This is a genomic window from Rhodococcus sp. IEGM 1307 (genome assembly GCF_030056915.1).
GTDB classification, from domain to species: domain Bacteria; phylum Actinomycetota; class Actinomycetes; order Mycobacteriales; family Mycobacteriaceae; genus Rhodococcus_F; species Rhodococcus_F opacus_D.
This window is the reverse complement of the sequence record NZ_JASHKW010000006.1, coordinates 57,417-172,759: the sequence shown is the minus strand read 5'-3', so window position 1 is coordinate 172,759 and position 115,343 is coordinate 57,417. Positions and strand designations below refer to the sequence as shown.

Sequence of the window (115,343 nt, the reverse complement as noted above, 5' to 3'; positions counted from 1 at the left end):
CAGCACGTGAAGATCAGGCGTAGCCGGTCATCGTGCACGACGCCCTCATCCACCGGTTCGTCGCGGGCGAGCAACAGGGCGGCCTGCGCGTGGCGGTCGTGCCGGGTGGCCTCGCGCCGGAGCCGATCGATCGTGCGGCGCCGGGCGGTGGTGATGATCCATCCGGCCGGGCTCGGCGGCAGCCCGGACGAGGGCCAGCGCCGCACCGCCTCGGTGAACGCGTCCTGGACGGCGTCCTCGGCGATGTCGAGGTCGCCGAACACCCCGACCAGGACGGACACCGCGCGGCCGTGTTCCTCACGGAACACCCGTTCGATGTCGGTGGACCCGACCACGTCAGTCGCCGGCTCCACCGTGGTGTACGAACGGCCGGACCTCGATCGGGAGGGTCGTCGCCCGGGTGAGTTTGCGACCCCATTCGAGGGCGGCGTCCAGGTCGGGCGCCTCGACGATGGTGAATCCGCCGAGATGTTCCTTGCCTTCGGTGTAGGGGCCGTCGGTGAGGAGCACGTCCTCGCCCTGGGCCCGCAGCACGGTCGCCGTGGTGGGGGCGCACAGTCCCCCGCTGAACACCCACGCGCCCGCGGACACCATCTCCTGGTTGAGGGCGTCGAGGTCGTCGCCGATCTTCGCGAGGACGTCGGGTTCGGGAGCGGGTCCGTCGGGCTGGTACACGCTCAACAGGTACTGGGTCATCTCGGGTTCCTCCTCGGATCGGACAGCCGGCGACTGCGGATGTGGCCGGCTCTCACCTCCTATACGAACGTCACCCTTCCGAATCGACACCCTGGGCGGAGAAATTTCGCCGAATGTCCTCAGTTGTGTTCGGACACCAGGACGGCGCGGGTGCCCGGCTCCAGCGCTTCGAACACATGTGCGACATCGCCGGGGTAGGCGATGTAGTCGCCGGGTCCGAGTTCGACCGGATCGCCCGCGACGCCGACGAGGGCGCGCCCGGCACTGAGGATGACGTGCTCGACCACCCCGGGCATGTGCGGTTCGGACTCCCGGGCGGGGCCGGGTTCGACGGCGAGGCGGTATAGATCCCGGCGCGCGGACGGCGGGCAGGACGCGACGAGGGTGGCGCGGTAGTCGGACCGGTCGGATGTCAGTTCCGGTCCTTCGTCGGCCCGGATGACCTGCACGCGCGGCCGCGGCGGGTCCAACAGTTGCGACATCTGCACGTCGAGTGCGACGCAGAGGGCCCACAGGGTTTCGACGCTCGGGTTGCCGCCCCCCGATTCCAGTTGGGACAGTGTGGATTTCGCGACCCCGGCGCGGCGGGCGACCTCGGTCAGGGACATACCCGACCGTTCGCGTTCGCGACGCAGCGAGGGTCCGATGTAGCCCAGCGGGGATTGCCCTGCCATGGTTTCCCTTCCCGACAACCCGTTCATTATTTTGGTCGCGATGTTCGTCTTGACGAACGATGCACCATGTGTTCAGTATAGAAGTCATGCGTTCGATGAAGCGAACACTCGATTCGCGGGTCCTCCGAAACATCGCGCTGGTGTGCCTCGCCGACGGACTGGTCGGCATGTCGTACGGCGCCATCGCGGTGGGTTCGGGCCTGAACGCCTGGTTGCCCGTCGCGCTGTCGGTGCTGGTCCTCGCCGGATCTGCGGAGTTCTTGTTCGTCGGCATCGTCGCGGCAGGCGGCAGCCCGGTCGCGGCGACGATCGCCGGGCTGCTGGTGAACGCGCGGCACCTGCCGTTCGGTCTGGCGGTCGGTGCCGTGCTGGGGCGCGGGCTGCGCCGCGTCGTCGGCAGTCACCTGATGAACGACGAGTCGGTGGTGTTCGCCCTCGGTGAGACGGACGCCGACCGCAGGCGCGCCGCGTACTGGGCGTGCGGTGTGGGGATCGCGGTGTGCTGGCCGCTCGGGGCCGTGCTCGGCGCGGTGGCGGGCACGGCGATCGGCGACCCCTCGGTGCTGGGACTGGACGCCATGTTCCCGGCGGTGCTGCTGGCGCTGGTGCTGCCGGCGTTGCGCGATCGGGACGTGCGGGTGCCGGCACTGGCCGGCGGCGTGATCGCCCTGGCCACCACGCCCTTCCTGCCCGCCGGGCTTCCGGTGCTGGCGGCGCTGGTGGGGCTGCTTGCCGGTGTGCGGCGGAAGGTGCTGCCGTGACCGGGAACCTCGTGCTGATCGGGTCGGTCGGGGTCCTTGCGGCGGGCACGTTCGCCTTCCGGTTCGCGGGACCGGTGCTGCGGCCACGGATCGCCACCCGGCCGTGGGTGGAGCGGACCATGGCGACGGCCGCCGTGGTTCTGCTCACCGCACTGGTGGGCACGACCGCGCTCACCGAAGGTCACGACCTCGCCGGGGTGGCGCGTCCCACCGGCGTCGTCGTCGCGGGCCTACTCGCCTGGCGGAAGGCACCTTTCGTCGTCGTCGTCCTGTCCGCGGCCGCCACGACTGCCGGATTGCGGCTCCTCGGGGTGCCGTGAGGATGCATGATCGAGGGGTGTTATTTCATCTCTGCGCCACGTGCGGCGTCGAACAGGACCCGAACACCCCGCTCCCCGACGAGTGCGCGATCTGCGCGGACGAACGCCAGTACATTCCGCTGGGCGGTCAGGAGTGGACCACCGTGGAGAAGCTGGCCGGTGCGGGGTACCGCGCGGTCGAGCACGAGGTCGAGCCGGGGCTGCACGGCCTGTACGTCGATCCGAAGACCGCCATCGGTCAGCAGTCCCTCGTGATCCGTACCCCCGCCGGGTCGCTGCTGTGGGATCCGATCGGGTTCGTCGACGACGCCGCCGTCGACGCCGTCGCCGCGCACGGCCCGGTCATCGCCGTCGCCGGCAGCCACCCGCACATGTTCGGGGTCCAGACGCAGTGGTCGAAGGCGCTCGGCGGCGTGCCGATCCTGGTGGCCGACGCGGACCGCGCGTGGCTGGCGCGGTCCGACGGCCCGATCGTGTTCTGGTCCGGCACCCACGAGGTGACGCCGGGTCTGACCCTGCACCAGATCGGCGGGCACTTTCCGGGCAGCGCCGTCGCGCACTGGCGGGACGGCGCCGACGGCCGGGGGGTCCTCCTCACCGGGGACGGCGTGTTCCCCAACCCGGACCGCCGTACGGTGTCGTTCCTCCGGTCCTACCCGAACCGGCTGCCGCTGTCCGCGGCGGTGGTGCGGCGCATCGCGGACCAGCTCTCGCATCTCGAGTTCGACCGCATCATCGGCAACTTCGACAACGTGATCGACAGCGACGGCCGGGAGGCGCTCGAATACTCGGCCACGCGGCACTGCGCGTGGGTGACCGGGGAGTTCGATCACCTCACGTGACCGCTGACCATGACGTCCGAGGTAATGGTCGCGGCGATCCGCCCGACCTAGGCTGGCCGAATGACCTCCCTCGACGATCGGCGCACGTCGCATGTCGGCACCCACCTGCGGGCGTGGCGGGAACGCCGCCGGCTCAGTCAGCTGGAACTGGCGAACCGCGCGGAGATCTCGGCACGGCACATCAGTTTCCTGGAGACCGGGCGGTCGAATCCCACGCGGGCGATGCTGCTGCGCCTCAGCGACCATCTCGACATTCCGCTGCGTGAACGCAACGCACTGCTCCTCGCCGGCGGTTTCGCGCCCGCCTTCCCGGAGCACCGACTGTCGGAGGTGCCGATGGCGTCGATCGCCGACGCCATCGGCAAGATCCTCACCGCGCATTCCCCGTATCCGGCGGTGGTCGTCGACCGGCACTGGAACATGGTGGACGCCAACGAGGCCGTCGCGGTGCTGACCGAGGGATGTGCCGCGGAGCTGCTCGAGCCGCCCGTGAACGTCCTGCGGTTGAGCCTGCACCCGGACGGCATGGCACCGCGGATCCTCGACCTGGCGCAGTGGCGGGGGCATCTTCTGCACCGGCTGCGTCATCAGATCGCGGTGACCGGCGACGACGGACTGCGTGACCTGCTGGGCGAGTTGGAGGGCTACCCCGGCGGCACCGTCGACGGCGCCGGACTGCCGGGGTCGCTCGTCGTGCCGCTGCGTATCCGACACCACGACACGGTGCTGGCGTTCCTCAGCACGACCACGATGTTCGGCACTCCCCTCGACGTGACGGTCGCGGAGCTGGCCATCGAATCGTTCTTCCCCGCCGACGCGGTGACAGCGGCTACCCTCCGCAGTAGCGTGAGCAGCGACTGAGGAGGTAGGTCTGATGGACTTGACAGCAATTGGTGTCGGTTTCGGCTACGTGGTCGTAGTCCTCACCATTCTTGTCGTCGTGGTCGGGGTGTCGGCACTGTTCGTGTTCTCGATCAAATCGGATTTCATTCCGCCGGAATCGCCGGGGACTCCCACGGGGCGGAAGCGGATCGGCCGGGCGGAATAGCCGCGTACGCACCGGAAGGCGGGCAGTTCCTCACGGAGGGGCTGCCCGCCTTCACGTATGGACGGGCCGCCGGGTTCTGGATCGATTCCGCTGTGCAGGCGGGGGGAAGCGCGGCTTACTGAGACGCTCGGGGACAAGGCGACTACCGTGACAGGAGTCGTCTATTTTTCGAGGAGCACGGAATGAGTATCAAGTCGGTTGAGTCACGCCGCCATCGCGTCGTGGTCATTGGATCCGGCTTCGGTGGGTTGTTCGGCACACAGGCGCTGAAGAATGCCGATGTCGACATCACCATGATCGCGCGCACCACTCACCATCTGTTTCAGCCGTTGCTGTATCAGGTGGCGACCGGCATTCTCTCCGTCGGCGACATCGCTCCCGCCACCCGGTTGGTGCTGCGCAAGCAGAAGAACACCAAGGTTCTGCTCGGCGATGTCGACGAGATCGATCTCGAGGCGAAGACGATCACCTCCCGGTTCCTGGACCGGACCACCGTCACCCCGTACGACAGCCTGATCGTCGCGGCGGGCGCGGGCCAGTCCTACTTCGGCAACGATCATTTCTCCGAGTTCGCGCCGGGCATGAAGACCATCGACGACGCCCTCGAACTGCGCGGCCGCATCCTGGGCGCGTTCGAGCAGGCCGAATTGTCGAACGATCCCGCCGAACGCGCCCGGCTCCTGACGTTCGTCGTCGTCGGCGCCGGTCCGACCGGTGTCGAACTCGCCGGCCAGATCGCGGAACTGTCGCGGCGCACCCTGTCGGGGGCGTTCCGCAACATCGATCCCCGTGAGGCCCGCGTGATCCTGCTGGACGGCGCGGACGACGTGCTGCCCGTCTACGGCGGCAAGCTGAGCCGTAAGGCCCGCCAGCAGCTGGAGAAGCTCGGCATCGAGATCCAGCTGGGGGCGATGGTCGTCGACGTCGACGTCGACGGCCTCGTCGTCAAGGACAAGGACGGCACGCAACGCCGGATCGAGTCGCAGTGCAAGGTGTGGTCGGCCGGTGTGCAGGCGAGCCCGCTGGGCAAGCAGATCGCGGAGCAGTCGGACGCCGAGATCGACCGGGCCGGTCGCGTCCTGGTCAAACCCGACCTGTCGGTGCCCGGCCACCCCGAGGTGTTCGTGATCGGCGACATGATGGCGCTCGACAAGTTGCCAGGTCTGGCGCAGGTCGCGATGCAGGGCGGCAAGTACGCAGCCAAGCAGATCAAGGCCGGCCTGAGCGGTCACAAGCCGGAAGACAGGCCGCCGTTCAAGTACTTCGACAAGGGCAGCATGGCCACCATCTCGCGATTCAGTGCGGTGGCGAAGGTCGGGAAGCTCGAGATCAGCGGTTTCATCGGCTGGGTGGCCTGGCTGGCAATCCACCTGATGTACCTGGTCGGGTTCCGCAGCCGGCTGTCCACTCTGCTGTCGTGGACGGTGACGTTCCTCGGCCGCGGGCGCGCGCAGATGGCATCCACCGAGCAGTGGGTGTTCGCCCGCAACGCGATGGAGCAGCTGGAGCGGCACGAGCGGGAGAAAGAGGCCGCCGAGAAGTCGGGCGGCGCGCAGCGCAAAGCCGCGGGGTGACGCAGGCGCGCCCATGACGTGAACAGAGCGGAGGGGACGGACCTGTCGGGTCCGTCCCCTCCGCCGTGCGCGTGGGTGGTCGTCAGTTGCCGAGGCGTCCGGTGTCGGTGATGTTCGCGAGCCGGACCTGCCCCTTGGAGACGAGTCGGTCCTGTTCGTCGGTGATCCGGACCTCCCACAGCTGCTGGGTGCGTCCGCGGTGGACGGGGCTGGCTTCGGCGGTCAGCGTGCCCTCCCGGGTCGCGCGGAGGAAGTCGGTGTTGTTGTTGACACCGACGACGTGTCCGCGGCCGCCGAGCCACACCGTGCCCGCTGCGCTGGCCACCGATTCGATGACGGAGCAGTAGACGCCGCCGTGCTGGATTCCGGCCGGCTGCTGCAGGTCCGGGGTGACCGTCCATTGCGCTCGCACGCGGTCGGGTGAGAGTTCGGTGTATTCGAGCCCGATGAGGGCGTCGAAGCCCTTGCCCAGTTGATCGGCCAACGCGGCAGTGTCGATCCCCCCGTCACCGTTCGATGCCTGCTGTTCCCCGGAATCCACCATCACACTCTCCATCGGATCGCTGTGCGCTCTCGCGGCGCACCCGATCTCCTGCCTACACGACGGGAAGGGAGGCGGGAAAAGCAGGTGGGGCAAACGGATCGGCGGGCCTCACACTGTGTCAGCGTGAGGCCCGCCGTGGGATGGACCTGGGAGTCACTGCAGCCCTCAGGACTCCGGCGCGGTCCGGTAGTTCGGTTCTCGGCGCCGGCATTTCTGCTCGGCGCCTGGAACGAGTATAGGCAAGGCTGCCCTAATTAAGCAAGCGCTTCCTGGCTTGCCCGAGTCGGCCGCAGTGCGGGCGCGTGATCCGGCTCTTCGAGCGGACCGGCACCCCGGCGGCCACGAAGGCGTCCAGGATCCCCTGCCCGCGGCGCTGCGCGGCCGCCTCGCCGCCACCGGCGAGGATCGGCACGTACGTCGCGGCTCCGAGCACGGCCTCCCCCACGAGTCCCCAGAAGCGGGACGCGTCGATCGGCGTCAGCCGGGCGATGGCGTCGAACACCGCGTGCAGCGACGTGAGACTGCGGTGCACCGTCCAGAGCAGCAGCGCCCGCTCGCAGGGCACGGTGACCGTCCGGGGTGCGCCGGCGTAGGGGTCGTCCGGCAGCACGCGCATGGTGTCGTCGGCGACACCCGCCCAGTCGATGCCCTCGTCGCTGTCCATGTGGATCCACAGGTTCTCGAGCCCCGGGTCCCACGCGCGGCCCTCCAGGACGACGAGCGCGGTGACGCGCCCGACCACGGCGTGAATGAGCGCGGTGGCCACCTGCATCGCGGCGACGTCCGGGTCGGGAACATCCTCGAGCGAACGGGCCCACATCCGGGGCACCCGGTCGCCGTCGATGTCGTCCGCCAGCGACCACCACCGGCGTTTACCCTCGTCTGCCATCGTCGCGACCGCGTACATGCGCGGATATTCGGCGTTCAGCGCGCGAAGTCGCGTGCAGGACACGTCCAGTGCGGTCGCGGGGGCGGACAGGGTCGAAGTCACCGTGCACTCCAATCGGTCGGGATGGAACACACCAAACATAGGTGAGCCTAACCAAATATCAAGACTTGACATCATGTGATGTGAGGCACCCCCGTCGACCGCAACGCTCGGGACGTCCCGCCGGATGTGGCATCAGAGATAGGGTTCCGTAACCTAAGTAGTTGAATTCGGTGCAGATCCGGTGCACAGGCACACACGTCAGGAGCTTCCCCCGCCAGTGACGACGACGAGACAGTTCGGCAGCGACATCCCGCACCTGCCGACCGACGAGCCCTACGGGAAGCGCGACGTCCCGCGCGGTCCCGCCCCGCTGTACCTCCGGGCACTCGCGGGACTGCTCGACATCGGGATAGTGGCCATCCCCCTCGTCCTCGGCTGGTACATCGTGGAGTCCCTCCGCGACGACAACGGCGGCGGGCAGGCGGACCGGGTCGTGTTCGGCGGCGCCGCCGTCGCGATCGCCCTCGGACTGGCCCTGTGGAACCGCGGTTTCCGCGAAGGCAACACCGGCCAGAGTTCGGGCAAGGGCTGGGTCGGCCTGGTCACCCGCGACACCCACACCCAGGACGCGATCGGCCCGAAACGGTCGCTGCAGCGGGTGTTCCGGCGTTCCGGAACCGAGGTCGTGCGGGAGAGCACCGCGTCCGACGAGGGCTTCACCGTCCGCGAGAAGGACGTGTCGGTCGCGGCGATCCGGCGACGTCGGCTCGTCGGGCTGGGCGTCCTCGTGGTCCTGCTCGGGTTGGTGCTCCTCGCCAGCGTCGCCGTCGGGGCGCGGCCGCTGTCGTTCGCGGAGATCTTCCATGCACTGTTCGACGCGGACGGTTCGCAGACCGACATCATCGTGCGCACCCTCCGCGGCCCGCGCACCGCACTGGGACTCGTCGTCGGAATGGCGCTCGGTGTCGCGGGCGCCCTCATCCAGGGGCACACCCGCAACCCGCTCGCCGACGCGGGCCTCCTCGGTCTCAACGCGGGCGCCGCATTCCTCGTGGTGCTGTCGATGTACCTGTTCGGGTTCAGCGCGCCCAGCGAATACCTGTGGTTCGCGTTCGCCGGGTCGTTCGCGGCGAGCGTGATCGTGTTCGGGCTGTCATCGATCGGGAACGGGGCGGCGAGCCCGCTGAGCCTGGCCCTGGCCGGCGCCGCCGTCGCGTTCTTCCTGCAGGCGATGACCAACGCAATCATCATCGTCGACCAGTCCAGCCTCGACTCCTACCGCTTCTGGGTGGTCGGGTCGGTGGCCGGCCGCGGCTTCGACGTGCTGTGGCAGGTGCTGCCGTTCCTCGTCATCGGACTGATCCTCGCCCTCGTCAGCACACCGGGCCTGAACGTCCTCAGCCTCGGCGAGGACGTGGCACGGTCGCTGGGCACGAACATCGCGGCCAGCCGCGCACTCGGCATCGTCGCGATCACCCTCCTCACCGGTGCGGCCACCGCGGCGTGCGGTCCGATCGCATTCATCGGTCTCGTCGTCCCCCACGTCGCGCGGGCGATCACCGGCCCCGACTACCGGTGGCTGGTCCCCTACGCCGGGCTCCTCGGCGGCGTCATGCTCGTGACCGCCGACGTCATCGGACGCGTCGTGGTCCGGCCGGGTGAGCTGCAGGTGGGGATCGTGCTGGCCGTGTTCGGTGCACCGTTCTTCATCGCGTTGGTTCGGCGCAGAAAGTTGGCAAGCCTGTGAGCACTCGCGACGAAGTGCGCCCCGACCTCGGGGCCGCCCCGGCGTCCCGCGTCCCGGCCCGCCCCGCGTTCCGGCTCGGACCGATCTCCCTGGTCCTGCGCCCCCTCGGCATCGCCGTGAACGTGGCCCTGCTGGTGGCGCTGTTCCTGGTGCTGTGCCTCAACATCGGTCGCGGCGACTACCCGCTGTCGATCCCCGAGGTCACCCGGGTGCTGTTCGGCGGCGGCACGAAGGCCCAAAACTTCATCGTCATGGACCTCCGGCTGCCGCGGTCGCTGACCGGGGTGTTCATCGGCATGGCCCTCGGCCTGGCCGGCGCCATCACCCAGTCGATCGCCCGCAACGCCCTCGCCAGCCCGGACATTCTCGGCATCACGTCCGGTGCCAGCGCCGCCGCGGTCGCGCTGATCGTCCTCGGCGGCGGCGGCAGCTTCGTCGGCCTCCTCGCCACCCTGGGCATCCCGCTGGCCGCCCTGTTCGGCGGACTGCTCACCGCGCTGGTCATCTATATGCTCGCGTGGCGCGGCGGGGTGGAGGGTTACCGGCTGATCCTGATCGGCATCGGCATCAACGCCATGCTGATCGCCGTCACCGGCTGGCTGCTGATCTCCGCGGACATCAACGACGCGTCGCGGGCCCAGGTGTGGCTCAACGGGTCCCTCAACGGCGCCGCCTGGAGTCAGGTGTGGCCCGTCACCATCGCCGTCGTCCTCGTCGGCGGCTACGCGGTGATCTCGTCGTTCACGATGGGCGCCCTCCGCCTCGGCGACGACAACGCGGTGTCGCTGGGTGTGCGGCTGCAGTGGTCGCAGGCCCGGCTCCTGCTCATGGCCGTCGCCCTGGCCGGCATCGCGACCGCGGCAGCGGGCCCGGTCGGCTTCGTCGCGCTCGCCGCACCGCAGGTGGCGCTGCGGCTGGTGCGGTCCGCCGGCCCGCCGCTCATCGCGTCCGCCCTGACCGGCGCCGTGCTCGTGGTGGGCAGCGACGTCGTCGCCCGCACGATCCTGCCCGTCGAGCTGCCGGTGGGTATCGTCACCTCCGCACTCGGCGGTCCATTCCTGCTGTATCTGCTGGTGCGCAACAATCGGAAGGTCTCGGCATGACCGTGCAGACTGACTCTCGACTGATCGCCGAGAACCTGAGCCTCGGGTACGGCGACCGGGTCATCGTCGACAACCTCGACCTCGAGGTGAGGACCGGGGTGATCACCACCGTGATCGGGCCGAACGGCTGCGGCAAGTCCACGCTGCTGCGCGCGCTGGGGCGGCTGCTGAAGCCGCGCAACGGTTCGGTGCTGCTCGACGGCAAGGCCATCGGCTCGATGCGCACCAAGGACGTCGCCCGCACACTGGGCATGCTTCCCCAGGCGCCGCTGGCCCCCGAGGGGCTCACGGTGGCCGACCTGGTGGCCCGCGGCAGGCACCCGCACCAGTCGTGGCTGCGGCAGTGGTCGTCCGACGACGAGGGCGAGGTCGCCGAGGCGCTCGCGTTGACCGGGGTGTCCGATCTCGCGGACCGCCCCGTCGACCAACTGTCGGGTGGTCAGCGTCAGCGGGCCTGGATCTCGATGGCCCTCGCGCAGGGAACCGACATCCTCCTGCTCGACGAGCCCACCACCTACCTGGACCTGGCGCACTCGATCGAGGTGCTCGACCTGGTGGACCGGATGCACGAGGAGTTGGGCCGCACTGTGGTGATGGTGCTCCACGACCTGAACCTCGCGATCCGCTACAGCGATCAGCTGATCGTCATGCGGGACGGCACCATCGTCGCGGCCGGCGCGCCGAAGGACATCATCTCCGCCGAACTCCTGCTCGAGGTGTTCGGTCTCGAGGCCGCGGTCATCGCCGACCCGGTGTCCGATCGCCCGCTGGTGGTGCCGATCGGCACCCGCCACGTGTACGGCGCGGTCGGCGGACCGGAGCCGAAGTAGCGGCCGTCAGCGTCGGCCGCCGATCATCGTCCGCACCAGCCGGTAACTCTGTCCCAGCGACACCGTCGGCAGGTACGCCCTGCCGACGGCGTTGCCGATGCTCGGCAGGGCGGCCGGGTCGGCGAACGTCATGTGCATGGCCACGTACCGGGGCTGGAACTTCGACTTGAACGCCAGCAGCGAACGGAACCCGTACACCGGTTCCAGGGTCCGGCCGAGCAGATCGAGAACGCTGTCCATCACCGCCGACAGGCTCGACGACTCCGACCGTTCCTGCTCGTCGGCGTCGCCGTCCGGTTGTTCGACCTTGGCGAGCGGGGCGCCGGACAGGCTCAGGAACTGCGCCCCCTCCTCCTCCAGTTTCAGCGCCGCGGACGCGATGAGGAACTCCATCGCCGGCCGGAACCCTTCCGAGCGCCGCCGCATGAAGTCGAGGGTCCAGCCGACCACCCGCGCGTCCTGGTACACCGGCAACCAGGACGTGACGCCGTGGACGGTGCGGTCCTCGTCGACGGCGACCAGGCAGCGCACCTCCGGGTCGTCGACCTCGTCGAGTCCGCCGAGCGTGAACCCCATCTCGGGCATCCCCTTGTCGGCCACCCATTCCTCGGAGATCGCCGTGATCTGGTCGGTGATCGACCGGGGGGCGCTGGGGAAGCTGACCCATTCCGCGGTGATCCCCGACTTCTTCGCCTTGTTCAGGGCGGTCCGGACGTCCTGGAATCGCTTTCCGGTGAACGCGATCTGCCCCAGATCCAGCACCGTCTCCTCGGCGACCTGGATGCCGCTCCAGCCGAGGGCGTCCGTGACGGCGCGGACCTCCCCGGTCACCGAGTAGAAGCACGGGATCCACCCGTTGGCGGCGGCGAATTCGGCGAAGTGTTCGACGTTGTCCCGCAACCGGTCCGGCGGGCCGACCGGGTCGCCGGTGGTGAGCGCGACACCGGCGAGGACACGGTACGCGACGTAGCCGGTGCCGTCGGCGGAGAACCAGTAGTTGTTGCCGCGCCACGTCGTCATCCAGGACAGCGGGCTTCCGCTCCCCGACTTCAGCAGGGCGCGGGCCCGTTCGGCGGACTCCGAGTCCGATCCGATGGCGGGACTGAGGAACGTCGCGGCGACGAGCGCGCACGCCGCCACCCAGAACACCACCCCGGTCCACTCGTACAGCAGGGTCGCGGGAATGCTCACCGGCAGCAGCCGGGGGTCGAGCCACTGCAGGTACACGGGCGGGATGAGCCGCTCCGGGAAGTCGGCGAGCAGCGTCGCCATGCCGGGCCGGGGGTCGAAACCGTTCCGCGCCCACAGCCCGCCCAGGACGTAGAGGACGGCGAGCCCGCCCAGGACGGACACCAGGACGACGGCCAGCCGCCGGTAGGTGCCGGCCGGGGCGGAGACGTCGAAGAACCGCCGGGTGGCGAGCAGCACGATCAGGATCGCCAGCGGCGTCAGGAACGGCACCAGCGTCCGGTACAGGTTCGGGTCGGCGAGACCGTAGAACAGGGAGTCCTCGTCGAGGGAGTCGACGAACCGGACCGCGAAGTTCAGCAGCGACAGCACCAGCAGGATCACCTGGGCGATCACGGACGCGACCCACGCGAAGCGACGGCCCCGTCGGAGGCCGTCGCTGAGGGTGAGGAGGAACAGGGACGGCATCAGACTCAGCAGGGTCGGCCCGACCCCGGACAGGCGCAGTTCGAGCAGCCCGCGCCGGCATTCGGGGTCCGACGCCGACACCTCGCACAGGTCGCGCACCTCGCCGGCCGTGTAGGGGATGCCGCGGAACAGGTCGCGGAGCACGGCGAGCGGTCCGACCGCCTCCGCGGACAGCGCCGCGATCATCGGGCCGATCGCACTGGCCGCCACGATGATCGCGACCAGCACCCGGCCCTCACGCTGGGTGCCCGCGATCCGTTCGCCGCGGGCGGAGCGGCCGACGATCCAGCGGCCGATCACCAGCCCGACCACGGCCGCGGCGAGCCGGACCACGTCCTGCAGCGACCCACTGAACAGTGCCAGGGTGATGGTGAACACGAGGACGCCGACGCGGATCCGCCGACGCCACAGGGTGCCCATGTTCGAACTGGCGACCATCGCGGCACCGACGATCCACGTGCTCGGGCCGACGGCCATGCCCACGTGCAGCCGGAAACCCCAGTTCGCGTCGACGACCTTCGCGACGGCGGCCACCGACAGTGCGAGCAGCCCGCCGAGCACCTGGGTGGCGACCGCGGCCAGCGCGAACCGCGCCGACCCCATGCGACGTTCCAGCGGTGCGGCCGCCACGAGGACGAGGACGGTCGTCGACAGGTACGCCAGGACGTCGTCGCCCCACAGCCCGGCCGTGAACAGGGTCCACATCCACCCGTTCTGGAACGCCCGGATCCCGATCGCGACGTGCTGGGACAGGTCGTGGGAGGGGCCGCTGATCACACTGGACGTGGCGATCGCGAGGATCCAAATCACCACCAGCAGCGCAATGCTGACCGGTGCACCCCGCACCCCGCCCCAGACCCGTTCCGCTGCCCGCCCGGTCTGACCCTTGACCCTGGCCGCCGCATCGTGCCCGGTCGCCGCGCTGTCGTCGGTCTTCATCCGCCAGGTCCCCACTCTCCGCGATGTCGAGAACGAACGCTTGCCCGGCGGGTCGGCCGCTGCCAACCCGACCGTAATCCACCCCTTCGAAGTATGGCCAATACCACACGCCGTGACGCAGTTTTACTACTACCAGTAGTACGTATCTGCGTCGTCGTATCCGTAGAATCGGTTTATGGCTGGACTCGGCGAACTCGAACGCGCAGTGATGGATCACCTGTGGTCCACTTCGGAACCGCAGACGGTACGGCAGGTACACGAGGCACTGGCGGCACGCCGTGAACTCGCGTACACGACTGTCATGACAGTGCTCCAGCGACTGGCGAAGAAGCACCTCGTCATTCAGCAGCGCGACGACCGCGCCCACCGGTACCTGCCGGTGCACCAGCGTGAGGAGCTCGTCGCGAGCCTCATGGTGGACGCACTGCAGCAGGCCGACAAGTCCGGCAGCCGTGCCGCCGCACTCGTGCACTTCGTCGGCCAGGTCGGCGCCGACGAGGCCGACGCGCTCCGCGAGGCCCTCGCCGCGCTCGAGGCCAAGGAGCGGTCCACCGGAGACAATCAGTCGGGAACCGTTCGCGCCGGCTGACGTTCGTCATGCATGATGAGTAGGACATGGACGCCACCACCGCGCTGGTATTCGGAGTACTCGCACTTCTACTCGCAGGGCCTGTCCCTGCGCTGTTGAGTCGTGCCCGATGGCCGCATCGCGCCCCCCGAGCAGCACTCGTGCTGTGGCAGGCAATCGCCCTCGCCGCAGTTCTGTCCGCATTCAGTTCGGGCCTCGCGATCGCCAGCCAGCTCCTGGTCCCCGGACCGGACGGACGCCCGACCACGGCGCCGGTCGCCGAGATCGACGCCCTGGGCCTGCCCCTGTGGCTGCTGTACGTGGTGGTCTTTGCGCTCACCCTCCTCGTCGGCGCCAAACTGATCTTCGCGATCGTGCAGGTCGGGGTCCGCACCCGTCGCCGACGCGCCCGGCACCGCATGCTGGTCGACCTCCTCGACCGCTGCGATTCCTCGTCGCCGCTCGCCCGCACCCCGGACCTGCGGGTCCTCGACGTCACCGAGCCCATCGCCTACTGCCTGCCCGGTCTGCGCCAGCGGGTGGTGCTGAGCCAGGGCACGTTCACCAATCTCGACGACGCGGAGATCACCGCGATCCTCACCCACGAGCGGTCCCATCTGCGGGCCCGGCACGACCTCGTCCTCGAGGCGTTCACCGCCGTCAACGCCGCCTTCCCCACCGTCGTGCGCAGCAAGTCCGCGCTCGGGTCGGTGCAGTTGCTGGTCGAGATGCTGGCCGACGACTCCGCCGTCCGCGCCACCGGACCGACCGCGCTGGCCCGCGCGCTCGTCGCCTGTTCGGGGTCGATTGCCCCCAAGGGCGCCATGGCCGCGGGTGGTCCCAGCACCCTGCTGCGGGTGCAGCGCCTGGCCTCCTCGGAGGCGGGAACCCCGGTGGCTCTCGCCGCCTACGCCGCGTCGGTGGCCATCCTCGTGGTGCCGACCATCGCCGTCGCCGTCCCCTGGCTCACCGAACTGAGCCGGTTGTTCAGCGCCGTGTAGTCACCCAGCTCACATCCCGCCGGGTTCGATAACCGGGTGCCCCGTCGCGTACACTGGTCGACGGTCGCCACTGCGGCCCATCAACACTGAAACGGCACACAGCCCAATTCCCCGCACTTCCGCGAATGGATTGACCAGGTGACATGTGCCCTGGCTCGTCCCTTTGTGCGTGCTGCATGACAGCCCCCGCTCCGCGACGCGCCCTATGCCCGGAGAGGTATTTGCGTGACCAACGCTGTCCAGACGACGTCTGCCCCACTAGAGCAGACCGAGACCGAAACCCCTGACCAGAACGCCACCGTGACGTTCGCCGAGATCGGCCTGCCCGCACCCCTGGTGCAGGCCCTCGCCCGCAACTCCATCACCGTCCCGTCGCCGATCCAGGCGCTGGCCGTCCCCGATGCGCTGGCCGGCACCAACGTCCTCGGCCGCGCACAGACCGGATCGGGCAAGACCCTCGCATTCGGCCTGCCCATGCTCACCCGCCTGTCCCGGCACGAGGACCGGCCCGCACCCAAGCGTCCCCGCGCGCTGGTGCTCGTTCCCACCCGTGAACTCGCGTTCCAGGTGGTCGACTCCCTCAACTCGTACGCCGGGGCCATGGGACTGACCGTCCGCCCCGCCGTCGGCGGCACCCCGTTCAGCAAGCAGGTCGACCAGCTGCGCCGCGGCGTCGACATCCTCGTCGCCACCCCCGGCCGGTTGAACGACCACCTGCGTCAGGGCACCTGCATCCTCGACTCCATCGAGATCACCGCGCTCGACGAGGCCGATCAGATGGCTGACATGGGCTTCCTGCCCGAGGTCCGGGCCATCCTCGGGGAAACCCGGGCCGACGGCCAGCGTCTCCTGTTCTCGGCCACCCTGGACCGTGAGGTGCAGTCGCTGGTCCGCCAGTTCCTGCCCGACCACGTGCAGCATTCCACCGAGGACGGTCGCGCCAGCGTCGACACGATGGAGCACTACGTGCTGCTCGTCGACCGCGGCCAGAAGGACAACGTCCTCGCGGAAATCGGCGCCCGCGACGGCCGCACGATCATGTTCGCCCGCACCAAGCTCGGCTGCGAGGGCATCACCGACCGCCTCCGCGCGGTGGGAATCGCCGCCGAGGCGCTGCACGGCGGCAAGGCGCAGAACCAGCGCACCCGGGTCCTCGAACGGTTCAAGAACGGCCGCACCCCCGTGCTCGTCGCGACGGATGTCGCCGCCCGCGGCATCCACGTCGACGGCATCGACCTGGTCGTGCACGTCGATCCGCCCGCCGACCACAAGGACTACCTGCACCGTGCGGGCCGGACCGCCCGTGCAGGCGAGAAGGGCACTGTCGTCGCGATCGTGCTGCCCAACCAGAAGCGCACGTTCCGCCGCCTGACCGGGATGGCCGGTGTCGACGCCACCGCCGTGCCCGTCACCCCCGGCTCGGAGAAGCTGGCCAGCATCACCGGCGCCAAGGCGCCCAGCGGAGAACCGGTGCGCGACACCTACTCCCGCGGTGAGCGTGGCGGCGACCGCAAGTTCGGTGACCGCGGACCCCGCCGTGAGGGCGGATACGCCGGCCGCGACGGCGGCGGCTACCGCGGCAATCGCAACGACCGCGGCGACCGTGGTGAGCGCAGCTTCGGCGACCGTCCGTCGGGTGGTCGCAGCTTCGAGGGTCGCGGCCCGCGCCGCGACCAGACCGACAACCGGTCCGGCGGCTACCGGGGCGACCGTCCGCAGCGCGACGGTGACAACCGTGGCGGCGGCTACCGCGGCGACCGGGACAACCGGACGTTCACGGATCGGGCCCCGCGCCGCGACTTCGGCGACCGCGGCGACAGCCACCGCGGAACCGGCGAGCGCAGCTTCGACCGCAGCGCACCCCGCCGCGACTTCGGCGACAACCGCGGTGCGGCAGGCGGGTTCCGTCGCGACGATCGCCGGGATGACCGCCGTGACGATCGCCGCCCCGCGGCCACGTCGGAGCGTCGCCCCGCGGCGACGACCGGTGGCGGATTCCGCAGCCGCACGGAGCGTCGCTCGTACGACGGTTTCGACGGCCCGCGGCGTGAGCGCCGCAGCTGATCGATCGCTGATCCGACAACCGAATATCGAAGTGTGAGAGAAGGCCGGCCGTCGCATGTGCGACGGCCGGCCTTCGTATGTTTGGCTTAGGCGGTCGAGCTTTTCGTAGCCGCCGATTTCACTACCGCCGAGCGAGAGGGAATGCTGTATCCATGACTATCGACAACACTGAGGGTGCCCGCGCCCAGATCGGCGTCACGGGACTGGCCGTCATGGGCTCGAACATCGCCCGCAACTTCGCCCGGCACGGTCACACGGTCGCGCTGCACAACCGCAGCATCGCCAAGACCGACGCCCTCATCGAGGAGCACGGCAGCGAGGGCGACTTCGTCCGCACCGAGACGATCGAGGAGTTCGTGGGCGCGCTGCAGAAGCCGCGCCGCGTGCTGATCATGGTTAAGGCCGGCGACCCCACCGACGCCGTCATCGAGGAACTCGCCGCGGCGATGGAGCCCGGTGACATCATCATCGACGGCGGCAACGCCCTGTACACGGACACGATCCGCCGCGAGGCCTCACTGAGGGAGCGTGGCCTGCACTTCGTCGGCGCCGGCATCTCCGGCGGTGAGGAGGGCGCGCTCAACGGTCCGTCGATCATGCCGGGCGGCCCGAAGGAGTCCTACGCGGCCCTCGGACCGCTGCTCGAGTCGATCGCCGCGCAGGTCGACGGCACCCCCTGCTGCACGCACATCGGCCCCGACGGGTCCGGCCACTTCGTGAAGATGGTGCACAACGGCATCGAGTACGCCGACATGCAGCTCATCGGCGAGGCGTACAACCTGCTCGGATCCGCCCTCGGCTACGACGCCGGGAAGATCGCCGACGTGTTCACCGACTGGAACGGCGGCGACCTCGAAAGCTACCTCGTCGAGATCACCGCGGAGGTGCTGCGGCAGAAGGACGCGAAGACCGGCAAGCCGCTCGTCGACGTGATCGTCGACGCCGCCGAGCAGAAGGGCACCGGCCGCTGGACCGTCAAGTCCGCGCTCGACCTCGGTGTCCCCGTCACCGGGATCGCCGAGGCCGTGTTCGCCCGCGCGCTGTCCGGGTCCCGCGAGCAGCGCAAGGCCGCGGTCGGGCTGGCGTCCGGCGTCCTCGCCGACAAGCCCACCGATGCCGCCCAGTTCACCGAGGACATCCGGCAGGCCCTGTACGCGTCGAAGGTCGTGGCCTACGCGCAGGGATTCGACCAGATCGCGGCCGGCAGCGCCGAATACGACTGGGACCTGCACCCCGCCGACCTCGCGACCATCTGGCGTGGCGGCTGCATCATCCGGGCCCGGTTCCTCAACCGCATCAAGGAGGCGTACGACGAGAACCCGAAGCTGCCGAGCCTCATCCTGGCGCCGTACTTCCGGGACGCCATCGAGACGGCCATCGACAGCTGGCGCCGGGTGGTCTCCACCGCCACACTGCTGGGGATCCCGGTGCCGGCGTTCGCGTCGTCGCTGTCCTACTACGACGCCCTGCGCGCGGAGCGGCTGCCCGCGGCCCTGACGCAGGGGCAGCGCGACTTCTTCGGCGCCCACACCTACGAGCGGGTCGACGCGGAGGGCAAGTTCCACACCCTCTGGAGCGGTGACCGCAGCGAAGTGCAGGCCTGAGCCTCGCCGCCTGCCCGTCCCCGGCCGTGACGTACCGCGTGTACGTCACGGCCGAGGCGTCGGAGGCCCCTCTCGGAGGCGGTAGCCTTCTCGATATGCCCGACGACGAGTTCTCCTCCCCCGCACCGGTGGGTGAGACGTTCCTCGCGCTCGGTCTCCCCGCGGTGATGACCCACGCCCTCGACCGCAGCGGCATCGGGGCGCCGTTCCCGATCCAGGCGGCCACCATTCCCGACGTCCTCGCGGGCCGCGATGTACTCGGCCGCGCGCCGACCGGGTCCGGGAAGACCCTCGCCTTCGGACTGCCGATGCTCGTGCGACTCAAGGGCGCCGCGAGCAGGCGGGGCTTCCCGCGCGGCATCGTGCTGGTGCCCACCCGTGAACTGGCGTTGCAGATCGAGCGGGCGCTGGACGAGCCGGCCCTGTCCGTGGGATTGCGGGTGGCGAACGTCGTCGGCGGGATTCCCATCAAACGTCAGGTCGAGATCCTGTCGCGGGGGGTCGACCTGCTGATCGCGACGCCGGGACGCCTCGCCGATCACGTGGCGCAGGGGTCGGTGTCCCTGGACGACGTGACCGTACTGACGCTCGACGAGGCCGACCACATGGCCGACCTGGGGTTCATGCCGCAGGTCACGACGATCCTCGACAAGACCCCGGCGCATGGTCAGCGGCTGCTGTTCTCGGCGACCCTCGACGGGGAGGTCGACACCCTCGTCCGCCGGTACCTGCGGGACCCGGTCACCCACTCGACGGCGCCGGTCACCGCGTCGGTGAGCACCATGCGCCACCACCTGCTGTTCGTCGACCGGGCCGACAAGAGATCCGTTGTGGCACATATCGGTTCACGTGCGGGGCGGACCCTCATGTTCGTGCGCACCAAGTACGGAGTGGACCGGCTCGCGCAGCAACTCCACGAGGCGGGCATCTCCGCGGGCGCCCTGCACGGCGGCAAGGCGCAGAACAACCGCACCCGCACCCTCGAATCGTTCGCCGACGGCACCACCCCGGTCCTGGTCGCCACCGACGTGGCGGCCCGCGGCATCCACGTCGACGACATCTCGCTCGTCGTCCACGTCGACCCCCCGGCCGACCCCAAGGACTACCTGCACCGCGCGGGCCGCACCGCCCGCGCCGGCGAGTCCGGCGTGGTGGTCACCCTCGTCACCGAGGACGAGCGCGCCGAGGTGGAAAAGCTGACCCGCAAGGCCGGGATCGAGGTGGACGGCGTGCGGGTGCGGCCCGGCGACACGGTGCTGGCCGAGATCACCGGCGCCCGCCGCCCCACCGGGAAGGCGGTCCCCGCGCCCGACACCCGGGCACCGGCGCAGGACACCCCGAAGAAGGGCAGGCAGGCGCACGACACCGGGGGTCGCCCGGCCCGCCGCGGCCGCCCCGGGGACGGCGGAGCACCACGGGCGGGTGCCCGACGCGGCCGGAAACCCGGACCTGCGTCAACTCCGCACGGACACCGCAACCGCGGGGCACACTGAGAGGCATGTCCCTGCCGTTCGCGTCGATCGTGTGCGCGCTGATCGCGGCGTTGCTGTTCGCGTGCGCGTCGGTCGCCCAGCAGAGCGCGGCGTCCGCGGTCCCCGAGGACGCCGCATTGATGACCACCCTGCTGCGCAGTCCCCGCTGGTGGGCCGGCTTCGTCGGGGACGGCGGCGGGTACGCGATGCAGGCGGTGGCGTTGGCGCTCGGGTCGGTGCTCGTGGTGCAGCCGCTGCTGGTGACGGCGCTGCTGTTCGCGTTGCCGTTGTCGGCGAAGTTCTCCGGGTACCGGCTCAGCCGCACCACCTGGGCCCTCGCCGTCGCGCTGGCCGTCGCGCTCGCAGTCTTCCTGGTGATCGGCGACCCCACCGAGGGCAACATCGACGCCCCGTTCCGCGAATGGGTGGTGCCGCTCGGCATCCTCCTCGCCGTGGTGGCGGTCGCGGCCGCCGCGGGGATGTCGAAGATCGACCCCGGATGGCGGGCGCTGCTGCTCGGCGGGGCCGGCGGCATCCTGTACGGGGTGGCGGTCGCGTTCACCAAATACGTCGTCGAACTCGTGCCCCACGGGCTGTGGGCGGTGCTGAGCAGCTGGCAGGCGTGGGCGCTCGTCGCCGCCGGCCTGGTCGGGGTGTATCTGCAGCAGCGCGGCTTCCAGGTGGGACCGCTGTCTGCGTCGCTGCCCGCGCTGACCATCGCCGAACCACTCGCCGCCGTGTTCCTCGGCATGACCGTCCTCGACGAGCGGCTGCGGGTGGCGGGCCCCGGACTGGTGGTGGTCGGCTGCGCGGTCGCGGTGATGCTGGTGGCCACGATCGGACTGTCCAGGTCGCAGGCCCAGCGGACATCCGACACCGCCGCAACTTCCCCGGTATCGTCCTGACATGTGCAGTTCCTCGACGGGCATCGCCCTCCCTATGACCTGACGTACGACGACGTGTTCCTGGTGCCGAACCGCACCGAGGTCACCTCGCGATTCGACGTCAACCTGGCCACCTCGGACGGGTCGGGCACCACCATTCCGATCGTCGTCGCCAACATGACGGCGGTCTCGGGACGGCGCATGGCGGAAACGGTCGCCCGCCGCGGCGGTCTGGTGGTACTCCCCCAGGACCTTCCGGCACCCGCCGTCGCGGAGACCGTGTCGTTCGTCAAGAGCAGGCACCTGGTCGCCGACACCCCGGTCACGCTCGGCCCCGACGCCGCCGTCTCCGACGCCCTGGCGCTGCTGCCGAAGCGGGCGCACGGCGCCGTGGTCGTCGTCGAGAACGACCGCCCCGTCGGCGTCGTCACCGAGGGCTCCTGCACGGACGTCGACCGGTTCGCGCGACTACGCTCGGTGGCGCTCACCGACTTCGTCACCGCCCCCGACTCCGCGTCGCCGCGGGAGGTGTTCGAACTCCTCGAGGGCAAACACGACTCCCTCGCCGTGATCGTCCACCCCGACGGCACCCTCGCCGGGGTCCTCACCCGCACCGGCGCCATCCGGGACGGCATCTACCAGCCCGCCGTCGACGGCAACGGGAAGCTGCGGGTCGCCGCGGCCGTCGGCGTCAACGGCGACGTCGCCGCGAAGGCCCGCGCCCTCGTGGACGCGGGGGCCGACCTGCTGGTCGTCGACACCGCGCACGGCCACCAGCAGAAGATGATCGACGTCCTCGGCGCACTGAAGAAGGCCGACCTCGGTGTCCCGCTGGTCGCCGGCAACGTCGTGTCCGCCGCCGGCACCCGGGACCTGATCGACGCGGGCGCCGACATCGTGAAGGTCGGGGTCGGACCGGGCGCGATGTGCACCACCCGGATGATGACCGGGGTGGGCAGGCCGCAGTTCTCCGCCGTCGAGGAATGCGCCACGCAGGCCCGCGCGATGGGCGCGCACGTGTGGGCCGACGGAGGCGTCCGTCACCCCCGCGACGTCGCCCTCGCCCTCGCCGCCGGCGCGTCGAACGTGATGATCGGGTCGTGGTTCGCGGGCACCTACGAGTCCCCCGGCGACCTGCGGGTGGACCAGTCCGGCAACGCGTACAAGGAAAGCTTCGGCATGGCCTCCAAGCGTGCGGTCGCGGCGCGCACCGCCACGGACACCGCGTTCGACCGGGCCAGGAAAGGCCTGTTCGAGGAGGGTATTTCGAGTTCCCGGATGCGCCTGGACCCGGAACGCCCCGGCGTCGAGGACCTGATCGACCACATCTGTTCGGGTGTGCGCAGCACCTGCACGTACGCGGGCGCGCGGACGCTCGCCGAACTGCACGAGCGTGCCGTTCTCGGTGTGCAGTCCGCCGCCGGGTTCGCCGAGGGCCGCCCGCTGCCGGCCGGCTGGTGACGACCGCATCCTGATGCGCCGGTGGGTGTCCTGTTCCACGGAACCGGACATCCACCGGTATCATGGGTCGCTCAACCACACCAGTTCTCGGCGCCGGACCCGTCCGGGCCGTCGAGGCCGAACGAGAGGACTCCGGTGCCCGCGGCACCCACACACGAAGCAAGCGCCCCACCCGCCGTCTCCGGGAGTGCCGTCGCCTCCTGCTCCGTGGAATCGGACTCCGATTCCGCCGGTTCGGAGGGCTCCTCTAGCGAGCCGGGTGACAAACCCGGCGACCCCCGTTCCTCAGCTCGGCGGCGATGACACATGGACATCGCGCTCAGCATTCTCGCCCTGCTCGGCTTTCTCGCCCTGACCGCGGGTACCGCGTTGTTCGTGGCGGCCGAGTTCTCCCTCACCGCCCTCGAACGCAGCACCGTCGACTCGCACGCCCGCGACGGTGACCGCCGGGCCCGGCAGGTGCAGCACGCCCACCGCACGCTGTCCTTCCAGCTGTCCGGGGCGCAGCTCGGCATCACCATCACCACGCTGATCACCGGCTACCTGTCCGAGCCGGTCCTCGCCCGGTTCATCACCCCGGTGCTGTCCGCGATCGGGTTCAGTGAATCCGCTGCCGCGGCAACGTCGTTGGTGATCGCACTCGTCCTCGCGACCTCCTTCTCGATGGTGTTCGGCGAGCTCGTGCCGAAGAACCTCGCCATCGCCCACCCCCTGCCCACGGCACGCGCGACGGCCGGCATGCAGGCGGCGTTCTCGCTCATCTTCAAGTGGGCCATCAACGGGCTCAACGGATCCGCGAACTGGCTGGTGCGACGCCTCGGCATCGAACCGGCCGAGGAACTGCGGTCGGCGCGGTCCCCGCAGGAGCTGGGATCGCTCGTGCGGACGTCCGCGCAGCGCGGCGCCATCGACAAGGGCACGGCGCTGCTGGTGAACCGCTCGTTGCGGTTCGGGGAACGCACCGCGGAGGAACTGATGACCCCGCGCGTGAAGATCGAGACCCTGTCCACCACGGACACCGTCGCCGACCTGATCGACACCGCCTCCCGCACCGGGTTCTCCCGCTTCCCCGTCGTCGACGGGGACCTGGACGACGCCGTCGGCGTCGTCCACATCAAGCATGCGTTCGCGGTGCCCGCCCACCGTCGGCGCACCGCCCGCCTCAACTCGCTGGCCCAGAAGGTCCCGGTGGTGCCCTCCAGCCTGGACGGTGACGCCCTGATGGAGCGGATCCGGTCCGACGGCATGCAGGTCGCGTTCGTCGTCGACGAATACGGCGGCACCGCCGGGATGGTCACCATGGAGGACCTGATCGAGGAGATCGTCGGCGACGTCCGCGACGAGCACGACGAGTCCGAGATCGACGTCCAGCGGGTCGGTGACGGCTGGTCCTGCTCCGGGCTCCTCCGGGTGGACGAGGTCTCCGACACCACCGGCTACACCGCACCCGAGGGTGAGTACGAAACCCTCGGCGGACTCGTCCTCACCGAACTCGGGCGGATACCCGACGAGGGCGACGAGGTGGAACTGCCACTGCCCGAGGGCGCGCACGACCCCGGCGGCCGGTGGGTCGCCACCGTCACCCACATGGACGGCCGGCGCATCGACCGGGTGCTGCTCACCCCCAAGCCCGACGAGACCGGCGACACCGACAGCGAGGAGGACGACGATGAGTGACCTTTTCGGTGTGCTGCTCACCTTCGTGCTGCTGGGAGGCAACGCCTTCTTCGTCGGCGCCGAGTTCGCGCTGATCTCGGCCCGCCGCGACCGGCTCGAGGCCCTCGAGTCGCAGGGCAAGAAACGCGCCCGCACCGTGATCACGGCGGGCGAGAACCTGTCGCTGATGCTCGCGGCCGCGCAGCTCGGCATCACCATCTGCTCGATCCTGCTCGGCAAGGTCGCCGAACCGGCGATCGCGCATCTCCTCGAGGTCCCGCTCCACGCGGTCGGCCTGCCCGCCGGGCTGCTGCACCCGGTGGCGTTCACGATCTCGCTGGCGCTGGTCGTGGTGCTGCACATCCTGCTGGGTGAAATGGTGCCGAAGAACATCGCGCTCGCGGGCCCGGAGCGGACGGCGATGCTGCTGGTCCCGGTGCATCTGCTGTTCATCAAGCTGGCCCGCCCGCTGATCTCCTTCTACAACCTGTGCGCCAACCTGACGCTGCGGTTGCTGCGGGTGGAGCCGAAGGACGAACTCGACGTCACCGTGTCGGCGGTGGAACTGTCCGAGATGATCGGCGAGTCCCGTTCCGAGGGACTGATCGACGCGGAAGAACACCGTCGGCTCACCCAGGCGCTGGAGACCACCGACCGCACGGTCAGCGAGGTGATGATCCCGCTCGACGAGGCCCGGACCATCCCCCTGTCGGAGGGCGGCACCCGGCTCGGCGCCATCGAGGAGGCCGTCGTCGAGACCGGGTACTCCCGGTACCCGGTGCGCGCCGACGACGGCTCACTGGTCGGGTACCTGCACCTCAAGGACGTGCTCGACGACATCCTCGACGAGGAGGCCGGACCCGACACCGTCATCCCGCGGTCGGACATCCGTCCGCTGCCGTGCATGTCGACCACCACCCCGCTCGCGGAGGCCCTGGCGAGTCTGCGGCGCGCCAGCTCGCACCTGGGGGCGGCGGCGGACGCGTCCGGGCAGATCGTCGGCATCGTCGCCCTCGAGGACCTCGTCGAGGAATACGTGGGCACCGTCCGCGACGGCACCCACCGCGTCAACGGCGTCAATCCGGGACAGCGAACGAGCTGATCGGATGGACGTTCTGGACGCGTCGGAGTGGATCCCTCGCCGCGACCGGCACCGGGCGAGGGTGTCCGCGCTGATCGGACCGCACCTGGAGCGCCGGGAACGCGGCGAGACCCACCCGGTGATCGACTTCCTCTTCACCTATTACAGCTATCGGCCGAATCAGCTGCTGCGCTGGCACCCCGGGTGGGGAACGGTCCTCGCCGGCGGGCAGGAGTACGCCGAACTCCGCGGGTATCACCGCACCGATGCCGGCGTCACCGTCGACCCGGAATTCCTGCAGCGCCGCTCGGACACGGTCGCCTTCACCGCACGCCTGATGGAGGCGACCGCCGGGCGTCCCACCCACCTGTCCTGCTTCGGGCTGCACGAGTGGGCGATGGTCTACCGCTCCGACGAGGTTCGGCACGGCAGCGTCCCGCTGCGGCTCGGGCCGGGCGGCACCGACTCCGTCGTGGAGTCGCTGAACCTGCGGTGCACCCATTACGACGCGTTTCGGTTCTTCACCCCCGCCGCCGAACCGCGGAACAGTGAGCCGTTGACCCGCGACGACCAGCTCGGGCGGGAACAGCCCGGGTGCCTGCACGCGTCCATGGATTTGTACAAGTTCTGCTACAAACTGGCGCCGATGATCGACTCGGACCTGACCGTCGACTGCTTCGAGCTGGCGCTCGCCGCACGGGAACTCGACATGCGGGCCAGCCCGTACGACCTCACCGCCTACGGGTACACCCCGATCCCGATCGAGACCCCGCACGGCCGCGCCGAGTACGTCCGGGAGCAGTCGGCGCTGGCCGACCGCGCCGCACCGCTTCGTGCCGCGTTGCGCGACCGGTGCAACCGGTTGCTCGCTACCGTGAGCCCATGACTCTCACGGGTTACGACCGCGACTGTGCCGAGATCGTCACGCCGACCGCACTGCCGGCCGCCACCATCGATGGCGCGGACATGACGGTGCCGGTGCCGGGATGATCCCCACCGTGATCGACTACGGCGACCCCGGCGACTACCTGGCGGCCCGCCTCCCCGTGCTCTCGTTGGCGGCGGGTTCGGTGGCGGCGCTCACCGGCGCCGTCGACCGGTTCGACAGCGCGCACGGCCGTGACCCCCGGTCGCGGCGGCTCGATCCCGAGCGGATCGCCGCCTCGTTCGCGAGCGACCGGCTGCTGCGGGTCTCGGGGGCCCCGGTGTCCGGTTTCGCGGAGCTGTCGGGGTTTTTTGCGGCGTCGGACGGCTGGGTGCGGACCCACGCCAACTACCCGCATCACCGCACGAGACTGCTGGCGGCACTCGACCTCTCGGACGACGCCGGCCGCGACGCGGTGGCCGCCCGGATCGGGCGCCTGACCGCCGCCGACGTCGAGGACCGTGCCGCCGCGGCGCAGGCCGTCGCCGTGCGCGTGCGGACCGCGGCGGAGTGGGCGGCGAGCGCGCAGGGTGCGGCCGCGGCGTCCGGCGACCTCGTGTCCACCGTCGTGCACGCCGAGAGCTGCCGTCCGCGAACACAGCACCGCTCTCACCGGGAACCCGACCGGGGGCCGTTGGCGGGGGTGAAGGTCCTCGACCTGACCCGGGTGATCGCCGGCCCCGTCGCCACCCGCACGCTGGCGCTGCTCGGCGCCGACGTGCTGCGGATCGATCCGCCGTCGATTCCCGAGATCGTCGTGCAGCACCTCGACACCGGGCAGGGCAAGCGGACCGCGCTGCTCGATGTGCGGTCCGCGGACGGCAAGCTTGTGTGGGACAGCCTGCTCGCCGAGGCCGATGTCGTCGTCACCGGGTACCGTCCGGGCGCGCTGGACGGGCTGCTCGACGACGCCCCCGACCATCTGGTGCGGGGACGGGTGTGCGCGTGGGGCGGCTCCGGACCGTGGGCGGACCGCCGCGGCTTCGACAGCATCGTCCAGGCGGCGTCGGGGATCGCGACGATCGAGGGCGGCGATAACACCCCGGGCGCGCTGCCCGCGCAGGCACTCGATCACGCCACCGGTTATCTGCTCGCCGCCGGCGTCGTCGACGCCCTCGCCGCGACGCACGTCGATGGACGCGGCCGCTCGGTCGACGTGTCCCTCGCCCGTACCGGCGCGTGGCTGCTGACCGCGGACGGCCGATCCGAGGACCCGCTGCCGCCCGCGGTGCCCGGGCCCCGGTGCCTCACCGCGCACGGCGACCTGGTGACCGCCCGTCCCGCCCTGGCCGAATTCGACGACTACCCGTTCCCGGCCCGGCCCTGGGGCGGCGACGCCCCCTCCTGGTCCGGGGTCAGCCCATCGCCGTGAACCGTGCGCTCGGTTCCCCGCTCAGATGTCCCGGCGGCAACCGGCGACCGCACAGCACGAGGAGCAGGTCCTGGGCGGAACCGCGCAGCGGCGCACCCGCACCGAAGGTCCAGGGGTGATCGTCCGCGGTCAGCTGCACTCCCGTCAGGTCGGTGCCGAAGTACTTGACGTGCTTCGGGCCGACGCCGCCGAGGACCCGGTCGAGGCGGTCGTCCGGGACCCGCCTGCCCAGGCCGAGCGCCACCGACACGTCGAGACCGTGGATGACGTCGTGGGACAGTGCCCCCTCGAAGCCGCCGCCCGGCGGCTTCCACGGGTGCGCGACGTTCTCCTCCAGCGTGTGCAGCAGCGCGTCGGCGGTCAGGGTCCGTGCGTCCTCGCGGGCCTGCGTGTCCGACATCCGGTTGAAGTTGCCGCGCGCCTTCACCATCTTCAGCAGGATCCGCGGCGTCGACAGGCGGTACGGCATGGTGATGTGCGCGATCACCTCCCGGCTGCGCCACCCCGTGCACAGCGACGGCGCGTCCCATTGCTCCGGCGTCAGTCCCGCCAGCATCGACGCCAGGTCGCGCCGCTCCCCTGCGACCCAGTCCGGTGCCGTGTCCCGTGTCATGTCCGTCTCCTCCGGTCGCCGTGTCGTGCCCTACGTAGGCAGACCGTGCCCGCCGGCGAAACTCATCGCGCGGCCGTGAAGAATGGTCGGGTGAGCACACACGACTACACGCTGACGGTCACCTGGACCGGGAACCGCGGAGACGGCACCACCCGACCGGACGCCTACGACCGGGACCACGTGGTGTCGGCGCCCGGCAAACCCGATCTGCCGGGCAGCGCGGACCCGTCGTTCCGCGGCGACGCCACCCGCTGGAACCCCGAGGAGTTGCTGGTCGCCGCATTGTCGCAGTGCCACATGCTCTGGTATCTGGGCCTGGCCGCCGCGGCCGGTGTGGTCGTCGTCGACTACCGCGACGAGCCGACCGGGACCATGTCCGAACACCCCGGCGGTGCAGGCGAATTCACCGAGGTCGTGCTGGCGCCCGTCGTGACCGTCGCCGACGGGTCGATGGCCGCGCGCGCCGAACAGCTGCACACCCGCGCACACGAGAAGTGTTTCATCGCCCGGTCGGTCAACTTCACGGTCCGGCACCGTCCCGCGGTGCGCGTCGCATGAGCGCCCCGGCCCACCGGCTGATCGTGGACGTCGACACCGGCATCGACGACTCCCTCGCCCTGCTGTACCTGCTGGCCAGCCCGGAGGCCGAGATCGCCGGCATCGCCAGCACCGCCGGCAACGTGCCCGTCGAGCAGGTCGCGGCGAACAACCTGAACTGGCTCGCCCTGTGCGGCGCACCCGACATCGAGGTGGCGCTCGGCGCCCGGGTGCCGCTGGACTGCACGCTGCGCACCACCGAGGACACGCACGGACCCCAGGGCATCGGGTACGCCGTCCTCCCCCCGTCCGGGCGGTCGCTGTCGGAGCGGGACGCCACCACCCTGTGGGTCGACCTGGTCCGCGCCCACCCCGGCGAGCTGACCGGGCTGGTGACGGGACCGCTGACGAACCTGGCCCTCGCGATCCGCGAGGAACCCGCGCTGCCCCGGTTGCTGCGGCGCCTGGTCGTGATGGGCGGGGCGTTCAACCACCCCGGCAACACCACCCCCACCAGTGAATGGAACGTGTCGGTGGATCCGGAGGCCGCCAAGGAGGTGTTCGACGCGTTCTCCGGGCTGCCGGCGGGCAGGCGCCCGATCCTGTGCGGACTGGACGTCACCGAAACGATCGAGATGACACCGGACCACGTCCGGCGGCTGGCGGAGGCGGCGGGCAGCACACCCGCCGAGATCATCTCCCCCGACGACGGACCGCAGGTGCGCTCGACCGCGTCCAACCCGGTGATCCGGCACCTGTCCGACGCCATCCGCTTCTACATGGACTTTCACCGCACCCACGACCAGGGTTTCCTGGCGCACATGCACGACCCGTTCGCGGCGGCGGTGGCGTTGAACCCGGCGATCACAAGGACCCGTCCGGCCACCGTCGACGTCGAACTGCACGGCCGGCTCACCCGGGGCACCACGGTCGCCGACTGGGTGGGGCACTGGAACCGGGAACCCAACGTCGACATCGCGGTGCGCACCGACCCGGCCGCGTTCTTCGACGATCTCGTCGACCGGGTCGGGCGCTTCGCGAAATCAGTCGGCTGACGCGTCCGGGCCGTCGAACGCGTCGAGGATCTCGGCGGCGGCCAGCGCCGCCGTCAGGGAACCGTCCCGCACCCGCTGTTCGACCTCGCCGCGGATCGCCTTGACCCGGGTGTTGGACGCGAGCCGGCGCAGCAGCTGATCGTGGACCATCGTCCACGTCCAGTCCACCTGCTGGCGGCGCCGGTTCTCCTCGAACTGCCCGGCCGCGGTCAGCACCTCACGATGCCGGCAGACGGTGTCCCAGAAGTCCTCGAGACCGACGCCCTCGAGGCCGCTCATCGTGATCACCGGCGGCGTCCAGACGGCGTCGTGCGGGTAGATCAGCCGCAGCGCACCCGCGAGTTCCCGGGCGGCGCCCTTCGCCTCCCGCTCGTGCTTGCCGTCCGCCTTGTTCACGGCGACGAGGTCGGCGAGTTCGAGGACACCCTTCTTGATGCCCTGCAACTGGTCGCCGGTGCGGGCCAGGGTGAGGAAGCAGAAGCAGTCCACCATGTTCGCGACCGTCACCTCGGACTGCCCGACACCCACCGTCTCGACGAGGATCACGTCGAATCCGGCGGCCTCGAGCAGCACGATCGTCTCGCGGGTCGCCTTCGCGACCCCGCCGAGGGTGCCCGACGTCGGCGACGGCCGGATGTAGGCGTCCTTCTCGACGGTCAGTCGCGCCATCCGCGTCTTGTCGCCGAGGATCGACCCACCCGTGCGCGTCGACGACGGGTCGACGGCCAGGACCGCCACCCGGTGCCCCTTGCCGATCAGGTGCATCCCGAGCGCGTCGATGAACGTGGACTTCCCGACGCCGGGCACACCGGTAATACCCACCCGGTGCGCCTTCCCCGACTCCGGCAGCAGCTCGAGCAGCAGCCGCTGCGCCGCCTCACGGTGATCGGTCCGGGTGGACTCGACCAGGGTGATGGCCTTCGCCAGGCCGGCGCGCTGATTGGCGCGCACGGCCTGGGCGAGGGCATCGATGTCGACTGGAGGGCGCCCCATGCTATTCCGGGGTGCCCGTCAGGTCGTGGCCGAGCTGCGCGGCCAGCTTCTCGAGCAGACCGCTGGCGGCGTCCGCGATGACCGTCCCGGGCGGGAAGATCGCGGCGGCACCCGCCTCGTACAGTTCGGCGAAGTCGCCGGGCGGGATGACGCCGCCGACCACGATCATGATGTCGGGACGTCCCACCGCCGCGAGGGCTTCCCGGAGCGCAGGCACCAGCGTGAGGTGGCCTGCAGCCAACGACGACACACCGACCACGTGGACGTCGTTGTCGGCCGCCTGGTTGGCGACCTCTTCCGGGGTCTGGAACAGCGGTCCCACGTCCACGTCGAATCCGATGTCCGCGAAGGCCGTGGCGATCACCTTCTGCCCGCGGTCGTGGCCGTCCTGCCCCATCTTGGCGATGAGGACACGGGGACGCCGACCCTCCTCCTCCACGAACTTCTCGACGAGTTCCGTTGCCTTGCTGATGTTGTCGACCTTTCCGGCCTCGTCCCGGTACACCCCGCTGATGGTCCGGATCTCGGCCTGGTGACGCCCGTACACCTTCTCGAGCGCCTCGGAGATCTCCCCGACCGTCGCCTTCGCGCGGGCCGCATCGATCGCCAGGGCCAGCAGGTTGTTCTCCATCGAGACATGACCCGTCGCTTCGCTCGCCCCGGCCTCGGTGGTGGCCGCGGCGCGGCTCAGCTCGGCGAGCGCCGCCTCGACGGCGTCCGAGTCGCGGTCGGCGCGCAGCCGGTCCAGCTTCTCGAGCTGCTCCTTGCGGACCCGCGAGTTCTCGACCTTGAGGACCTCGATCTCGTCGGCCTCGTCCGGCACGTACTTGTTGACGCCGACCAGCGGCTGCCTGCCGGAGTCGATGCGGGCCTGCGTGCGGGCCGCGGCCTCCTCGATGCGCAGCTTCGGGATGCCCTCGCTGATCGCCTGCGCCATGCCGCCGGCCTCTTCGACCTCGGCGATGTGTGCGCGGGCCCGGTTGGCCAGCTGGTGGGTGAGCCACTCGACGTAGTGCGATCCGCCCCAGGGGTCGATGGGACGGACGGTCCCCGACTCCTGCTGCAGCAGCAGCTGGGTGTTGCGGGCGATGCGGGCGGAGAAGTCCGTCGGCAGGGCGAGGGCCTCGTCGAGCGCGTTGGTGTGCAGCGACTGGGTGTGCCCCTGCGTCGCCGCCATCGCCTCGACGCACGTGCGGGCCACGTTGTTGTAGACGTCCTGCGCGGTCAGCGACCAGCCCGACGTCTGCGAGTGGGTGCGCAGCGACAGCGATTTCGCGGACTTCGGCTCGAACTTCGCGACCAGTTCACTCCACAGCAGGCGACCCGCCCGCAGCTTCGCGACCTCCATGAAGAAGTTCATGCCGATCGCCCAGAAGAACGACAACCGGGGCGCGAACTTGTCGATCTCCATGCCGGCGTCGAGGCCGGCGCGGATGTACTCCACACCGTCCGCGAGGGTGTACGCCAGCTCCAGGTCGGCGGTGGCCCCGGCCTCCTGGATGTGGTACCCGGAGATGGAGATCGAGTTGAACTTCGGCATCTTCGCGCTGGTGTACGCGAAGATGTCGGAGATGATCCGCATCGACGGCTTCGGCGGATAGATGTAGGTGTTGCGGACCATGAACTCCTTCAGAATGTCGTTCTGAATGGTTCCGGCCAGCTGCTCCGGGGCGACACCCTGCTCCTCGGCGGCCACGACGTACAGCGCGAGGATCGGCAGCACCGCACCGTTCATGGTCATCGAGACGCTGACGCTGTCGAGCGGGATGTGGTCGAACAGCTGACGCATGTCCAGGATCGAGTCGATCGCCACCCCGGCCATGCCCACGTCACCCTGCACCCGCGGATGGTCGGAGTCGTAGCCGCGGTGCGTCGCCAGGTCGAACGCCACCGACAGACCCTTCTGCCCGGCCGCGAGGTTGCGGCGGTAGAAGGCGTTGGATTCGGCGGCGGTGGAGAAGCCCGCGTACTGCCGGATCGTCCACGGCTGGTTGACGTACATGGTGGGGTACGGGCCGCGCAGGAACGGTGCGGCGCCCGGGAAACTGCCCACCGGGTAGCCCTCGGCCTCGGCGGCGTCGCGGTCGGCCTTGGTGAAGACCGGTTTGACGTCGATGCCCTCGGGGGTGGACCACACCACCTGTTCGGGGCTGTAGTGGTTGGCGGCCGCGGCGGATGCGATCAGCTCGTCCGTCTGCTCCGGCGTGGGGGCGGACGGCTGCGGAAACTGCGGATCTTCCAGTGGCACTTCGGCGAAGCTGCCGATCGCGTGCTTGACCTCGCGAGTAGTCACTTCTTGCTCCCTGTGTCGCCCGAGGAGTCGCTCGAGCTCTCGATGGTGTCGAGCAGGCCGGACAGGACCGAGACTGCGTCGATACGGGCGGTGACGAATCCGTCGGGCCGGGCGGAGCCGTCCGCGTCGGCGACGACCTTCTCCGGGCCGGCGAGCAGCACGGTGCCGACACCGGCCGCGCGCAGTTCCTCCACCGCGGCGGTGGCTTCGGCGGCGTACCGCTTGTCGGTACCGCAGATCACCGCGATCCCGGCGCCGGAGTCCTTCGCGGCGGCGGCGATGCTGCCGTCACCGACCGCGAGCGGACCGGGGTTGCGGGCCTCGATGCCGCCCGACGCCAGCAGGTTCGCGGCGAAAGTGGTCCGCACGTTGTGCTCGGCGACGGGGCCGAGCGGGGCCAGGAACACGGCGGGTCGCGCACCGTGCGCCGCCAGGTAGGCGTCGGAGCGGTCCCGCAACGCCTCGAACGCGGCGGCGTACCGGGCGACGCTGCCGGTCTCGGCGGCGCCCGCGGGCAGCGGTGCTTCCGCGAGGTTCGGGAACTCGTTGACGCCGGTGACGGTGGTCTTGCGGTGCGCGATGTCCGAATCACGCTGGGCGCGGGTGGCCGCGATGCGTTCGGAGATCAGGCCGGCGTCGAGCGCGGCGAGGTAGCCGCCTGCCGCCTCGATCTGCTGGAAGAACTCCCACGCCTTGGCCGCCACCTGCTGGGTGAGGTCCTCGACGTACCACGACCCGGACGCCGGGTCGAGCACCCGGCCGAGGTGCGATTCCTCGAGCAGCAGCAGTTGGGTGTTGCGGGCGATGCGGGCGGCGAAGGTCTTCGACACACCCAGCGCCCCGGCGGGCAGTGCGGCGTCGAACGGCAGCACCGTGACGGCGTCCGCGCCGCCGACGCCGGCACCGAACGCGGCGAGCGTCGTGCGGAGCATGTTCACCCACGGATCGCGTTGCGCCATCATCGCGGCCGAGGTGACCGCGTGCTGGGGGGCGCCGCCGAAGTCGGACGCGCCGCAGACCTGGGCGATCCGCGCCCACACCAGCCGCGCCGCCCGGAACTTGGCGATGGTCTGGAACTGGTCGTCGGTGGCCGAGAACCGGAAGCCGAGCTGCCCGAGCGCCTGCCCGATGGTCAGGCCGCTCTCGGTGAGCGCCCGCAGGTATTCGAGGCCCGCCGCGATCGCCGCGCCGAGTTCCTCGGCGTCGGACGCGCCGGCGTTGTGAAATGCGGTGCCGTCCACGGCGATTGCCCGCACACTCTCCGAGCGCGCCGCGGACTCGGCCGCGAGGGCCACCGCGTCGCCGAGTGCCACGTCGGCGGCACCGGAGAACGCGCTCGTGAGCGGGGCGGTCCCGAGGTCGACGCGGACCGCGGTGCGGTCGGTGACCCCGTCCCCCGCCGCGGCGCGCGCGTCGAGCAGCGCGAACAGTGCCCGCGCCGCGAGCGGTGCGTCCGTTCCGGCGTCGAGGGTGAGCGGGGCCAGGTCGAGGAGCACCCCGTCGAGCGCCGTCTCCAGCGACCGGACCGGAAGGTCGGCGCCGCCGACGGCGAGCCACAGCGCGCTGACACCGTTCTCCAGGGAGTCGAGGACGGCACGGTTGACGTCCGCCGCGTCCGCGCCCTCGCCGAAGCGGGCGCTGACCAGCCAGCCCGCGTTCACGTCCCGGGTGGCGTCCGCGCCGCGCACGTAGGGGAAGGTGCCGGGCAGGGGCTGCTCCGGACGCTCGTCGCGCGGGCTGTACAGCGGCGCGACGGTGACCCCGTCGTAGGTGACGGTCTCGAGGAGCTTCTGGGGTTCCGGACCGAGTTCCGCGGCGTCGATCCGACGCGACTTCGCGAGGACTCCGGCCACGGAGTGCTGCCAGTCGGCGTACGCCCGCGCAGCTTCCTCGGCTTCTGAAGCTAATGACACGGTGTCGGCTTCCTCTCCCTGATGAGCGATCGATCAATACATTGTGTGACTGTGATGCTAGCCGCAGTTCGGCGACCCCTATCGTGAGGATCACCACACGATGCATAACCTCAGGTCATGAGCATTGCGCAGGAACCGGTGGTCACCGATCGCACCGCCACGCAGCGGTTGTTCGGTCTCGGCGCGCCGACCCGGGACGTCGACGACCGCGGCGAACCACTCAATCGTATGAGCATGGACATCGGTGCGCTCGCCTCGAACACCGCCCGCACCCCCTACGGCGGTGTCCTCGCCGTGCTGCTCGACGATCTCCTCGGATTCACCGTGTGGGACCGGCGCGGAGCACGCGACGGCCTGGTCACGGCCGAATTGTCGGTGGACGTTCTCACACCCCGGCGGTGGCAGGGTCCGACGCTGCGGGCGGAGAGCCGGCTCCTCGCGCTCACCGCCGACGGCGGCACCTCGACCGCCCGCGTCCACGACTCGGCGGGCACCCTCATCGCCACCGGCACCCTGTGGGGCAACTTCGTGGACCTGCCGGCACCGGCGGCGGCCGGGTCGGCCCTGCCCGACTTCCCGGAGCCGGGGGTCGCGCCGCTCGACTGGATCGGCGGGCGGATCGAGGACGGACCCGGCGCCCGGATCGTGGTGCCGGCCAATCCGCTGATCGCGAACAAACTCGGGTTCATGCACGGCGGCGTCCAGGCATGCGCGATGGACCTCGCGGCGAACGCGGCCCTGAGCCGGGCCGGCGCGGACATGGACACGGCGTCCGCGCGGATCAACTACTTCCGCCCGATTCCTCTCGACCGCGACACGACGTTCACCGCGGACGTGGTCAGGGCGGGCCGCTCGGTGGCGGTGGCCCGGGTGGCCGGGACGTCGGGCGGGCGGATCTGCGTCGAGGCGACCGTGACGGGTCGCCGCCGCCCGTCCTGACCCGCCGCTCGCGGCGCCCCGCACCGGTCACCCGGGTAGCCTGGTGCCCTGTGAAGAGACGCCTCGGGGACCGCAGGGTGATCGGCGTCGCAGTACTGGCAGTCGCGCTGGTCGTCGTGGCGCTGCTGGCCCCGCACCCGTCCGTGCTGCAGGTGCGGGAATGGGCGCGATCCGTCGGGCCGGCTTTTCCGCTCGTCTTCTTCGCCGTGCACGCGGTGGTGACGGTGTTCCCGTTCCCCCGCACGGTGTTCACGCTGAGTGCCGGCCTGCTGTTCGGTGCGTGGCTGGGCATCGCGATCGCGGTACTGGCGTCGACGGTCAGTGCCGTACTCGCCCTCTACCTGGTGCGCGCCGTCGGCCGGGACGTGGTGTGGCAGCGGATCTCCAATCCGACGATCCGCCGGGTGGACGAGCGGATCGCCCGGCGCGGTTGGCTCGCCGTCGGGTCGCTGCGCCTGATCGCGTTCGTCCCGTTCTCGGTGGTGAACTACTGCGCCGGGGTGTCCTCGATCCGGTTGGTCCCGTACGTGCTGGCCACCGTGGTCGGTGTGCTGCCGGGGACCGTCGGCATCGTCGTTCTCGGCGACGCCCTCACCGGGGAGACGAATCCGGGCCTTCTCGTGCTGTCCGCGGTGTGCATCGTCGTCGGAATCGCCGGGCTGGTGGTCGATTCCCGGCGGCCGCTGGACGGTTCCGGCGACGCGATGCCGGACGTGGCCGTCGACCGCCCCGCCGAGGACGAGTCAATCGCGCAGCCTTGAACCAGGAAAGTCAAGCTTTGAGTCTTGACATCGTGGTATCCAGTTTCTAACCTTGACCCATGTTCGTGTTGACGGTCGACCAGCGCGGAAGCCGCCGCGACGTCGACCGCGTCGCGCAACTCCTCACCGAATTCGCGCACCGCGACCTCGTCCGCCCGTTCCAGCGGACCGCCGGCGACGAGGTCCAGGCCGTGGTCGCGGACCCGGCCACCGTCGTCGACCTCGCACTCGACCTCGTCGGACGCGAACACTGGAGCATCGGCATCGGCGCCGGCCCCGTCGAAGAACCCCTCCCCGCCGAGACCCGGGCCGGGCGCGGCCCCGCGTTCGAATCCGCACGGGTCGCCGTCGACCGCGCCAAGAACGCCCCCGGCCGGGTGGCCGTCGAAGGCTCCGACCCCGACGGCGCCGCCGACGCCGACACCGCCCTCACCCTCGTCGCGATCCTCGTCGCGCGCCGCACCGAGGAGGGCCGCGAGGCCGTCGAACAGATGCGGCACGGCTCCACCCAGACCGAGGCGGCCCGCGCGCTGGGCATCAGCAAGCAGGCGGTCTCCCAACGACTCTCCACCGCCGGCTGGCACGTCGAGACCGCCGGACGACGACTGGCCGAACGACTCCTACGCAAGGCGGACACGTGACGACCCTCGCACTCATCGCCCTCGGCGTCGCCGCCGTCGCACCGCTGGCCCTCGCGGCGCCCCGCAGCCCCCGCTGGATGTCGCAGTGGGCGGCACCGATCGTGGTCGCGCTCGCCCTGGCCGTCGCCGCGCTCGCCGCCTCCGCCACCACCCCGGTCACGGGCTTCGCGCTCGCCGCGACCCTCGTCCTGTGCGTCGCGGCCGCCGCCACCGGCGGGGCGCCCCTCGTGCTCGCCGCGTTCCGGATCGCGCGCCGCCAGCCCGACGCCGGTTCCGACCCGCGGCCGGACGCCGGGCCGCTGCGCGGAGGACGGATCATCGGACTCCTCGAGCGTGCCGCCGTCGCGGTGGCGATCCTCGCGGCCTGGCCGGAGGGCATCGCCGTCGTCCTGGCGGTCAAGGGACTGGCCCGCTACCCCGAACTGCGCGAACCGCACGCGTCGGAACAATTCATCATCGGCACGTTCACCAGCGTGCTCTGGGCGATCGCGGTGTGCGGAACGGGACGCGCCCTCATCACGTAAGCCGTTCCCGGCGGCATCCACCGGTGCAGGACCGTCACCCCAGGGGTGCGCAGAACCAGCCCTCGGGGTGGTGGGATCCCTCCTCGACGCGGACGAGAGTCGTACTCGTCCGCATCGAGGGAGAAAAGTTTCGTGCCTACCGATTTCGTGTCCCACGTCCGCGCCCAGGTCGCCGTCTACGGCGACGACCGGTCCTACATCTACCACCGTGAGGTCGGCCGGGAACTCGTCGCCGAGGAAGTGACCTACCGCGACCTGGATCGCGACGCCCGCGCACTGGCGGTGTGGCTGTCGACCCGGCCCGAGGCCGAACATCCGGTGATGCTGCTGTACGTCGACGGAATCGACTTCCTCCGCGCGTTTCTCGGGTGCCTCTACGCCGGGGTGGTCGCCGTCCCCGCGCCCGTCCCGCACGACGCGCGCAGCATGCAGCGCGTCGCCACGATGTTCGACGACGCCGACGTGCGCCTCGTCCTCACCACCGCCGCGGTCGCCGAGCCACTCGACACCTGGATCCGCGACTCCGGGCTCGCCGCCACGGTCTCCGTCGCCGCCACCGACACCACCGAACCGGGTGATCCCGACGACTGGCGGCTCCCGGACCTGCACGGCGACACCCTGGCGTTCCTCCAGTACACCTCCGGTTCCACCAGCGAGCCGAAGGGCGTGATGGTGACCCACGGGAACCTGCTGCACAACGCCGCGGCCATGACCCTCGCCAACGGTGCGGACGACACTTTGACCGGCGCCGGCTGGCTCCCGCACTTCCACGACATGGGGCTGATCGGGATGCTGCTGCTGCCGCTCTACGTCGGCGGCAATCTCGTGTTCATGTCGCCGATGGCCTTCCTCAAGCGCCCGGTGCGGTGGCTGCAGCTGATCGACCGGTACCGCGCCGACATGACCCTCGGCCCGAACTTCGCGTACGACCTCGTCGCCCGCCGGATCTCCGACGACCAACTGGCCGGGCTGGATCTCTCCTCGGTGCGGGTCGCGCTGAACGGGGCCGAACCCATCCGGCCACGCACCCTCGACGCCGTCACCGACCGGCTCGCACCCAACGGCTTCCCGGCGGGGGCGTTCCTGACCGCGTACGGGATGGCCGAGGTGACCCTGCTCGCCACCGCGAGCGAGGTGGGCTGCGCCCCAAGGTATCTCGACGTCGACGCCGCCGCGCTGGAGCGCCACGAGCTCACCCCGCGGGTCGGCGGTGTCCGGCTGGTCGGCAGCGGCCGGCCGTTCGGGTGCGACATCCGCATCGTCGACCCGCACACCGGCCGGGAGCTGCCGCACGGCCGGGTCGGGGAGATCTGGATCTCCGGTGGCAGCGTCGCCGCCGGCTACTGGAACCGGCCGGACGAGACCGAGCAGAAGTTCCGCGCCACCCTCGCCGGCGACGGACCGTACCTGCGCACCGGTGACCTCGGGGTGACCGACGACGACGGTCACCTCTACGTCACCGGCCGCCTGAAGGACCTGCTGATCGTCAACGGCCGCAACCTGTACCCGCAGGACATCGAGGAGGCCGTCCGGGACCTGCACCCGGCGCTCACCGGTGCCACCGGGGTGGTGCTGTCGATGGATACCGGGCAGCACGAGCGGCTGCTGGTGATCCACGAGGTCAAGACCGCGCTGATCGACGACCTGACGCTGCCCGGCCTCGCACGCCGGATCCGGCTCGCCGTCGCCCGCGACTTCGACGTCCACGCCCCGAGTGTGGTGCTCGTCGACCGGCACGGGGTGCACCGCACCACGAGCGGGAAGGTCCAGCGCAGGTCGATGCGCGCGTCGTTCCTGCAGTCCCGCGTCGACGCGGTGCTGCACGAGGAGATCGACCCGGCGGTGCAACGCCTCCGGACCACCGCCGTCGCAGCACCCGCCTGACCCCCGATCACCGACCAGGAGAGAACACCCATGCGTATTCCCGAACAGAGCATCCCGCGCGACCACGCGCCCGTCGCCGACTGGCTCGCCGGCAGGGTGGCCTTCCACACCGAACAACCGGTGCGCGAGGTCGACCCCCACCTGCCCCTCGCCGAATTGGGAATCGAATCGGTGTCCGCGGTGAGCCTGTGCGGCGAGATCGAGGACCGCTGGGACCTCGAACTCGATCCCACCGTGGTGTTCGAGTATCCGACCATCGCCGAAATGGCCGTCTTCGTCGTCGGCGAGGCCGCAGCCCGATACCGGACGGCCTCATGACCGACGTCGCCGTCGTCGGCCTCGACTGCCGCTTCCCGCAGGCACCCGACGCCGACGCGCTGTGGGCGCTGCTGATGGGCGGCGGCGACGGAATCACCGATGTCCCCGCCTCGAGATGGAACGCGGACGACGTCTTCGACGCCGCCGGTGGTCCCGGCGCGGTCAACAACCGCAACGGCGGATTCCTCACCGACGCCGACGCGTTCGACCACGAATTCTTCGGCATCGCGCCCCGCGAGGCCGCGGCGATGGACCCACAACAGCGGCTGCTGCTGCAGGCGGCGTGGCGTGCGCTCGAGGACGCCGCCCTGGACCCGCGGGCGCAGGCAGGGTCGAGCACCGGCGTGTACGTGGGCGTCATGGCCAACGAGTGGAATCTCCAGATGCGTGACATCTCGCGTATCACCCCCCAACTCGGCAGCGGCAACGGCTATTTCATGACCGCCAACCGGGTGTCCTATCACCTGAACCTGCAGGGCCCGAGCATGGCGATCGACACGGCCTGCTCGTCGTCCCTCGTCGCCGTCCATCTCGCCTGCGCGGCGCTGCGGTCCGGGGAATGCGATCAGGCCCTCGCCGGGGGCGTCAACCTCACCCTGACCCCCACGGTGAACGTCTTCTACACCCAGGCCGGGCTGTCCGCACCGGACGGCCGGTGCAAACCGTTCAGCGGGACGGCGGACGGCATCGGTCGCGGCGAGGGTGTCGCGGTGCTCGTGCTGCGCCGGCTCGAGGACGCGCAGGCCGAGGGCCTGCCGATCTACGCGGTGATCAAGGGCAGCGCCGTCAACAACGACGGCCGCAGCAACGGGATCACCGCACCCAACCGCTGGGCCCAGCAGCAGGTCGTCGAGACGGCCTACCGGCGTGCCGGTGTCACGCCCGCCCAGGTCGCGTTCGTCGAGGCCCACGGCACCGGGACGGTGCTCGGCGACATGATCGAGGTCAAGGCCCTCGGCCACGTCCACGGGGTGACCCGGCCGCAGCCGTGCGCGATCGGATCGATCAAAGGCAATCTCGGCCACACGGAGGGGGCGGCCGGCGTGGCCGGCCTGATCAAGGTGGCACTCTCCCTGCACCACCGCGTGGTACCCCCCAGCCGCTACGCGGAGGGCGCGAACCCGCGACTCCGCCTGGCGGACAACGGCCTCCGGCTCCTGTCCGAGGCGATGACGCTGCCCGGCGGCGACGCGCACGGCGCCGTCAGCAGTTTCGGCCTCGGCGGCACCAACGCCCACATGCTGCTGGCCTCCGCGCCCGCCACCACCCCGGCCGCGCCGAGCACCGGCGGCGGCGTGCTCACCCTGTCGTCGAACAACCCGGACGGCCTCGCCCGCACCGCCGCCGTCCTGGCCGACGATCTCGCACGACCCGGCGCGGATCTGGGCCGGGTGTGCTGGACCACCAACACGGTCAAGGCATCCGGGCGCCACCGCCTCGCGCTCACCGCACACCACCGGGACGAGGCCGTCGCGGCGCTGCGCGCGGTCGCGGCCGACGAAGACCTGCGCGCGTCGCTGTCCGGCGCGGCCCGCCCCGTCAGCATCGGCTGGTTCTTCACCGGTCAGGGCGCGCAGCACCCGGGAATGTCCCGCGCGCTGCACGAGCACCACGGCGGCTACCGGCGGGCACTGTCCGACGTGGACGAGCGGATGACACCGCATCTGGGCCGCTCGGTGCGGGAGATGCTGTTCGATGCCGGTGACGACATCCACCGGACCGAGTTCGCGCAGCCCGCCCTGTTCGCGGTCGAATACGCGCTCGCCCGGACGCTCGGCGAGCTGGGTGTCGAACCGGCGTGGCTGGTCGGTCACAGCGTCGGCGAGTACGCCGCCGCGGCGCACGCCGGCGTCTTCGACCTGGACGACGCGTGCCGGCTGATCGTCGCGCGGGGACGGCTCATGCAGCAACTGCCCGCCGGCGGCACGATGCTCGCGGTCCGGGCCACCCCGGACGAGGTCGCCGACCTGCTCGCCGGCGAACCCGCGGCCGCGCTGGCGGCGGTGAACGGGCCGCGGGACGTGGTGCTGTCGGGGGCGGCCGACGCACTCGAACGCCTCGGCGCCGCACTGACCGCGGCCGGACTCCGCGTCCGCCGGCTCACCGTGTCGCATGCCTTCCACTCACCCGCCATGGCGCCGATGCAGGACGCGTTCGCGGAGGTCGCCGCCGGCTGCACGTACCGACAGCCCGAGATCCCGATCTTCTCCACCACACGCGGCCGGTTGCTCGACGTCGACGAGCCGATGGACGCGGCCTACTGGACCGACCACATCACGGCGACCGTGCGGTTCGCGGACGCCACCGCGGCCGCCCTGACCTGCGATCCGACCCACCTGATCGAGGTGGGCCCCGCACGAATCCTGTTGCCGCTCGTCGCCCGCGCCCATCCCGATTCGCCCGCGCGGCACCTGGCACCGTGCCCCGGTCCCGCCGCGACCGGAGCCGAACTCCCCGACACCGTCGCCGCCCTGTACCGGGACGGACTGAACCCCGCGTGGGATGCGCTGTACGAACCGGACTCACGGGTCCGGCGGCGGCTCAGCGGATACCAGTTCGCCACCACCGCCCGCTTCTGGACACCCGGGGACGCACCCGCCGCCGCGGTCCAGGCCACCGTCACCGCATCGCCCACCGTCACACGAGAACCCGAGGACACCACCATGGACCAGCTGATCGCGCTCTTCCGGGAACAGGCCGCCGTTCTCGCCGCTGCCGCCAACGGCGCTCCCACGGTTGCCCTCCCCGCGCCCGCGCCGGCGGCGACGCCGGACGCCGGGCCGGGTCCCGCGACAGCCGTCGGCGACGTCGCGACCAGGGTCCGCACGGAAGTCGCCCGGGTCAGCGGATTCCCCGCGGCCGCACTGAAGACGACGCAGACGATCGTCGGCGACCTCGGATTCGACTCGATCATGATCACCGACCTGTTCGGCGGGGTGAGCCGCGCCTTCCCCGGTCTCGTCGTCGAACCGCACTGGTTCTCACCGAGCCGCACACTCGGCGATGTGATCGAACACGTGACCGCGCACCACGCACCCGGGTCGCGCCGCACGGTGACGGCTGTCCCGGAACCGGAACGGACCGTGGCACCCGAGTTCCGCATCACGGAGTTCCCGGAGGTTCAGGCGCTCGCCGCACGGCTGACCTCCGCCGAGGGGCTCGGGGTCACCAACCCGTACTTCCTCGTCAACGACGGCGTCACCCGGGACACGTCGACGATCGGGGGCGCGGACGTCGTCAACTTCTCCAGCTACAACTACCTCGGCATGTCCGGGCACCCCGCCGTCGTCTCGGCCGTGCAGGACGCGGTCGCCCGCTACGGCAGTTCCTGCTCGGCCAGTCGGCTGCTGTCCGGGGAGAAACCGGTACACCAGGAACTCGAGGCCGAACTGGCCGGCCTGCTCGGCACCGAGGACGCGATCGCCCTCGTCAGCGGACACGCCACCAACGTCACGGTCATCGGTCATCTCCTCGGGGAGGGCGACCTGGTCATCCACGACAGCCTCGCGCACGACAGCATCCTGCAGGGCTGCGCCCTGTCCGGCGCCACCCGGCGTCCCTTCCCGCACAACGACCACGCCGCGCTGGACGCCCTCCTCACCGCGATCCGATCGCAGTACCGGCGGGTCCTCATCGTCATCGAGGGCGTCTACAGCCAGGACGGCGACATCCCCGACCTGCCCGCGATGATCGCGGTGAAGAAGAAGCATCGGGCGCTGATGATGATCGACGAGGCGCACAGCATCGGGGTGCTCGGCGCCACCGGCGGGGGCATCGGCGAGCACTTCGACGTCGACCGCGACGACGTGGAGCTGTGGTCCGGCACGATGTCGAAGGCCCTGGCCGGTTGCGGCGGCTACGTCGCGGGCAGCGCCGAGCTCATCCGCTTCCTGAAGTACACGACGCCCGGCTTCGTCTACAGCGTCGGGATCACGCCGATGAATGCCGCGGCGTCCCTGGCCGCGATCCGGCAGATGCGCGCCGAACCCGAGGCACTGGACCGGTTGCGGCGCAACTCCCGGCTCTTCCTGCAGCTCGCCACGGACGCCGGAATCGACACCGGGGACTCGAAGGACACCCCGGTCATCCCGTGCATCGTCGGGGATTCACTCCGCACCCTCGCCCTGTCCAACGCACTGCTCCGGCGCGGCATCAACGTGAACCCCATCCTCTACCCGGCCGTGCCGGAAGACCTCGCGCGGCTGCGCTTCTTCGTCACCTCGTGCCACACCGAGGACCAGATCCGGTCCACGGTGGCAGCTCTCGCCGACGAACTCGCCACGCTCGTCGCGGCCGCGTAGCGCCGTGCCCGGCCCCCTCCTGCTGTTCTGCTTCCCCCACGCCGGCGGCGGACCCTCGACGTACCGGCACTGGCACCGCGCCCTGAGCCCGCACGTGTCGGTGTGGCCCGTGCACGTGCCCGGCCGGGAGAGCCGTGCCGGCGAGGCCGGATTCACCGACGTCGAGTCCCTCGTCACCGCACTCGAGTCCGAACTCGCCGAACCGCTCACGCAGCCGCACGTCTTCTTCGGGCACAGCATGGGTGCGCTGGTGGCGTACCGGCTCGCGTGCCGCCGGCGCGCGGCCGGGCGCCCGCTCCCGCGGGCGCTGCTGCTGTCCGCGTACTCGGCGCCGCACCTGCCCTCGCCGCTGCCGCCGGTCGACGACCTGGACGACCCGGCCCTGATCGAGTTGCTGCGCGCCACGGGCGGTCTGCCCGCCGACCTCCCGGCCCGGCCGGCATGGCGGGACCACTGCCTCCCCGCACTGCGCGACGATCTGCGCCTCTGCACCGGGTACCGCGATCCCGCAGACCCGCCGCTTCCCTGTCCGACGCACGTGCTCGGCGCGGACGCCGATCCGCTGGTCGGCGAGCGGGATCTCCGCGCCTGGGATCGGCACACCACCGAGCTGCGCGAGGTGCGCATCATGACGGGCGATCACTTCTACCTCGAGCACACACCCGAACAACTCTTCCGTGTGCTCCGGCCGGTGCTGCGCCGGTACGCCGCTACTGTCCCGGCGGGGTGACGGGCGGCGGCAGCTGCCCGGGCGCTCCCCCCGGATCCAGCGGCGGATGCTCGTCGGCGCCACCGGGGTTCGCGAGCGGTCCCGGACCGTCGACTGGACGACGTGCCTCGACCTCGGCGGCGCGGACTGCCTGCGCGATGGCCGGGTCGGACTTGGTCTCGAACCAGTCGGCGACCTCTTCCGAATCGTCCTCGGGCTTGGGCAGATCCTCCTCCGTGGTGGACGGTTCGTACCGGAACACCCCGTCCTGCCCCTGCGCGCCGAGGGTCTTCGCGAACCCCTTGAGGGCGTCACCGAAGTCGCTGGGCACCAGCCACACCTTGTTCGCGTCGCCCTGCGCCATCTGCGGCAGCGTCTGCAGATACTGGTAGGCGAGGAGTTCGGGGGTGGGCTTGCCGGATTTGATTGCGGCGAACACCTTTTCGATCGCCTTCGCCTGCCCCTGCGCCTGCAGGTACTTCGCGGCCCGGTCACCCTGCGCCCGCAGGATGCGGGACTGCCGCTCACCCTCCGCGGTGAGGATCGACGCCTGCTTCGCGCCCTCCGCGGCGAGGATGCGGGACTGCTTGTCGCCCTCCGCCGTCTTGATGGCCGACTCCCGGTGCCCCTCGGCGGTGAGGATGGTGGCCCGCTTCTCGCGGTCCGCCTTCATCTGCTTCTCCATCGACTCCTGGATCGACGGCGGCGGATCGATGCTCTTGAGTTCGACCCGGGCCACGCGCAGACCCCACCGGCCGGTGGCCTCGTCCAGCACGCCACGCAGCTGCCCGTTGATGGAATCACGGGAGGTGAGCGTCTCCTCCAGCGTCATCCCGCCGACGACGTTGCGCAGCGTGGTGGTGGTCAACTGCTCGACACCGACGATGTAGTTGCTGATCTCGTACACCGCGGCCTGCGGGTTGGTGACCTGGAAGTACACGACGGTGTCGATGTTCAGTGTCAGGTTGTCCTGGGTGATCACCGGCTGCGGCGGGAACGACACCACCCGTTCACGCAGATCCACCTTGGCCCGGATGCGGTCCGCGAAGGGGATCAGGAACGTCAGCTGGCCCGACACGGTCCGCGCGTACCGGCCCAGTCGCTCGATCACCGCGGCCTCGGCCTGCGGCACCAGCGCCACCGATTTGGCCACCACCAGGGCGACGAACAACACGAGCACGATCAACACGATGAGCGCTGCCATCTACGGTCCCCTCCATACGACGGCGGTCGCGCCGTCAATTTGCATTACCGTCACGGTCGTTCCCGGTGGATACACTTCCGTGCTGTCGAGCGGGCGGGCCGTCCAGACGTCGCCGCCGAGCTTGATCTGCCCCGCGTGTTCGGCGACCTCCTCGAGCACCAGGGCCTGCTTGCCGGTCAGGGCCTCGATCCCGGTCGGGGTCGGCGGCGGGGTCTCGAACTTACGCAACAACACCGGCCGCACCCCGAGGATCAGGGCGAGGGACAGCACCCCGAAGATCACCGCGTCGACCCAGACCGGGAAGTCGGTGAGCGCGGTGACCCCGGCCGTGGCCAGCGCACCGCCCGCCAGCATGAGGAGGAAGAAGTCCCCCGTCAACGCTTCCGCGGCGGCGAGCAGCACCCCCGCTACCAGCCAAATCAATGCAGCCACAACACCATCTAACCAGAATCTCCGGAACCGACGGTGACGAAGTCGACCAGCTGTTCGACCGCCCCGATCAGCGGCGCCTCCAGGTCCCGGAACGTGTTGACGGCCGAATAGACCCGGCGCCAGCCGTCGCGCGGTGTCCCCCACCCCAATTCGCGGCACACCCCGGTCTTCCAGTCCTCACCGCGCGGGATCTTCGGCCACGCCTCGATGCCCACCGCCGACGGGCGGACCGCCTCCCACACGTCGATGAACGGGTGCCCGGTCACGAGCACATCCGGACCGAGCCCCTGGGTCAGCTGGGTCTCCTTCGATCCGGTGACGAGGTGATCGACGAGGACACCGACGCGCCGTCCGGGGCCGGGCCGGAATTCGGCGAGCCGCTCCCCGAGATTGTCGAGACCCTCGAGGTGCTCGACGACGACACCTTCGACGCGCAGGTCGTGCCCCCACACCCGTTCCACGAGGGCGGCGTCGTGCACACCCTCCACCCAGATCCGGCTCGCCAGCGCCGTCCGGGCCCGCAGCCCCTCCACCTTGGTGGATCCCGACGCCGATCGGGTGGTGGCCGGTCCGGCGGGCTTGGCCGCCGGGCGGACCAGGGTGACCGGCTTCCCGTCGATCAGGAACGCCGCCTCCCGCATCGCGAACAACCGGGTGCGCCGCGCCCCGTCCTCGAGGCGGACGAAATCGCCGTCGTAGGTGCGCTCGAACCCGACCACCGCCCCGCAGAAACCGGTGCCGGCGTCCTCGACCACCAGGTCCCGCTCGGCCGGGACCGTCGGCGTCACGGGCTTCCGCGCGCGTGGGTGTCCGGAAAAGATGTCGCCGTATCTGTCGCCTCCGCTCACGGGCGCTGACGCTATGCCAGCGGCGCCGTTACGCACACGCCGCCACGCCGACATATGCTCGTTTATCGTGACTTCACCCAGCGCCACTCTCACCGTGTGGGCCAGTTCCTGGCTCGCCGGGAACAGTGCACCCGACGACGTCATCGACGCCCTCCACGCGTGGGCGCCGATGCATCTCGCCTGCGCCGAGGACGAGGGGACGGCAGGCCGCACCGGGCTGCCGTGGCCCCACCCGCAGGACGCCGGGGTGACGGCGCTGCTGCAGACGATGCGCCGCTCCGTGTCGCAGCCCGAGACCGAGATCCGGCTGGTGCTGCCCGGGCCGGGCGACGTGCGCGGGCTTCCCGCGGGCACCGAGTTCGCGTCCGCCGCGATCAGCGCGGGCGAGGGTGTGCTCGTCGGACCGCCCGGCCGGTCCGGAACGGGGCTGGTCCCGCACGTCGAGGGTCCGGACGTGCTGCGCTGGACGGTGTCGACGATCGAGCGGCTTCCCCTCGACGCCCACCACACCGGGCTGGGTGAGGCCGAGTTCACGATGCGGCAGGCGGTGCGGGACGCCGCGGCCGCGCTCGAGGCGCTGCACATGCTCGATTCCGGTTTCGGCGCCGACCCGCGCGCGCTGATCGCCGACGCGCTGGCGCAGTCCGCGCGGCACCGGTATCCGACGACGATCGCCCCGCGGGCGCTGCGGATCCTGGACTCGGCCGATCAGGTGGCCGCGATCCTCACGGTCGCCGAGCAGATGGCCCCCGCGCGCACCGTGTCCGCGTCGGGTGCGGCCACGCTCGAAGACCTACTGCGGCCGCTGCGGTCGGCGGTGCGCTCGGCGCGCACCGCCGCCGTCAATGCGTGTGCGCGGGACGGCCTGACGGCCTGACCACGGCCCTGCAGCAGTCGACCGCGCAGGACCGACCGTCGAGGGTCGAACCGAGCAGCGGCTCGGACCCGAGCCGCTCGGCGGGTGCGCCGGCCAGTTGCTCGGCCACGAGTGCGACGACGAGTTCCGCGAACCGCCGATCCGTTCCGGGGGTGGCCGCGCGTACGAAGTCGATGCCGAGTTCGGCCGCCCTGTCCCGGGCCTCGGTGTCGAGATCCCACACCACCTCGAGGTGATCGGACACGAATCCCACCGGGCACACGATCACCGCGCCCACCCCGCGGCCGGCGAGGGCGTCCAGGTGGTCGCAGATGTCCGGTTCGAGCCACGGCACCTGGGGTGGCCCGGACCGGGACTGCCACACCAGGTCGAAGTCGTCGAAGCCGGCGGCGCGGGCGGTGAGCCGGGCCGCCTCGGCCACCTGCCGGCTGTAGAGATGACCGCCCTCCGTGGGCGGTCCCGCGTTGACGTCCGCGGACACCGGCACGGAATGCGCGGTGAACACCAGGCGGGCGTCGGCCCGCCGCCCGGCGGGGAGCTGCGCCGCGGCCTCGCGGACGGCGTCGGCGAACGCCCCGATCAGCAGCGGGTGGTCGTAGTACTGCCGCAGCTTCAGCAGGTGCGGTGCCCCGTCCCCGGCCGCGGTCCGCGCCCGGGCGACGTCCTCGTGGTACTGCCTGCAGCCCGAGTACCCGCCCCACGCCGAGGTCGGGAACACGAGAGCGGACCGCACCCCGTCCGCGCCCATCCGGGCGACGGTGTCCTCGACCATCGGATGCCAGTTCCGGTTACCGAAATAGACGGGCAGATCCATTCCGGCGCTTGCCAATTCGGATTCGACGCGGGAGATGATGTCTCGATTCAGGGCGTTGATCGGCGACACACCCCCGAAATGCAGGTAGTGCTCGGCGACCGCGTCCAGACGTTCGGGCGGCACCCCCCGGCCCCGGGTGACGTTCTCCAGGAACGGGCGCACGTCGGCGGGCTGCTCCGGACCCCCGAACGACAACACGAGAAGGGCATCGAACCGGGAACCGGAACCGTCCGTCGAATTCGCAGCGATCATGATCCCCATCTTCCGTGGTGCCGTTCGGGGCGCACTCCCCGGGTAGTGCCCTAGCCGGCCATCGCGTGGGCGCCACCGTCGACGTAGATGATCGACGCGGTGGTGCCGGGAAGCCAGTCGGACAGCACGGTGCACACGGTCTTCGCGACCGGCTCCGGGTCGTCGACGTTCCAGCCGATGGGCGCGCGCTCGTCCCACGCCGTGTTCAGTTCGTTCATCTGCTTGGCGTCGTCGGTGGCGGTACCGGCGATGGCCTTGGCGGCGAGGGTCTTGATCGGGCCGGCCGCGACGAGGTTCGAGCGGATACCGCGTTCGCCGACCTCCTTGGCGACATACCGGTTCACCGACTCGAGCGTCGCCTTGGCGACGCCCATCCAGTTGTAGAACGGCACCGCGCGCGCGGGATCGAAGTCCATGCCGACGATCGACGCGTTGTCGTTCAGCACCGGCAGCAGCGCCTTCGACAGCGACGCGTACGAGTAGGCGGAGACCTCGAACGCCACTCCCACATCCGACCACGGTGCGTCGAAGAACGGGCTGCCCAGGCAGGACCGCGGCGCGAACGCGATGGAGTGCACGACGCCGTCGACACCCTCGGGCGCGATCTCCCGGATGCGGTCGGCGAGGCTCGCGAGGTGCTCCGGGTTCTGCACGTCCAGTTCCAGCGCCGGCGGCACCGGCTGCGGCAGGCGCTGCGCGATGCGGTCGATCAGCCGGAGACGGTCGAAGCCGGTGATGATCACCTTGGCGCCCTGTTCCTGGGCGACCTTGGCGACGTGGAACGCGATGGACGCGTCCGTGATGATGCCGGTGACGAGAATGGTCTTACCTTCGAGCAATCCGCCCATGAGGTGTCCTCCTGTGAAGAAAAAGTCCGGGAAGTGGGGTGGGGAGAGCTAGTGGCCCATGCCGAGGCCGCCGTCGACGGGGATCACCGCGCCGGAGACGTAGGCGGAATCGTCGGAGGCCAGGAAGCTCACCACCGCGGCGACCTCCTCGGGCTTGCCCTGCCGCTGCAGCGGAACCGCGCCGGTGATCATGTCCTTGTACTTGTCGTCGAGGACCGCGGTCATGTCGGTGTCGATGAATCCCGGGGCCACCACGTTCGCGGTGATCGACCGGGAACCGAGCTCACGGGTCAGCGACCGCGCGATGCCGACCACACCGGCCTTCGACGCCGCGTAGTTCACCTGGCCGGGACCACCGGCCAGACCGACGACCGACCCGAGGAACACGAACCGGCCGAACCGCGCCCGCAGCATCGACCGCGTGGCCCGCTTCGCGACGCGGAACGCGCCGGTCAGGTTGGCGTCGACGACGGAGGTGAACTGCTCCTCGGTCATCCGCATGATCAGTGTGTCGTCGGTGATGCCGGCGTTCGCGACGAGAACCTCGACGGGACCCTGGTGCGCTTCCACCTCTTTGAAGGCGCGGTCGACCGACTCGGTGTCGGTGACGTCGCACTGGACGCCGAACAGCCCGTCGGGCGCACCCGAGCCGCGGTGCGTGACCGCGACCTTGTGGCCGTCCGCCGCGAGGCGCTGCGCGACAGCGAGGCCGATCCCGCGGTTGCCGCCGGTGACGAGCACCGACCGGGGAGTGGACACCGTCCTAACTGACGCGTCAGTAGTTTGTGGGGTAGACATGGGGATCAACCTATCTGTTCAGATGTGCGGGAGTGGAAGCGCGGGGCCGCGGTGGAACGCAGATCACGGCAGCCGTTGACGCAGGACCAGCGCGAGGATCAGCCCCGCCGTGGCGGACAGGACACCGAGCACGAGCCAAGGGCGGCTGGCGTCGCCGCGGGTGGTCTCGAAACCGATCTGCTCCTCGAGGGTGTCGTAGACGTCGCGCAGTTCCTCCAGGCTCGACGCCGTGAAGAAGCTGCCCCCGGAGAGATTCGCGATCTCCCGCAGCGACGGATCGTCGACGGGCACGGGGATGCGTTCGTCCTCGATCTCGACCTTGCCGTAGCTGGTGCCGAACGAGATCGTCGAGATGGGGACGTCCTTGTCCTTCGCCTGCCGGGCGGCGGTGAATCCGCCGCGCGGATCGTCCGGGTTCTCGGGGACCGTCTGCTTGCCGTCCGAGAGCAGCACGATGCGGGCGGGCGGCGCCTGATCACTGCCGCCGAGCACCGCGGCCAGGGTGTCGATCGACTGCAGCGAGGTGAAGATCGCCTCACCGGTGGCGGTCCGCTCGCTCAACTGCAGATTGTCGATCGCCACCTTCGACGCCTCCCGGTTGGTGGTCGGCGACACCAGCACCGAGGCCGTGCCTGCGAACGCGACGAGACCGAGGTTGATGCCGGGGGTGAGCCCGTCGGCGAACGACTTCGCGGCGTCCTGCGCCGCGGCCAGCCGGGTCGGTTCCACGTCGGTCGCCTTCATCGACAACGACACGTCGATGACGAGGATCACGGTGGCCCGGTTCCGCGGAACCCGCTTGTCCTCCGTCGGTCCGGCCAGCGCCACGCTGAAGAACACCAGCGCCAGCACCATGAGCAGCGCCGGAATGTGCCGGGCCCGGCCCGGCCGCGACGGCGCCACCTTCTCGAGGAGCGCGAAGTTGGTGAACCGGAGGGTGTGCTTCTGCCGCTGACGCTGCACCCACACGTATCCCGCGACCAATGCCACGACGACCAGGAGGAACAGCAGCCACCACGGTGAGGTGAACTGGGAAAGGCTCACCGGCGGGACCTCTGGTTCGTCGCGGTCCCGTAACTGTGCTTCCGGGCGGACACGAACCGCACGACATCCGAGATCCAGTCCCGGTCGGTCCGCAGACTGAGCAGCGGGGCGCCGCAGCGCCGCAACGACTGCTCCACCTGCAGGCGGTGCTCGTCGGCGGCCCGCGCGAAGTCGGCGCGCAGTTGCGGTGTGGTCGTGAACTCGCGGGTCCGTCCGGACTCCGGATCGTGCAGCACTACATCCCCCATGTCGGGTAATTCCAGATCTCGCGGGTCGAGCACCTCGACCCCGAGTACGTCGTGGCGGCCGGAGATCGCCCGCAGCGACCGCTCCCAGTCGATCGGCCCCAGGAAGTCACTGATGACGACGGCCAGACCGCGGCGACGCTGGGGTCGGCGCAACGACTCCACCGCACCCTGCAGGTCGCCCCGCACCCCGTCCGGGGCGTGCGGGGTGGTCGCGATCTGACGCAGCATCGCCTGCGCGTGGATGCGGCCGCCGCGGGCCGGGATCCGGGTGGTCTGGGCGCCGGTCGAGACGATCGCCCCGATCCGGTTCCCGCCGCCGCTGGTCAGGTGCGTGACGGCGGCGGCAGCCGCCACCACGAGGTCCCGCTTCTCGCAGCCGGCGGTACCGAAGTCGAGGCTCGACGACAGGTCGACGACGAGCCACGTCTCGAGTTCCCGGTCGGCCACCGACTGCCGGACGTGCGGGTGCGTCGTCCGGGCGGTCACCGACCAGTCCATCTGACGCACGTCGTCACCCGGCTGGTACTCGCGGGCATCACCGGGTTCGGAGCCCGGGCCCGGGATCAGGCCAAGATGGTCGCCGTGCAGCACCCCGTCGAGGCGGCGGCGGACGGTCAGTTCCAGCGTCCGCAGCGCGGCGGACAGTTTGGGATCACGGAGTTCGCCGGAGCGAAACGACGGCGGCGGGCCGGAACTCTGCGCACCGGCGGTACGCGCACTCACCGTGGCTGGCTCATCGCCGTCGGTCCGGGCACCGACGTGGACGGGACGGGCGGTCCGTGGTGACCGGCGGGAGCGGCCGGGACCGTCGTCGGCTGTGCGGCGATCTGCGGCAGACCCACGGTCTGCAGCACGCGGGAGATGACGTCGTCCGGGCTGACCTCGTCGGCGAGAGCGTCGTAGGACAGCACGAGACGGTGACGCAGCACGTCCGGGATCACCTCGAGCACGTCCTGCGGCACCACATAGTCACGCCCGCGCAGCAACGCCAGCGCGCGGGCCGAGGAGATGATGCCCAGCGTCGCGCGCGGCGACGCGCCGTACGCGATCCAGCCGTCGACCTCGGGGAGACCGAACTCGGCCGGCGTGCGCGTGGCCGCGATGACCCGCACCACGTAATCGACCAGCGCGTGGTGCACGAAGACACCGCTCGCGACCTTCTGCAGGCGGACGAGCTCCTCGGGATCGAGGACCTGGTGGGGTTCCGGCGCATCGACACCCATCCGGTAGACGATCTCGCGCTCCTCCTCCACCGTCGGGTAGTCGACGAGGATCTTGAACAGGAAGCGGTCGCGCTGCGCCTCCGGCAGCGGGTACACCCCCTCGTTCTCGATCGGGTTCTGCGTCGCCATCACCAGGAACGGGTCGGGCATGTGGTACCGCTTGCCGCCGATCGAGACGTGCCGCTCGGCCATCACCTCGAGCAACGCCGACTGCACCTTCGCCGGCGCGCGGTTGATCTCGTCGGCGAGCACGAAGTTCGCGACGACGGGTCCGAGTTCGGTGTCGAACTCCTCACGCCCCTGCCGGTAGATGCGCGTACCGATCAGGTCGGTGGGCACCAGGTCGGGGGTGAACTGGACACGCGAGAAGGATCCGCCGACCACCTTCGCGAACGTCTCGACGGCCAGGGTCTTTGCGACACCGGGCACACCCTCGAGCAGCACGTGCCCTTTCGCGAGCAGACCGACCAGGATCCGCTCCACGAGCCGGTCCTGCCCGACGATCACGCGCTTGACCTCGTAGATCGCGCGTTCCAGCGTCTGGACGTCGGCGGCGAGATTGGGCGCGACCGTCTTCGTCGTCGCGCTCTGCGTGCCCGTGTTCTGTGAGGGTGCATTCGGCGCGGTGACGTTCTGGGGACCCGATCCGTTGGCCGCACCCCCGTTCTTCACACCTTCGGGAGCGGCCTTCGCGGGCGACTCCTTCCGGGCTGCACCCTCCGATACCGCATCATCACGTGAGGTCACCAAGAATCCACCGCTTTCACCTAGATCGTTCCGCCCGTTCACGTACTTGCTCAACTATTCCAGGTGCAAGCAACCCCCGCCGCAACCAAGCACGATCCGCACCGCGGACTACTTCATCGACATCATGGATCACGACACCATACGGACAGCGTAAGGGGTCATGCCATCCCATCGCACCGGGGAGATCTGGACGGTCGATCCGGACTGCGGGGCCTCCAGCATTTCGTCGTTTCCGAGATACAGGGCGACGTGCTGGCTGGCGTTCGGGCCCCAGAAGATCATGTCGCCGCGCTGCATCTCCTCCGAGGGAACCTGCTCGCCCGCGGTGTACTGATACCCGGTGTAGTGGGGCAGGGAGATGCCGATCCCGGCGAACGCATAGATCATCAGGCCGGAGCAGTCGAAACCGACCTTGTTGAAGTCGCCGTAACTGTCGGCGACACCGCCGTCGCGGATGCCGAGGGTCGGGCCGTTCTCGTCGCCGCCGCCCCACGCGTACTCCACACCGATCTGGGACAGACCCCGGTCGATGACGGTCTCGATGGCCTCGCTGCCGGTCAGGTCCTCACCGCTGGTCGACGGCTTCGACTTGGGGGTGGACTTCGGTGTGGTCGTCCCACCGTCCGCGGAGTAGTCGGAGTCCTCGTCCTCCGAGTCCTCCTCGATCGTGGTGTGCGCGCGCTGCCCCGCGGCGAGTTCCGCGGCGCGCTGTCGAGCCGCCTCGTTGGCGGCGACGCGCGCGGCGGCCTGTGTCGCGGCTTCCCGGGCCGCGGCGGCGATGGCCGCCTTCTGCGCGTCCTCGGCGCGTTTCTGCTCCTCCCACGTCGCGTACGCCTCACGCTGCCCCTGCAGCCCCGCGACGTTCCCTCGGGCGGCGTCGAGCTGGGCCTGGGCGGCGGCGCGGTTGCTCTCGATCTGTGCCTTCTTGGCAGCCTGATCCTGCAGCGCCGAACGGGCGATCGCGATCGCCTGCTCCGCGAGCGACTTCTTCGCCGCGGCCTGGTCGGCGGCCACGTCCGCCTGCTGCTTGGCCTCGCGTGCCGCGGAATCCTTGTTGGCCTGCGCGGTCCGTGCCCGCTGCAGACCCTCGAGCACCGCGTTCTGGCTGGTGGCCAGGAGTTTCAGAACCTGCGCGCGATCCAGGACGTCGCCGGGCCCCTGGGCGCCCAGGTACGTCGAGATCGAGGAGACGTTGGTGCCCTGCGTGTAGCTCGACCGGGCGTACTTGTCGAAGTCCTTCTGCGCGAGTTCGATCTGCGCCCCGGCGTCGCGCAGCGCCTGCTGCGAGGCCCCGACCACGTTGGCCGCCAGATCGGCGGCGCTGCGGGCGTTCTGCAGATCGACCAGAGCCCGGTTCACGTCCTCGCGCTTGATGGCGACCTCGTTGTCGAGCTGAGCGAGCTGCTGATCCGCGGAGGCGACCTGGTTGATCAGTTCGCTGACCTGCCCGAGGCCCGCCGACACCTGGGTCTGGGCTTGCGCGATGTCGTTGTCGGACGGATTCGGTGGCGGGGGCGGTACGGCTGCGGCCAGGCCGGGTGTGCTGCCGACCAGGGCTCCGACGATGCCCAATCCGATCAGGAGGCGCGCCGTGCGAGTGTGCCCGCGGGAGAAGCTACGGTGCCCCACTCCAGCTCGTGCTTGTCGCTTCACAACTCTCTCCCTCGGTTCTGCACCGATCACGCACACCGCGCCGTGCTCGTCGTGGGGAGAAATTTGCGGCAGCCACACCTTCCCGTGCTTCGGCGACACCGACATACGCCGGATCGTCGTCACTTTGGACGTCAATCACCAGCCTGCGACACTTCTTCCCCAAGAGCGCCAAATGCACCGTACGACACTTCCGGACTCTATGGAAACTTTAGTCACAAATAACACATGAGTAATTTGACCAGCGGAAATGTCGAACTGTGAATCGTCGGCGCTATTTACGCGCATCGACGCAGGCAGCGGCCACAGTCGGGCGAATCGTGAAATTGCCGCCGAGTTATCCCGGAAATTCGGCAGGCGTCAGGGCTTCTGTCGCTCGTACGACGTGCCGGCCCCCGCGGCGTTGTCGCCCTTTTCCGGAGTGTCGTCACGCGATCCGGACGCCCGGCGCGATTTCGCGAAGAACGTGGCGGCCGACGCGATCACGACGATCGCGACGATGACGGCCGTGATCAGGGCCCACGGGGGTCCCGGCTCGATCACCTCGTCGACGAAGTGATTGGCGGAGACCACCGCATCGCCGGTGTAGGTGCGGTCCTGACCCGATTCGAGCAGGACCCGGCTGATCGAATCGCTGTACGTGCCGACCCAGCTGGGACTCAGCACCAGAACGGTGCCGCCCTCTTCCGCCCCGACCTCGGTCGCGAGGTCGCGCAGCTGCGAATCGCGGCCGGGATCCTCGTCCAGCACCACGATGCTCAGCTTGATCCCGTGGTCGGCGGCGCGGTCGACCACGGCGGCGAGTTCACTCGCCTCGTCGGACGGCGCCGACACGCCGTCGTCGGACACGTCCGCGACCACGTCGGAGACGTCGATGTCTTCCGGAAGGTCCGTCGACAACGGGAGGGCCGACTGGACGGGGAGCATGACACTGGCAGGAAGTGCGGTGGCGATAGGGGCAGGCATCTCTCATCCGGGTTTGCTGTAGGAACGTAAGCCTCGCGTGAACACTACGTGAGGAGTCCCCGAAGTTCCGTTCCGTCCGCGCGCGTCCCGCGTCGGCGTCGAGGAGAATCGCCGGGGGTACACGCTCGATTCCCCCCGAATTCTCACAGGACAAGCGTACTGTTAGACTATCGGAGGTACCGCGGTATGGGCCGATTCCGTCATCGCTAGCACGACAGCGCACACGGATCAGCCGTGCCCGCAGTGCCTGCAGCCGTCGACACAGCCCCGTCGGCGGCGACCCTCATAGACGAGTGGAGCTGACGTGAGCACGAGTATTGATTCGTTCGGCGCCAAAGGCACCCTCGAGGTCGGTGAGAACTCCTACGAGATCTTCCGCCTCTCGGCCGTGCCCGGCACCGAAAAATTGCCCTATGCACTGAAGGTTCTCGCCGAGAACCTGCTTCGCACCGAGGACGGCGCGAACATCACCGCCGACCACATTCGCGCCATCGCGAGCTGGGATCCCTCGGCCGACCCGAACGTCGAGATCCAGTTCACGCCTGCCCGCGTGATCATGCAGGACTTCACCGGCGTCCCCTGCATCGTGGACCTCGCCACCATGCGTGAAGCGGTCACCGCACTCGGCGGCGACCCGAACAAGGTGAACCCCCTCGCACCCGCCGAGATGGTCATCGACCACTCGGTCATCATCGACGTCGCCGGCCGCGCCGACGCATTCGAGCGCAACGTCGAGATCGAGTACTCCCGCAACGGTGAGCGCTACCAGTTCCTCCGCTGGGGCCAGGGCGCGTTCGACGACTTCAAGGTCGTCCCCCCGGGCACCGGCATCGTCCACCAGGTCAACATCGAGCACCTGGCCCGGACGATCATGGTCCGTAACGGCCAGGCGTACCCCGACACCTGCGTCGGCACCGACTCGCACACCACCATGGTCAACGGCCTGGGCGTGCTGGGCTGGGGCGTCGGCGGCATCGAGGCCGAGGCCGCCATGCTCGGCCAGCCCGTCTCCATGCTGATCCCGCGCGTCGTCGGTTTCAAGCTGACCGGTGAGATCAAGCCCGGCGTCACAGCCACCGACGTGGTCCTCACCGTCACCGACATGCTGCGCAAGCACGGCGTCGTCGGCAAGTTCGTCGAGTTCTACGGCAAGGGCGTGGCCGAGGTTCCGCTGGCCAACCGCGCGACGCTCGGCAACATGAGCCCCGAGTTCGGTTCCACCGCCGCGATCTTCCCGATCGACGCCGAGACCGTCAGCTACCTCCGCCTCACCGGCCGCTCCGAGGAGCAGCTCGCACTCGTCGAGGCGTACGCGAAGGAACAGGGACTCTGGCACGACGCCGACCACGAGCCCGAGTACTCCGAGTACCTCGAACTCGACCTCGGTGACGTGGTTCCGTCCATCGCAGGCCCGAAGCGCCCGCAGGACCGAATCCTGTTGTCGGACTCGAAGAACGCGTTCCGCAAGGACATCCACAACTACGTGGAGGAGCACCACCCCACGGGTCACTCGCAGCTCGACGAGGCCGTCGAGGAGTCGTTCCCCGCCAGCGATCCCGCCGCCCTGTCGTTCGCCGACGACGGCGCCGTCGACGTGCAGTCGGCCGCCAACGGATCCGAGGGCCGCCCGACCAAGCCGGTCAAGGTTCTGTCCGAGGACAAGGGCGAGTTCATCCTCGACCACGGTGCCGTCGTGATCGCGTCGATCACCTCCTGCACCAACACGTCCAACCCGTCGGTCATGCTCGGCGCGGCCCTGCTCGCCCGCAACGCCGTCGAGAAGGGCCTGTCCGCCAAGCCGTGGGTCAAGACCTCCATGGCTCCCGGTTCGCAGGTCGTCACCGACTACTACAACAAGTCCGGCCTCTGGCCGTACCTGGAGAAGCTCGGCTTCTACCTCGTCGGTTACGGCTGCGCCACCTGCATCGGCAACTCCGGCCCGCTGGACGAGCAGATCTCGCAGGCGATCCAGGACAACGACCTCACCGCCACCGCGGTGCTGTCGGGTAACCGCAACTTCGAGGGACGCATCTCCCCCGACGTGAAGATGAACTACCTGGCTTCCCCGCCGCTGGTCATCGCGTACGCCCTCGCAGGCACCATGGACTTCGACTTCGAGCACGACGCCCTCGGCCAGGACGCCGACGGCAACGACGTGTTCCTGAAGGACATCTGGCCCTCTCCCCAGGAGATCCAGGAGACCATCAACTCCTCGATCAGCCAGGAGATGTACGTCAAGGGTTACGCGGACGTCTTCAAGGGCGACGAGCGCTGGCGTGGACTGCCCACCCCGGAGGGCAAGACCTTCGAGTGGGACGCCAACTCCACCTACGTGCGGAAGCCACCGTACTTCGACGGCATGCCGAAGGAGCCGACCCCGGTCAGCGACATCAAGGGCGCCCGCGTCCTCGCGCTGCTCGGCGACTCGGTCACCACGGACCACATCTCCCCGGCAGGCAACATCAAGGCCGGAACGCCTGCGTCGCAGTACCTGGACGCGAACGGCATCGACCGCAAGGACTACAACTCCTACGGCTCGCGTCGCGGCAACCACGAGGTGATGATCCGCGGCACGTTCGCGAACATCCGTCTGCGCAACCAGCTCCTCGACGACGTCTCCGGTGGCTACACCCGCGACTTCACCCAGGACGGCGGCCCGCAGGCGTTCATCTACGACGCGTCGCAGAACTACCAGAAGGCCGGCATCCCGCTGGTCGTGCTGGGCGGCAAGGAGTACGGCTCCGGATCGTCCCGTGACTGGGCCGCCAAGGGCACCAGCCTCCTCGGCGTCAAGGCCGTCATCACCGAGTCGTTCGAGCGCATCCACCGCTCCAACCTCATCGGCATGGGCGTCGTGCCGCTGCAGTTCCCGGCCGGCGAGTCCGCTGCGTCGCTGAAGCTGGACGGCACCGAGGTCTTCGACATCGAAGGCGTCGAGAAGCTGAACGAGGGTGTCACGCCGAAGACCGTCAAGGTCACGGCAACCCGCGAGAACGGTGAGAAGGTCGTCTTCGACGCGGTTGTGCGCATCGACACGCCCGGCGAGGCCGACTACTACCGCAACGGCGGCATCCTGCAGTACGTGCTCCGCAACATGATCAAGGGCTAGGCGCTACCGCGCCTGTGCGAGCTTTCGGCCCATAGGCGCTACGCACCTGTGAGTGTTTTCGGCCATGGCAGGCACGAAGCGCGCACGACCAGTTTCAGGGGAGCTCCGCTGTTCCCGATCGAGGTGGTCGTGCGCGCTTCGTGCATTCGGTGACCCTCAGATGTCGAGGGCCGAAACACTCACAGGCCGACGAAGGAGGCACTTTGCCCAAGGTCAGTGAAGACCATCTCGCGGCACGGCGCAGTCAGATCCTCGACGGCGCCCGCCGCTGCTTTGCCGAATACGGCTACGACGGTGCCACCGTCCGCCGGCTCGAAGAAGTGACCGGACTGTCACGCGGGGCGATCTTCCATCACTTCAAGGACAAGGACGGCTTGTTCCTGGCGCTCGCCCACGAGGACGCGACCAGGATGGCCGACGTCGTCGCCCACGAGGGCCTCGTCCAGGTGATGCGGGACATGCTCGCCCAGCCCGAACAGTTCGACTGGCTGGGAACCCGGCTCGAGATCGCCCGACGGCTGCGGAACGATCCCGACTTCCGCAGAAGCTGGTCACAACGGTCGGCGGAACTCACCGAGGCGACCATGGCGCGTCTCGCGCGGCAGAAATCCGCGGGCCGCCTCCGCGACGACGTCCCGACCGACGTCCTGATCGGCTACCTGGACCTGGTTCTCGACGGCCTCGTCGCGCGCATCGCCTCCGGGCACGCCGGCGACAACCTGTCGGCCGTGCTCGACCTCGTCGAGGAATCCGTCCGACGCCGCGACTGACACCGCACTCCCCCACCGAGACCGGTCAGGTCTTGCGACGGTGAGCTCCGCCTCGTCCGCGGAGCTCCACCTCGGACTCCGCGAGAATGTTGCGGACGAATCCGTACGATCTCCCCATTTCCCGGGCGAGGGAACGAATACTCGCTCCGGCCTGGTAGCGCTCCTTCAGCTCCGCCTGCAGATCGGCGCGCGACGGTCCCGTGATCCGAGCGCTCTTGGCGAAGACCCCGATGTCAGCCATGAACTCCTCCAGTCGGCGAGCGACGGTGGTTTCCACGGTAGAGCCCCGCGACGGCGATATCTACGCGCAGTGATCAGGCGAGCTGGATCAGTTCCAGGTAGTCCTGCGACCAGTGGTCCTCGGTGCCGTCGGGCAGCAGAATGACCCGTTCCGGGTCGAGCGCCTCGGCCGCACCCGGGTCGTGTGTCACCAGCACGACGGCACCGGTGTAGCTGCGGAGCGCGTCCAGCACCTGCTCGCGGGAGACGGGGTCGAGGTTGTTCGTCGGCTCGTCGAGCAGCAGGACGTTCGCCGCGGACGACACGAGACCCGCGAGCGCGAGGCGCGTCTTCTCACCACCGGACAGGGTGCCTGCGGGCTGCTCGAGCTGCGGGCCGGTGAACATGAACGCACCGAGCAGCGAACGCAGCTCCTGCTCCCCCGTGTCGGGGGCCGCGTGGCGAATGTTCTCCCACACCGACGCGTTGTCGTCGAGGGTGTCGTGCTCCTGCGCGAAATAGCCGATCTTCAGCCCGTGACCGGGGACGAGCCCGCCCGCGTCCGGCGTCTCGACGCCGCCGAGAATGCGCAGCAGCGTCGTCTTACCGGCACCGTTGAGACCGAGCACCACGACCCGTGACCCACGGTCGATCGCGAGATCCACTCCGGTGAAGATCTCGAGCGAACCGTAGACCTTGGTCAGGTTCTCCGCCATCAGCGGAGTCTTGCCGCACGCGGCCGGCTCGGGGAACCGGATCCGGGCCACCTTGTCGGACACGCGTTCCGCGTCGAGGTCGGACATCAGCTTGTCGGCGCGCTTCGCCATGTTCTGCGCCGCCACCGCCTTGGTGGCCTTCGCGCCGAGCTTCGCGGCCTGCGCGCGCAGCGCACCGGCCTTCTTCTCCGCATTGGCGCGCTCGCGGCGACGACGCTGTTCGTCGGTCGCGCGGGCGTCGAGGTACTTCTTCCAGCTCATGTTGTACACGTCGGCCTCGCCGCGCACGGCGTCGAGGAACCACACCCGGTTCACGACGTCGTTGAGCAGATCGACGTCGTGGCTGATCACGATCAGACCACCCTCGTGGTTCTGCAGGAATCCCCGCAGCCAGGTGATCGAGTCGGCGTCGAGGTGGTTGGTCGGCTCGTCGAGCAGAAGAGTCGTGTCCGACCGTCCGCCGCTACCGTCCGACGCCGCGAACAAAATGCGCGCCAGTTCCACACGTCGGCGCTGACCACCCGACAGGGTGTGCAGCTGCTGACCGAGGATGCGGTCGGCCAGGCCGAGACTGTTGCAGATGCGCGCAGCTTCGCTCTCGGCCTCGTAACCCCCGAGGGCCGAGAAGCGGTCCTCGAGGTTTCCGTACTTGCGCACGGCCTTGTCGCGCTCGGCGTCGTCGACGACCTCCGACATCAGGATCTGCTGCTTCTCCATGTCCCGCAGCAGCGAGTCGAGGCCGCGCGCGGACAACACGCGGTCCTTCGCGAGGACGTCGAGGTCGCCTTCCTTCGGGTCCTGCGGGAGGTATCCGAGATCGCCGGTGCGCACCACGGCACCCGCATACGGCTCCCCCTCCCCCGCAAGAATGCGGAGGGTGGTCGTCTTGCCGGCACCGTTGCGGCCGACCAGCCCGATGCGGTCGCCGGGCTGCACCCGCAAAGCCGGCCCGGGCGCGGACAGCAACGTCCGTACTCCAGCTCGAACTTCCAGGTCGGTAGCGGTGATCAACAAGACTCCTAGGAAAATGACGCTCGCGTTGAATGAGAAAAACTGAGCAAAGAACACACGAACCAGCAATTTTACCCGACCGCCGGCGACTCGGAACACGCCCGCCAGTGATCCCGCTAACGTTCGCGGCCGTATCCGACTCGCAGAAAGCCCCTGGCCCTCTCGTCGTTGGCGTGTTGATCGGGAGTGATGCGTTCGGGAGTTTGTACACGGTGGTGACGTCTGTGGGTGGGAGGAGCGATGGCCACCGTGAAAAGTCGGGAAACTAGTGTGTTCCGTCTGGGCCCGACTCTATACGGCGGCTGCCGACGTGCTGGATCGGGAAGCCCGACCGACGTCTTCCGGGATTTCGCAGGCGCATTCAGGTTCCCCACCCCGCGCGACTCCATCTCGCTCAACTCTTCGCGCTCCCCCACGGTCGGCGAGGCAGGACCGCGGCGCCCACTCCCCCCAGCACCCGCCGTGGCCGGTCCGGGCTGTCCAGGGTGAGTTGACGAGGTCGTGACGTGCGCCGGCGAAACCTCCACTACCCCGAGCTATCCGGAGCGCACCGGGATGAGTTCGGGAAATAGTGGTGTTCCGTCCGTGTCCGATTCTGGAACGCGGATCTGTTCTCCGGCAGGGAACCCGGCTCTCGTGTCAGGCTGGCTGCGTGACAGCTTCTCCCCGTCCAGCGATCTGGGACGTTGCGATCGTGGGCCTCGGGCCCGCCGGCCGCGCCCTCGCCCACCGGGCCACAGCTCTCGGTGCGACGGTCGTTTCGGTCGACCCGCTCCCCCGGAGGTCGTGGACCGCGACGTACGCGGCGTGGGAAGACGAGCTCCCCGACTGGCTCCCTCGGGACGCGATCGAAACGAGAACTTCTCGCCCGGCGGCCTGGACGACACGTCGCCACATCATCGATCGCACATATTGTGTTTTGAATACATCGTCACTGCAATCAATACTCAGCAGGGAATGCGGAACCGTCCTCGCAGGTAGAGCCGTGGACCTCTCCCCCACGTCCGTTCTGCTGGACGACGGGTCCACGCTGGAGGCGCACGTCGTGGTCGACGCTCGCGGCACCGGCGACAGCCCCGACCTCGCCCAGCAGACGGCCTACGGCGTCGTGGTGGACCCCGGCACGGCCGCCCATGCGCTCGCCGGCGACGCCGCGGTGTTCATGGACTGGCGCCGCGACAACGGCACATCGCCCTCGGACGTGCCGTCGTTCCTCTACGGGGTCCCCCTCGCGCACGACCGGTTCCTGCTCGAAGAGACCTGCCTGGTCGGTCGCCCGCCACTCCCGATCTCGGAACTCGCCACCCGACTCCACGACCGACTCCGACAGCGGGGCGTCACCGTACCGTCCCATTCGGACGTCGAGAGAGTCAGATTCGCCGTCGAACCACCCCCCGAGGCGGGTCGTGCCCACAGCTCGGATCAGGTGCGCTTCGGGGCCCGCGCCGGGTTGATGCACCCCGGAACGGGTTACAGCGTCGCAGCGTCGCTCCTGTGCGCAGATGTTCTGGCCCACGATCTTCGTGACGGTTCGAACGCGCGACTGTGGCCATGGAAGGCCCGCACCGTCGCGTCCCTGCGGTCGGTCGGTCTTCGCGTCCTCCTGAATCTGGATGCAGAACACGTCCCCGAATTCTTCGAGCATTTCTTCGATCTACCACCACAACTCCAGGCGGCATATCTGTCCGAACGGTCGAATCCGCGCGGAACCCTGTCCGCAATGGGGCGGATGTTTCGGGCATCCTCCGGCGATATCCGCAGTGTGATTCTCCGTTCGACGCTTCGCCGGGAAGTTCGATGAACTGTCGCGCGAACGCGAAAAGGAGACCATCATGGAACGCATGCGGTCGATATGGAAGGGCTCGATAGCGTTCGGACTCGTGAATGTGCCGGTCAAGGTCTATTCGGCAACCGAGGATCACGACATCAGGTTTCACCAGGTCCATGCCAAGGACGGCGGCCGGATCAAATACAACCGCGTCTGCTCCGAATGCGGCAACGTCGTCCAATACGCCGATATCGACAAGGCCTACGACTCCGACGACGGCGTGCGCGTGGTGTTGACGGACGATGATTTCGGGAAACTGCCCGCCGCCGAGAAACACGAGATTCCCGTTCTGCAGTTCGTGCCGACCGAACAGATCGACCCCATTCTGTTCGAGAAGAGTTACTTCCTCGAACCCGATTCCAGCTCTCCGAAGGCGTATGTCCTCCTCGCGACAGCCCTCGAGAACAGCGACCGCACAGCCCTCGTCCACTTCACCCTCCGGCAGCGCACCCGACTGGCCGCGATGCGGTCACGCGACGGGGTACTGGTGATCCAGACGCTGCTGTGGCCGGACGAGGTACGCGCCGCCGAGTTCTCCTCGCTCGACGGCGTCGACAAGCCGAAGGCGAAGGAACTCGCCATGGCCGAGACGCTCGTCGACAGCATGGCCGACGACTTCGACCCCACCGAATTCACCGACGACTACCAGGTGCAGTTGCGTGAACTGCTCGACGAGATGATCGAGTCGGGCGGCAAGAAGGTCATCCCCGTCGCCGAAGTCGAGAAGAGCGGCGAGGACGCCGAAGTGGTGGACCTGGTGGCGGCACTGCAGCGCAGCGTCGACGCCGCCGGGAAGAAGGCCGCACCCGCCAAGAAGAAGCCGGCCAAGAAGGCTCCGGCCAAGACCGCCGCGAAGAAGGCCACCTCCAAGTCGTCCACTTCGGAACGCAAACGCGCCTGAACCGACGCGGAGGGGCTGGTCAGACCGTGAAGCCGAGCGCGCGCAACTGCTCGCGGCCGTCCTCGGTGATCTTGTCGGGGCCCCACGGCGGGAGCCACACCCAGTTGATCTTCAGTTCGTTGCACAGACCGCTGCGCACGAGCGCGCCCCGCGACTGGTCCTCGATGACATCGGTCAGCGGGCACGCCGCCGACGTGAGCGTCATGTCGAGGGTCACGACGTCCTCTTCCTCGGTGATTCCGTACACGAGACCGAGGTCGACGACGTTGATGCCGAGTTCGGGGTCCACGACGTCACGCATCGCCTCCTCGAGCTCCTCGAGGCGTTTCGGGTCGGTAATCGCACCCGACGCGGCAGTGGCGGTCTCGCCGCCGTGGTCGGCCGTCGCCTGGTCCGGTACGGCCGTGGCGTCCGCCTCCGGCGTCTGCGTCTCGCTCATGATGCCTGTCCTCCGATTCGAGCTGGTTCGCCGTCTTCTGTCGGAACGGCCGAATCCCGTTCGTCCACGACCCGGTCGTCCACTATCTGAACAACCGCGTCCTTGAATGCCATCCATCCCAGCAGCGCACACTTCACGCGAGCCGGGTACTTCGAGACGCCGACGAAGGCGATGCCGTCCCCGAGGACGTCCTCGTCCCCCTCGACGGTACCGCGGCTGCTGACCATCTCGTTGAATGCGGCAACGGTCTGCAGGGCCTGCTCGACGGGCATCCCGACCACCTGATCGGTGAGCACCGACGTCGACGCCTGGCTGATGGAGCAACCCTGGCCGTCGTACGACACATCCACGACGGTGCCGTCGTCGGCGAGCTGCACGCGCAGCGTCACTTCGTCACCGCACGTGGGATTGACGTGGTGGACTTCGGCGCCGAACGGTTCGCGCAGACCGCGGCCGTGGGGATGCTTGTAGTGGTCCAGGATCACTTCCTGGTACATCTGTTCCATTCTCATGCAGGAACCTCCCCGAAGAACTCCTGTGCGCGCCGCACCGCCGCCGCAAGTGCGTCGATCTCGTCGACCGTGTTGTACAGCGCGAACGACGCCCTCGCCGTGGCCGCGACACCGAAATGACGGTGCAGGGGCCAGGCGCAGTGGTGGCCGACGCGGATGGCGACCCCCTCGTCGTCGAGAATCTGACCGAGATCGTGTGCGTGGATTCCGTCGACCACGAACGACACTGCCCCGCCGCGGTCCTCGGCGGTCGTGGGTCCGATGATGCGCACACCGTCGATGGCACCGAGCGCCGCCAGTGCCGCCTCGACCAGGGTGTGCTCATGCGCCGCGACCGCGTCCATCCCGATCTCCTCGAGATACCGGACCGCTGCGCCGAGTCCGACCACCTGCGACGTCATCGGAACGCCCGCCTCGAACCGCTGCGGCGGCGGCGCATAGGTGGTGCGTTCCATCGTGACGGTCTCGATCATCGAACCACCGGTGATGAACGGCGGCATCGCGTTCAGCAGTTCGCGGCGCCCGTACAGGACACCCACGCCGGACGGGCCGAGCATCTTGTGCCCCGAGAAGGCCGCGTAGTCCACGCCGAGCGCGTGGAAGTCCACCGCCATGTGCGGGACGGACTGGCACGCGTCGAGTACCACCAGCGCGCCGACCGCGCGGGCGCGACGCACCAATTCCTCGACGGGTGCCACCGCCCCGGTCACGTTGGACTGGTGGGTGAACGCCACGACCTTGACGGCGTCGGTCAGCTCGAGCGAATCGAGATCGATCCGGCCGTCGTCGGTGACGCCGTACCAGCGCAACGTCGCGCCGGTGCTGCGCGCGAGCTCCTGCCACGGCACGAGATTGGCGTGATGCTCGAGTTCGGTGATGACGATCTCGTCGCCGGGGCCGAGGTGCCGCTCGAAGCGGTCGTCGCCGAGGACGTGAGTGACGAGATTCAGCGATTCCGTCGCGTTCTTGGTGAACACGAGTTCGTCGCTGTCGGCACCGACGAACGCGGCGATCGCCGCACGCGCATTCTCGTACGCGTCGGTGGCCTCTTCGGCGAGCTGGTGAGCGCCCCGGTGCACGGCCGCGTTACAGGTGGTGAGGAACTCCCTCTCGGCGTCGAGCACCTGGTTCGGGCGCTGTGACGTCGCGCCCGAATCGAGGTACACCAGCGGTTTTCCGTCGCGGACCGTACGCGCCAGGATCGGGAAGTCCTCCCGGATCCGGGTGACGTCGAATACGCGCACCGAGGTGGTCATCTGCGTTTATGCTCCTTGCGTTGCTGCAGCCTGGGTGAAGCGCTCGTAGCCCTTCGCCTCGAGCTCGTCGGCCAGTTCCGGTCCGCCCGACTCGACGACACGACCGCCGACGAACACGTGGACGTATTCCGGCTTGATGTACCGGAGGATGCGCGTGTAGTGCGTGATGAGCAGGATTCCGCCGTGCTCGCGTTCCTTGTACTTGTTCACGCCCTCGGAGACGACGCGCAGGGCGTCGACGTCGAGACCGGAGTCGGTCTCGTCGAGGATCGCGATCTTCGGCTTCAGGAGACCGAGCTGCAGGATCTCGTGGCGCTTCTTCTCACCGCCGGAGAATCCTTCGTTGACACTGCGCTCGCCGAACGAGGGGTCGATGTCCAGCTCGGTCAGCGCCTCCTTGACTTCCTTCACCCAGTGACGGAGCTTCGGGGCCTCGCCACGGACTGCGGCGGCCGCGGTGCGCAGGAAGTTGGACATCGAGACGCCGGGGACCTCGACCGGGTACTGCATCGCGAGGAACAGTCCGGCGCGGGCACGCTCGTCGACGCTCATCTCGAGGACGTTCTCACCGTTGAGGGTGATGGAGCCCGAGGTGATCTGGTACTTGGGGTGACCCGCGATGGCGTACGACAGCGTCGACTTGCCGGACCCGTTGGGTCCCATGATCGCGTGGGTCTCGCCGGAACGAACCGTCAGATTCACACCCTTGAGGATGTTGATCGGGTCGGCGTTCTCGTCGGTGTTCGCGACGTCGACGTGCAGGTCCTTGATTTCCAGGACCGAGGTTTCGGGGGTGGAAGCGTCAGGGGTAGACATTGTGATCCTTCGAAGAAATGGGAAGTAGTGGTCCGGCGGCGCGGGTCACACGCCGACTGCGGCGAGTTCGGCCTCGACAGCAGCCTCGAGGCGCTCGCGAATCTCGGCGACGGCGATCTTGTTGATGATCTCGTGGAAGAACCCGCGCACGACGAGTCGCCGTGCCGCGTCCTCGGGGATTCCGCGGGCGCGCAGGTAGAACAACTGCTCGTCGTCGAATCGTCCCGTGGCGCTGGCGTGGCCGGCACCCACGATCTCACCGGTCTCGATCTCGAGGTTCGGAACCGAGTCGGCGCGTGCACCGTCCGTCAGGACGAGGTTGCGGTTCAGCTCGAACGTGTCGGTGCCTTCGGCCGCGGCGCGGATCAGCACGTCGCCGATCCACACGGTGTGGGCGTCGGGCTTTCCCGAATTCGGATCACCCTGCAGGGCGCCCTTGTAGACCACGTTGGACTTGCAGTGCGGCTGCGAGTGATCCACCAGCAGTCGCTGCTCGAAGTGCTGTCCGGCGTCGGCGAAGTACAGGCCGAGCAGTTCGGCGTCGCCGCCCGGACCGTCGTACTTGACGGTCGCGGACAGGCGGACGAGGTCGCCGCCGAGGCTGATCGCGTTGTGGCGGAGCACCGCGTCACGGCCCAGCCGCGCGTGATGCGACGCGACGTGCACGGCGTCGTCGGCCCAGTCCTGGACGGCGACCACGGTGAGGCGGGCGCTGTCGCCGAGAACGAATTCGACGTTCTCGGCGAACGTGCCGCTGCCGCGCTGGTCGATGACGACGGTCGCCTTCGCGAAGGCGTCGAGCCGGATCTGCAGGTGCCCGAAGGCGACCTTGTCCTCGCCCGGGCCGGTGACCGTGATGTTGATCGTCTCGGCGACCTCGACCTCACGGCCGACCGTCACGACGGTGGCCGTCTCGAAACCCGAGTAGGCCTGTGCGGCCACCCGGTCGGCGGGCACGCCGGCCTTGCCCAGCCGGTCGTCGTCACGCCCGACGGTCTCGACCTGGACGGAGTCCGGACCGGCGACGTCGACGGTGACCGTGCCGTTCGCGATGGCCGTTCCGTCGTGCAGTCCGCGGAGTCGGCGCAGCGGGGTGAACCGCCAGACCTCGTCGCGACCACCCGGGATCTCGAAGGCGTTGACGTCGAACGAGGTGAAGACCTCACCCTTGTTCTTGATCGGCGAGCCGGTGGCGGTCCGCGCTATCCGCGGATTCTCCCCTGCGACGGCTCCCGCGACTCCGAGATTCTGGACACCAGTTTCTGGCGTGGTCACTAACCCACCGCCCCTTCCATCTGCAGTTCGATCAGGCGGTTCAGTTCCAGGGCGTACTCCATCGGGAGTTCCTTGGCGATCGGCTCGACGAAGCCGCGCACGACCGTGGCCATGGCCTCGTCTTCGGTGAGCCCGCGACTCATCAGGTAGAACAGCTGGTCGTCGCTCACCTTCGAAACGGTGGCCTCGTGGCCCATGGTCACGTCGTCCTCGCGGATGTCGACGTACGGGTAGGTGTCCGAGCGGCTGATCTGATCGACCAGCAGCGCGTCACACTTGACCGTCGACTTGGAACCGTGAGCACCCTTGTTGACCTGGACGAGTCCGCGGTAGGACGCGCGTCCGCCGCCACGTGCCACCGACTTGCTGATGATCGTCGACGACGTGTACGGCGCGAGGTGCAGCATCTTGGCACCGGTGTCCTGGTGCTGTCCCTCACCGGCGAATGCCACGGAGAGAACCTCGCCGCGGGCGTGCTCGCCCATCATCCAGACGGCCGGGTACTTCATGGTGACCTTCGACCCGATGTTGCCGTCGATCCACTCCATGGATCCGCCGGCCTCGACCTTGGTGCGCTTGGTGACCAGGTTGTAGACGTTGTTCGACCAGTTCTGGATGGTCGTGTAGCGGCAGTGGCCGCCCTTCTTCACGATGATCTCGACGACCGCGGAGTGCAGGGAGTCCGACTTGTAGATCGGCGCCGTGCAGCCCTCGACGTAGTGCACCGAGGCACCCTCGTCGACGATGATCAGGGTCCTCTCGAACTGGCCCATGTTCTCCGTGTTGATGCGGAAGTAGGCCTGCAGCGGGATGTCGACGTGCACACCCGGCGGGACGTAGATGAAGGAGCCACCCGACCACACCGCGGTGTTCAGCGCGGAGAACTTGTTGTCGCCGGCCGGGATGACCGTGCCGAAGTACTCCCGGAACAGCTCGGGGTGCTGCTTCAGGCCCGTGTCGGTGTCGAGGAAGATCACGCCCTGCGCCTCGAGGTCCTCACGGATCGAGTGGTACACCACCTCGGACTCGTACTGAGCCGCGACACCGGCGACGAGGCGCTGCTTCTCGGCCTCGGGGATGCCCAGCTTGTCGTACGTGTTCTTGATGTCCTCGGGCAGGTCTTCCCAGCTCTCGGCCTGCTTCTCGCTCGAGCGCACGAAGTACTTGATGTTGTCGAAGTCGATGCCCTCGAGGTTCGAACCCCAGTTCGGCATCGGCTTCTTGTCGAAGGTCTTCAGTGCGCGCAGGCGGATGTCGAGCATCCAGTCCGGCTCGCTCTTCTTCGCCGAGATGTCGCGCACGACGTCTTCGGACAGACCGCGCTGCGCACTGGCACCGGCCTCGTCGGAATCGGACCAGCCGTACCCGTAATGCCCGAGTGACGCGATGGTCTCTTCCTGCGTGAGCGGCTCGGCGTTGGCCGACGCAGTGGATGTCACCTGGTCTGATGTGACGGTCATGCGAGCTCCTTCCGGAGTCTTGTTACGAGACCGGCGAGGGCTGGTCGCCGGTGGAGAACAGGTTGCTGACTAGGGGATCTATCGGGAAATCGTTGTTATTTGGGACCGGACGGGGGGACGAGTGGAACGTGGGTGGTGCATGCGCAGTCGCCGTTCGCGATGGTCGCGAGCCGCTGGACGTGGGTGCCGAGCAGTTGGGCGAACGCTTCCTGCTCGGCTTCGCACAGTTCCGGGAACTCCTCGGCCACGTGTGAGACCGGGCAGTGGTGCTGGCAGATCTGCACGCCGTTGCCCACCGGGCGCGTCGACGCCGCGAATCCCGCAGTGGTGAACGCGTCGGCGATGGCGTCGGCGGTGGTTTCGAGGCCCTCGGCGCTCTGATCGTCTGCCGGGGTCACGTTTCCGACGATCGCCTGGACTCGGCGACGAGCGAAATCGGTGATCGCGGCGTCTCCCCCGACCTCCCGCAATTGACGCATGGCCGCACCGGCGAGGTCGTCGTACGCGTGTCCGAGCCTGCCGCGGCCCTTGGCGGTGATCTGGAAGTATTTGGCGGGTCGTCCTCGTCCGCGGTGACGCACGGCGACGGAGGACGCCTCGCGCGCCTCACCGGAGTCCAGGAGTGCGTCGAGGTGCCGGCGGACACCGGCGGCACTGAGGCCGAGGCGGGTTCCGATTTCCGATGCGGTGATCGGCCCCTCCTCGAGGAGGAGCTTCACGACGGCAGCGCGGGTGTGGCCTTCGTGGCCGACGGCGACGGGTGACGCGGTTCCGACAGGCGCCGCCGAGGAAGGCGCGTGAACTGCGCTTTCCTTCGTTGCACGTGGTGTCGTTTCCGTTTTCACAACACCAGTGTGACGGAATTCGGATCGCAGGTCTACTAAGGGTGCCCTGCCTTACACCTGTGATTATGTGCCGCCCGGGCCCGGGAATACTGGCCGAACCGGTTGTGTTCGGCGCACCGCTACGCTGCCTGTGTGCCGCAGACCCCCGAGAACCCGGAGCCGACCCGCGCGGAGCCGACCTTCACGGCTCGCGCCGCTCTCCGACATCCGGCCGAGCTCGCCCGCCGGGCGCTGGGCATCGACGGCCGCTCCCCGCGCCCCTCGGTGGCGGCCGCGTTGCACGGCGACGAGCCGGAAACCGCGGGGCTGAACGAACAGGAAACCGCGCAGCTCCGCGGGATCCGCCGGTTCGGCGCCACCGGAACCGTCCTGATGGCGGTGGGTGCGCTGGGCGCAGGCGCCCAGCCGGTACTGCAGAACCCGGTCCAGGGGCTTCGCGTCATCGGGCTTCCCGCCCGGATCCCCAGCGTCGCATTGACGCTCACCATGACCGGCACCGTGATGATCGTGCTCGCGTGGCTCCTCCTCGGGCGCTTCGCGATCGGCAGCCTGCAGTCCGGGGCCGTGCGTCGCCTCAACCGGTCTCAGCTCGACCGCACCCTGCTGCTGTGGATCATCCCGCTGTCCGTCGCGCCGCCGATGTTCAGCAAGGACGTGTACTCGTACCTCGCTCAGAGCGAGATCGCGGCCCGCGGGCTCGATCCCTACGCGATCGGTCCCGCCGGTGCGCTCGGGGTCGATCACGTCCTGACCCGGACCGTGCCGACGATCTGGCGCGACACCCCGGCGCCGTACGGGCCGCTGTTCCTCTGGATGGGGCGTGGAATCAGCTGGCTGACCGGCGAGAACATCGTCGCGGGGATCTTCCTGCACCGGCTGCTGGCCCTCGCCGGTGTGGCGATGATCGTGTGGGCACTCCCCCGGCTGGCGCGGCGCTGCGGTGTCGCCGAGGTCAGCGCCCTCTGGCTGGGCGCCGCCAACCCCCTGCTGCTGTTCCACCTGGTCGCCGGAATTCACAACGAGGCTCTGATGCTCGGCCTCATGCTGGCCGGGATCGAGCTGGCGCTGCGGGCCGTCGAACGATCGGAGCCGATCCGCGGGCAATCTCTCCTCCTCCTGCTGTCCGGGGCGGCACTCATCGCCCTGTCGTCGACGATCAAGATCCCCTCCCTCCTCGCACTGGGATTCGTCGGGATGGCGCTCGCCCGGAGATGGGGCGGAACCCCGAAAGCGGTGCTCACCGCGGCCGCCCTGCTCGGCGGGGTGGCCCTGGTGGTCACCCTCGCCATCAGCACGTCCAGCGGACTCGGCATCGGCTGGGTACACACCCTCGGCACTGCGAACGCGGTCCGCAGTTGGATGTCCATCCCCACGCTCCTCGGGCTGGGCACCGGACTGGCCGGGGTCCTGCTGGGCCTCGGCGACCACACGACGGCGGTGCTGAGCCTGACCCGGCCGATCGCGGCCGTCGCTGCGGCGTTCATCACACTGCGGATGCTCGTCGCCACTCTCGTCGGCCGCATCCACGCGGTCGGCGCGCTGGGGCTGTCCCTCGGCGCGGTCGTCCTCCTCTTTCCCGTGGTGCAGCCCTGGTATCTGCTGTGGGCGGTCCTGCCGCTCGCCGCCTGGGCCACGGCACCCGCGTTCCGCGTCCCCGCCATCGTCTTCTCGTCCATCGTCAGCGTCATCCTGATGCCGAACGGCGGCGAGTACCAGCCGTTCGTCATCGTGCAGGCCGCCATCGCCACCATCTTCACAGCCGGAACGCTGATCGTGATCACCCGAAACCGGCTGCCGTGGCGGGTCGGTTCGGAGCAGCAGCCGACCGTGCCGGACACCCAGGATCCGCCCCGGGACGACGCCGACGCGGAAAGCCGGGGCACCGGCCGGGTCACACCAGGCCAGGGCTTACGCTGATTCCCCGTGACCTCGCGAACGCCCGGATCGGCGCAACCTGCTGTACGCCTGGAAGGCGTGGTGAAGACCTTCGACGGTGTGAGGGCCGTCGACGGACTCGATCTCACCGTCGAACCTGCACAGGTGGTCGCGTTGCTCGGTCCCAACGGCGCGGGTAAGACGACCACAGTCGAAATGTGTGAGGGCTTCGTCCGCCCGGACAGCGGCACCGTCCGCGTCCTCGGACTCGACCCCGTCGCGGATGCCGGCGCCGTCCGGGCCCGGATCGGTGTGATGCTCCAGGGCGGCGGCGCCTACCCCGGTTCCCGCGCCGGAGAAATGCTCGACCTCGTCGCCGCCTACTCGGCCGACCCCCTCGACCCCGACTGGTTGCTGCGCAGCCTCGGACTCGAGGATTCCCGTCGCACCCCCTACCGCAGGCTGTCGGGCGGGCAGCAGCAGCGCCTGTCCCTGGCCTGCGCGCTGGTCGGCAGGCCGGAACTGGTCTTCCTCGACGAACCCACCGCCGGACTCGACGCCCAGGCCCGCCTGCTCGTGTGGGAACTGATCGACGCCCTGCGCCGCGACGGCGTCAGTGTGCTGCTGACGACGCACCTGATGGACGAGGCCGAGGAGCTCGCGGACCGGCTCGTCATCATCGACCACGGGTCGATCGTCGCGGCGGGCACGCCCGCCGAGGTCACCAGCCGCGGCGCCGAGGGCCAGTTGCGGCTCAGCGCGCCCGCCGGTCTGGACACCGAGCCCCTCGCGAGAGCCCTCCCCGACGGTTTCCGGGTGGCCGAGTCCGGACCGGGCACCTACCTCGTCGAAGGGCCGATCGATCCGAAGGTGGTGGCGTCGGTCGCGTCGTGGTGCGCCGATCTGGATGCCCTGATCAGCGATATCCGCGTCGACCAGCGCAGCCTCGAGGACGTCTTCCTCGAACTCACCGGCCGGGAACTGAGGGGATGACGATGAGCACCAGCGACCGTCTGACGGAGAATCGTTTCGCCCCGGGCACGTTCGCGCCCGACCCCCGCCCGAGTGGCGCGGCGGTCATGTTGCGGGCCCAGACCGCGCTCGAACTCAAACTGCTCCTGCGCAACGGCGAACAGCTGCTGCTGACCATGTTCATCCCGATCACACTGCTGATCGGCCTGTGTCTGCTGCCCATCGGCGACCTCGGAACGTCGCGGGTCGACAAGGTGGTCCCCGCCGTCATGATGGTGGCGGTGATGTCCACCGCGTTCACCGGCCAGGCCATCGCGGTCGGCTTCGACCGCCGGTACGGGGCGCTCAAGCGGCTCGGCGCCACCCCCCTGCCGACGTGGGGAATCATCGCCGGGAAGAGCGCCGCCGTGGTCATCGTCGTCGCCCTGCAGTCGGTGCTCCTCGGTTCGATCGGGCTGGCGCTCGGCTGGCGTCCGAGTGCGTGGGGACTGGTTCTCGGCGCCGTGATCATCGCCCTGGGCACCGTGACGTTCGCGGCGATGGGACTGCTGCTCGGCGGCACCCTCCGCGCCGACATCGTCCTCGCGCTGGCCAACATCCTGTGGTTCGTCATGGTCGGCGTCGGCAGCGTGGTGTTCGCCACCGGCGAGCTGCCCTGGCTCCTCCACACCGGGGCCCGGCTGATCCCGTCCGGTGCGCTCGCGCACGCGCTCGACGCCGCACTGTCGGGGTCGGTGGATCTGCTCAGCGTCGTGGTCCTCGTCGTCTGGGGTGCGGCCGCGGGAGCCCTGGCGGCCCGGACGTTCCGATTCACGTGATCCGCCGTCCCGCAGCCGGGCGCGCCCGCACCGTCGGCACCGTTCTGGCAGTCCTGCTCGCCGTCCTCGGCTGCGGCACGCTGCCCGCGGGCGCCGCACCGCAGTGGGGTCCGCCCGCCGCGCCGAATCCGTTCCTCGGACCCGCCGGCACGTCCACGATGCACGGCGACGCGGGGTCCACCGACGTCACTCCGCTGCCCGGTCCCGGCACCGGCCCGCTCACCCTGTCCGCGTACCCGCTGGTGTCGGCGTGCCCGACCCTCCTGCAGGGTTCCGACCGGCTCGTCGTCGCCTTGTGCACGTCCGTGGCCGGCCAGGTCCCGACCGTTCACCTCATCGACCCCGCCGCCCCCGCGGCCCCGTTCGGCAGCTCGCTCGCCACGTTCGCGCTGGCGAAGGGCAGCCTCCTGGGCGGCGTGTACGCATTCCTCGACAACGACAACCGGCTGGTCGTGGTGGACGGCAACCGTCAGCTACTGCGCCTCGGACATTCGCAGGATCCCGAAGGCCGCTGGCGGATCACCGTCGACTCGCGCGTCGACCTGTCCGGCAGTGTTCCGCCGGGTGACAACGTGACCGGACTGACACCGGACTGGCAGGGCAACGTCTGGTTCGCCACGGGTGGCGGTGTCGTCGGAGCCGTGGATCGCGCCGGCGTCGCGCATGCTCTGCCGTTGGCCGCGGGCGAACAGGTCCAGAACAGCATCTCCACCTCGCCCGCCGGCACCGCGGTCGCGACGACGCATGCCCTGTACCAGTTCACGCTCCGCGACGGGGCGGTGCGGGTGGACTGGCGGCGCGACTACGACCGCGGCCCGGACCGTAAGCCGGGGCAACTCAGCCACGGCACCGGATCCACCCCCACCTACTTCGGACCGTCGACCGGCAGCGATTTCGTCGCGATCGTCGACAACGCCGACCCGCAGGTGAGTCTTCGGGTCTTCCGCGCCGATTCCGGTGACGAGATCTGCTCCCTTCCGGTGCTCGGCAGCCCGGGCGGCAGCGAGAACTCGCCGATCGGTATAGCCAATTCGGTGTATGTCGCGGGGACGTACGGCTACCCGTATCCCGCGGTTCCGGACGGCGCGGGCCCGGCGGTGCCGACGAACGCCCCGTTCACCGGCGGCATGACCCGTGTCGACATCGACCCGATCGGCTGCCACCAGGTGTGGAGCAACGACGTCCGCAGCGCGGCGGTACCCCATCTCTCGACCGGTGACGGGTTGCTGTACACCGTGATCCGTCACGGGTTCGACGTCACCACGCCCCTGGACGGCTTCTCGTTCGCGGTGATCGATCCGGCGGACGGTTCGGTCGAGCACACCAGCCCACTCCCCGGCACCGCGGTCAACGACACACTGCAGATGTCCGGACTCGTCACCGACACCGGCGACTTCTGGCAGGGCACGGTCACCGGCATCCTGCGGATTCGCGGCGAGTAGCACGGAGTCGAGCGCGCCGCCACCGGCCCAACGACACGCTGTAGTTGACGGCCCTCTACCATCGACGTCGTGCTGTATCGCGGGTTTCTGAGCCTGGTAGACCGTCTCCCCCTTCCGTCGCTGACCGTGCAGCGTGTCATCGCGTTCGCGGTGATCCTCACGCAGGGCGGTATCGCCGTCACCGGGGCCGTCGTGCGGGTGACCGCGTCCGGCCTCGGGTGCCCCACCTGGCCGCAGTGCTTCCCGGGCAGTTTCGTGCCGGTCGGGCACGGCGAGGTCGCCGTCGTCCATCAGGCGGTCGAGTTCGGCAACCGGTTGCTCACGTTCGTCGTCGTCGTGGCCGCGGCTCTGATCGTTCTCGCGGTCACCCGCGCCCGCCGTCGTCGAGAGGTCCTCGTCTACGCGTGGATGATGCCTCTCGGCACCGTCGTGCAGGCCGTCATCGGCGGTGTCACGGTGCTCACCGGACTGCTGTGGTGGACGGTGGCGGTACACCTGCTCGCGTCGATGGCGATGGTGTGGCTGGCGACCGTGATGTACGCGAAGATCTGCGAACCCGACGACGCGCCGGCGATCGACGTGATCCCCGCCCCGCTGCGGTGGCTCACCGCGCTGTCGGGTGTCGCGCTGGCCGGGGTGCTCGCCGCCGGAACGCTGGTCACGGGCGCCGGACCGCACGCGGGAGACAAGAGTCTCGACCGCGTGGTTCCGCGCCTCGAGGTGGAGATCGTCACGCTCGTGCACCTGCATGCCCAGCTGCTGGTGGGCTACCTGGCGTTGCTGGTCGGCCTGTGCTTCGGCCTGTACGCCGTGGGCGCCACCCGCGCGGTGAAGATCCGCGTGCAGGTTCTGCTCGCACTGGTGGTGGCGCAGGCGCTGGTCGGACTCGTCCAGTTCTTCACGGACGTTCCCGCGGCCCTGGTGGCAGTCCATGTCGCGGGTGCCGGGCTGTGCACCGCGGCCACCGCGGCGGTATGGGCTGCGGGACGCACCCGCGAGTTCGTCACGCAGCCGGACACCGCGAGCGTCTAGCGCTCGTTGCGCGCCTTCGGGAACCGCGTCTGCCGCGCGACCCAGCCGGCCATCTTCTGGAAGTGACCCTTGCGGGGCGTGACGATGCTGGTGATCGCGCGATCCCATTCCGAGACGGTGACGTCGTCGAAGGATGCGACGACGGCGTTCGCGGTGGCGAGATCCTTGACCACCTGGTCACCGAGGATGCCGTCGGCTCCGACGAGCGTGATGCGGACGCCGGCGAGTCCGATCGGCTGGATGACGGCACTGGCGGAACCGCCGTGCTCGGCCACGAACTTCTTGATCGCGTCGACCGTGTGGGACGGCAGCGAGGGCGCCGGGCTCGCGGGCGCCTGATCCGCGTGGGTGTCGGTACTCATGACCCCGAGAATACTGGGCGGTAGCGGCGTCGTGTCCGCCAGGCTCCGATCGGCGACACTCGCCGTGTAGAACTGAATCCATGCGCGCTATACAGGTTTCCCGTCTCGGTGGTCCCGACGTCCTCGAACCGGCGGAGGTTCCCGAACCCCGGATCGGAGCGACGGATCTTCTGGTTCGCACCGAGGCGATCGGCATCAACTTCATCGACACCTACTTCCGGACGGGGCTGTACCCGCGGCCGTTGCCCTACATTCCCGGAGACGAGGGCTCCGGAGTCGTGGAGGCCGTCGGCGGCGACGTGACCGGTATCGCTCCCGGTGACCGGGTGGCGTGGTGCTCCGCCCCCGGCAGTTACGCCGAGAAGGTGGTCGTCCCCGCGGCGGCCGCGATCACCGTCCCCGACTCCGTGCCCGCCCCGCAGGCCGCTTCCGCTCTGCTGCAGGGAATGACCGCCCACTACCTGGCCCACTCGACCTACCCGATCCAGTCCGGCGACACCGTCCTCGTCCACGCCGGAGCGGGCGGAGTCGGTCTGCTGCTGACCCAGATGGCGACCACGCTGGGCGCGCGGGTGATCACCACCGTGTCCTCCGACGCCAAGGAACAATTGTCCCGTGACGCCGGCGCACACGAGGTGCTGCGATACGACGACGACGTCGCCGCCCGGGTGCGTGAACTGACCGACGGCGAAGGCGTCGCAGCCGCCTACGACGGTGTCGGCGCGTCCACGTTCGAGGCCAGTCTCGCGTCGGTGCGGATCCGCGGGACGGTCGCGTTGTTCGGTGCGGCCAGTGGCCCGGTGCCGCCGTTCGATCCGCAACGGCTGAACCCGGCCGGTTCGGTGTTCCTCACCCGGCCGACACTCGCGCACCACATCCGCAACCGTGAGGAACTGACGTGGCGGGCGGGAGACGTGTTCTCCGCCCTGGCCGACGGTTCGCTGACGGTCCGGGTGGGCGCGGAGTACCCGCTCGAGCGGGCCGAGGACGCGCACCGCGACCTCGAGGCGCGTGCGACGACGGGATCGATCGTGCTGGTGCCCTGACGCGGAGCGTCAACTCAGGCCCTGACGCGGAGCGTCAACTCAGGCCCTGACGCGGAAGGTCAGCTCAGCAGGCTGCCGACGGTCTGCAGTCCGAGCACGGAGTCGACGGCGAGACCGACGAAGACGATGGCCAGATAGTTGTTGGACTGCAGGAACAGGCGGAGCGGTTTCACGGCCGCTCCGCCGCGGACGCTGCGGTACAGCTGGTGGGCCATCAGCAGGAACCAGGCGCCCGCGACGAGGGTCACGGCGGCATAGACGACGCCCGCGGCGGGGACGAGCGCGAGGGACGTGATCACCATCGCCCAGCTGTACAGCAGGATCTGCTTGGTGACGTGCTCCTCGGTGGCGATCACCGGCAGCATCGGGACACCGGCCGCCTTGTAGTCCTCCTTGTACCGCATGGCGAGGGCCCACGTGTGCGGTGGCGTCCAGAAGAAGATGACCAGGAACAGCACGATGGGCTGCCAGCTCAGCGACCCGGTGACCGCCGACCAGCCGACCATGACGGGCATGCAGCCCGCGGCGCCGCCCCAGACCACGTTCTGCCAGGTCCGGCGTTTGAGCACCATCGTGTACACGAGCACGTAGAACGCGATGGTCAGGACGACCAGGCAGCCGGCGAGCAGGTTGGCCCGCCACCACAGCCACAGGAACGACGCGACACCGAGAGTCATGCCGAACACGAACGCGTGGGACGTCGGCACCGCGTCGCGGGCCAGCGGCCGGCGGGCGGTGCGTTTCATGACCTTGTCGATGTCGGCGTCGACGACGCAGTTGAGCGAGTTCGCGCTCGCCGCGCCCATCCATCCGCCGAACAGCGTGCTGAGGATCAGCGCGATGTCGACGTTGCCGCGGTCCGCCAGCAGCATCGCGGGGATGGTGGCGACCAGCAGCAGCTCGATCACCCGCGGCTTGGTCAATGCGATGTAGGCCAGGACCTTGCCCGTGACGCGACCCAGCACCGTACCGGTGTCGGTCGCGCGGGGGGCGGGGCTGGGGCTGCCGAAGCCGTGTCCGCTCGGCTGATGCCCTGTCCGCACGTTCTCTCCTCGCACCACGCGTAATTCCACATCCGAATGCCGGCGACTGCTCCCGAAGTCCTTCGCGACGGCCGGCCGTCTACTACAAACGATGGTAGACCGCCGCAATGCGCGAACCGAATCGACCCGGATACGACCGCACACTAGGCTGGAGTCGCACAAGAGGCCCACGCATCCTCAGGCTCCACGTTCACCCATGTCAGGAGACTTCTGCCCGTGTCGATCACAGACGACATCCACGTCCTCACGCAACCGGTTCACCCCGCCGACTGGACCGACCTGGACACCAAGGCCGTCGACACCATCCGGGTGCTCGCCGCGGACGCGGTGCAGAAGGTCGGGAACGGCCACCCCGGCACGGCCATGAGCCTGGCCCCCCTCGCCTACACCCTCTTCCAGCGCGTCATGCGCCACGATCCCACCGACGCCGACTGGATCGGCCGCGACCGGTTCGTGCTGTCCTGCGGGCACTCCAGCCTCACCCTCTACATCCAGCTGTACCTCGCCGGCTACGGTCTCGAACTCGACGACCTGGAGGCGCTGCGCACCTGGGGCTCGAAGACCCCCGGCCACCCCGAACACGGCCACACCCGCGGTGTCGAGATCACCACCGGACCGCTCGGTCAGGGCCTCGCCTCCGCGGTGGGCATGGCGATGGCCGCCCGCCGTGAGCGCGGCCTCTTCGACCCCGAGCCCGCCCTCGGCGACAGCCCGTTCGACCACCACATCTACGTCATCGCCTCCGACGGCGACATCGAGGAAGGCGTCACCTCCGAGGCCTCCTCCATCGCCGGAGTGCAGCAGCTCGGCAACCTCACGCTGATCTACGACGACAACAAGATCTCCATCGAGGACGACACCGCCATCGCGCTGTCGGAGGACACCGCCGCCCGCTACGAGGCGTACGGCTGGCACGTGCAGATCGTCGAGGGTGGCGAGAACGTCGTCGCCATCGAAGAGGCCCTGAACAAGGCCCGCGAGGTCACCGACAAGCCGTCGCTGATCCTGCTCCGCACGATCATCGGCTTCCCCGCCCCGACCAAGATGAACACGGGAGCGGCGCACGGCGCCGCCCTCGGTGCCGACGAGGTCGCGGCCGTGAAGAAGGCTCTCGGCTTCGATCCGGAAAAGACGTTCGAGGTCGCCGAGGAGGTCATCGCCCACACCCGCAAGGTCGTCGAGCGCGGCGCGCAGGCACACAAGGAGTGGCAGGCCCAGTACGACGAGTGGACGCAGCGCGCCCCCGAGGGCAAGAAGCTCCTCGACCGTCTGATCGGCCGCGATCTTCCCGCCGGCTGGGCCGACGTGCTCCCCACCTGGGAGCCGGATCCCAAGGGCGTCGCGACCCGCAAGGCGTCCGCCGCCGTTCTGAACGCCGTCGGACCGGTGCTCCCCGAACTGTGGGGCGGCTCCGCCGACCTCGCCGAGAGCAACAACACCACCATCAAGGGCGCCGACTCCTTCGGTCCCGAGGCCATTTCCACCCGGATGTGGACGGCCCAGCCCTACGGCCGCACCCTGCACTTCGGGGTCCGCGAACACGCCATGGGCTCGATCCTCAACGGCATCGCGCTGCACGGACCGACCCGCCCGTACGGCGGCACCTTCCTCGTCTTCAGCGACTACATGCGTCCCGCCGTGCGGCTCGCCGCGATCATGAAGACCCCGGTCACCTACGTGTGGACGCACGACTCCATCGGACTCGGTGAGGACGGGCCCACCCACCAGCCGATCGAGCACCTCGCCGCGCTGCGCGCGATCCCCGGCCTGTACGTCGTGCGGCCCGGCGACGCCAACGAGACCGCCCACGCCTGGCGCGCCGTCCTCGAGAAGGGCGCCGACGAAGCCACCCGCGCTCCCGCCGGCCTCGCCCTGACCCGCCAGGACCTGCCCGTCCTCGAGGGCACCAGCTACGAGGGTGTCTCCCGCGGCGGCTACGTCCTCGCCGACGCCTCCACCGGGGCACCGGAGGTCGTGCTGATCGGCACCGGGTCCGAGCTACAGCTCGCCGTCGCCGCCCGCGAGACCCTCGAGGCCGACGGCATCCCCACCCGGGTGGTGTCCATGCCCTGCGTCGAATGGTTCGACGCCCAGGACCAGGCCTACCGCGACGGTGTCCTCCCCCCGACGGTCAAGGCTCGGGTCTCCGTCGAAGCCGGCATCTCCATGCCCTGGTACCGCTTCGTCGGCGACGCAGGCGAAATCGTCTCCATCGAGCACTTCGGCGCGTCCGCCGACTACAAGACCCTGTTCCGCGAGTTCGGTTTCACCGCCGAAGCCGTCACCGCCGCCGCACAGCGCTCACTCGCACGCGTGAAGGGATAGACCGCCATGACTCAGAACCCCAACCTCCAGAAGCTCTCCGAAGCAGGCGTGTCGGTGTGGCTCGACGACCTCTCCCGTGACCGCATCGAGTCCGGCAACCTCGCCGAGCTCGTCGCGACCAAGTCCGTCGTCGGTGTCACCACCAACCCGTCGATCTTCCAGGCCGCACTGAGCAAGGGCCACGTCTACGACGCCCAGGTCCGCGAGCTCGCCGAGCGCGGTGCCGACGTCGAGGCCACCATCCGCACGGTGACCACCGACGACGTCCGCGCCGCCTGCGACGTCCTCGCCCCGCAGTTCGAGGCAAGCCACGGCGTCGACGGCCGGGTCTCCATCGAGGTCGACCCGCGCCTCGCGCACGACGCCGACAAGACGGTCGCGCAGGCCGTCGAACTGTGGAAGATCGTCGACCGCCCCAACCTGTTCATCAAGATCCCGGCCACCGAGGCCGGTATCCCAGCCATCGCCAAGGTGCTCGGCGAGGGCATCAGCGTCAACGTCACGCTGATCTTCTCCGTGGAACGCTACGAACTCGTCATGGGCGCCTACCTGGACGGCCTCGAGGCCGCGAAGGCAGCCGGTCACGACCTGTCCCGCATCCACTCGGTGGCCTCGTTCTTCGTCTCCCGCGTCGACACCGAGATCGACAAGCGGCTCGACAAGATCGGCACCCCCGACGCTCTCGCGCTGCGCGGCAAGGCGGCGCTCGCCAACGCCCGCCTCGCGTACGCCGCGTACCAGCAGATCTTCGAGGTGCAGCCGCGGTTCCAGGGTCTGCTGCCTGACGGTGCCCGCCCGCAGCGCCCGCTGTGGGCGTCGACCGGAGTCAAGAACCCCGACTACCCCGACACCCTGTACGTCTCCGAACTGGTGGCTCCGAACACCGTGAACACGATGCCCGAGAAGACCCTCGACGCGTTCGCCGATCACGGTGAGGTCGCCGGCGACACCGTCTCCGGCACCGCGGTCGAGTCGCAGGAGGTGTTCGACAAGCTCAGCGCCGTCGGCATCGATCTCACCGACGTGTTCAAGGTCCTCGAGGACGAGGGCGTCGACAAGTTCGAGGTGTCCTGGACCGAGCTCCTGGAGGCCACCGCGGAGCAGTTGCGCGCAGCAGGGCAGAAGAGCTGATACGTGAGCGAGCCCGCAGCGTCAGACGATTGGGTCAATCCACTCCGCGACGGTAGGGACAAGCGCCTACCACGCATCGCCGGGCCGTGTGCGCTGGTGATCTTCGGTGTCACCGGCGACCTGGCCCGGCGCAAGTTGATGCCCGCCATCTACGATCTGGCCAATCGTGGTCTGCTGCCGCCCGGGTTCGCTCTCGTCGGGTTCGCCCGCAGGGATTGGTCGGACGAGGACTTCGGCAAGATCGTCCACGATGCCGTCCGCGACCATTCCCGCACCCCGTTCCGGGAGGACGTCTGGGAGCGACTGTCGGAGGGCCTGCGTTTCGTCAAGGGCACCTTCGACGACCCGGCGGCCTTCCAGGAACTGGCCAACACTCTCGGGACGCTGGAACGCGAACGCGGGACCGGCGGCAATCACGGGTTCTATCTCGCGATTCCGCCGGACGCGTTCCCGGTCGTCCTGAAGCAGCTGTCCGAGGCCGGTCTCGCGCAGTCGAACGACGACCAGTGGCGTCGGGTGGTCATCGAGAAGCCGTTCGGTCACGACCTCGAGAGCGCACGTGAGCTCAACGCGGTCGTGAACGAGGTCTTCCCGGAGGACACGGTCTTCCGGATCGACCACTACCTCGGCAAGGAAACCGTCCAGAACATCCTGGCGTTGCGCTTCGCGAACCAGTTGTTCGATCCGATCTGGAACGCCCACTACGTGGATCACGTCCAGATCACCATGGCCGAGGACATCGGTCTCGGTGGACGCGCCGGGTACTACGACGGCATCGGGGCGGCACGCGACGTCATCCAGAATCACCTGCTGCAACTCCTCGCGTTCACCGCGATGGAGGAGCCGATCAGCTTCGAACCGTCCGAGTTGCAGGCGGAGAAGATCAAGGTGCTCTCCGCCACCAGGCTCGCCCAGCCGCTCGACGAGACCACCGCGCGCGGCCAGTACGCGGGCGGCTGGCAGGGCGGTACCCGGGTGGTCGGACTGCTGGAGGAGGAAGGGTTCTCGAAGGACTCGACCACGGAGACGTTCGCGGCCATCACCCTCGAGGTCGACACCCGCCGCTGGGCGGGGGTGCCGTTCTACCTCCGCACCGGGAAGCGGCTCGGACGTCGGGTCACCGAGATCGCCGTGATCTTCAAGCGCGCACCGCATCTGCCGTTCGATCAGACCATGACCGAGGAACTGGGGCAGAACGCCCTCGTCATCCGGGTGCAGCCGGACGAGGGTGTGACCATGAGGTTCGGGTCCAAGGTGCCGGGGTCGAGCATGGAAGTCCGCGACGTCAACATGGACTTCAGCTACGGTCAGGCGTTCACGGAGTCGTCGCCCGAGGCGTATGAGCGCCTCATCCTCGACGTGCTCCTCGGTGAGCCCTCGCTGTTCCCCGTGAACGCCGAGGTGGAACTGTCCTGGGAAATCCTCGACCCCGTGCTCGAGCACTGGGCCGCGGACGGCAGGCCGGAACCGTACGAGGCCGGCACGTGGGGCCCGCCGTCGGCAGACGAAATGATGCACCGCACCGGTCGCGAATGGAGAAGGCCGTAGATGATCACCGACATTCCCGCGACCACCACCGGACAGGTCAACAAGAAACTGGTGGAGCTGCGCAAGACGGGCGGCGCGGTGACCCTGGGACGAGTACTCACGCTGGTGGTGTGCACCCGCGACAGTGAGTACTCGGAGGACATCATCGACGCCGCCAACGAGGCGAGCCGGGAGCATCCGTGCCGCGTCATCGTCGTCGCCTGGGGGTCCCGTGACGCGGAACCCCGCCTGGATGCGCAGATCCGCGTCGGCGGCGACGCCGGCGCGTCGGAGGTCGTCGTGCTCCGCCTCTTCGGCGAACTCGCCGACCACGAGAGCAGCGTGGTGGTGCCGTTCCTCCTCCCCGACACTCCCGTGGTCGTGTGGTGGCCGGAGACCGCCCCGGAGGTTCCCGCCGAGGATCCGGTGGGCAAGCTCGCGATCCGGCGGATCACCGACGCGACCGATCGCGCGGATCCAGCCGCGGAGATCAAGAGCCGCCTGGCGTCGTACTCGTCCGGTGACTCGGACCTGGCCTGGAGTCGCATCACCTACTGGCGTGCGCTCCTGACCTCGGCCGTCGACCAGCCGCCGCACTCGCCGATCACGTCGGCGGTGGTGTCCGGACTGGTGGACGAACCCGCCGTCGACATGATCGCGGGGTGGTTGGCGAGCCGCGTCGACGTCCCGGTCACCCGGCGGGTCGGCCCGTTGTTCGTGGAGATCAACTTCGCCGACGGTGGTGCGTTGACCATCAGCCGCCCCCAGACGGGTACCACGGCGACGCTGTCACGCACCGGCAAGCCCGATGCGCGGGTCGCGCTCCGCAGGCGGGAAACGAGCGAGTGCCTGGCCGAAGAACTACGCAGACTCGACCCCGACGAGGTCTACGAGACCGCACTCGCCGGGCTGACGAAGGTGACGTATGAGTGACATCCACGTAGAGGTCCACCCCGACACCGACACGCTGGTGACGAAGGCCGCGGAGCGGTTCGTCGACACCGTCGTCGCCGCCCAGAAGGACCGCGGCACGGCGTCGGTGGTCCTCACCGGCGGCGGCACCGGGATCGGCCTGCTCGAGAAGGTCCGGGAGAATCCGGGCGACATCGACTGGCGTGCGATCGACATCTTCTGGGGCGACGAACGCTTCCTGCCTGCCGGCGACCCGGAACGCAACGACGTGCAGGCGCGGGCCGCGCTGCTCGACCACGTCGACGTCGATCCCGACCGGGTGCACACCATGCCCGTCGCGGACGGCATCTACGAGAACGATCCGGAAGCGGCCGCCGTCGCGTACGCGCAGGTACTCGGGGCGCACGCCGGCGGCAAGCAGGTCCCGGTCTTCGACGTCCACCTGCTCGGCATGGGCGGTGAGGGACACGTCAATTCGCTGTTCCCCGACACCGACGCGGTCCGCGAGGAGCACCGGTTCGTCGTCGCGGTGACGGACTCCCCCAAGCCGCCGCCGGTGCGGGTCACGCTGACCCTGCCCGCCGTCCGGCACGCCGACGAGGTGTGGCTGGTCGTGTCGGGTGACGCGAAGGCCGAGGCCGTCGCCGCCGCCATCGCGGGCGCTCCCCCCGTCGAGATCCCGGCGTCCGGGGCCCGCGGGCTATCCGCGACCCGGTGGCTGCTCGACACGTCGGCCGCGTCCCGGCTGCCGAACTGACGCCCTCATCCGACGGGGTCCTCGTCGTCGTCCGCCGGTAACCCGGCGGGCGACCGAGGGTCCCGCTCGACCGGTGACCGGGTGACCCGGCATTCGGTGACGATCCGACCGGCACGACGGGGGCTTGCCGTGCTCGTCCCCCGCCGTCCGATTCCCCCGCGCCAATGGTCAGGGTTGCCCGCGCAGCGCCTCATCCGTCGCCCCAATTCGTCTCGGAAACGTTCGTGCTCTTTCCCGTTTTGACGCAGCGACGGACGGTTCGGTTCCCCCGCCCCGCAAGAAAGTTCCCGCAGTTCTCGCGGGGCGAAGGAACCCGTCCGGCTACCCGCTGTTGCGCAGCGCGGTCGCCAGCCCGTTCATCGTGAGCTGGATGCCGCGGCGCGTCTGATCACTGTCGTCCCCGGCCCGGTAGCGGCGCAGCAGTTCCACCTGCAGGTGGTTGAGGGGCTCGAGGTACGGGAACCGGTTGTGCACCGACCTCTCCAGACCGGGGTTGTCGGCGAACAGGGTGTCGTTCCCGGTGATCGCCTTGTACATCCGGATGGTCCGCTCGTGTTCCTCGGCGATCTTGCCGAACACCCGTCGGCGGAGTTCCTCGTCGGGAACGAGTTCCGCGTAGCGGGCGGCGAGACCCATGTCGGACTTCGACATCACCATCGCCAGGTTCGACAGCACGGTCCGGAAGAACGGCCACTTCTCGTACAGGCGGGACAGCGTGGCCACCCGCTCGGGGTCGCCCTGCGTCCATTCCTCGAACGCCGCACCCGTGCCGTACCACCCGGGCAGCATGACCCGGGACTGACTCCACGACAGCACCCACGGGATCGCCCGGAGGTCGGAGATGGACGTGGTCTGCTTCCGTGAGGCCGGGCGGCTGCCGATGTTGAGGGCCCCGATCTCCGCGACCGGAGTCGACATCTCGAAGTACTCCACGAATCCGGGTGTCTCGTGCACCAATTCGCCGTAGGCGCGGCGGGCCAGCGCAGCGAGCTCGTCGAGGATGCGGTACGCCGGTTCGGCGTCGTCGCCGAGGCCCTCGACGTCGAGCAGGGTGGCCTCGAGGGTCGCGGCGAGCAGCGTTTCCAGGTTGCGTTGCGCGAGGCGAGGTTCCGCGTACTTGGCGGCGATCACCTCGCCCTGTTCGGTGATCCGCAGCGACCCGGCCACCGCGCCGGGCGGTTGCGCGAGGATCGCCTCGTAGCTGGGTCCGCCGCCGCGACCCACGGTGCCGCCGCGACCGTGGAAGAGCCGCAACCGGATTCCCGTCTTGCGGGCAGCGTCCACCAGATCCAGCTCCGCGCGGTACAGCGCCCAGTTGGCCGCCAGGTAGCCGCCGTCCTTGTTGGAATCGGAGTACCCGAGCATCACTTCCTGCGAGTCGCCGCGCGACGTCACCAGGGCCCGGTAGATCGGCACCTCCAGGGTGGCCTCGAGGGTGGCGGCACCCTGCTGCAGGTCCTCGATCGTCTCGAACAGCGGCACGATGCCCACCGGACAGGACGGCGCCTCCCCCGATCCGGGATCGAGCAGACCCACCTCCTTCAGCAGCACCGCGGCCTCGAGCATGTCGCTGACGGAGTTGCACATGCTGATGATGTAGTTGGGCACGGCGCCCGCACCGAGTGTCCGGACCGCGTCGGCGCCTGCCTGGAGGATGGCAAGCTCCTTCGCGGTCAGCTCACTGAACTCCGCGTTCGCGGTGGTCAGTGGGCGCCGGGTGGACAGCTCCGCCGACAGCAACTCCACCCGCTCGTCCTCGGACAGCGACGGGTAGTCGGCGTGCACGCCCGCCCATGCCAGCAGCTCGGCGACGACGGTCTCGTGGACGTCCGAGTTCTGCCGCATGTCCAGTCCGGAGAGGTGGAAACCGAACACCTCCACCGAGTCCCGCAGGTTCGCCAGCCCGTCGTCGGCGATGGTGCCGTCGCCGCCGCGCCGCAGGGAGTCGTCGACGACGTCGAGTTCGTCGAGCATCTGCCGCGGGGTGTCGTAGGGTGCGAGCCCGAGGTCGAGCCCGTGGTCGGGTGCCTCACCCAGAATGCGGTGCGCGGTGGCCGTGAGACGCCCCCGGATACCCCGAATCGCACGCCGGTAGGGCTCGTCGGCGCGGAACGGGGAATCGTCCTGCGACGCCGCGGCCAGGAGGTCGAGCGCGGGGGTGACGGTGACGAGGCGAGCCGACATGGACAGTTCGCGCTCGAGCGTCTCGAGTTCCCCGAGGTGGTGTTCGAGGGCGGTGGCCGCGGCACGGGTGGTGGCCTGCCGGACCACCTCGTCGGTGACGTACGGGTTGCCGTCGCGGTCTCCGCCGATCCACGAGCCGGGGCGCAGTATCGGTTCCCGGCCCAGATCCGCGTCCGGCCACCGCGATCGCAGGGCGCCGCGCAGTTCGGCGTTGATCTTCGGGACGACCTCGAACAGTGCCGCGTCGTAGTACCGCAGGCCGACCTCGATCTCGTCCTGGATCCGCAACCGCGACAACCGGATCAGTGCGGTCTGCCACAGGGTGAGGATCTGCCGCCGCAGCCGGACGTCGACGTCGGCCGTCTCGGTCTCGGTCAGGGCGGTGCGCTCGCGGTAGCGCATCAGTTCCGTGATCCGGGACTGGGTTTCGAACACCGTCCGGCGGCGGGTCTCGGTGGGATGGGCGGTGATGACCGGCGACACGAGCGCCCCGCGCAATGCGTCCGCGACGACGGTGCTGTCGAGGTGCGCAGCGTCGAGTTTGGCGAACGTGGCGGTCAGGGTGCTGTCGGGGGCGGGTTCACCGGCGGCGACGTGGACGGCACGCCGGCGTTCGCGGTGGATGTCCTCGGCGAGATTGGCCAGCAGGGCGAAGTGGCTGAAGGCCCGGATGACGGGAATGGTGTCGCTCGTGGACACCTGGGTGAACATGTCCGCCAGATCTGCGCGGTCGATCTCGGAACGACGAACCCGGAACGATTCGACCCTGGCCTTCTCGACGAGGTCGAAGACGCTGTCCCCGGCCTGTTCCCGCACTATCTGACCGAGGATGCCGCCCAGGAGCCGAATGTCTTCGCGGAGTGGTTCAGTGGCCTCACGTGGGGTTTCGATCATTCATCCAGTATCGACCGGTGACGGCCCGTCTGCATGATGAAGCCGATCAGCCGAACTTGATCTCCAGGCCGATTCCGATGATCGCGATCAGCCAGATCAGGCCGGTGAAGACGGTGAGGCGGTCGAGGTTCTTCTCGACCACGGTGGAACCGGACAGGCTCGACTGGACGCCGCCGCCGAACAGGCTGGACAGACCGCCGCCCTTACCGCGGTGCAGCAGCACCAGCAGAATCAGCAGCAAGCTGGTGACCACCAGCAGGATATCCAGGAACAGTTCCATGTCTGTCTACGTCCACCCATCCAGTAGGAACAACAACGACCTCGTACACCCTACAGGCGCTCCGCGCCCGTGCGCCTTTCCGGTAGCTGTAGCTACCGGAAAGGCGCACGGGCGCCGAAGGCGCCTTACGGCAGAGGTCCGCCCGCGGCGATCGCCGACAGCGTCGCGAACTCGTCGGCCTTCAGTGAGGCGCCGCCCACGAGGGCGCCGTCCACATCCGTCTGACCGACGATCTCGCCGACGTTCTTGGCGTTGACGCTGCCGCCGTAGAGAACGCGGACACCGGACGCGACGTCCGGCGAGGCCAGGTCACCGAGCGTGGCGCGGATCGCGGCGCAGACTTCCTGCGCGTCCGCGGCACTGGCCACGCGGCCGGTTCCGATGGCCCACACCGGCTCGTACGCGATGACGACCTTTGCGATGTCCTCGGCGGACAGTCCGGCGAGCGAGCCTCGCAACTGCTCGACGTTGTAGGACACGTGCTCGCCGGCCTCGCGGACGTCGAGGCCCTCACCGATGCAGACGATCGGGGTGATCCCGTTCTTCAGCGCGGCCTTGGTCTTGGCCAGCACGGTGTCGTTGTCCTCGCAGTGCAGGGTCCGGCGCTCCGAGTGCCCGACGACGACGAACGTGCAGCCCAGCTTGGCCAGCATGGAGCCGCTGATCTCGCCGGTGTACGCACCCGAATCGTGGGCCGACACGTCCTGCGCACCGTAGGTGAGCAGGAGCTTGTCGCCCTCGACGAGGGTCTGCACGCTGCGGATGTCGGTGAACGGCGGGATCACCGTCACGTCGACCTTGTCGAAGTACTTCGCCGGGAGCGAGAAGGCGATCTTCTGAACCAGCGCGATGGCCTCGAGATGGTTCAGATTCATCTTCCAGTTGCCGGCGATCAGCGGCTTCCGTGCCATGCCTCAGCCCTCCAGAACTGCGATGCCGGGGAGTTCCTTGCCCTCGAGGTACTCGAGGGAGGCGCCGCCGCCGGTGGAGATGTGCGAGAACCCGTCCTCGGGCAGACCGAGCTGGCGGACCGCCGCGGCGGAGTCACCGCCACCGACGACGCTGTACGCGCCCTTCCCGGTGGCCTCGATGATCGCCTCGGCGACACCCTTGGTGCCCGCGGCGAACTTCTCGAACTCGAACACGCCCATCGGGCCGTTCCAGAAGACGGTTTTCGCGCTGGTCAGGATCGCCGCGAACCGGCGAACCGACTGCGGTCCGATGTCGAGGCCCATCCAGCCGTCCGGGATCTCGAGCACCGAAACGATCTTCGACTCGGCGTCCGCCGAGAACGAATCGGCGATGACCACGTCCTGCGGGATGTGGATCACGTCGGCGTACTGCTCGAGCAGCGCCTTGCATGTGTCGATCATCGACTCCTCGCACAGCGAGTTGCCGACCGACACGCCCTGCGCCGCCAGGAACGTGTAGTACATGCCGCCACCGATGACGAGGGTGTCGACCTTGGGGGCCAGCGCCTCGATCACCGCGAGCTTGTCCGACACCTTGGACCCACCCAGCACGACCGCGTACGGCCGCTCGGGCTCCTCGGTGAGCTTGCCGAGCACCTTGATCTCGGATTCGACGAGCCTGCCCGCGTAATGCGGGAGCAGCTTGGCCACCTCGTACACCGACGCCTGCGCGCGGTGGACGACACCGAATCCGTCGGACACGAACGCGCCGTCGTCGCCGACGAGTTCGACCAGGGCCTTGGCGAGCTTCGTCCGCTCGGCCTCGTCCTTGCTGGTCTCCCGCGGATCGAAACGGATGTTCTCCAGCAGGAGAACGTCGCCGTCCGTGAGCCCCTCGGCACGTGCCAGAGCGTCCTGCCCGACGACGTCGCCGGCGAGCTGGACGTTGCGTCCCAGCACCTCGGCGAGCTTCACCGCCACCGGTGCGAGGGAGTACTGCGGGTCGGGCTCGCCCTTGGGGCGACCCAGATGGGCGGTGACGATGACCTTGGCGCCCGCCTCCGCCAACGCTTTCAGCGTCGGCGCGGAAGCGATGATGCGTCCGGGATCGGTGATCCGGTCACCGTCGAGCGGAACGTTGAGGTCGGAGCGCACCAGCACGGCGCGCCCCTCGACCCCAGCGCTCAGCAGGTCGTCGAGAGTCTGAACTGCCACTGTTACCGAACCTTCGCTCAGAGAGACTTGGCGACGAGACCGATGAGGTCGGCCAGACGGTTGGAGTAACCCCACTCGTTGTCGTACCAGGACACGATCTTGGCCTGATCGTCGATGACCTTGGTGAGGCCGGAGTCGAAGATCGAGCTGTGCGGGTCGGTGACGATGTCCGACGACACGATCGGGGCGTCCGTGTACTTCAGGATGCCCTTGAGCGGTCCCTCGGCGGCAGCCTTCATCGCGGCGTTGATGTCCTCGACGCTGGCCGACTTCTTCAGGTTCGCGGTGAGGTCGGTGACCGAGCCCGTGGGGATCGGGACACGCAGCGCGTAGCCGTCCAGCTTGCCGAGAAGCTGCGGGAGGACCAGGCCGATGGCCTTGGCGGCACCGGTGCCGGTGGGGACCACGTTCAGCGCGGCGGCGCGGGCGCGACGCAGGTCGCTGTGCGGGCCGTCCTGCAGGTTCTGGTCCTGGGTGTAGGCGTGGACCGTGGTCATGAGGCCCTTGACGATGCCGAACTCGTCGTCGAGCACCTTGGCGATGGGGCCGAGGCAGTTGGTGGTGCACGAGGCGTTGGAGATGATGTTCTGGCTGCCGTCGTACTTGTCGTCGTTGACGCCCATCACGATGGTGATGTCCTCGCCCTTGGCCGGGGCGGAGATGATGACCTTCTTGGCGCCGGCCTCGAGGTGGCCCTTCGCCTTGGCTGCGTCGGTGAAGATGCCGGTGGACTCGACGACGACGTCGACGCCCAGGTCACCCCAGGGAAGCGCCGCGGGGCCTTCCTTGATGGCGAGTGCCTTGATCTTCTGGTTTCCGACGACGATGGTGTCTTCACCCTCGAGCGAGACGTCGTGCGGGAGACGACCCAGGATGGAGTCGTACTTCAGGAGATGCGCCAGCGTAGCGTTGTCCGTGAGGTCGTTGACCGCCACAATCTCGATGTCGGTGGTTCCGAGCGCCTTCTGCGCATCCACCGCCCTGAAGAAGTTACGTCCGATACGGCCGAAACCGTTTACGCCTACCCGGACAGTCACAATCTGCTCCTTTGCGCATGATTCTGGTTGTGCAGCTCTGCTCCCGCGCCGCTACGACACCACCGACGGGTGGTCGGCGCGAGGTTTCATCGGTCGATGTGGCTCTAACCCTAGTGCGCGCGGCACGCGCGCGCGCAGTCACCTCCGGGCACCCTTTCCGGGCCGCCCCGACCCGAACGAACGGGACGCTCGTCCGATCTGACGCAACGAGCGTCCCGTTCGTCCGGGAGTGGGGGTGGTGGGAGGCGACCGCCGACGACGGTCAGGCGTCGTCGAGAAGATCTGCGGTGACGGCCGACTCGGTGTCGGGGATGCCGGTTTCCTTGGCCTTGCGATCCGCCATCGACAGCAACCGCCGAATGCGCCCGGCCACGGCGTCCTTCGTCATCGGCGGGTCGGCGAGCTGGCCGAGTTCCTCGAGGGACGCCTGCCGGTGCTCCACCCGGAGGTGACCGGCCGCCGCCAGATGGTCGGGCACCTCGTCACCCAGGATGTCGAGGGCCCGTTCGACGCGGGCCGCGGCCGCGACGGCCGCCCGCGCGGACCGGCGCAGGTTGGCGTCGTCGAAGTTGGCGAGCCGGTTGGCGGTGGCCCGGACCTCCCGGCGCATGCGGCGTTCCTCCCACACGAGGCGGGTGTCCTGGGCACCCATCCGGGTGAGCAGCGCGCCGATGGCCTCGCCGTCGCGGATCACCACCCGGTCGGTGCCGCGGACCTCACGCGCCTTCGCGGAGATGCCCAGCCTGCGCGCCGCCCCGACGAGCGCGAGCGCCGCCTCCGGGCCGGGGCAGCTGACTTCGAGCGCCGACGACCGGCCCGGCTCGGTCAGCGAACCGTGCGCCAGGAACGCGCCGCGCCACGCGGCTTCCGCGTCGGCGACGCTGCCACCGACCACCTGTGCTGGAAGCCCGCGCACGGGGCGTCCCCGCAGGTCCAGGAGACCGGTCTGGCGGGCGAGGGCCTCGCCCTCCTTCGCGACCCGCACGATGTACCGGGACGACTTGCGCAGCCCGCCGGCACTGAGAACGTGGACGTCGGCGCTGTAGGTGAACAGGTCGAAGATCTCGCGGCGCAACCGGCGGGCCGTGGACCCCAGATCCACTTCCGCCTCGACCACGACCCGGCCGCCGACGATGTGCAATCCCCCGGCGAACCGCAGCAGCGACGAGACCTCGGCCTTCCGGCAACTCACATGAGTGACGACGAGACGACTGAGTTCGTCTTTGACCTCTGCTGTCATTGCCACGAAGCGCTCTCCCTTTCCTCTGGTGTCTCGGCCACTTCGCTCCCCCGAGACCCCGCATCGGGGTCGCTCCAGAGCTGTTCGAGAACGGACGCAAGTTTTCCTGCATGGTGCGTGTGGGTGCCGTGCTCCGACACGTCGGCGTACACGACGCGTGCCTGGAACTGTCCGGCGGCGCGGGCGAGGTGCTCGCGCTCGCGCCCCGGTGGAACCGAACCCGAATCGACCACGACGAAGTCGACGGTGAGTTCGGGCGCGTGTTGGGACAGTACGTGCAGATGACGCTCGGTGGAGAATCCTGCGGTCTCGCCCGGCTCCGGAGCCAGGTTGAGCACCAGCACCTTCCGCGCGGCGGTGGCGATCAGCGTGTCGAGCAGTTCCGGCACGAGGACGTGCGGGATGACGCTGGAGAACCACGACCCCGGGCCGAGGACGACCATGTCGGCGACGTCGATCGCACGGACCGCGTCCGGGCAGGCGGGCGGATTCGCCGGCAGCAGTCGCACGCGCCGCACCTTGCCGGGGGTGGTCGCGACCGCGACCTGACCGCGGATGCAGCGGCTGACCCGAGGGTCCGCCTCGAGGCCCTGCACGTCGGCCTCGATGTCCAGGGCGATCGGCGACATCGGCAGCACGCGCCCGTTGATCCGCAGCAACCGGGCGAGTTCGTCCAGCGCCGCGACGGGGTCGCCGAGCACTTCGGTGAGGCCGGCCAGGATGAGATTGCCCACCGAGTGGCCGGCGAGGGCGCCGATTCCACCGAAGCGGTGCTGGATGGTGTCCGTCCAGCCCTGCACCTCGGGGTCGTCCGCGGCGAGTGCGGCGAGCGCCATCCGCAGGTCCCCCGGCGGGATGACACCCAGTTCGGCGCGCAGCCGTCCCGAGGATCCGCCGTCGTCCGCGACGGTGACGACGGCCGTGACGTCACGGCTGAGCCGGCGCGCGGCGCTGAGGGTGGCGAACAGCCCGTGGCCCCCGCCGAGCGCGACGATCGCAGGCGGCTGATGGACCGGCCTCATTCGCGCCCCAGATCACGATGGACGACACGCACGTTCAGCCCGGAGTCCTTTCCGAGTCGGCTCGCCAAGGCCTCCGACATCGCGACACTCCGATGTTTCCCTCCGGTGCACCCCACCGCGATGGTCATGTAGCGCTTCCCCTCCCGACGATATCCCGCGATCGTCAGATCCAGCAGGTGGTGATATGTGGCCAGATAGTCCTCGGCACCGTCCTGCGACAACACGTAGTCCCGCACGTCCTCGCTCTGCCCGGTGTGCGGACGCAACTCCGGAATCCAGTGCGGGTTGGGCAGGAAACGGACGTCGCAGACGAGATCGGCGTCCATCGGAAGACCGTACTTGAAACCGAACGACTGGACTGTTACCTGCATGGTCCGGTTCTCGGCGTCGCCGAACGCGTCCTCGATCTTCTGCCGCAACTGGTGCGCCGCCAGGGACGACGTGTCGATCACCAGATCCGCGGCGGCCTTCACCTTCGCGAGCTGATCGCGCTCGGCGGCGATGCCCTCCGACAAGGTGCCCTCGGCGCCTCCCCCCGACAGCGGGTGACTTCGGCGCACCTGTTCGAAACGGCGCACCAGGACCTCGTCCGACGCGTCGAGGTACAGCACCCGCGTGTGCACGGGTTTGCTCTCCAGTTCGGTGAGGACCCAGCCGAGGTCGCCGGTGAACAACCGGCTGCGCACGTCGATGACGACGGCGAGCCGCTCGAGCCGCGAATCGGATTCCAGGCTCAGATCCACCATCCGGGAAATCAGTTCCGGGGGAAGATTGTCCGCGACGTACCACCCGAGGTCCTCGAGGACCTTCGCCGCCGTCTGCAGACCCGCCCCGGAGAGCCCGGTGACGAGAAGGAAGTCCATCGGCCGGACCGTGGATGGACGGTCACTCTGCGCGTGCTGCTCGTTCACTCGACACCTGTCCGTTGCGAAGCGCTCTGTGCTGCCGGGCCGTGCTGTGCTACCGGTTCGCGGGGAATGTCCGCGCCGTTCCGTTCTGCCGTGCCCGGCCCGTTCCGATCTGGTTCATCATCCCCCACTCCCGCGACGTCCGCAGACGGTTCCTCCGCCCCGAGAGCGGTGAGTACCGCTTTCGCCGTGGCCGTTCCGATGCCCGGCACCGCCGTGATCTCCTCGACGGAGGCCTGCTTGAGGCGGGCGACGGAACCGAAGTGCGTCACCAGGGCCTTGCGCCGGGTCTCGCCGAGCCCGCGGACCGAGTCGAGTGCGGACGCCGTCATCCGGCGGGACCGCTTGCTGCGGTGGAACGTGATCGCGAAGCGGTGCGCCTCGTCGCGTACCCGCTGCAGCAGGTACAGCGACTCGCTCGTGCGCGGGAGAATGACCGGGTCCTCCTCCCCCGGCACCCACACCTCCTCGAGCCGTTTGGCCAGCCCGATCACGGCGACGTCGGTGATGCCCAGTTCGTCGAGGACCGCCGAGGCCGCGGCCACCTGCGGGGCTCCGCCGTCCACGACGAACAGGTTCGGTGGGTACGCGAACCGCCGCGGCCTGCCGGTCTGCGGATCAATCGCCGCCTCCGGGGCCAGGTCGCCGCCGTCCCCGCTCGACACCTGGTCGGCGTCCCCGCCCGACACCTGGTCGGCGTCCGCCCCGGCCGCTTCGGCACGCAGCACCCCGACGTCGCGGTTGTGCCGGAGGAACCGCCGCCGGGTGACCTCGGCGATGCTGGCGACGTCGTCGGAGCGGCCGTCGCCCGCCGCCTCCTTGATCGCGTAGTGGCGGTAGTCGGACTTGCGGGGCAGGCCGTCCTCGAAGACGACGAGGGAGGCCACCACGTCGGTGCCCTGCACGTGGCTGATGTCGACGCATTCGATCCGCAGGGGCGCCGAATCCAGGTCGAGGGCCTCCTGGATGCCCTGCAGGGCCGCCGACCGCGACGTGAAGTCGCCGGCGCGGCGCAGCTTGTGCTGTTGCAGCGCCTCCATCGCGTTGCGCTGCACGGTCTCGGCGAGAGCCTTCTTGTCGCCGCGCTGCGGCACGCGGAGGCGGACCGCGGATCCGCGGAGACCGCTGAGCCACTCCTGCACCTGTTCGGCGTCGGGCGGCAGCACGGGCACCAGGACCTCCCGCGGCACGCCGCTGGTGCCGGCCTCCTGGTCGGTCGCGCCCGACAGCGCCGCCTGCTCACCGTAGAACTGGGTGAGGAACTGCTCGACTAGCAGCGGCAGGTCCGATCCCGCCTCGGAATCGACGCTGGCCCAGTCGATGACGTCACCCGCCTTCTCGACCACCCAACCGCGCTGACCGCGCACGCGGCCACCCCGGACGTGGAACACCTGCACCGCGGCCTCGAGCTCGTCGGTCGCGAACGCGGCGACGTCGGCGTCGGTGCCGTCACCGAGCACGACGGCCTGCTTCTCGAGCGCGCGCCGCAACGCGCCGACGTCGTCGCGCAACCGCGCCGCCGTTTCGAAGTCGAGTTCTTCCGACGCCTCCTGCATCCTGGCCTCGAGCTGCCGGACCAGCTTGTCGGTGCGTCCCGACAGGAAGTCGCAGAAGTCTTCGACGATCTTGCGGTGTTCGGCCGCGGACACGCGTCCGACGCACGGCGCGGAGCACTTGTCGATGTAGCCGAGCAGGCAGGGACGGCCGATCTGGTTGTGACGCTTGAACACCCCGGCCGAGCAGGTGCGAGCGGGAAACACCCGCAGCAGCAGGTCGAGGGTTTCGCGGATGGCCCACGCGTGCGAGTAGGGACCGAAGTAGCGGACACCCTTGCGTCTGGGCCCGCGGTAGACGAACAGCCGGGGATACTCCTCGTTCAGGGTGACCGCGAGAACCGGGTACGTCTTGTCGTCGCGGTAACGGACGTTGAACCGGGGATCGAATTCCTTGATCCAGTTGTACTCGAGCTGGAGAGCCTCGACCTCGGTGCTCACCACGGTCCACTCGACGCTGCCGGCCGTGGTCACCATCTGGCGGGTGCGCGGGTGCAGCGTCGAGACGTCGGCGAAATAGGAATTCAGCCGTGATCGAAGACTCTTCGCCTTCCCGACATAGATGACCCGGCCGTGCGGATCGCGGAACTTGTACACCCCCGGGTCGACCGGAATCGTTCCGGTCGCGGGGCGATATGTCGAAGGATCGGGCACCCCTCCACGTTAGTCGGCGCCACCGACCAACCCCGCATCCGCGACGTCACGGAGGGCCGACCCCCGGTTCAGGACGGTGCGTACTCCGACGCGAGTGCGCGGAAGCGGTCGACGGCGTCCACGGCGTACTCGCGATCGTTCGACTGGATGGCCATCACGGCCAGGTATTCGTCGTCGGGCAGCTCGATCCGGGCCCACGCCGCGCCGTCCGGGAAAGACAGCCCCTCGTACAGGTCCCAGTCGACGATGCGCTCCCCGAGCACGTTGCGCACGGCGATGCCGTTGGGCCCGACCCGCAACCGGGGCCGGGTCAGCAGCAGGACGGCTGCCGCAAGGAGGCAGCCGATGCCCGCGAACGCCAGCTGGTCGGCGAGCCGGAAGTACACGCCCGTCGAATCTCCGCGCAGCAGGATTGCGAACGTCACATGCACGACGACGAGAAGGACCGCCACACCGATCGCGTATCGACGCGACTTGCGTGGCGTCGCGACGAGTGTCCACTCGGATTCGGGAGTGGTCATGGATGGATCCGGATCATACGAACGACTCCTCGGCGCGGCGCAGTCGCGCCAACGTGACAGCGGTGTCCAGCGCGGCCGCACACGCCTGACCGCCCTTGTCCTCGACGGAGCCGGGCAGGCCACTGCGGTCGACGGCCTGCTGCTCGGTGTCCGTGGTGAGCACACCGTTCCCGACCGGGGTGCTCTCGTCCAGCGAGACCCGGGTCAGACCGGCCGTCACGGCGTCGCAGACGTATTCGAAGTGCGGCGTCCCGCCGCGGATCACGACACCGAGCGCGACGACGGCGTCGTGGGTGCGGGCCAGGGCCTGCGCCACCACCGGAAGCTCAATGGCACCGGCGACCCGGACCAGGGTGACGTTCTTCACGTTCGCCTCGGCCGCCACCCGTTGCGCGCCGGCGATCAGCGCCTCGGAGATCTCGGCGTGCCAGCTGCCGGCGACGATGGCGAGCCGGAGGTCGCCCGCCTCACCGAGTTGCAGCTCCGGCAATCCCTCACCGCTCACAGCATTTCTCCCGCTTCGAAGTCGTCGAGCCCGATCAGGTCGTGGCCCATGCGGTCGCGCTTCGTGCGCAGGTACGTCAGGTTCTCGGCGTTCGCCCGCAGCGGCATCGACACCCGCTCGGTGATCTGCAGCCCGTAGCCGTCGAGGCCGACCCGCTTGGCCGGGTTGTTGGTGAGCAGCCGCATCGAGGAGATGCCCAGATCCACGAGGATCTGCGCGCCGATGCCGTAGTCGCGGGCGTCGGCGGGCAGGCCGAGCTCGAGGTTGGCGTCGACGGTGTCCGAACCCGCGTCCTGCAGCTGGTAGGCCTGCAGCTTGTGCATGAGCCCGATGCCCCGGCCCTCGTGCCCGCGCATGTACAGGACCACACCGCGCCCCTCCTGCGCGACCATGTCGAGGGCGGCGTCGAGCTGGGGACCGCAGTCGCAGCGCAGCGAACCGAACACGTCGCCGGTGAGGCATTCGGAGTGCACGCGCACGAGCACGTCGCTGCCGTCGCCGTCCGGGCCGGGCAGGTCGCCGCGGACCAGCGCCACGTGCTCGACCTCGTCGTAGATGCTCCGGTAGCCGACGGCCGTGAACTCGCCGTGCCGGGTGGGGATGCGCGCGGAGGCGACCCGCTCCACGTGCTTCTCGTGCTTGCGGCGCCACGCGATGAGGTCGGCGATCGAGATCAGGGCGAGGTTGTGGTCGTCGGCGAAGACCCTAAGCTCGTCGGTCTGGGCCATGTGGCCCTCGTCCTTCTGGCTGACGATCTCGCAGATCACACCCGCAGGCCGCAGGTCGGCCATCCGGGCGAGGTCGACGGCGGCCTCGGTGTGGCCGGGACGGCGCAGCACGCCGCCCTCCTTGGCGCGCAGCGGCACCACGTGGCCGGGCCGGGTGAAGTCCTGGGCGCCGCTGGACGGGTCGGCCAGCAACCGCATGGTGGCGGCGCGGTCGGACGCGGAGATGCCGGTGCCGATGCCCTCCCGGGCGTCGACGGTCACGGTGTACGCGGTGCCGTGCTTGTCCTGGTTGGTGGCGTACATCGGCGGCAGGCCGAGGCGGTCGCAATCGGCGCCGTCGAGCGGCACACAGAGATACCCGGACGTGTATCGAACCATGAAGGCAACCAACTCGGGGGTGGCCTTCTCCGCGGCGAAGATGAGGTCTCCCTCGTTCTCGCGGTCCTCGTCGTCGACGACGACGACTGCCTTGCCTGCGGCGATGTCCGCAACGGCGCGCTCGATACTGTCGAACCTGGTCACGTGCTCGGTCTCCAAAGTCTTGACTTAGGCATCTTCGAATACAACGGATGCATCCGTGGGATGCTCCTCAACAGTACGACTCAGCGGCCGGCCGCTTGCAGCCGCTCCACGTACTTCGCGATCACGTCGACCTCGAGGTTGACGGGCGTCCCGACGGACGCCGCCCCGAGCGTGGTCAGTTGCAGCGTGGTCGGGATGAGCGAGATCTCGAAGTACTCGTCGCCGCGTTCCCCGCCGAGAGCCGAGACCGTAAGCGACACACCGTCGACCGTGATCGAGCCCTTCTCCACGACGTACCGGGAGATGGCGTCGGGCAGCGCAATGCGCACGACCTCCCAGTTCTCGGAAGGGCTGCGGCTGATGATGTGCCCGGTGCCGTCCACGTGGCCCTGGACGAGGTGGCCGCCGAGGCGGCTGTTCAGGGCGGCGGCCCGCTCGAGGTTGACGCGGCTGCCCACGTCGATCTTCTGCAGGCTCGACCGGTTCAGCGTCTCCTGCATGACGTCGGCCGTGAAGGAGCCGTCGGCCAACACCTCGACGACGGTCAGGCACACACCGTTCACCGCGATCGAATCCCCGTGTGACGCGTCGGAAGTCACGACCGGACCACGGACGGTGAACCGTGCGGCGTCGGCCAGTTCCTCCTTGGCGACGACCTCACCCAACTCTTCGACGATCCCGGTGAACACTGTGGCTTCTCCTACGTTTGGGGGCTGTCAGGGTTTTCGGACACTGCTGGAACCAGACTCAACAACAGATCGGGGCCGATTGTTTCGACCGACTCGTGACGGAACCGCAGCGCGCCGTCGATCGTGTGCACTCCCGCCTCCGCGACCGCGGACGGGCCGGCGCCGAGGACCAGCGGGGCGAGGTACGCCTGGATGCGGTCGACGCGGCCCGCGGCGAGGAATGCGCCCGCCAGCCGGGGCCCGCCCTCGAGCAGCACATCGGTGTACTCGGCGAGTGCGGCGAGGACCTCGTCCACGTCGTGCGTGCGCAGCAGCAGGGTGGGCGCGGAGTCGTCGAGGACCCGGGCGTCGGCCGGGATGTCGCCGAGTCCGACGACGACGCGCACCGGCTGGTGCGCCGCGAGCGATCCGTCGGGCATCCGGGCGGTCAGCCGCGGGTCGTCGGCGAGCACCGTCCCGGTGCCGACCACGATCGCGTCCAGTTTCGCCCGGTCGGCATGGACGCGTTCCCTCGCCTCGGGACCAGTAATCCACTGGCTGGTGCCGTCGGCGGCGGCGCTGCGCCCGTCCAGTGTGGCCGCGTACTTCCAGGTCACGTGCGGCCGTCCGGTGCGCTGCCGGTGCAGCCAGGCGCGGAGCGGGCCGCGTTCGACGTCCTGGGCCCGCAGCCCGGACGTCACGTCGACACCCGCCGAGACGAGGGTTTCCGCACCGCCCGCGGCCTCGGGGTTCGGATCACCCACCGCGTAGTGCACCGCGACCACACCGGCATCGAGGAGCGCCTGCGAACACGGCCCGGTCCGGCCGTGGTGGTTGCACGGTTCCAGCGTGACGACGGCGGTGCCGCCGCGGGCGGCGTCCCCCGCCTCCCGCAGTGCGACGACCTCTGCGTGGGGACCGCCGGGAGGCTGCGTCATCCCGACACCGGCGATGCGTCCCGCGGCGTCGAGGACCACCGCGCCGACCGCCGGATTGGGGCTGGTGAATCCGCGCGCCGACTCGGCGGCGCCGATGGCGATCTGCATCGCGGCGTCGAGGTCCGCCGCCGAATTCTCGTGCCGCACGTGGGAGTTCACGTTGTGCCGGAGCGCCGTTACCGCGACAGGCTCAGGTGCGGTGACGCCTTGGCGGCGCTGGCGCGCAGGGCGCGCACGGCCTCCGCGGGATCGCTCGTGCCGTAGACGGCGGACCCGGCGACGAAGCAGTCGACGCCCGCCTCGGCAGCGGCCTCGACGGTGTCAGCGTTGATGCCGCCGTCGATCTCCACGACCAGTCTCAGTTCACCCGAGTCGACGAGCCGGCGGACGGCCTTCGCCTTCGACAGCACCTCGGGGATGAACGACTGACCACCGAAGCCGGGCTCGACGCTCATGACGAGGAGCGTGTCGAAGTCCTTCAGGATCTCGAGGTACGGCTCGATCGGCGTGCCGGGCTTGACGCTGAGACCGGCCTTGGCGCCGGCGGCGCGGATGTCCCGGGCCACGGACCGGGGGTCGTCGGTCGCCTCCGCGTGGAAGGTGACGTTGTGCGCACCCGCCTCCGCGTAGGGCGGCGCCCAGCGGCCGGGGTCGTCGATCATGAGATGGCAGTCGAGCGGGATGTCCGTCGCCGCGAGCAGGCTCTGCACGACGGGAAGGCCGAGCGTCAGGTTGGGCACGAAATGTGCGTCCATCACGTCGACGTGCAGCCAGTCGGCACCGGCGACGGCGTCCGCCTCCTCGGCGAGACGCGCGAAATCGGCAGACAGAATGGACGGTGCGATCATCGGGGTTGCCACGGGCCGCAGTTTAGTCGTACGCGTGCCGTGCCCGGGTCCCGCGGTCCATACTGGGCTCATGCCGACCTGGACGGACGTCGTGGCGATCGGTGCGTCACTACCGGAGGTGCAGGAGAGCACGTCGTATCGCACCCCGGCCCTGAAGGTGGCGGGCAAGCTGCTCGCCCGGTTGCGGGCCGAGTCGGACGGGGGCCTGGTGGTGATGTGCGACCTCGACGAGAAGGCGGCCCTGCTGGCCCAGGGCGCGCCGTTCTATACCACTCCGCACTACGACGGTCACGGTTCGATCGTCGTCGACCTCGAGAACGTCGACGTTCCGCAGCTGACCGAACTGCTGCAGGATGCCTGGCGGATCAAGGCACCGGCGAAGCTGCGTAAGCAGTTCGACCAGACCTGACGCGAAAGGCGAGGGCCCGGGCGGCGCCCGCACACCGGCCCGGACCCTCATCGGATCGGCGTCAGACGCCGAGCTTGAGACCCGCCCCCGCGTCGACCCGGAGCTGCTGACCGGTGACGAACCGGGACTCGTCGGAGGACAGGAACACCACCGCGTGCGAGATGTCCTCGGGCTCGACCCACGGGGTGGGCATCGCCTGCATGAACGGGAACGTGACCTTCGCGTCCTCGGCGGTCGGGTTCTCCAGGTCGGGGCGGAACGTGCGGAACATCGGCGGACTCTGCAGCATGTCCGTGTTGCAGTTCGTGGGATGGATCGCGTTGACGCGGATGGACTTCGGGCCCAGGGTGAGCGCGAGCGAGTTGATGTACGTCCACAGCATCTTCTTGGCGAGACCGTAGCCGTCGCCGCCCGGCCCCTGCAGGGCCTGCTGGCCGTTCAGACCGGTCTGCGGGACCAGCCCGGCCACCGATCCCGTCGCGATGATCGAGGCGCCGGCGTCGAGGTGCGGAAGGGCCGAGTGGATGGTGTTGATCACTCCGACGAAGTCGACGTCGAACGCATCGACGAATCCCTCGACGGGCACGTCGTTCCCGAGAGGCGCGATCCCGGCGTTGGCGACCACGACGTCCAGCCGGCCCAGCGTCGCGACGGCGGCGTCGAGTTCGCGTTGCAGGGCCGCGCGGTCACGCACGTCCACCTTGGCGGTGACGACCCGGCGCCCCGCCTTCTCGACCAGCCGTCCCGTCTCCGCGAGGTCGGCCTCGGTCGCCAGCGGGTATTCGTTGGATGCGATGTCCTCGCAGAGGTCGAAGGCGATGATGTCGGCGCCCTCGTCGGCGAGATGCACTGCATGACTACGCCCCTGACCCCGCGCCGCTCCCGTGATCAGAACGACCTTCCCCGCTACCCGATTCATCTGAAGTCCTCCACTCGCTTCGTGACGTACGTCTCTGTCGCGAGAAGAATTAGAACACGTTTCACGGAAAAGTGGAACAGGTTCTACCGAGAGTCGGGCAGATGTCCAGGTAGTGGGGACGCCCCCGCCCTACGGCTTGCGCAACGCGGCCATGAACATCGCGTCGGTGCCGTGCCGGTGCGGCCAGAGCTGGACGCCCGGACCGTCTCCCAGACCCGGCACACCGGGAACGAGTTCACGCGTGTCGAGTGCCGTGAGCCCGTAGCGGCGCACCGCGTCCGCGACCACGGCCACCGTCTCGGACAGGTGCGGCGAACACGTCGCGTAGAGGATCACGCCGCCGGGACGAACCAACTCGACGGCCGATGCCAGGAGTTCGCGCTGCAGTTTCGCGAGACCCGCCACGTCCGACGGCTGCCGGCGCCACCGCGCCTCCGGACGTCGGCGCAACGCACCCAGTCCGGTGCACGGCGCGTCGACCAGGATGCGGTCGTACCCGCCCGCCAGCCCGGGATCCCGCCCGTCGGCGACGTGCACGTCGACCGGGAGTTCCTTCGTCGTCTTGCGGATCAGGTCCGCGCGGTGTTCCACCGGCTCCACGGCGTCGAGGCGTCCGTCCTCGATTCCGGCGAGGGCGCCGAGCAGGGCCGCCTTGCCACCCGGGCCCGCGCACAGGTCGAGCCAGCGGCCCGCGTCCGGACCGTCCAAGGGTGCCAGCGACAGCGCCCGGGCGACGAGCTGACTGCCCTCGTCCTGCACTCCTGCGAGCCCCTCACGGACGGCGTCGAGCAGCCCCGGGTCGCCGCCGTCCAGATAGACCGCGTACGGCGAGTAGCGCCCCACCTCGCCGCCGGTGGCGAGCGCGAGTTCCTCCGACGAGATCTCCCCCGGGCGGGCGACGAGATGCACCACCGGCCGGGCGTCGTCGGCGATGAGGACGTCCTCGAGTTCGCCGGCGTCGGCACCGAGCGCGTCGGCGAACACCTGCGCGATCCACGTGGGATGCGCGTGCTCGAACGCCAGCCGCCCCACCGGGTCGGCCGGGGCGAGGCGCTCCACCCATTCCGCTTCGGACCGCTCCGACACCCGGCGCAGCACGGCGTTGACGAAGCCCGCCTTCCCCGGACCGGCCTCCGCGCGCACGAGATCGACGGAGGTGGCGACGGCGGCGTGCGGGGCGACGCGGGTGCGCAGCAGCTGGTAGGCGCCCAGCTGGAGGACGTCGAGGAGCGGTCCGTCGATCTCGGCGATCGGCCTGCCGGCGCAGTCGGCGATCACGGCGTCGAGGAGCCCACGGGCGCGGGCGGCGCCGTAGGCCAATTCCGTGGCGAGGGCCGCGTCACGTCCGTCCAGGCGCCGCTCACGCAGCAGCCCGGGCAGCACGAGATTGGCGTAGGCGTCGCGTTCCCGGACGGCGCGCAGCACGTCCCTCGCGGCGAGCCGCGGCTGGTCGAGACCGGACTGCGACGCGTCGGGCCGGCGGGCCTGTCTGGGACGGTTGTTGCGGGCCCCCGAGCCGGACTGGCCGCGACGTGCAGGCCTTCTGGATTCGCTCACTGTGCCCGTACCTCCGCGTCGAGTCGTGCGCCTCGCGCCCAGTCCAGGGCGGCCATCTGTTTCTTGCCCTGCGGCTGGATGCGGTCGAGCCGCACCGCCACCGTGGACGTGCCGATCAGGAATCCGGCCTTGGTCACCGAGATCTCCCCCGGCTCCAGTCGCTCCTCTGTCGGAGTGACCGGACCGACCTTGACGCGCAGATCGCCGATCATGGTCCAGGCGCCGGGCGCGGGGGTCACCGAGCGGACGTGCCGGTCAACCACGGCAGCTGTTCTGTCCCAACGGATCCGGGCCGCCTCGACGCTCACCTTGGGCGCATGCGACACCCCGTCGGCCGACTGCGGGACCGCGGTGATCGCGCCGTCCTCGATCCCGTCGAGAACCGACTCCAGGAGGACCGCACCGCTGTCGGCCAGGCGCCCCAGCAGATCCCCGGCGGTATCGGTATCACGGATCCTCTCGGTGACCACCCCGTAGACCGGCCCGGTGTCCATCCCCGCCTCGAGCCGGAACGCACTCGCGCCGGTCATGTCGTCGCCCGCACCGATCGCGGCCTGCACGGGGGCTGCCCCGCGCCACGCCGGCAACAGCGAGAAGTGCAGGTTCACCCAGCCGTGGGCCGGGATGTCGAGGACCTTCTGCGGCAGCAGCGCCCCATAGGCGACGACGGGCGCGCAGTCGGGTGCGAGGTCGGCGAGACGCGCCAGGAAGTCCGGCTCCGAGGGCCGCTCGGGAGTCAGCACCTCGATGCCGTGGGAGTCGGCGAGTTCACCGATCGGTGAACGGACCACCTTGCGTCCGCGGCCTGCGACCGCGTCCGGGCGGGTGATCACCGCCACGACGTCGTGGCGCGGCGAACGAATCAGGCGTTCGAGCGAGGGAACAGCGGGCTCGGGGGTTCCGGCGAAGACTATGCGCACGTCGGCGACCCACACGACGGACGGTGGACCGCTGCGCGGGCCGAAACGATACTCACGAAGAAAGCTCCCCTTTGATCGACGATGTGCCGACCAGTCTAGGGAGTCGACCCCGGGCCATAACACTCGGCGAACTGTCGTCGCCGCCCTGCAGGGCGTGAGCGATTCCGACGCCGAACACCTCGCGGCCGCATTCGACATCAAGTCCGTGAAGGACCTCGGCACCAACAAGTACTTCCTGTGGGCGCAGGCGGTCACGAAACTGGCGGAGTAGCGCACACACGCGGAGGCGGGGAGCCGTGCAGCACACGGGCTCCCCGCCTCATTCGTGTGGGTCTATCTGTTGCTGTCGAGAATCACCTGCGGAATACCCGCACCGACCGGGACGAACTCGCAACGAGCCAGCGGAGCCGCGTCCGGGTCGAGCGCCGCCCGGACGAGGTCGAGCGCGAACGGATCGTAGGGCGCCTGAAAATGTCCGGTGCCGTCCTGGGGGCATCGATCCTGGATCAGGATGTTGTCGGCCCCGGCGCCGTGGAGCGCCATGTTCGTGTACGGCTGGATCATCTCGTCGTACCGAGACCCGATCGTCGTGTACGCGACACCGGGCACGGTGTCACCGCCCGCGTTGAGGGCGTTCATGAACGGCGAGCCCTGCATCTGCTGGCTGACGGCCACCGATGTCACCGTGCGGGCGAAGTCCGGTCCGCCGGGAAGCGCCTGGACGATCGGAACGAGGCCGTACATCACTCCCCCGTAGCTGGGCGACGCCAGCCCGACCCAGTGGTCGACGAACGGGGCGCCGCCGAGCTTGTTGACGTAGTACCGCGTGACGTTCGCACCCTGCGAGTACCCGACCGTGTCGACCTTGTCGGCGCCGGTCGCGTTGCGGACCCGGTCGACGAATCGGCCGAACTCCTCCGCGCTCGCGACGATGTCCTCGGTGCCGTACGTATCGGCGCCCGGCGCTCCGCCGTAGTTGAGCGCGAACACGCAGTAGCCGTCGGCGGCGAGCATCGGCGACAGGGCGGCCCAGTCCGCGTAGGCGCTGGCGTCGGTGCCGTGTGCGAGCACCACCGGCTCGGGGTGGTCCGTGGAAGGTGTGCAGGAGAAGTCGTTCGATCCCGCGGGTGCGCTGCCCGGGTGCTCGTGCGCATACGCGGCGGCGGCACTACGGCCGGTCTGGGGAAGCCCGGCCGTGGCGGGCACGACGGGTTGGGGCGGTGAGGAGTCGTCCGCATGGGCGGTGGACACTGCGCCGGACATCAGCAGGACGACACCCGCGACGACCGCACCGGCACCCCGAAATCTCATGATCTCTCCCGACTTCGCAGTGACATTTCTGTGAACCTTCCCAGAATGTGCACGCGCTGTCGCGTCGAGGCGGCGGGCCCGCGGTGAACCGCGACGCCCTACGAGTCGGTGTCAGCCTTGCCGGCTTCGCTCTGATCGTCTTCCGCGAGAAGGCGATACATCGCGCGACGCGCCTCGGTGAGAATTTCGCCGGCACGCCGAACCTGTTCGTCGTCACCGACGGCGGCGACCTGCCCCGCGGCACCCATCAGCAGCCCGATCAGGCCCCGCAGGTCCTCGGCGGGCCTGCCGACACTCTCCCGCACGTCGTCCCACGGGGTGCCGAGTTCGGTCTTGTTCGCTTCGACGAAGGCCTTGCCCTCGTCCGTCAGGCGTGCGGTCTTGCGGCCCGCCACCTTCTCGATCAGTACCAGACCCTCGTCCTCGAGTTGTGACAGCGCGGGGTAGATCGAACCCGGACTGGGCTTCCACACCCCGTCGCTGCGTTCGACGATCTGCTGAATCAACTCGTAGCCGTGCATCGGCTCCTCGGTGAGCAGCAGCAGGATCGCGGAGCGGACATCGCCGCGCCGTCCCCTGCCACCGCGTCCGCGTCCGCGGCCGAAGTGCATTCCCGGGCCGAACCCGGGATCACCCTCGGGCCCGAAGCGGCCTCGCCGGTGTCCGTGACGGTGGGGCCCCTCGGGCCGTCCCGTCCGCTCGCGCGCGAATCGGTCCCGTCGGGGACCTCTGTGTTCGAAATGGAAGTTTTCCATCATCAGCCTCCTTCTGTATCGCTGATGCATCAACGATATATCGGCAATAGACACTCGGCAAGGTCCTTTTCTGTGACGGTGGTCAAGTCGCCCCCGGACTCGCGGGCGCTGCGCCGGCCGAGTCCGGAGGCGTTCGCGCTCAGTCGGCGGCGGCGCCGAACCACTCGTGCAGCCGGCCGACCAGATCCTGCTGGTCGTCACCGACCCACGCCACATGCCCGTCCGGTCGCAGCAGCGCTGCGGGCACGTCGAGTTCCTCGCTGACGTCGACGACGTGGTCGACCCGGTCCGCCCAGCCCGTCACCGACAGCCGGCCGGTCTGGTCGAGCAGTAAGCCGCGGCCGTCGTGCATCAGCTCGTAGAGTCGTCCCCGCTTCAGCCCCACGTCCCGTAGGCGCCGGCCGAGCAGTTCATGCCCCTCGCCGAAGTCGTAGCGGACCCCGATCGCGATGATCTTCTCGGTCAGGTACCGGTTCACGTTCTCGAAATCCATCAGTTCCGACACCAGCCGGCGCACCGCCTGGGGCCCCGGATCGAGGGACATCAGCTCCATCTGGGCGCGGGTATTGGTCAGCACGTCGGCGGCGACCGGGTGCCGTTCGGTGTGGTAGCTGTCCAACAGCCCCTCCGGCGCCCAGCCACCGACCTCGGCTGCCAGTTTCCAACCGAGGTTGAACGCATCCTGGATACCGAGGTTCAGCCCCTGACCGCCGACCGGCGGGTGGATGTGCGCCGCGTCGCCGGCCAGCAGCACCCGGCGGACCCGGTACCGCTCGGCCTGCCGGGTGGCGTCGCCGAAGCGGGACAGCCACCGCGGCGAGTGCACGCCGAAGTCGGTGCCCGCGGTTGCCCGCAGCTGCTGCTTCAACTCGTCCAGGGTCGGCGCGACCGTGCGGTCCTCAGCCACCCCTGCGGCGGGGACGCCGATGCGGTACACCCCGTCCTGGAGCGGCATGGCGCCGAACCGGAGCTGGGTCTTGCGGACCTCGGCCACCACGGCGTCCAGCGTCTCCTGCGGCGCGGTCAGCTCCACCTCGCCCAGCAGTGTGTCGACTCTGCTGGGCTCGCCGGGGAAATCGACGCCGAGCAGCTTGCGCACCGTGCTGCGGCCGCCGTCGCAGCCGACGAGGTAGCGCGAGCGCAGCTGGGTGCCGTCGGCCAGCAGGGCGGTCACCCCGTGTTCGTCCTGATTCAGGCCGACCAGTTCGCAGCCGCGCCGTATCTCGACGCCGACTTCGGTGGCGTGCTCGGTCAACAGTCGCTCAGTGGTGGTCTGCGGGATGCCGAGAACGTACGGATGTGCGGTGTCCAGCCGCTCGGGTGCCGGCTTTCTGATGCCGGCGAAGAAGCCACCGAGCGGGTACTGCGTACCGAGCGCGAGGAACCGCTCCAGCAGACCGCGCTGGTCCATCACCTCGATGCTGCGCGCGTGCAGGCCCAGCGAACGGACAACCCTCGTCGGCTCCGCCTCCTTCTCCACCACGAGCACCTGCACGCCGTGCAACCGCAACTCGCAGGCCAGCATCAGCCCGGTCGGTCCGCTGCCTGCAACGATCACGTCGATCATGAAACCCCCACACGTATGCCGCGAATACTGATTTCCGCTGGTCCTGACTTCGGTGGGAGATTCTGCGGCACGACCCGGGTCTTGCCGCAAGGCCCCCGGTGCGTTATATGTTGAGAGTGGCAGGGAGTGCATAACCTCCTTGCCATTCCTTTGTCACCCCCGGGGTGGAGCTAGCCGATCCGAATGGGGTCGATCTGGACCCGGGCAGGCTGCGAGTCCTTGCGCGCACTACGCACCGACTGCGCCTCTCCGAGCGCTTTGGCCAGTGGTTTCCCCTCGCCCCGCGGCACCCGGATCAGCATGCGCTCCACGTCCGCCGGCTCGGGCGCGTCGCCGGAGAACGGCAGCCGCTCCCCGGCAGGCAACTCGACCGGGCCGAGCAATTCCGCATTCGCCGGCAGATCGGCGAGGTCCAGGAGGTCGGCGATCGCCTTCGCACTGCCGTCGATCGCCGCAAGGTGGATGGCGGGCGGAAATCCGACTTCCGCTCGCTCCTCGTACTGCGCACGGGCGTGACCGACCGGATCCCAGCGAACCAGCGCCTGCACGGTCGGAATCCCCGAATCGGCGACCACGACCACCTGACCGCCCTCGGCGAACGGCCGCACGAGTGACGATGCCGTCATCCATCGCCGCAGCGTCTCCTCCGCGGCGCGCAGGTCGGGACGGCCCAGCAGCGCCCAGCCGTCGAGCAGCAACGCCGCGCCATAGCCGCCCGGCATCACCGGTTCGGCCCCGACCGTCGACACCACGAGGGTGGGACCCTGCTTCACCTCGTCCACGACGTCCGTGCCCCCCGACATCCGGACGGCAACCCCGGGAAACGCGCGACCCAGTTCCTCGGCGGTCCGTCCGGCACCGACCACGACGGCCCGCAGCGCCTTCGCTCCACACGCGTGGCAGCGGTGTGCGGCGTCGGCGACGCCACACCATCGGCACGCGGGGGTCCCCGCCCCGTCCGGGCCGGCCGCGGACGGCAGCGCGAGAGGTCCGTTGCATCGCCGGCATCGCGCGGGCGCCCGGCACTTGCCGCACGCGAGGCTGGGCACGTAGCCGCGCCGGGGCACCTGGACGAGCACTCCCCGGCCGGCGCCGAGCGCCTCCCGGGCAGCCGCGAACGCGATCGCGGGCAACCGGGCGGCGCGTGCACCGGGATCGCGGGCCAGGGCGTGGTCACTGTCCGCGAGTGCGGTGATCTTCGGGGCGGCCGCCCGCACCGAGTCCCGGGAGGCCACGAGGTCGTGCGCCCACCCCGAATCGACCAGGGCCTGCGCCTCCGCGGTTCGCGCGTGTCCGGCCAGCACCACCGCGCAGCCACTGGCGTACGCGCGGAGCAGCGCCACCTCGCGGGCGTGCGGATAGGGTGCGCGCGGCTCGGAATGGTTGTCGTCCCCGTCGTCCCAGACCACGATCAGCCCGGTGCGCGGAGTCGGCGCGAACACCGAACTCCGGGTCCCGACGACGACCTTGGCCGTCCCGCGCAGCGCAGCCAGCCAACGCCGGTACCGCAGCGCCGGGCCGAGACCGGCGGCGAGTCCGACGACCGCGTCCTTGCCCAGGAGCTTTTCCACCGCCGCGACCACACGGTCGAGATCACGCTGATCGGGCACGACGACGACGGTGCTCGCCCCGGTGGCGGCAACGAGCCCCGACAGTTCCGCGAGACGCGCAGGCCAGTCCTCGCCGGGGAGCGCCTGCCAGACCGCGCGCGGGGCACGCTCCCCCGACAGTGCGGTCAGGAATGCGCCGCCGTGCACGTACCGGTCCCACGCCTCGGTCTCGATTGCGGTGTCCGGCACCTCGGGGGGATCGGACGCGGCCTCGGACTCCGCCCGCGCGTGCCTCGGCGGGATCGCGAGCCGCAGGACGTCCGCGCGGGTTCCGGCGTATCGGCCGGCGACGAGGTCGACCACCCGGGTGATCTCCTCGGTCAGGACCCGCTCGGGCGAGATCACCCGTTCGAGCCAGCCGAAACGGCCCTGATGGTCGCTCGTCGCGTTCCGGGAGACGACGAACCCGTCGACGAGACGCCCGGCGAACCGGATGCGCACCCGGACCCCGGGCCGCGCCTGCTCGTCGAGGTCCTGCGGAACGAGGTAGTCGAATTCGCGGTCGAGGTGGGCAAGCGGAAGCAGCGGCAGCACCCGGGCAACCGGATCTACTTCTGCCGCAACCTTTTCCGCGCTCACGCGACGGCCCCTACCGGAGCGGCGCCCGTCGCGCCGTGACTACCGATCAGAGGCCTGCGGCTGCCCGCAGCTTCTCCGCCCGGTCGATGCTCTCCCACGGGAGGTCGATGTCGGTGCGACCGAAGTGGCCGTAGGCCGCGGTCTGCGCGTAGATCGGACGCAGCAGGTCGAGGTCGCGGATGATGGCGCCGGGCCGCAGGTCGAACGTTTCGGTGATGGCCTGCTGGATCCGCGCCGGATCCGTCTTCTCGGTACCGAACGTCTCGACGAACAGACCCACCGGCGCCGCCTTGCCGATCGCGTACGCCACCTGAACCTCGATCCGGTCCGCGAGGCCCGCCGCGACCGCGTTCTTGGCCACCCAGCGCATGGCGTAGGCCGCCGACCGGTCGACCTTCGAGGGGTCCTTGCCGGAGAACGCGCCGCCGCCGTGGCGGGCCATGCCGCCGTAGGTGTCGACGATGATCTTGCGACCCGTCAGGCCGGCGTCACCCATCGGGCCGCCGAGCACGAACTTGCCGGTGGGGTTGACGAGCAGACGGATGTTCGAGACGTCGAGTTCGGGCATGTCGATCTCGGCGAGAACCGATCCGAGAACCTTCTCCCGCAGATCCGGGGTGAGCAGGTTGTCGAGGTCGATATCGGCGGCGTGCTGCGTCGAGATGACCACGGTGTCGAGGCGAACCGCCTTGTCACCGTCGTATTCGATGGTGACCTGGGTCTTGCCGTCCGGGCGCAGGTACGGCAGGACACCGGACTTGCGGACCTCGGTGAGACGCCGCGACAGGCGGTGCGCCAGCGCGATCGGCAGCGGCATCAGTTCCGGGGTGTCGGTGGTCGCGAACCCGAACATCAGTCCCTGGTCGCCGGCGCCCTGACGGTCGATCTCGTCGTCGCTCAGTTCGCCGGTGCGGACCTCGTGCGAGTGGTCGACGCCCTGGGCGATCTCCGGGGACTGTGCACCGATCGCGACGTTGACGCCGCAGGAGTTGCCGTCGAATCCCTTGGCCGAGGAGTCGTACCCGATCTCGAGCACGGTGTCGCGCACGATCTTGGGGATGTCGGCGTAGGCGGTGGTCGTGACCTCACCGGCGACGTGGACCTGTCCGGTGGTCACCAGGGTCTCGACGGCGACGCGGGCGCGCGGGTCGTCGGTGAGGAGCGCGTCGAGGATGGAGTCGCTGATCGCATCACAAATCTTGTCCGGGTGCCCCTCGGTCACAGACTCACTGGTGAATAGCCGACTACCGGACTGGCTCACAGAATTCCCTCTCGACAGTTGTCCTGAACAGCACGTGAAAACAGCTTAGCTGCGTAATACCGCGAACGACCCTAGCGCCACCCCGGCGGGAGTGACACCTTTCGAATCACCGAAACTCTGCCGGATGTGCCGTCAGAGTGTTCGGAACAGCTGGTCGACGGCGTCGAGTACCCGGCTGGCCATCAACGCCTTCGATCCGTGCTCGAGCGCAGACTCGGAACCGTCGGCTCCGAGCAGCCACCC

The 115,343-nt window shown here is 69.5% G+C and carries 104 protein-coding genes (2 of these 104 cut by a window edge); 48 read left to right on the top strand and 56 right to left on the bottom strand.

Annotated features, from left to right (window positions below):
* From QM841_RS13705 to QM841_RS13695, 3 genes are all read right to left on the bottom strand, one after another.
* Positions 1 to 335: the start of an RNA polymerase sigma factor gene (locus QM841_RS13705; RefSeq protein ID WP_283332396.1), read on the bottom strand. Its footprint begins 877 nt before the window's first position; the window shows 335 of its 1,212 coding nt (coding positions 1–335); the start codon lies at positions 333 to 335; its stop codon lies off the left edge, out of view.
* A gap of 1 nt (position 336) precedes the next feature.
* Positions 337 to 696, bottom strand: coding sequence for a YciI family protein (locus tag QM841_RS13700; RefSeq protein ID WP_283332395.1), 360 nt, complete (start codon positions 694 to 696; stop codon positions 337 to 339).
* Positions 697 to 815: 119 nt separating this feature from the next.
* The gene (locus QM841_RS13695) at positions 816 to 1,370 is read right to left on the bottom strand and encodes a helix-turn-helix domain-containing protein (RefSeq protein ID WP_043793370.1); all 555 of its coding nucleotides are present in this window, start codon (positions 1,368 to 1,370) and stop codon (positions 816 to 818) included.
* A gap of 86 nt (positions 1,371 to 1,456) precedes the next feature.
* Between QM841_RS13695 and QM841_RS13690 the strand changes: the two genes are divergently transcribed.
* The 6 genes from QM841_RS13690 to QM841_RS13665 all read left to right on the top strand — a co-directional run bounded on the left by QM841_RS13690 (position 1,457) and on the right by QM841_RS13665 (position 5,915).
* Positions 1,457 to 2,131 carry an AzlC family ABC transporter permease gene (locus QM841_RS13690; protein ID WP_283332394.1) on the top strand — a complete coding sequence of 225 codons (675 nt, stop codon included), beginning with the start codon at positions 1,457 to 1,459 and terminating at the stop codon, positions 2,129 to 2,131.
* The gene (locus tag QM841_RS13685; RefSeq protein ID WP_283332393.1) at positions 2,128 to 2,451 is read left to right on the top strand and encodes an AzlD domain-containing protein; all 324 of its coding nucleotides are present in this window, start codon (positions 2,128 to 2,130) and stop codon (positions 2,449 to 2,451) included. The genes QM841_RS13690 and QM841_RS13685 overlap by 4 nt, the downstream gene beginning before the upstream one ends.
* Positions 2,452 to 2,468: 17 nt before the next feature.
* A complete protein-coding gene (locus QM841_RS13680) occupies positions 2,469 to 3,293 on the top strand; it encodes an MBL fold metallo-hydrolase (RefSeq protein ID WP_283332392.1) in 825 nt (274 codons plus the stop codon).
* A gap of 60 nt (positions 3,294 to 3,353) precedes the next feature.
* Positions 3,354 to 4,154: a helix-turn-helix domain-containing protein gene (locus tag QM841_RS13675; RefSeq protein ID WP_283332391.1), complete on the top strand. Its 801-nt coding sequence runs from the start codon at positions 3,354 to 3,356 to the stop codon at positions 4,152 to 4,154.
* A 13-nt stretch (positions 4,155 to 4,167) separates the two neighbouring features.
* Positions 4,168 to 4,341: a hypothetical protein gene (locus tag QM841_RS13670; protein ID WP_009480519.1), complete on the top strand. Its 174-nt coding sequence runs from the start codon at positions 4,168 to 4,170 to the stop codon at positions 4,339 to 4,341.
* Between the two features lie 182 nt (positions 4,342 to 4,523).
* Positions 4,524 to 5,915, top strand: coding sequence for an NAD(P)/FAD-dependent oxidoreductase (locus QM841_RS13665; protein ID WP_283332390.1), 1,392 nt, complete (start codon positions 4,524 to 4,526; stop codon positions 5,913 to 5,915).
* 82 nt (positions 5,916 to 5,997) lie between these two features.
* Here the strand turns inward: QM841_RS13665 and QM841_RS13660 are convergent, their stop codons facing one another.
* Positions 5,998 to 6,459: a PaaI family thioesterase gene (locus tag QM841_RS13660; protein WP_283332389.1), complete on the bottom strand. Its 462-nt coding sequence runs from the start codon at positions 6,457 to 6,459 to the stop codon at positions 5,998 to 6,000.
* A 250-nt stretch (positions 6,460 to 6,709) separates the two neighbouring features.
* Positions 6,710 to 7,489, bottom strand: a complete 780-nt coding sequence (locus QM841_RS13655; RefSeq protein ID WP_283332388.1) for a hypothetical protein — start codon at positions 7,487 to 7,489, stop codon at positions 6,710 to 6,712.
* 178 nt (positions 7,490 to 7,667) lie between these two features.
* Between QM841_RS13655 and QM841_RS13650 the strand changes: the two genes are divergently transcribed.
* From QM841_RS13650 to QM841_RS13640, 3 genes are read left to right on the top strand one after another with little or no spacing between them, the layout of a single operon-like run.
* On the top strand, positions 7,668 to 9,137 hold the full coding sequence (locus QM841_RS13650) for a FecCD family ABC transporter permease (RefSeq protein WP_283332387.1): 1,470 nt from the start codon (positions 7,668 to 7,670) through the stop codon (positions 9,135 to 9,137).
* The gene (locus QM841_RS13645; RefSeq protein ID WP_283332386.1) at positions 9,134 to 10,240 is read left to right on the top strand and encodes a FecCD family ABC transporter permease; all 1,107 of its coding nucleotides are present in this window, start codon (positions 9,134 to 9,136) and stop codon (positions 10,238 to 10,240) included. Before QM841_RS13650 ends, QM841_RS13645 begins: the two co-directional genes overlap by 4 nt.
* On the top strand, positions 10,237 to 11,070 hold the full coding sequence (locus QM841_RS13640) for an ABC transporter ATP-binding protein (RefSeq protein WP_283332385.1): 834 nt from the start codon (positions 10,237 to 10,239) through the stop codon (positions 11,068 to 11,070). The genes QM841_RS13645 and QM841_RS13640 overlap by 4 nt, the downstream gene beginning before the upstream one ends.
* 6 nt (positions 11,071 to 11,076) lie before the next feature.
* Here QM841_RS13640 and QM841_RS13635 read toward each other — a convergent pair whose 3' ends face one another.
* On the bottom strand, positions 11,077 to 13,665 hold the full coding sequence (locus QM841_RS13635) for a bifunctional lysylphosphatidylglycerol flippase/synthetase MprF (protein WP_283332384.1): 2,589 nt from the start codon (positions 13,663 to 13,665) through the stop codon (positions 11,077 to 11,079).
* Positions 13,666 to 13,840: 175 nt separating this feature from the next.
* Between QM841_RS13635 and QM841_RS13630 the strand changes: the two genes are divergently transcribed.
* From QM841_RS13630 to QM841_RS13580, 11 genes are all read left to right on the top strand, one after another.
* Positions 13,841 to 14,254, top strand: a complete 414-nt coding sequence (locus QM841_RS13630) for a BlaI/MecI/CopY family transcriptional regulator (RefSeq protein WP_005246077.1) — start codon at positions 13,841 to 13,843, stop codon at positions 14,252 to 14,254.
* Between the two features lie 26 nt (positions 14,255 to 14,280).
* Complete coding sequence (locus QM841_RS13625; RefSeq protein ID WP_073366721.1) at positions 14,281 to 15,234, top strand: M56 family metallopeptidase; 954 nt, start codon at positions 14,281 to 14,283, stop codon at positions 15,232 to 15,234.
* A 225-nt stretch (positions 15,235 to 15,459) separates the two neighbouring features.
* Positions 15,460 to 17,298: a DEAD/DEAH box helicase gene (locus tag QM841_RS13620; RefSeq protein ID WP_280784523.1), complete on the top strand. Its 1,839-nt coding sequence runs from the start codon at positions 15,460 to 15,462 to the stop codon at positions 17,296 to 17,298.
* Positions 17,299 to 17,450: 152 nt separating this feature from the next.
* Positions 17,451 to 18,902 carry an NADP-dependent phosphogluconate dehydrogenase gene (gene gnd, locus QM841_RS13615; protein ID WP_283332383.1) on the top strand — a complete coding sequence of 484 codons (1,452 nt, stop codon included), beginning with the start codon at positions 17,451 to 17,453 and terminating at the stop codon, positions 18,900 to 18,902.
* 95 nt (positions 18,903 to 18,997) lie between these two features.
* A complete protein-coding gene (locus QM841_RS13610; RefSeq protein WP_280784525.1) occupies positions 18,998 to 20,395 on the top strand; it encodes a DEAD/DEAH box helicase in 1,398 nt (465 codons plus the stop codon).
* A gap of 5 nt (positions 20,396 to 20,400) precedes the next feature.
* A complete protein-coding gene (locus tag QM841_RS13605) occupies positions 20,401 to 21,279 on the top strand; it encodes a DMT family transporter (protein WP_283332382.1) in 879 nt (292 codons plus the stop codon).
* 3 nt (positions 21,280 to 21,282) lie between these two features.
* A complete protein-coding gene (gene guaB1, locus QM841_RS13600) occupies positions 21,283 to 22,719 on the top strand; it encodes a GMP reductase (protein ID WP_283332381.1) in 1,437 nt (478 codons plus the stop codon).
* Positions 22,720 to 23,025: 306 nt separating this feature from the next.
* Positions 23,026 to 24,396 (top strand): hemolysin family protein, encoded by a 1,371-nt coding sequence (locus tag QM841_RS13595; protein ID WP_005566225.1) that lies wholly within the window; start codon positions 23,026 to 23,028, stop codon positions 24,394 to 24,396.
* Positions 24,389 to 25,477, top strand: a complete 1,089-nt coding sequence (locus QM841_RS13590; protein WP_283332380.1) for a hemolysin family protein — start codon at positions 24,389 to 24,391, stop codon at positions 25,475 to 25,477. The genes QM841_RS13595 and QM841_RS13590 overlap by 8 nt, the downstream gene beginning before the upstream one ends.
* Positions 25,478 to 25,481: 4 nt before the next feature.
* Positions 25,482 to 26,342 (top strand): 3-methyladenine DNA glycosylase, encoded by an 861-nt coding sequence (locus QM841_RS13585; RefSeq protein ID WP_280784529.1) that lies wholly within the window; start codon positions 25,482 to 25,484, stop codon positions 26,340 to 26,342.
* A gap of 100 nt (positions 26,343 to 26,442) precedes the next feature.
* A complete protein-coding gene (locus QM841_RS13580) occupies positions 26,443 to 27,753 on the top strand; it encodes a CoA transferase (protein WP_283332379.1) in 1,311 nt (436 codons plus the stop codon).
* Here QM841_RS13580 and QM841_RS13575 read toward each other — a convergent pair.
* Positions 27,737 to 28,366, bottom strand: coding sequence for a maleylpyruvate isomerase family mycothiol-dependent enzyme (locus QM841_RS13575; RefSeq protein WP_283332378.1), 630 nt, complete (start codon positions 28,364 to 28,366; stop codon positions 27,737 to 27,739). The genes QM841_RS13580 and QM841_RS13575 overlap by 17 nt on opposite strands.
* Positions 28,367 to 28,456: 90 nt before the next feature.
* Here QM841_RS13575 and QM841_RS13570 point away from each other — a divergent pair, with 90 nt between their 5' ends.
* Positions 28,457 to 28,924: an OsmC family protein gene (locus QM841_RS13570; protein ID WP_280784532.1), complete on the top strand. Its 468-nt coding sequence runs from the start codon at positions 28,457 to 28,459 to the stop codon at positions 28,922 to 28,924.
* A complete protein-coding gene (locus QM841_RS13565) occupies positions 28,921 to 29,958 on the top strand; it encodes a nucleoside hydrolase (protein ID WP_283332377.1) in 1,038 nt (345 codons plus the stop codon). The genes QM841_RS13570 and QM841_RS13565 overlap by 4 nt, the downstream gene beginning before the upstream one ends.
* Here QM841_RS13565 and meaB read toward each other — a convergent pair.
* From meaB to mutA, 3 genes are read right to left on the bottom strand one after another with little or no spacing between them, the layout of a single operon-like run.
* On the bottom strand, positions 29,947 to 30,951 hold the full coding sequence (gene meaB, locus QM841_RS13560; RefSeq protein ID WP_280784534.1) for a methylmalonyl Co-A mutase-associated GTPase MeaB: 1,005 nt from the start codon (positions 30,949 to 30,951) through the stop codon (positions 29,947 to 29,949). The two genes, QM841_RS13565 and meaB, sit on opposite strands and share 12 nt — an antisense overlap.
* Before the next feature lies 1 nt (position 30,952).
* Positions 30,953 to 33,244: a methylmalonyl-CoA mutase gene (gene scpA, locus QM841_RS13555; RefSeq protein WP_283332376.1), complete on the bottom strand. Its 2,292-nt coding sequence runs from the start codon at positions 33,242 to 33,244 to the stop codon at positions 30,953 to 30,955.
* Entirely contained in the window at positions 33,241 to 35,157 is a 1,917-nt protein-coding gene (gene mutA, locus QM841_RS13550) for a methylmalonyl-CoA mutase small subunit (RefSeq protein WP_283332375.1), read from the bottom strand. Before mutA ends, scpA begins: the two co-directional genes overlap by 4 nt.
* A 117-nt stretch (positions 35,158 to 35,274) precedes the next feature.
* Here mutA and QM841_RS13545 point away from each other — a divergent pair, with 117 nt between their 5' ends.
* From QM841_RS13545 to QM841_RS13510, 8 genes are all read left to right on the top strand, one after another.
* Positions 35,275 to 36,096 (top strand): PaaI family thioesterase, encoded by an 822-nt coding sequence (locus tag QM841_RS13545; protein ID WP_283332374.1) that lies wholly within the window; start codon positions 35,275 to 35,277, stop codon positions 36,094 to 36,096.
* A 50-nt stretch (positions 36,097 to 36,146) separates the two neighbouring features.
* Positions 36,147 to 36,857, top strand: coding sequence for a TVP38/TMEM64 family protein (locus QM841_RS13540; protein WP_283332373.1), 711 nt, complete (start codon positions 36,147 to 36,149; stop codon positions 36,855 to 36,857).
* A 59-nt stretch (positions 36,858 to 36,916) separates the two neighbouring features.
* Positions 36,917 to 37,498, top strand: coding sequence for a hypothetical protein (locus tag QM841_RS13535; RefSeq protein ID WP_009480494.1), 582 nt, complete (start codon positions 36,917 to 36,919; stop codon positions 37,496 to 37,498).
* The gene (locus tag QM841_RS13530) at positions 37,495 to 38,022 is read left to right on the top strand and encodes a hypothetical protein (RefSeq protein ID WP_280784540.1); all 528 of its coding nucleotides are present in this window, start codon (positions 37,495 to 37,497) and stop codon (positions 38,020 to 38,022) included. Before QM841_RS13535 ends, QM841_RS13530 begins: the two co-directional genes overlap by 4 nt.
* A gap of 132 nt (positions 38,023 to 38,154) precedes the next feature.
* Positions 38,155 to 39,906, top strand: a complete 1,752-nt coding sequence (locus QM841_RS13525; protein WP_283332372.1) for a fatty acyl-AMP ligase — start codon at positions 38,155 to 38,157, stop codon at positions 39,904 to 39,906.
* A gap of 30 nt (positions 39,907 to 39,936) precedes the next feature.
* Positions 39,937 to 40,224 carry an acyl carrier protein gene (locus QM841_RS13520; RefSeq protein ID WP_283332371.1) on the top strand — a complete coding sequence of 96 codons (288 nt, stop codon included), beginning with the start codon at positions 39,937 to 39,939 and terminating at the stop codon, positions 40,222 to 40,224.
* On the top strand, positions 40,221 to 44,525 hold the full coding sequence (locus QM841_RS13515) for a type I polyketide synthase (protein ID WP_283332370.1): 4,305 nt from the start codon (positions 40,221 to 40,223) through the stop codon (positions 44,523 to 44,525). Before QM841_RS13520 ends, QM841_RS13515 begins: the two co-directional genes overlap by 4 nt.
* A 4-nt stretch (positions 44,526 to 44,529) precedes the next feature.
* A complete protein-coding gene (locus QM841_RS13510; protein ID WP_283332369.1) occupies positions 44,530 to 45,255 on the top strand; it encodes a thioesterase II family protein in 726 nt (241 codons plus the stop codon).
* Here QM841_RS13510 and QM841_RS13505 read toward each other — a convergent pair.
* From QM841_RS13505 to QM841_RS13495, 3 genes are read right to left on the bottom strand one after another with little or no spacing between them, the layout of a single operon-like run.
* Positions 45,236 to 46,438, bottom strand: coding sequence for an SPFH domain-containing protein (locus QM841_RS13505; protein WP_280784545.1), 1,203 nt, complete (start codon positions 46,436 to 46,438; stop codon positions 45,236 to 45,238). The two genes, QM841_RS13510 and QM841_RS13505, sit on opposite strands and share 20 nt — an antisense overlap.
* Positions 46,439 to 46,870 (bottom strand): NfeD family protein, encoded by a 432-nt coding sequence (locus tag QM841_RS13500; RefSeq protein ID WP_283332368.1) that lies wholly within the window; start codon positions 46,868 to 46,870, stop codon positions 46,439 to 46,441. It abuts the gene before it with no gap.
* An 8-nt stretch (positions 46,871 to 46,878) separates the two neighbouring features.
* Positions 46,879 to 47,718 carry a DUF3097 domain-containing protein gene (locus tag QM841_RS13495; RefSeq protein WP_283332367.1) on the bottom strand — a complete coding sequence of 280 codons (840 nt, stop codon included), beginning with the start codon at positions 47,716 to 47,718 and terminating at the stop codon, positions 46,879 to 46,881.
* 67 nt (positions 47,719 to 47,785) lie between these two features.
* Between QM841_RS13495 and QM841_RS13490 the strand changes: the two genes are divergently transcribed.
* Positions 47,786 to 48,595 (top strand): Rv1486c family protein, encoded by an 810-nt coding sequence (locus QM841_RS13490; protein ID WP_280784548.1) that lies wholly within the window; start codon positions 47,786 to 47,788, stop codon positions 48,593 to 48,595.
* On the opposite strand, the gene QM841_RS13485 is transcribed toward QM841_RS13490, so the two are convergent.
* From QM841_RS13485 to QM841_RS13450, 8 genes are all read right to left on the bottom strand, one after another.
* Entirely contained in the window at positions 48,561 to 49,670 is a 1,110-nt protein-coding gene (locus QM841_RS13485) for a ferrochelatase (RefSeq protein ID WP_283332366.1), read from the bottom strand. The genes QM841_RS13490 and QM841_RS13485 overlap by 35 nt on opposite strands.
* A 41-nt stretch (positions 49,671 to 49,711) precedes the next feature.
* Positions 49,712 to 50,509, bottom strand: a complete 798-nt coding sequence (gene inhA, locus QM841_RS13480; protein ID WP_005241845.1) for an NADH-dependent enoyl-ACP reductase InhA — start codon at positions 50,507 to 50,509, stop codon at positions 49,712 to 49,714.
* Between the two features lie 48 nt (positions 50,510 to 50,557).
* Entirely contained in the window at positions 50,558 to 51,307 is a 750-nt protein-coding gene (fabG1, locus tag QM841_RS13475) for a 3-oxoacyl-ACP reductase FabG1 (protein ID WP_005241843.1), read from the bottom strand.
* A gap of 63 nt (positions 51,308 to 51,370) precedes the next feature.
* Positions 51,371 to 52,351, bottom strand: a complete 981-nt coding sequence (locus QM841_RS13470) for a VWA domain-containing protein (protein ID WP_009480477.1) — start codon at positions 52,349 to 52,351, stop codon at positions 51,371 to 51,373.
* Positions 52,348 to 53,322, bottom strand: a complete 975-nt coding sequence (locus QM841_RS13465; protein ID WP_280784550.1) for a DUF58 domain-containing protein — start codon at positions 53,320 to 53,322, stop codon at positions 52,348 to 52,350. The genes QM841_RS13470 and QM841_RS13465 overlap by 4 nt, the downstream gene beginning before the upstream one ends.
* The gene (locus QM841_RS13460; RefSeq protein WP_280784554.1) at positions 53,319 to 54,494 is read right to left on the bottom strand and encodes an AAA family ATPase; all 1,176 of its coding nucleotides are present in this window, start codon (positions 54,492 to 54,494) and stop codon (positions 53,319 to 53,321) included. Before QM841_RS13460 ends, QM841_RS13465 begins: the two co-directional genes overlap by 4 nt.
* 204 nt (positions 54,495 to 54,698) lie before the next feature.
* The gene (locus QM841_RS13455; RefSeq protein WP_105418552.1) at positions 54,699 to 56,222 is read right to left on the bottom strand and encodes an NlpC/P60 family protein; all 1,524 of its coding nucleotides are present in this window, start codon (positions 56,220 to 56,222) and stop codon (positions 54,699 to 54,701) included.
* Positions 56,223 to 56,579: 357 nt separating this feature from the next.
* Entirely contained in the window at positions 56,580 to 57,185 is a 606-nt protein-coding gene (locus QM841_RS13450) for an Rv1476 family membrane protein (protein WP_283332365.1), read from the bottom strand.
* Between the two features lie 304 nt (positions 57,186 to 57,489).
* Between QM841_RS13450 and acnA the strand changes: the two genes are divergently transcribed.
* On the top strand, positions 57,490 to 60,294 hold the full coding sequence (gene acnA / locus QM841_RS13445) for an aconitate hydratase AcnA (RefSeq protein ID WP_280784552.1): 2,805 nt from the start codon (positions 57,490 to 57,492) through the stop codon (positions 60,292 to 60,294).
* A 203-nt stretch (positions 60,295 to 60,497) separates the two neighbouring features.
* Complete coding sequence (locus tag QM841_RS13440) at positions 60,498 to 61,064, top strand: TetR/AcrR family transcriptional regulator (protein WP_009480470.1); 567 nt, start codon at positions 60,498 to 60,500, stop codon at positions 61,062 to 61,064.
* A gap of 25 nt (positions 61,065 to 61,089) precedes the next feature.
* On the opposite strand, the gene QM841_RS13435 is transcribed toward QM841_RS13440, so the two are convergent.
* Positions 61,090 to 61,305 carry a helix-turn-helix domain-containing protein gene (locus QM841_RS13435; protein WP_005255033.1) on the bottom strand — a complete coding sequence of 72 codons (216 nt, stop codon included), beginning with the start codon at positions 61,303 to 61,305 and terminating at the stop codon, positions 61,090 to 61,092.
* Between the two features lie 73 nt (positions 61,306 to 61,378).
* Entirely contained in the window at positions 61,379 to 63,010 is a 1,632-nt protein-coding gene (locus QM841_RS13430; RefSeq protein WP_072942064.1) for an ABC-F family ATP-binding cassette domain-containing protein, read from the bottom strand.
* 652 nt (positions 63,011 to 63,662) lie between these two features.
* Between QM841_RS13430 and QM841_RS13425 the strand changes: the two genes are divergently transcribed.
* Complete coding sequence (locus QM841_RS13425; RefSeq protein WP_283332364.1) at positions 63,663 to 64,811, top strand: lycopene cyclase family protein; 1,149 nt, start codon at positions 63,663 to 63,665, stop codon at positions 64,809 to 64,811.
* Positions 64,812 to 64,851: 40 nt separating this feature from the next.
* Positions 64,852 to 65,739: a non-homologous end joining protein Ku gene (gene ku, locus QM841_RS13420; protein WP_443706314.1), complete on the top strand. Its 888-nt coding sequence runs from the start codon at positions 64,852 to 64,854 to the stop codon at positions 65,737 to 65,739.
* Positions 65,740 to 65,758: 19 nt separating this feature from the next.
* On the opposite strand, the gene QM841_RS13415 is transcribed toward ku, so the two are convergent.
* From QM841_RS13415 to QM841_RS13385, 7 genes are all read right to left on the bottom strand, one after another.
* Positions 65,759 to 66,178 (bottom strand): metal-sulfur cluster assembly factor, encoded by a 420-nt coding sequence (locus tag QM841_RS13415; protein WP_283332363.1) that lies wholly within the window; start codon positions 66,176 to 66,178, stop codon positions 65,759 to 65,761.
* Positions 66,175 to 66,690, bottom strand: coding sequence for a Fe-S cluster assembly sulfur transfer protein SufU (gene sufU, locus QM841_RS13410; protein WP_283332362.1), 516 nt, complete (start codon positions 66,688 to 66,690; stop codon positions 66,175 to 66,177). The genes QM841_RS13415 and sufU overlap by 4 nt, the downstream gene beginning before the upstream one ends.
* On the bottom strand, positions 66,687 to 67,946 hold the full coding sequence (locus tag QM841_RS13405; RefSeq protein WP_105418540.1) for a cysteine desulfurase: 1,260 nt from the start codon (positions 67,944 to 67,946) through the stop codon (positions 66,687 to 66,689). Before QM841_RS13405 ends, sufU begins: the two co-directional genes overlap by 4 nt.
* A 6-nt stretch (positions 67,947 to 67,952) precedes the next feature.
* Entirely contained in the window at positions 67,953 to 68,762 is an 810-nt protein-coding gene (gene sufC / locus QM841_RS13400) for a Fe-S cluster assembly ATPase SufC (RefSeq protein WP_283332361.1), read from the bottom strand.
* Between the two features lie 45 nt (positions 68,763 to 68,807).
* Entirely contained in the window at positions 68,808 to 70,037 is a 1,230-nt protein-coding gene (sufD, locus tag QM841_RS13395; RefSeq protein ID WP_283332360.1) for a Fe-S cluster assembly protein SufD, read from the bottom strand.
* Positions 70,037 to 71,497 carry a Fe-S cluster assembly protein SufB gene (sufB, locus tag QM841_RS13390; RefSeq protein ID WP_009480461.1) on the bottom strand — a complete coding sequence of 487 codons (1,461 nt, stop codon included), beginning with the start codon at positions 71,495 to 71,497 and terminating at the stop codon, positions 70,037 to 70,039. The genes sufD and sufB overlap by 1 nt, the downstream gene beginning before the upstream one ends.
* A gap of 95 nt (positions 71,498 to 71,592) precedes the next feature.
* Positions 71,593 to 72,342 carry a helix-turn-helix transcriptional regulator gene (locus QM841_RS13385; protein ID WP_280782152.1) on the bottom strand — a complete coding sequence of 250 codons (750 nt, stop codon included), beginning with the start codon at positions 72,340 to 72,342 and terminating at the stop codon, positions 71,593 to 71,595.
* 132 nt (positions 72,343 to 72,474) lie between these two features.
* Here QM841_RS13385 and mptB point away from each other — a divergent pair, with 132 nt between their 5' ends.
* From mptB to QM841_RS13360, 5 genes are all read left to right on the top strand, one after another.
* A complete protein-coding gene (gene mptB, locus QM841_RS13380) occupies positions 72,475 to 74,259 on the top strand; it encodes a polyprenol phosphomannose-dependent alpha 1,6 mannosyltransferase MptB (protein ID WP_502942667.1) in 1,785 nt (594 codons plus the stop codon).
* 6 nt (positions 74,260 to 74,265) lie between these two features.
* A complete protein-coding gene (locus tag QM841_RS13375; RefSeq protein WP_037203409.1) occupies positions 74,266 to 75,210 on the top strand; it encodes an ABC transporter ATP-binding protein in 945 nt (314 codons plus the stop codon).
* Positions 75,207 to 76,007 (top strand): ABC transporter permease, encoded by an 801-nt coding sequence (locus QM841_RS13370; protein WP_105418530.1) that lies wholly within the window; start codon positions 75,207 to 75,209, stop codon positions 76,005 to 76,007. The genes QM841_RS13375 and QM841_RS13370 overlap by 4 nt, the downstream gene beginning before the upstream one ends.
* A complete protein-coding gene (locus tag QM841_RS13365) occupies positions 76,004 to 77,449 on the top strand; it encodes a hypothetical protein (RefSeq protein ID WP_283332359.1) in 1,446 nt (481 codons plus the stop codon). Before QM841_RS13370 ends, QM841_RS13365 begins: the two co-directional genes overlap by 4 nt.
* Positions 77,450 to 77,518: 69 nt before the next feature.
* Positions 77,519 to 78,481, top strand: coding sequence for a COX15/CtaA family protein (locus tag QM841_RS13360; RefSeq protein ID WP_283332358.1), 963 nt, complete (start codon positions 77,519 to 77,521; stop codon positions 78,479 to 78,481).
* Here QM841_RS13360 and QM841_RS13355 read toward each other — a convergent pair.
* Entirely contained in the window at positions 78,478 to 78,843 is a 366-nt protein-coding gene (locus tag QM841_RS13355) for a hypothetical protein (protein WP_005565772.1), read from the bottom strand. The two genes, QM841_RS13360 and QM841_RS13355, sit on opposite strands and share 4 nt — an antisense overlap.
* 80 nt (positions 78,844 to 78,923) lie before the next feature.
* On the opposite strand from QM841_RS13355, the gene QM841_RS13350 reads away from it, so the two are divergent.
* Complete coding sequence (locus tag QM841_RS13350) at positions 78,924 to 79,889, top strand: quinone oxidoreductase family protein (protein WP_283332357.1); 966 nt, start codon at positions 78,924 to 78,926, stop codon at positions 79,887 to 79,889.
* A gap of 59 nt (positions 79,890 to 79,948) precedes the next feature.
* Here the strand turns inward: QM841_RS13350 and QM841_RS13345 are convergent, their stop codons facing one another.
* On the bottom strand, positions 79,949 to 80,932 hold the full coding sequence (locus QM841_RS13345; protein ID WP_280782156.1) for a heme o synthase: 984 nt from the start codon (positions 80,930 to 80,932) through the stop codon (positions 79,949 to 79,951).
* Positions 80,933 to 81,148: 216 nt separating this feature from the next.
* On the opposite strand from QM841_RS13345, the gene tkt reads away from it, so the two are divergent.
* Genes tkt through pgl form a run of 5 tightly spaced genes read left to right on the top strand, consistent with a single transcriptional unit; the run spans position 81,149 to position 87,584 of the window.
* The gene (gene tkt, locus QM841_RS13340) at positions 81,149 to 83,257 is read left to right on the top strand and encodes a transketolase (protein ID WP_283332356.1); all 2,109 of its coding nucleotides are present in this window, start codon (positions 81,149 to 81,151) and stop codon (positions 83,255 to 83,257) included.
* A 6-nt stretch (positions 83,258 to 83,263) separates the two neighbouring features.
* Complete coding sequence (gene tal, locus QM841_RS13335; RefSeq protein WP_283332355.1) at positions 83,264 to 84,388, top strand: transaldolase; 1,125 nt, start codon at positions 83,264 to 83,266, stop codon at positions 84,386 to 84,388.
* 3 nt (positions 84,389 to 84,391) lie between these two features.
* Positions 84,392 to 85,936 carry a glucose-6-phosphate dehydrogenase gene (gene zwf / locus QM841_RS13330; RefSeq protein WP_054248525.1) on the top strand — a complete coding sequence of 515 codons (1,545 nt, stop codon included), beginning with the start codon at positions 84,392 to 84,394 and terminating at the stop codon, positions 85,934 to 85,936.
* Positions 85,937 to 86,848, top strand: coding sequence for a glucose-6-phosphate dehydrogenase assembly protein OpcA (opcA, locus tag QM841_RS13325; RefSeq protein ID WP_009480448.1), 912 nt, complete (start codon positions 85,937 to 85,939; stop codon positions 86,846 to 86,848). It abuts the gene before it with no gap.
* A complete protein-coding gene (gene pgl / locus QM841_RS13320) occupies positions 86,841 to 87,584 on the top strand; it encodes a 6-phosphogluconolactonase (RefSeq protein WP_005564790.1) in 744 nt (247 codons plus the stop codon). Before opcA ends, pgl begins: the two co-directional genes overlap by 8 nt.
* Positions 87,585 to 87,905: 321 nt before the next feature.
* Here pgl and ppc read toward each other — a convergent pair whose 3' ends face one another.
* The 15 genes from ppc to rpe form a co-directional block, all read right to left on the bottom strand.
* A complete protein-coding gene (ppc, locus tag QM841_RS13315; protein WP_283332354.1) occupies positions 87,906 to 90,662 on the bottom strand; it encodes a phosphoenolpyruvate carboxylase in 2,757 nt (918 codons plus the stop codon).
* A gap of 46 nt (positions 90,663 to 90,708) precedes the next feature.
* Positions 90,709 to 90,942 carry a preprotein translocase subunit SecG gene (gene secG / locus QM841_RS13310; protein WP_005241788.1) on the bottom strand — a complete coding sequence of 78 codons (234 nt, stop codon included), beginning with the start codon at positions 90,940 to 90,942 and terminating at the stop codon, positions 90,709 to 90,711.
* Positions 90,943 to 91,067: 125 nt separating this feature from the next.
* Positions 91,068 to 91,853 carry a triose-phosphate isomerase gene (tpiA, locus tag QM841_RS13305; protein WP_280782160.1) on the bottom strand — a complete coding sequence of 262 codons (786 nt, stop codon included), beginning with the start codon at positions 91,851 to 91,853 and terminating at the stop codon, positions 91,068 to 91,070.
* A gap of 3 nt (positions 91,854 to 91,856) precedes the next feature.
* Positions 91,857 to 93,068 carry a phosphoglycerate kinase gene (locus QM841_RS13300; RefSeq protein WP_280782161.1) on the bottom strand — a complete coding sequence of 404 codons (1,212 nt, stop codon included), beginning with the start codon at positions 93,066 to 93,068 and terminating at the stop codon, positions 91,857 to 91,859.
* A gap of 17 nt (positions 93,069 to 93,085) precedes the next feature.
* On the bottom strand, positions 93,086 to 94,105 hold the full coding sequence (gap, locus tag QM841_RS13295; RefSeq protein WP_005241784.1) for a type I glyceraldehyde-3-phosphate dehydrogenase: 1,020 nt from the start codon (positions 94,103 to 94,105) through the stop codon (positions 93,086 to 93,088).
* Between the two features lie 262 nt (positions 94,106 to 94,367).
* Positions 94,368 to 95,351 carry a DNA-binding protein WhiA gene (gene whiA, locus QM841_RS13290; RefSeq protein WP_005262275.1) on the bottom strand — a complete coding sequence of 328 codons (984 nt, stop codon included), beginning with the start codon at positions 95,349 to 95,351 and terminating at the stop codon, positions 94,368 to 94,370.
* Positions 95,342 to 96,367, bottom strand: coding sequence for a gluconeogenesis factor YvcK family protein (locus tag QM841_RS13285; protein ID WP_283332353.1), 1,026 nt, complete (start codon positions 96,365 to 96,367; stop codon positions 95,342 to 95,344). Before QM841_RS13285 ends, whiA begins: the two co-directional genes overlap by 10 nt.
* Positions 96,364 to 97,230 (bottom strand): RNase adapter RapZ, encoded by an 867-nt coding sequence (gene rapZ, locus QM841_RS13280; RefSeq protein WP_050787545.1) that lies wholly within the window; start codon positions 97,228 to 97,230, stop codon positions 96,364 to 96,366. The genes QM841_RS13285 and rapZ overlap by 4 nt, the downstream gene beginning before the upstream one ends.
* Before the next feature lie 44 nt (positions 97,231 to 97,274).
* Positions 97,275 to 99,482, bottom strand: a complete 2,208-nt coding sequence (uvrC, locus tag QM841_RS13275; RefSeq protein ID WP_283332352.1) for an excinuclease ABC subunit UvrC — start codon at positions 99,480 to 99,482, stop codon at positions 97,275 to 97,277.
* A 68-nt stretch (positions 99,483 to 99,550) separates the two neighbouring features.
* A complete protein-coding gene (locus QM841_RS13270) occupies positions 99,551 to 100,003 on the bottom strand; it encodes a PH domain-containing protein (RefSeq protein WP_283332351.1) in 453 nt (150 codons plus the stop codon).
* Positions 100,004 to 100,016: 13 nt separating this feature from the next.
* The gene (ribH, locus tag QM841_RS13265; RefSeq protein WP_005241766.1) at positions 100,017 to 100,508 is read right to left on the bottom strand and encodes a 6,7-dimethyl-8-ribityllumazine synthase; all 492 of its coding nucleotides are present in this window, start codon (positions 100,506 to 100,508) and stop codon (positions 100,017 to 100,019) included.
* Positions 100,505 to 101,758 carry a bifunctional 3,4-dihydroxy-2-butanone-4-phosphate synthase/GTP cyclohydrolase II gene (locus QM841_RS13260; RefSeq protein WP_283332350.1) on the bottom strand — a complete coding sequence of 418 codons (1,254 nt, stop codon included), beginning with the start codon at positions 101,756 to 101,758 and terminating at the stop codon, positions 100,505 to 100,507. The genes ribH and QM841_RS13260 overlap by 4 nt, the downstream gene beginning before the upstream one ends.
* Before the next feature lie 80 nt (positions 101,759 to 101,838).
* Positions 101,839 to 102,447 carry a riboflavin synthase gene (locus QM841_RS13255; RefSeq protein WP_105418502.1) on the bottom strand — a complete coding sequence of 203 codons (609 nt, stop codon included), beginning with the start codon at positions 102,445 to 102,447 and terminating at the stop codon, positions 101,839 to 101,841.
* An 11-nt stretch (positions 102,448 to 102,458) separates the two neighbouring features.
* Positions 102,459 to 103,511: a bifunctional diaminohydroxyphosphoribosylaminopyrimidine deaminase/5-amino-6-(5-phosphoribosylamino)uracil reductase RibD gene (gene ribD / locus QM841_RS13250; protein ID WP_283332544.1), complete on the bottom strand. Its 1,053-nt coding sequence runs from the start codon at positions 103,509 to 103,511 to the stop codon at positions 102,459 to 102,461.
* A 29-nt stretch (positions 103,512 to 103,540) separates the two neighbouring features.
* Positions 103,541 to 104,224, bottom strand: a complete 684-nt coding sequence (gene rpe, locus QM841_RS13245) for a ribulose-phosphate 3-epimerase (protein WP_005241758.1) — start codon at positions 104,222 to 104,224, stop codon at positions 103,541 to 103,543.
* Between the two features lie 58 nt (positions 104,225 to 104,282).
* Here rpe and QM841_RS13240 point away from each other — a divergent pair, with 58 nt between their 5' ends.
* On the top strand, positions 104,283 to 104,621 hold the full coding sequence (locus tag QM841_RS13240; protein WP_120659108.1) for an MmcQ/YjbR family DNA-binding protein: 339 nt from the start codon (positions 104,283 to 104,285) through the stop codon (positions 104,619 to 104,621).
* 61 nt (positions 104,622 to 104,682) lie between these two features.
* On the opposite strand, the gene QM841_RS13235 is transcribed toward QM841_RS13240, so the two are convergent.
* The 3 genes from QM841_RS13235 to fmt all read right to left on the bottom strand — a co-directional run bounded on the left by QM841_RS13235 (position 104,683) and on the right by fmt (position 108,017).
* The gene (locus QM841_RS13235; protein WP_283332349.1) at positions 104,683 to 105,540 is read right to left on the bottom strand and encodes a mycofactocin-coupled SDR family oxidoreductase; all 858 of its coding nucleotides are present in this window, start codon (positions 105,538 to 105,540) and stop codon (positions 104,683 to 104,685) included.
* A gap of 129 nt (positions 105,541 to 105,669) precedes the next feature.
* Positions 105,670 to 107,097 (bottom strand): RsmB/NOP family class I SAM-dependent RNA methyltransferase, encoded by a 1,428-nt coding sequence (locus QM841_RS13230; protein ID WP_283332348.1) that lies wholly within the window; start codon positions 107,095 to 107,097, stop codon positions 105,670 to 105,672.
* Positions 107,094 to 108,017 carry a methionyl-tRNA formyltransferase gene (fmt, locus tag QM841_RS13225; protein ID WP_280782165.1) on the bottom strand — a complete coding sequence of 308 codons (924 nt, stop codon included), beginning with the start codon at positions 108,015 to 108,017 and terminating at the stop codon, positions 107,094 to 107,096. The genes QM841_RS13230 and fmt overlap by 4 nt, the downstream gene beginning before the upstream one ends.
* Positions 108,018 to 108,048: 31 nt before the next feature.
* Between fmt and QM841_RS43400 the strand changes: the two genes are divergently transcribed.
* Positions 108,049 to 108,288, top strand: a complete 240-nt coding sequence (locus QM841_RS43400; protein ID WP_375154205.1) for a hypothetical protein — start codon at positions 108,049 to 108,051, stop codon at positions 108,286 to 108,288.
* Between the two features lie 62 nt (positions 108,289 to 108,350).
* Here the strand turns inward: QM841_RS43400 and QM841_RS13220 are convergent, their stop codons facing one another.
* The 6 genes from QM841_RS13220 to coaBC all read right to left on the bottom strand — a co-directional run.
* Positions 108,351 to 109,328, bottom strand: a complete 978-nt coding sequence (locus QM841_RS13220; protein WP_283332347.1) for an esterase/lipase family protein — start codon at positions 109,326 to 109,328, stop codon at positions 108,351 to 108,353.
* A gap of 98 nt (positions 109,329 to 109,426) precedes the next feature.
* The gene (locus QM841_RS13215; protein ID WP_105421831.1) at positions 109,427 to 110,083 is read right to left on the bottom strand and encodes a PadR family transcriptional regulator; all 657 of its coding nucleotides are present in this window, start codon (positions 110,081 to 110,083) and stop codon (positions 109,427 to 109,429) included.
* A gap of 139 nt (positions 110,084 to 110,222) precedes the next feature.
* A complete protein-coding gene (gene rox, locus QM841_RS13210; protein ID WP_283332346.1) occupies positions 110,223 to 111,650 on the bottom strand; it encodes a rifampin monooxygenase in 1,428 nt (475 codons plus the stop codon).
* A gap of 170 nt (positions 111,651 to 111,820) precedes the next feature.
* Positions 111,821 to 113,839 carry a primosomal protein N' gene (locus QM841_RS13205; protein WP_283332345.1) on the bottom strand — a complete coding sequence of 673 codons (2,019 nt, stop codon included), beginning with the start codon at positions 113,837 to 113,839 and terminating at the stop codon, positions 111,821 to 111,823.
* 46 nt (positions 113,840 to 113,885) lie between these two features.
* Positions 113,886 to 115,100, bottom strand: coding sequence for a methionine adenosyltransferase (metK, locus tag QM841_RS13200; RefSeq protein WP_120659112.1), 1,215 nt, complete (start codon positions 115,098 to 115,100; stop codon positions 113,886 to 113,888).
* A 132-nt stretch (positions 115,101 to 115,232) separates the two neighbouring features.
* Positions 115,233 to 115,343, bottom strand: partial view of a bifunctional phosphopantothenoylcysteine decarboxylase/phosphopantothenate--cysteine ligase CoaBC gene (gene coaBC / locus QM841_RS13195; RefSeq protein ID WP_120659113.1) — the 3' portion only. Its footprint extends 1,194 nt past the window's final position; the window shows 111 of its 1,305 coding nt (coding positions 1,195–1,305); its start codon lies off the right edge, out of view; it ends in the stop codon at positions 115,233 to 115,235.

Excerpts from the sequence above, each read along its gene's own strand:
- QM841_RS13700 (WP_283332395.1), bottom strand. The coding sequence starts at position 696 with ATGACCCAGTACCTGTTGAGCGTGTACCAGCCCGACGGACCCGCTCCC.
- QM841_RS13695 (WP_043793370.1), bottom strand. The coding sequence starts at position 1,370 with ATGGCAGGGCAATCCCCGCTGGGCTACATCGGACCCTCGCTGCGTCGC.
- QM841_RS13690 (WP_283332394.1), top strand. The coding sequence starts at position 1,457 with ATGCGTTCGATGAAGCGAACACTCGATTCGCGGGTCCTCCGAAACATC.
- QM841_RS13675 (WP_283332391.1), top strand. The coding sequence starts at position 3,354 with ATGACCTCCCTCGACGATCGGCGCACGTCGCATGTCGGCACCCACCTG.
- QM841_RS13670 (WP_009480519.1), top strand. The coding sequence starts at position 4,168 with ATGGACTTGACAGCAATTGGTGTCGGTTTCGGCTACGTGGTCGTAGTC.
- QM841_RS13665 (WP_283332390.1), top strand. The coding sequence starts at position 4,524 with ATGAGTATCAAGTCGGTTGAGTCACGCCGCCATCGCGTCGTGGTCATT.
- QM841_RS13660 (WP_283332389.1), bottom strand. The coding sequence starts at position 6,459 with ATGGTGGATTCCGGGGAACAGCAGGCATCGAACGGTGACGGGGGGATC.
- QM841_RS13655 (WP_283332388.1), bottom strand. The coding sequence starts at position 7,489 with ATGTTTGGTGTGTTCCATCCCGACCGATTGGAGTGCACGGTGACTTCG.
- QM841_RS13640 (WP_283332385.1), top strand. The coding sequence starts at position 10,237 with ATGACCGTGCAGACTGACTCTCGACTGATCGCCGAGAACCTGAGCCTC.
- QM841_RS13635 (WP_283332384.1), bottom strand. The coding sequence starts at position 13,665 with ATGAAGACCGACGACAGCGCGGCGACCGGGCACGATGCGGCGGCCAGG.
- QM841_RS13630 (WP_005246077.1), top strand. The coding sequence starts at position 13,841 with ATGGCTGGACTCGGCGAACTCGAACGCGCAGTGATGGATCACCTGTGG.
- QM841_RS13625 (WP_073366721.1), top strand. The coding sequence starts at position 14,281 with ATGGACGCCACCACCGCGCTGGTATTCGGAGTACTCGCACTTCTACTC.
- gnd (WP_283332383.1), top strand. The coding sequence starts at position 17,451 with ATGACTATCGACAACACTGAGGGTGCCCGCGCCCAGATCGGCGTCACG.
- QM841_RS13610 (WP_280784525.1), top strand. The coding sequence starts at position 18,998 with ATGCCCGACGACGAGTTCTCCTCCCCCGCACCGGTGGGTGAGACGTTC.
- QM841_RS13605 (WP_283332382.1), top strand. The coding sequence starts at position 20,401 with ATGTCCCTGCCGTTCGCGTCGATCGTGTGCGCGCTGATCGCGGCGTTG.
- QM841_RS13595 (WP_005566225.1), top strand. The coding sequence starts at position 23,026 with ATGGACATCGCGCTCAGCATTCTCGCCCTGCTCGGCTTTCTCGCCCTG.
- QM841_RS13590 (WP_283332380.1), top strand. The coding sequence starts at position 24,389 with ATGAGTGACCTTTTCGGTGTGCTGCTCACCTTCGTGCTGCTGGGAGGC.
- QM841_RS13585 (WP_280784529.1), top strand. The coding sequence starts at position 25,482 with ATGGACGTTCTGGACGCGTCGGAGTGGATCCCTCGCCGCGACCGGCAC.
- QM841_RS13580 (WP_283332379.1), top strand. The coding sequence starts at position 26,443 with ATGATCCCCACCGTGATCGACTACGGCGACCCCGGCGACTACCTGGCG.
- QM841_RS13575 (WP_283332378.1), bottom strand. The coding sequence starts at position 28,366 with ATGACACGGGACACGGCACCGGACTGGGTCGCAGGGGAGCGGCGCGAC.
- QM841_RS13565 (WP_283332377.1), top strand. The coding sequence starts at position 28,921 with ATGAGCGCCCCGGCCCACCGGCTGATCGTGGACGTCGACACCGGCATC.
- meaB (WP_280784534.1), bottom strand. The coding sequence starts at position 30,951 with ATGGGGCGCCCTCCAGTCGACATCGATGCCCTCGCCCAGGCCGTGCGC.
- QM841_RS13545 (WP_283332374.1), top strand. The coding sequence starts at position 35,275 with ATGAGCATTGCGCAGGAACCGGTGGTCACCGATCGCACCGCCACGCAG.
- QM841_RS13535 (WP_009480494.1), top strand. The coding sequence starts at position 36,917 with ATGTTCGTGTTGACGGTCGACCAGCGCGGAAGCCGCCGCGACGTCGAC.
- QM841_RS13520 (WP_283332371.1), top strand. The coding sequence starts at position 39,937 with ATGCGTATTCCCGAACAGAGCATCCCGCGCGACCACGCGCCCGTCGCC.
- QM841_RS13515 (WP_283332370.1), top strand. The coding sequence starts at position 40,221 with ATGACCGACGTCGCCGTCGTCGGCCTCGACTGCCGCTTCCCGCAGGCA.
- QM841_RS13505 (WP_280784545.1), bottom strand. The coding sequence starts at position 46,438 with ATGGCAGCGCTCATCGTGTTGATCGTGCTCGTGTTGTTCGTCGCCCTG.
- QM841_RS13485 (WP_283332366.1), bottom strand. The coding sequence starts at position 49,670 with ATGGGGATCATGATCGCTGCGAATTCGACGGACGGTTCCGGTTCCCGG.
- inhA (WP_005241845.1), bottom strand. The coding sequence starts at position 50,509 with ATGGGCGGATTGCTCGAAGGTAAGACCATTCTCGTCACCGGCATCATC.
- fabG1 (WP_005241843.1), bottom strand. The coding sequence starts at position 51,307 with ATGTCTACCCCACAAACTACTGACGCGTCAGTTAGGACGGTGTCCACT.
- QM841_RS13450 (WP_283332365.1), bottom strand. The coding sequence starts at position 57,185 with ATGCCTGCCCCTATCGCCACCGCACTTCCTGCCAGTGTCATGCTCCCC.
- QM841_RS13435 (WP_005255033.1), bottom strand. The coding sequence starts at position 61,305 with ATGGCTGACATCGGGGTCTTCGCCAAGAGCGCTCGGATCACGGGACCG.
- ku (WP_443706314.1), top strand. The coding sequence starts at position 64,852 with ATGCGGTCGATATGGAAGGGCTCGATAGCGTTCGGACTCGTGAATGTG.
- QM841_RS13415 (WP_283332363.1), bottom strand. The coding sequence starts at position 66,178 with ATGAGCGAGACGCAGACGCCGGAGGCGGACGCCACGGCCGTACCGGAC.
- sufU (WP_283332362.1), bottom strand. The coding sequence starts at position 66,690 with ATGAGAATGGAACAGATGTACCAGGAAGTGATCCTGGACCACTACAAG.
- QM841_RS13405 (WP_105418540.1), bottom strand. The coding sequence starts at position 67,946 with ATGACCACCTCGGTGCGCGTATTCGACGTCACCCGGATCCGGGAGGAC.
- sufC (WP_283332361.1), bottom strand. The coding sequence starts at position 68,762 with ATGTCTACCCCTGACGCTTCCACCCCCGAAACCTCGGTCCTGGAAATC.
- sufB (WP_009480461.1), bottom strand. The coding sequence starts at position 71,497 with ATGACCGTCACATCAGACCAGGTGACATCCACTGCGTCGGCCAACGCC.
- QM841_RS13370 (WP_105418530.1), top strand. The coding sequence starts at position 75,207 with ATGACGATGAGCACCAGCGACCGTCTGACGGAGAATCGTTTCGCCCCG.
- QM841_RS13355 (WP_005565772.1), bottom strand. The coding sequence starts at position 78,843 with ATGAGTACCGACACCCACGCGGATCAGGCGCCCGCGAGCCCGGCGCCC.
- QM841_RS13350 (WP_283332357.1), top strand. The coding sequence starts at position 78,924 with ATGCGCGCTATACAGGTTTCCCGTCTCGGTGGTCCCGACGTCCTCGAA.
- tal (WP_283332355.1), top strand. The coding sequence starts at position 83,264 with ATGACTCAGAACCCCAACCTCCAGAAGCTCTCCGAAGCAGGCGTGTCG.
- opcA (WP_009480448.1), top strand. The coding sequence starts at position 85,937 with ATGATCACCGACATTCCCGCGACCACCACCGGACAGGTCAACAAGAAA.
- pgl (WP_005564790.1), top strand. The coding sequence starts at position 86,841 with ATGAGTGACATCCACGTAGAGGTCCACCCCGACACCGACACGCTGGTG.
- ppc (WP_283332354.1), bottom strand. The coding sequence starts at position 90,662 with ATGATCGAAACCCCACGTGAGGCCACTGAACCACTCCGCGAAGACATT.
- secG (WP_005241788.1), bottom strand. The coding sequence starts at position 90,942 with ATGGAACTGTTCCTGGATATCCTGCTGGTGGTCACCAGCTTGCTGCTG.
- tpiA (WP_280782160.1), bottom strand. The coding sequence starts at position 91,853 with ATGGCACGGAAGCCGCTGATCGCCGGCAACTGGAAGATGAATCTGAAC.
- QM841_RS13285 (WP_283332353.1), bottom strand. The coding sequence starts at position 96,367 with ATGAGGCCGGTCCATCAGCCGCCTGCGATCGTCGCGCTCGGCGGGGGC.
- rapZ (WP_050787545.1), bottom strand. The coding sequence starts at position 97,230 with ATGGACTTCCTTCTCGTCACCGGGCTCTCCGGGGCGGGTCTGCAGACG.
- QM841_RS13270 (WP_283332351.1), bottom strand. The coding sequence starts at position 100,003 with ATGACCACTCCCGAATCCGAGTGGACACTCGTCGCGACGCCACGCAAG.
- QM841_RS13240 (WP_120659108.1), top strand. The coding sequence starts at position 104,283 with ATGCCGACCTGGACGGACGTCGTGGCGATCGGTGCGTCACTACCGGAG.
- QM841_RS13235 (WP_283332349.1), bottom strand. The coding sequence starts at position 105,540 with ATGAATCGGGTAGCGGGGAAGGTCGTTCTGATCACGGGAGCGGCGCGG.
- QM841_RS13220 (WP_283332347.1), bottom strand. The coding sequence starts at position 109,328 with ATGAGATTTCGGGGTGCCGGTGCGGTCGTCGCGGGTGTCGTCCTGCTG.
- QM841_RS13215 (WP_105421831.1), bottom strand. The coding sequence starts at position 110,083 with ATGGAAAACTTCCATTTCGAACACAGAGGTCCCCGACGGGACCGATTC.
- rox (WP_283332346.1), bottom strand. The coding sequence starts at position 111,650 with ATGATCGACGTGATCGTTGCAGGCAGCGGACCGACCGGGCTGATGCTG.